Raw genomic sequence first — 111715 nt, 5'->3', positions numbered from 1 at the left:
ACCGGTTGGATGTTCTGTTCAACAATGCCGGGATATTCGCCCCTGGCGGAACGATTGATGAGATCGAGCTGGAAGATTGGTATCAAAGCGTGAACGTGAACCTGAATGGTATGTTCCTCTGTGCGCGCGAAGCCTTTCGGATCATGCGGCACCAGACCCCTCAGGGTGGGCGTATCATCAATAATGGTTCAATCGCTGCTTATGTGCCGCGACCGAACTCGGTGCATTATTCAGCGACGAAACATGCCATCACGGGCCTGACCCGCAGCTTGTCTTTGGACGGGCGCGATTTCGGGATTGCCTGCGGTCAGATCGATATCGGCAATGCGCGCACGCCGATGGTGCAAGGGTTGGTGGATGCTGCGATTGAGGCAGGGCGACAGCCCGACCCGACCATGGCTGTCGAAGACGCGGCGCGGTCGGTGCTTCACATGGCGACCCTGCCTCCCGAGGCAAACGTGCAGTTCATGACCGTCATGGCCACGACAATGCCCTATATCGGGCGCGGTTAGGTCTTTAGTTCTCGCGCAGCAGGCGGAATGCCGTCGACGCGCCCCACCCTGCGGCAATCGCGATGACCAGCGACATTAAACCATACCAGACCGGCTGCTCGCGGGACATGCTGTAAAGGAATCGTTCCAGCCCGACCTTGCGCACATCAATGACCGTTTCGTATTGCGACACGACCTCGCCGTTCCGTGTCAGAAAGATACGCGCCGAATAGTTGCCCTCGGTCAGGTCAGCGGGCATCGCGATTGAGGTGCGGAACAGGGTCTGTTCATCCACCGCCACGGTGTTTTCGCGGATGGAATACAAATCCTCGCTTTCACGAATGCGGATGACTGCGTCCGCAAAGTCCTGAGCGCCGCGGATATGCATGGCTGCCCCGACCGACCGGATAGCGCGTTCGATGGAAACCCGATAACGCAAGTCTTCAGTATCGGTGAGGATATCATCCAACGGCCCGCTCGTGGCAACGGCGTAGAAGCTGGGCGCGAGATCGACAAGAACACTGTCAGTGTTGACCCAAATCCCCAGCTTGCGTTCCTTGCGCCGGACGGTCACAGGACCTGATGGCCCGGCCACGGCGACGATCACCTCAAGCGGGGGACCTTCCGGTATGGGTGTTTCCCGTTTCACAGCACCAAAGATCAGGATTTCAGATCCGTCAAACGTCGCGGTGATGGCAACGCGATCCTGGCTGAGACCCAGCACAACTTGTTCTTCAACAGCCAAGGCCGGAGTGCAGCACAGAACCAGCAGGACAATCAGGCGTTTCAGCATGATCAATGGCCCCCTGCGGTGCCCAGAGAATAAAGCTCGGACGGTTCAATCAACAAATCTAGCGCCAGCTTGCCGCAAACCACCAGAACCAGCGCGGCCAACAACACCCGCAACTGCTCGGCTGGCATGCGCGCTCCGATCACTGTGCCGATCTGCGCGCCTACAACACCGCCGATCAGAAGCAAGACGGCCAGAACGATGTCTACGGTATAGTTCGTTGTCGCGTGCAACATCGTTGTAAAGCCGGTCACGAAGATGATCTGAAACAACGACGTCCCAACCACGACTTTCGTGGGCATGCCCAACAGGTAGATCATTGCGGGCACCATGATGAACCCACCGCCAACGCCCATGATGGCTGACAAGACACCAACGCAAAGCCCAACGAGGATGGGTGGAATGACCGAGATATAAAGCCCCGAGGTGCGGAATCGCATCTTGAACGGCATGGAGTGCACCCATCCGCGCTGTCGCCGCTTTGAAGGTGCCGCTAAGCCCTTTCGCGATTTACGCAGCGCACGCAGGCTTTCGATGAACATCAGGCCGCCAACCACACCAAGAAAAATGACGTAACACAGCGTCACCAACAGATCGACCTGGCCCAAACTTTTGAGATAGTTGAACACCACAACCCCAAGTCCGGCGCCAGTTAACCCGCCGACCAACAAGACCGTGCCCATCCTCAGATCGACTGTCTTTCGTCTAAGATGCGCCAGCACACCGGAAAAGGACGACGCAACGATCTGGTTGGCTTCGGTTGCGACGGCAACCGCTGGGGGGATGCCGATGAAGAACAGAAGTGGGGTCATCAAGAAACCGCCACCCACACCGAACATGCCCGAAAGCACGCCGACCATTCCCCCCAACCCCAGCAAGAGAAAGGCATTCACGGAAACTTCGGCAATAGGAAGGTAAATCTGCATTTGGAATTACCGGATGACCACGGACGGATCACGCGGGGCGATCCGGCCCGTCTCATACCACTGGGGTGAGGCATTAATACGGCGCACAGAAAGTGGCGGTATGGCGAATATCGGCGTGACCGAAGTGTATTCGGTCAACCGGTTTGGCTGGTCAGAAAAGCAACCCCCGTGATTGGGGTGTTCACGTGTTTCCATTTCCCCGATGGGGTTTGATCCGCGCTGGGCTATCACAGGAAATACGCACATACCCCTTTAGAACGGTTGCGGCATTCAAAATCAACTCTGTATGCCGCTCTGCAGCAAACAGGAATGAAATGAGTTCGCAACTGGACTTATCAGCGCTCCTTCACATAGGGCTCTCCTCCGGCACGGGGCGGTATGGCTTTGCCCACGAAACCGGCTAGAATGACCACCGTCAGGATATAGGGCAGGGCGTCCATGACCTGCACCGGGATAATTATGCCCCCAAGGTCAATGTTCTGGAATCGCAGCGCAATCGCTTGCAGCAGGCCGAACAGCAGGCAGGCCCACATCGCATGCCAAGGTCGCCATTTCGCAAAGATCAGCGCAGCAAGCGCGATGAAGCCGCGCCCGGCGGTCATCTCTTTGACAAAACCGGCCTGCAGGGCCGTGGCAAGGTAAGCCCCGGCTATCCCGCACAGGACACCACAGATGGCGACTGCTGCAAAACGCAAACCAACGACCGACACACCGGCTGTATCCACCGCCGCAGGGTTTTCGCCGACCGCGCGTAGGCGCAGGCCAAACCGGGTACGGTACAAAACCCACCATGTCAGCGGGACCATCAGGAACGCGACGTAAACAAGGATCGAATGACCTGACAAAAGTTCCGAATAGACCGGTCCGATGATCGGAGCTGCATCAAGCGCTTCGGCAAAAGGAAAACTGATCGGCTCAAACCGGCCTCCGCCAAACAGTGATGGTGTTCGGCCGCCCTGTTGGAACCAACTCTGAGCGATAAGTACGGTGAGACCTGAGGCCAGGAAATTGATCGCAACGCCCGATATCAGCTGATTGCCCCGGAACGTGATTGAGGCGACGCCGTGCAGTGCAGACAGAAGCAGCGACGCGCCAATACCTGCCATAAGGCCCAGCCAGACAGATCCCGTCACCGCAGCCACAGCGGCTGAGAAAAAGGCAGACATCAGCATCTTGCCTTCCAGGCCGATATCAAAAATGCCCGCGCGTTCGGAATAGAGCCCGGCCAGACAGGCCAACAGCAGCGGTGTCGCCAGGCGGATTGTCGAGTCGAGGACCTGAACCAGAGTAACAAAAAACTCCATCACTCTGCCCCCTTCCGCAGACCAAGGAACAGTTTTTCAAGCGGTATCCGCACCATATTATCCAATGCCCCGGTGAACAGGATTACCAAAGCCTGAATCACCACGATCAGCTCGCGCGGGATCGACGTCCACAGCGCCAGTTCCGCACCGCCCTGATACAGAAAGCCGAACAGGATCGCCGCGAGGAAAACGCCGAATGGATGCGAACGGCCCATCAAGGCCACAGCGATGCCGATAAAGCCCGCACCCTCGGTCGCGTTCAGAACCAGACGTTCCGCTTCGCCCATCACGTTGTTGATCGCCATAAGGCCCGCCAGCGCCCCCGAGATCAGCATCGCGATGATCGTGATCCGAACCGGTGAAATACCGGCATAGACGGCTCCGGTCTCGGAATGGCCATACGCGCGGATTTCATAGCCCAGCCGTGTGCGCCAGATCAGCGCCCAGACAACCACGCAGGCCAGCAGCGCGACGAAGAATGAGATATTCGCGGGCGCGCCCCGGAAAACAGCGTTTTCCGCAGTTGAGAACATCGATTGGAAGGTCGGCAGGTGCACAGCCTCGGGGAAGCGCGCTGTAGCCGGATCCTGTGACCCCTGCGGGCGCATAACGTTAACCAGCATGTAGTTCAGGAACGCAGCCGCGATAAAGTTGAACATGATCGTGGTGATGACGATATGGCTGCCACGCTTGGCTTGCAGATAGGCCGGGATCGCGGCCCATGCAGCCCCGAACAGCATCGAGGCCGCGCAGGCGGCAAGCAGCGCGATGCTCCAATGTGGCCAGGGAATGTAAAGACAGGCCACGGCGACACCAAGACCGCCCAGCATCGCCTGACCTTCGCCCCCGATGTTGAACAGCCGGGCGTGGAAGGCCACGGCCACAGCCAGCCCGGTGAACATGAAGTTGGTTGCGTAATACAGCGTATAGCCCCACCCATAGGTGGACCCCAACGCCCCCGTGACCATCAGGTTCACCGCCTCGACAGGGTTTTCACCGATGGCCAGAATGACCAGTGCCGAAAGGATTGCGGCCAATATCAAACTGATCAGCGGGATCAGAACAACGTCGGCCCATTTGGGCATTTTTTCCATGTTACGCGGCCTCTCCCGCAACACCGGCCATGAGCAGGCCCAGTTCTTTTTCATCCGTCTCATGGGGCAGGCGCTCGCCCATGATATGTCCGTCAAACATCACCGCGATCCGATCCGACAGCGAGAAGATCTCTTCCAGCTCGACCGAGACCAGCAGGATTGCCTTCCCCTGATCACGCAGCGCGACGATTTGTTTGTGAATGAACTCGATCGCGCCGATATCCACGCCTCGGGTGGGCTGACCAACCAGCAGCAGGTCGGGGTTGCGCTCGATCTCACGTGCGACGACGATTTTCTGCTGGTTGCCGCCTGAAAAGTTTTTCGCAGTCAGCCAGGCATTGGGCGGTCGCACGTCAAACTTTTCGATCTTTCGTTCGGTATCGGCGCGCAGGGCGGCGTTGTCCATGAACAGACCGCGTTTATAAGCCGGGTCGCGGTGATATCCAAACGCCACATTCTCCCACGCGTGGAAATCCATGATCAGACCCTCGCGCTGCCGGTCTTCGGGTACGTGAGCAACGCCTTGTGCCCGTCGGGCCTGACCGTCAGACCCATGCCCTGAAAGTGCCAGCGGTGTGCCGTTCAACCTGATCGTTCCCTGACCGGGGCGCATGCCGCCCAACACCTCAAGCAGCTCGGACTGGCCATTGCCCGCGACGCCGGCGATGCCGACAATCTCGCCTGCGCGCACTGTCAGGTCGATTCCCTTGACGCGCTCAACACCCGCTTCGTCGACCACCCGCAGGTTCTCAACCTCGAGAATGGGTTTGCCGGGTTGTGCCGGAACCTTATCCACCTGCAACAGGACTTTCCGACCAACCATCAGTTCTGCCAACTCCTGCGGGCTGGTTTCTGCGGTTTTCACGGTTGCCGTCATCTGACCACGGCGCATGACGGAAACGGTATCCGTGGCCTCCATGATCTCGCGCAGTTTGTGCGTGATCAGAATAATCGTCTTGCCCTCTTCGCGCAGGCGATGAAGAATTCGGAAAAGCTGATCGGCCTCGGACGGTGTCAGAACACCTGTGGGCTCGTCCAGAATCAGAATCTCGGCCTGGCGATAAAGCGCCTTGAGGATTTCGACGCGCTGTTGCCGGCCCACGCCGATCTCATCAATGCGCTTATCCGGGTCTACGAACAGCTCGTATTCTTCTTCCAGTGCTTTCAATTCCTTGCGCGCTTTTGCCAGCGATGGGGCGAGCATGCCGCCATCTTCGGCGCCCAGAACGATGTTTTCCAGAACGGTGAAATTCTCGACCAGTTTGAAATGCTGGAACACCATCCCGATGCCGGACGCGATTGCCGCCTGGCTGTCTGGGATGTCGGTCTTGGTGCCGTTGATCCAAATCTCACCTTTGTCGGCCTTGTAAAAGCCGTAGAGAATACTCATCAGCGTTGACTTGCCCGCGCCGTTTTCACCGATGATCCCATGAATGGTACCGGGGGCGACGCTGATGGAAATGTCCTTGTTGGCCTGGACTGGCCCAAAGGCTTTCGAAATCCCTTTAAGCTCAATGGCGGGGACTGTCATGTCTTGTCCTCAATAGCCGAAGGGCCGCGCCCATTGCGCGGCGAAGTGGATGCGAGGCGGAGGATCTCCACCGCCCCGCGCGATATCAGAACTGCAGTGCCGGGCAGCTGTCATTCTCGTAATAGCTGACCACCGTGATATTGCCATTGATGATGTCGCTGCGTGCGTCTGCAACGGCTGCGCTCATCTCTTCGGTGACCAGTTCAGCGTTGTTTTCGTCCATTGCGACACCAACGCCTTCTTCCGCCAGACCCATGGTGAATACGCCGGTTTGAACGTCCTCACCTGCTTTCATCGCGTCGTAAACGGCAACGTCCACTCGCTTCAGCATCGAGGTCAGAACCTGGCCTGGGTGCAAATGGTTCTGGTTGCTGTCCACTCCGATCGACAGGATGCCTTCATCAGCGGCAGTTTGCAGGACACCAACGCCGGTACCACCAGCCGCAGCGTAGATCACGTCCGCGCCCTGGCTGATTTGTGCTTTAGTCAACTCGGACCCTTTGACGGGGTCATTCCAGGCTGCCGGGGTCGTGCCTGTCATATTTGCAATGATGTTCACATCCGGGTTCACCGCCTTGGCGCCTTGCGCATAGCCGCAGCCAAAATGACGGATCAGGGGTATGTCCATCCCACCAATGAAACCAACGGTTCCGGACTTCGACGCCATCGCCGCCATCATCCCGACAAGGTAAGAGCCTTCATGTTCGGCAAAGCTGACCTGGCGGATATTCGGTGCATCCAGCCAGTTCACGTCAACGGCAACAAACTTTGTGTTCGGGTAATCACCGGCAACCGCAGCCAATGGATCGGCCATCGCAAAACCCATGGTGATGATCGGGTTCGCACCCGCTTCGGCGAAGCGGCGCAGCGCTTGTTCCCGCTGGGCTTCGGATTGAAGTTCGATTTCGCGATAGGTTTGACCGGTTTGTTCCGCCCAACGTTGCGCGCCGTTATGTGCGGCTTCGTTGAACGATTTGTCGAACTTGCCGCCCAGGTCAAAGATCAGGGCTGGCTCGGCCAAACTTGCACCTGCGGTCAGCGCAACGGCGGCGGCTGCACCCATCAAGGATTTCATCAGGCTCATTTCATACTCCCGTTTGTTTTTGTTGATCGAGGCCACGATAGCCGCGATTACCCGCTGCGAGCGAGCATAATTGTTGTGATGGCGGGAATTAAGGCTGTTTGCAACCGATGTGGTCAATAGGTTTTTGACCGTTTGGTCGAAAAAAAACAGAAATATCGCTTAGGTGAGTATGCGCGCCATAGCGATAGCGTCGATTTTTGTTCCGTTTTCAGACATATAGTAGCCCTTGCGACGACCGCAGGGTGCGAACCCGCAGCGTTTGTAGAGCGCGATTGCCGGTTCATTGTCTGCCGCAACGTCCAGAAAAGCCCGAGTTGCACCAAGTTCCCGGGCACGCGCCTGCCAGTCCTGCATGCAACGCAAGGCCAGACCTTGACGTTGATGGTTGGGGCGCGTGGCGATTGTCAGCAGTTCAGCCTCATCCGCGATGACTTGAAAAACGGAAAAACAACAAGTATTACCAACGGCATAGGTAAACCGGTTGGCCAAAAGATCACTGAATTCTTCGGCCGTCCATGGGCGGGATCGGGTGAAGGCCGCCGCGTGGATGCTCGCCATCTCTTGTGGGGTCATCCGTCCAGCAAAACCGGTGGTGTGTCTTTTGACGGTGCAGCATCGGCAGGTCGCAGATACAGCGGTGCTGGCGGCTCGGTCACCGTGGGCCATCTTTGAAGTGTCAGGCGGGCAATTGCGCGAACCTGCTGTTCGGGGGAGTCGTTCAGGATCAAAGGCCCGAATAATTCTGCCTTTTCCAGGGCCATTAGGGTCGGCTCTTGCCCAGGCAATGCGACATAGACCTGATCGCGTGGAGCGCGTATGGCGGGCAACCCTTCTCTGATTTCTGCGAGCGCATCGAAGCCTGAAACCCCAACGGCTGGAATCCCGAGACCAAGCGCAAGCCCTCGCGCGGCAGACACCGATATTCGGATGCCCGTGAAATTCCCCGGCCCGATACCGACGCCGATTGCCGTCAAGTCGGACCACGTGCAGCCCGCCTCGGCCAGAATTTCTTCAAGCAAAGGCATCAGTCGTTCGGCCTGTCCGCGTGACATAGCCTCGGTTCGGGATGCGATTACTTCGTCACCCTGCAACAAAGCGGCCGCGCAATGCGCGGCCGATGTGTCAAACGCCAGAATGAGCGGATCAGACGGCAACGGGGCGCACCTCGGTCACTTCCGGGATGTAGTGACGCAACAGGTTCTCGATCCCCATCTTCAATGTAAGGGTCGAAGACGGGCAGTTCGCGCAGGCCCCTTGCATATGCAGATAAACAACGCCGCGGTCGAAGCCATGAAAGGTGATATCACCGCCATCCTGAGCCACGGCCGGCCGCACGCGGGTATCCAGCAGATCCTTGATCTGATTAACGACTTCCGCGTCTTCGCCCGAGTGTTCAGCATGACCCGAATTGGTCGTCGCTTCGGCGTCCATAACTGGTTGACCGGACTGGAAATGTTCCATCACGGCACCCAGAATCGCGGGTTTTATGTGATCCCACTGAACGCTGTCCGACTTGGTCACGGTTATGAAATCGTTGCCAAAGAACACGCCTGTCACTCCGTTCACCGTGAAAATCCGTCGTGCCAGGGGAGATTTCTCGCTGGCGTCGGCCGAAGGGAAGTCCGCGGTACCGGCCTCGAGCACCGTTTGACCGGGCAGGAATTTCAGCGTTGCGGGGTTCGGCGTGGATTCGGTTTGGATGAACATGTCATGGCTCCGTTACAGATGCTCCTGATATGCGGGTCAGGGCTTAGGAAGTCAAGATTTGGAACGGTTCTAAATTTCCGCCGCAAGTTGAATTGCATCATCCAGCCGGTCATCGCCCCAGAACAGCTCATCCCCGACCAGAAAACTGGGGGCTCCGAAAATGCCCTTGGCTTGGGCCGTTTTCGTTTGCTCCATCAGCGCGGCCTTGATCGCGGGTTCCTGGCACTGGTTAAGTGTTTCAGCGGCCAGGCCAACTTGGGTGAGGCAGGCGATCAGCACCTCGTCGTCCGAGATATTCCGACCTTCGGCAAATTCGGCAGTGTAAACAGCCCGGATAAACGCAGCTTTCTGAGTTTGGTCCTTGATCGCCAAAACCAGCCGCGCGGCCTTCAGCCCATTCTGGGGAAACGGGTCGGGGCGGGTGAATGTCAGGCCCCTCTGTGCGGTTAACCGTTCCATATCGCGCCACATGTATCGGCCTTTGTCAGGGTAGATATTGAACGGGGTATTATCCAATCCCTGCGCCGCGAAAATCGGGCCAAGCAGGAAAGGGTGCCATTCAACAGTAACGCCGTGCTGCGCCGCAAACTCTTCGATCCGCATCGCGCTCAGGTAAGAATAGGTCGACGCGAATTCGAACCAGAATTGAATCTTGTTTGTCATGGGTCGTCTCAGGTTATTTCTTCCAGTTTTTCCTTACTCAGATCACCGGGGACGATGGTGATCGGGATCGGCAGGCTGCCCGAGTTCTTGGTCAACTGCGTGACAAGGGGACCTGGGCCTTTCTTGTCGACGCCAGCACCCAGAACCAGAACGCCAATTTCGGGGTCCGACCGCACATGCTCGATAATCTGAGCAACCGGTTCACCCTCGCGGATCGCAAGTTCAGGGTCGATATTCTGTTTGTCGCGCATCCACTTGGCGAACACTTCGTAATGGGCGTGGATACGCTCGCGCGCCTCTTCGCGCATCACCTCGGCCACTCCGATCCAATGGTTGAATTCATCTGGTGGGATGACGGACAGGATGGTCACACCGCCGCCAGTGTGGGCCGCGCGCATGGCAGCGAAGCGCATCGCGTTCAGGCATTCGCGACTGTCATCCAGAACAACCAGAAATTTGCGCATGAAGTGTCCTTGTTCATTTCTGGCGATCATGCCCGACCAATTGCGTACTGGCAACTAAAGCGTGGTCAGCGGGTGCTGAGGGCCCAATCCCAGTACATTTCCCGCGCACGGCGTGCGATCGGGCCGACTTGAAACTGCGTATCCTCAAGTGCGGTGACCGGTGTAATTTTGTTCATGTTGCCAGTCATGAAGACTTCGTCCGCCTTGTGAAAATCATCAAATCCAAGGACCGATTCGTGCACCCTGACCCCGTCAGCGCGCAGGTTTTCGATATGGCGCGCGCGGGTAATACCGGCCAGAAAAGTGCCGTTGGGGATGGGGGTGAAAACCTCTCCGTCACGGACCATAAAGATGTTGGCAGTTGCGGTTTCAGCCACATTCCCCATGGCGTCGGCCACCAGTGCGTTCGTGAACCCCCTGCCGCGGACCTCTTTCAGCATGCGCGCGTTGTTGGGGTAAAGGCATCCGGCCTTGGCGTTGACCACAGCGGATTCCAGAACCGGGCGGCGGAACCGCGTGTATCCCAGCGTGACCGAGGCTGTCTCGGGCGCCATCGGGATTTCCTCAAGACAAATGGCAAAACCGGTGCTGTTTTCCATTGGAACGATGGCCGTCGCGTCGCCGTCGATACCCCAATACATCGGGCGGATGTAAACGGCTGCGTCCGGACCATAGGAGGCTAGCCCCTCCTTGGTGATCTCAACCATTTGCTCAGTCGTCACGAAGGGGGTCAGCATCAGGGCCTCGGCCGAGCGGTTCACGCGTGCACAATGCGCCTCAAGATCCGGGGCCATGCCGTCAAAATAGCGTGCCCCGTCAAAGACCGACGATCCCAGCCAGGCGCCGTGATCGGCGGCGCGCATGATCGGGGCATCCCCATCATGCCACTGACCTTCGAAATAGGTGCGGATATTCTTGCCGACTGCCATGACGCCCTCCCAAGCTTTTGCGCAACCTAGGAAGACGTCGCGGCAACGTCCAGCGCAATCAACCCTGTTTTGCGCCAACCATACCTACGATTTCGTAGGTCTGCCGCAAGATCGGGGCTGCAATTGCGCGGGCTTTGTCCGCGCCTTTGGCCAAAATCCGGTCAATCTCGGCCTCTTCTCCCATCAGGCGAGCCATTTCGGTTGAGATCGGCGATAGTTTTTCCACCGCAAGGTCGGCCAGCATCGGTTTGAATTCACCGAACTGCTTGCCACCGACTTCGGCCAGTACCTCTTCGGTGGTCTGATTGCTGAGGGCTGCGTAGATGTTCACCAGATTGCGGGCTTCGGGGCGTTCCGACAGGCCGTCCACCTCAGAGGGCAGGGCATCGGGGTCGGTCTTGGCCTTGCGGATTTTCTTGGCGATGGTATCGGCATCGTCGGTCATGTTGATCCGGCTCATATCTGACGGATCGGATTTCGACATTTTCTTTGATCCATCCCGCAGGCTCATGACGCGTGTGGCTGCGCCTTCGATCACGGGTTCGGTGATCGGGAAGAAATCAACGCCGAAATCGTTGTTGAACTTGATCGCGATGTCGCGGGTCAGTTCAAGATGCTGTTTCTGGTCGTCACCCACAGGCACATGGGTCGCGTGATAGACCAGAATGTCAGCCGCCATCAGCGACGGATAGGCAAGCAGGCCCAGCGAGGCGTTCTGCTGGTTCTTGCCCGCCTTGTCCTTCCACTGGGTCATGCGCTGCATCCAGCCCATGCGCGCGACGCAGTTGAAGATCCACGCCAGTTGGGTGTGTTCGGGCACCTGAGACTGGTTGAACAGGATCGACTGTTCCGGGTCGATGCCGGCGGCGATGAAGCCTGCACACAGCTCGCGCGTGGAATGCGCCAGCTCCTTTGGGTCCTGCCAGACGGTGATCGCGTGAAGATCGACCATGCAATAGACGGTCTCTTTCTCCGGTCCCTGCATGTCCACAAAACGCTTGAGGGCACCAAGGTAGTTGCCAAGATGCAGGTTTCCCGACGGCTGGATGCCGGAAAACACGCGTGGTGTGAACTGGGTTTCGGTCATCGAAGGGAACTCCCGTCTGGAAAAATCAGCCCCCGTCGCTTACCCATGAGGTTAAGGGACGTCAACAGCCGTGAAAGGCCAGCCCAATGAGCAGTGAGCATTATACACCCGCCGTGAACCCTTTGCCGCCTGTCGTGGTGGCTTTGACCCTGTTTATCATGGGGGTGGAGCTGGCATTTACCCTCGGTACGCGTGGAATAGTCGGCGGCCCCTCGGCAGTGGGGTGGCGGCTGGACGCGTTGCAAAGCTATTCTTTTTCGCCCGATATCTTCTACTGGATGATCGAGAACGGGCGCTGGCCGATTGAGCATGTCATCCGTTTCGTGACCTATCCGTTTGTCTCGGGCAGCTTCACGCAGGCCATTTTTGTCTGTGTGTTCGTGCTGGCAATGGGCAAGATGGTGGCCGAGGTGTTTGGCGGGGCTCAGATGCTTGTGATCTTCGTTTTGTCAGGCGTCGGCGGAGCACTGGCCTACGCGCTTTTGCTGGACCCCAACTATCCGTTGGTCGGGGGGTTCCCGCCCGTGTACGGCCTTATCGGCGCGTTCACTTGGCTGCTGTGGCGCAAGCTATCGCTGGTCGGGGAAAACCAATCGCGCGCGTTCAGCCTGATTGCAGTCCTGATGGGCATCCAACTTCTTTTCGGTTTGTTGTTTGGCGGCACGTCCGACTGGGTGGCCGATTTAGGTGGTTTTGCGACCGGGTTCTGCCTGTCTTTCTTTTTGGCACCCGGCGGCTGGGCGCGGATCGTGCGGCACATTCGCCGCGACTGATCACGACCGCCGCAACGCCTTTTTGAATTCAGACAGCTCAAAAGCACCAAGCAGGTGACCAAGGAAGAAATAGGCGGCTGCTGCAACTTTGATCGTAATGATCAGCGCCAGGTATCGCCATCCAGGTAGATCGAAGGTCCAGCTGAACAGATGAATGCCTGCATAAAGGATGGCACCCATGCCCAGCGACGCAGCAACGATGCGCCACGCCCGGTGTTTGAAGCGATCATCAAAGCGCGCCTCCTCACCCATACGCCGCGCGCCAAGGAACAGCAGGCCGACCATCACCCAACCGGCAGCCGAGGCCGCTATGGCCGGGGCAATCCATCCCACCAGCGGATAGAGACCAAAAGCCAGCACCGCATTCACGATCATCGCCACAACCGCATAGTGGAACGGTGTTCGCGTATCTTCACGCGCGAAATAAAGCGGTTGCAGCAGCTTTTGCAGCATGAATGCAGGCAAGCCAATGCCATAGATCGCAACGGCCAGCGCTGTGGCCGTGGTATCCTGAGCGCTAAACTGCCCGCGTTCGAACAGGACCGACACCAACGGGTTAGGCAAGATCACAAAAGCCACCGTTGAAGGTATCGTCAGCAACAGCGTGAACTCACCCGCACGTGAAAGCGCATTTCGGGCTCCGTCTTTGTCATCGGCCCGCAGACGACGAGACAGATCAGGTAGCAGCACGATCCCGACGGCAATGCCCACCACGCCAAGGGGCAGTTGGTAAAGTCGGTCTGCTGCGAACAGCCAGCTTACGGCCTTTTCGGTTTTCGAAGCCACCAGTTGCCCCACCACAAGATTGACCTGCGTTACCCCCATGGCCAGTGCGGCCGGAACGGCGATACGGACCATATGGCGCATTTCGGGGCTGAGCTTGGGAATGCCGGGGCGTATGCGATACCCTGCACGTTCGGTCGCCACCCAAACCAATGCCAGTTGCGCAACTCCGGCCAGCGGGATCACGGTGATCAGCCAACGGATTACCTCTCCGCCTGCGGCTGCTCCGGCGATGAGGGCGCTGCAAGCAAATATGTTCAGCAGCACCGGCGCGGCGGCTGCGGCAGCAAAGCGACCAGTGGCGTTCAGAACGCCAGAAAACAGCGCTGCAAGCGACATGAACAGGATGTAGGGGAAGACCACGTACCCGTAGCCCACCGCCAGATCGAACCTTTCATCGCCATAAAACCCCTCGGCCGTGATCCAGACCAACCCGGGCATGAACACCATCGCCAGCCCGACCAGAGCCAGAACGGCGATGGCAAGCAGGTTGAACGCGTCCTGCGCAAAGCCTTCGGGGTCTTCTTCCCCCTCCAGACGTTTTGAAAACATCGGTACAAAAGCCGCGTTGAACGCGCCTTCGGCAAAGAACCGGCGAAACATGTTGGGCAGGCGGAAAGCGGCGACAAAGGCGTCCATCACCGGACCCGGCCCGATATAGGCGGTCAGCAGGATTTCCCGTAGAAAGCCCAGTATCCGGCTGGCCAGGGTCCAGAAGCCGACTGTAAACAGGCCTGAAAACAGACGGATCTGCTTCATGAGGCCGCGCGCTCGGCGCCTTCGGTGATGGCTTTGCGCAGCTTATCCTCAAGCGTGCGCTGTTTGCTTTCCGAATAGTATTTCAGCCCGAACATATCCTTGACGTAGAACGTGTCCACCACCTGTTCGCCATAGGTCGCGATCACCGCGTTGGCGATATAGACATTGGCCGCCGCCAGCGTACGTGCCAGATCATACAGCAGGCCGGGACGGTCGCGGGTATCGACCTCGATAATCGTGTAGATTTCGGATCCATCATTGTCGAAGGTGATGTGGGTCGGCACGTTGAAGGCGCGTTCGCGTTTCTTGATCTTGTCGCGCGATTTCAACGCATCCTGCGCGACAACTTCGCCCCTCAGCGTCTTGTGGATCATCTGCGTCAAGCGCGGCAGGCGGCTGGATTCGAACGGCCGGCCTTCGGCATCCTGAATCCAGAACACATCGGTCACATAACCGTCTTTCGTGGTATAGCTGCGGGCGTCGACCACATTCGCCCCAACCAGTGCCAGGGCCCCGGCGATCCGCGCAAAAATGCCGGGGTGATCGCCCATCGCAAAGCAGGCCCGTGTCGCATCGCGGTCTTCGTCCGGATGTAGCCGGATTTCCATTTCGCCCGGGTCACCGCTGATTTCCAGTGATCGCAACATCTCGGCAAATTCTACGTGGGTCGAGACGTTCAAACCCTGCCAATACGGCGCGTAATGCCGGGCGGTTTCAGCCTTGAGGTCAGACTTGGACCAGTCTGCAAGCTCGGCCCGCAGCGCCTTTTTCGCCACGGTGCCGCGATTGGCGCGGTTCAGGTCCTCCATCCCCGTTTCCAGGGCGCGCTTGGTTTCAGCGTGCAGCGCCCTCAGCAGGGTGGCTTTCCAGTTGTTCCAGGTATTCGGCCCCACGCCACGAATGTCGCAAACCGTCAGCACGGTTAACAGGTCCAGCCGTTTGACCGTCTGCACCGCCTTGGCGAAGTCCCGCACCGTGCGCGGGTCCGAAATGTCGCGTTTTTGCGCCATGTCCGACATCAATAGATGATAGCGCACCAGCCATTCCACGGTTTCCGAGTCCGATTTGTTCAGACCTAGCCGCGGGGCAACCTTGCGGGCAATTTGCGCTCCAAGGATCGAGTGATCCTCAGCGCGGCCCTTGGCGATGTCATGCAGCAACAAGGCCACGTACAGCACCTTGCGGTTCACCCCACCTTTCAGGATCGACGAGACCAGCGGCAGTGTCTCGACCAGCTCTCCGCGTTCGATCTGGGCAAGGTTGACGATACACTGAATGGTATGCTCATCCACGGTATAGCTGTGATACATGTTGAACTGCATCATCGCCACGATCGGCTCAAATTCTGGCAGAAAGGCCGACAAGACACCCAACTCGTTCATACGCCGCAAGGCGCGTTCGGGGTTGCCGTGCTTGAGCATCAGATCAAGAAAGATGCGCCGCGCCTCTTTGTTTTCGCGCATTTCCTCGTCGATCAGGTTTAGATTGGCGCTGACAAGTCGCATCGCATCCGGGTGTATCAGCATACCCGTGCGCAAGCCTTCTTCGAATAGGCGCAGCAGGTTCAGCTTGTCCGACAGGAATGTCTCGGGGTCGGCTACATCCAGACGTCCATGCACCATCTTGTAACCCGCCTTGATCCGACGGCGTCGGCGAAAAATACGCTCAAGCAAAGCCTCGCCCTTCAGATGCGAGGCTTCGAGTTTGGTCAGAAAAATACGGGTCAGATCGCCGACATAGGTTGCCTCGCGGAAATAGCGTTGCATGAACACCTCAACAGCGCGGCGTCCGGCCCGGTCTTCGTAGCCCATCCTTTTTGCCACCTCGACCTGTTGGTCAAAGGTCAGCTGTTCGGTGGCGCGCCCCGTGACCAGATGCAGATGCGACCGCACGGCCCACAGGAAATCCTCGGCCTCGACAAATGTTCTGAACTCTTCAGGTGTGAACAGGCCCAGTGGCACCAGTTCGGCCACATCCTGTACCCCGTAAATATACTTGGCAATCCAATACAGGGATTGCAGGTCGCGCAAGCCGCCTTTGCCCTCTTTTACGTTGGGCTCGACCACATAGCGCTGGCCTTGCTTTATATGCCGTTTGTCGCGTTCCTTCAGTTTGGCTTCGATAAACTGACGCTCGGTTCCCTTGAACAGATCGGATTTCAAGCGTTTTTCCAGATCCGCCGCAAGCTTGGTGTCACCGGCCAGGTAACGCTGCTCCAACATGGCCGTTCGGATCGTGAAATCATCGGCACCAAGACGCAGGCAGTCTTTTATCGTGCGCGACGAATGGCCAACCTTCAGCCGCAAATCCCACAAGATGTAAAGCATGGACTCGATCACGCTTTCGGCCCATGCCGTGATTTTGTAGGGTGTCAGAAACAGAAGGTCTACGTCGGACGCGGGCGCCATCTCGCCGCGTCCATATCCGCCCACCGCCAACACAGCGATCTTTTCGCCTTGCGTGGGGGTGGCCAGGGGGTGCAGATCCTCGCTCGAAACCTTCATGGCGGTACAGACCAGCCCGTCAGTCAGATAGGTATAGGAACGGGTCAGCGGCCGCGCATCAAACGGGCGTTCGGCAAAAGCATCGGCAATCGCCTTGCGCCCAGCTTTCTGGACGTCACGCAGAATGCGCACAGTCTCTTGCCGCCGTGCGACATTGTCTGAAATTTTGTCGAAAGCATCCGACAACCGCGCCAGTACGGCGTTGCTGTCGAAAATTTCATCGGCCGGACAGATCAACTCACCCCTTGGGGCAAGCGTCAGAGCCGGAAGATCAGAAACCGGCACCGGAGAAGCTTTGTGGGGCAGGGTCAATCACTACTACCTGTTTATTCTGGATCGTGGCGACTGCCAGACCGCGTTCATTGGTACCGTTTGGCCGCAGGCGGAATATACCGCCGACACCCTGGAAACCGGCGTTTTGCGTCAGCGCCGAAGCGGTGAGTGCGTTAGACCTGCCTTGACTGACCAGGGCAGCGATTGCAGCGATACCATCATAGGCCAAACCGCTGATCGGGTGCGGGGCTTCGCCATAGGTATTGTTATACCGCTGCCGGTATGCCTGTGCCTTGGATGGGTCCGGCAGAGCAAACCACCCACCTTGTACACCCGGCAGATCCAATGTTTGTGGCGGGATGTCCCAGCGTGTTAGGCCGATAAACTGTGTGTTCGCCGGTGAAACGCCTGCTTCGGGCAGCAACTGCGTAAAAAGCGGCAATGCGCCGGCAGTGGTTGCTGTCAGAAACAGGGAGTCCGCACCAGACGCATCTACGGTTGCTTTGACTGACGGAACCGAGTTGATGACACCCTGCTGAGAACGGTCATAGCCCACCGAGCCCGCATTGTTCACGCGGCTGCCACCAAGTGCATTGGAAATGGCGGCTTGACCCAACCGCCCGGCAGCATCGTTGCTATGAACGATGACCATGTTCGATTTGCCTTGCGATCCGGCAAAACTGACAAGACGGTTGGCTGTATTGTCGAAAGTTGGCCCCAGCACGAACACATTGCCGCCTGCAATGCTGGTGTTGTTCGAAAAGGACAATACATTGACGTTGTTGCTCAGCGCCGCAATGCCTGCAGAATTTGCAGCCTGCGCATAGACAGGCCCGAGTATGATCTTTGCTCCGTCAGCCACCGCCTGCTGCGCAACCGTCGCAGCCGTATTTGAGCTGCCCCGCGTGTCATAAACGCGCAAATCGATCTGAACATTCGGCAAGTCCGAAATAGCAAGCCGAGCCGCGTTTTCCAGACTGCGCGCCAACGCCGCGTCACCGGCTTGCCCTGATCCCGCAGGTACCAACAAGGCAACAGGCACGGGGTCGGACGTGTCGATCGAAGGCCCGCCGCCAATGGTGCCGACTTCGCAAGCGGCCAAAAATGCGGCGGTTGCCAGAGCGGCGGCTGTACGCGCCAGTTTGCGAACGGGCTTGCAAAGGCTAAACATCTGAATGAAAACTCCCTGTCCGGGCGGCTAGGGGACCGCCACTCTGTTGCTCGGGATAATAAACGTCACGCTGTGAGGGTCCAGCTTTGAATTTCCAAAAAGTTAGTTTGGGCGCCGGCCTGTATTTTGTTGCCACGCCAATCGGGGCTGCACGCGATATCACGCTCAGGGCGTTGGACGTGCTGGCGTCGGCTGACGTTATTGCAGCCGAAGATACGCGCAGCCTGCGTCGTTTGATGGAGATTCACGGTATCCCACTGGAAGGCCGGCGTATTCAGGCATACCACGACCACAGTGGTGCCGCCGCGCGTGGGAAGGTTCTGGATGCGCTTGGGGAAGGAAAGTCGGTGGCCTATGCATCGGAGGCTGGGATGCCGTTGATTGCCGATCCCGGCTATGATCTGGGGCGACAGGCCGCGGAGGCCGGGCATCTTGTAACCTGCGCACCGGGACCGTCCGCTGCCTTGATGGCACTGACGCTTGCAGGGTTGCCAACGGACGCATTCTTTTTTGCCGGTTTTCTGCCAAACACCTCTGGCGCGCGACGAACCCGCATCGAAGCCTTGCGTGACGTGCCGGGAACGCTCGTGTTTTACGAATCGCCTAAGCGCGTGGCGGCCTGTCTTTCGGACTTGGCCGAGGTGCTGGGTGAAGACCGCAGCGCCGCGATGTGCCGCGAATTAACCAAGAAGTTCGAAGAAGTCCGGCGCGGGACCTTGGGCCAATTGGCGGCTGAATTGCAGGGCCAGACACTCAAAGGCGAGATTGTCTTGCTTGCAGATCGCGGGCATTCGGACTCTGTTAACGAATCCGACGTAGAAGAAGCTCTGAAACGGGCCCTTGAAACCCACTCGGTCAGGGATGCGGCGGATTTGATATCTGAGATGTTCAAACTGCCTCGACGACCGATCTATCAAAAGGCCCTGAAGCTCGGAAAGAGATGACATGACAGCGCGATCCGTCCGAAGCTCGGTCTCTTACCACGCAGGGCAAGCGGCAGAGCTGCGGGTTGCAGCCGACTACGAACGCCGCGGCTTTTCCATCGCGCATCGACGCTGGCGTGGCGCGGGTGGTGAAATTGACCTGATCGCACGCGACGGTGAAGACTTGGTTTTCATCGAGGTCAAGAAAAGCACCAGGTTCGACATGGCAGCCGCCCGGGTCAGCCAACGTCAGATCAATCGCATCTGCGCCTCGGCCGCTGCTTTTCTGGGCAGCGAGCCTCGTGGTCAACTGACAAATGTTCGGTTTGATGTTGCCTTGGTGGATGGCAGCGGCGCCGTTCAAATTATCGAAAACGCGTTCGGCACCGCGTGATCCCCATTGAACCCCCGGTCGCGCTGGGCCATGTAACGGGCGAGAAACTGAGGGACACGCCATGAAAATCGCCTTTCAGATGGACCCGATCGGGGCCGTGGATATCAACGCAGACAGCTCTTTCCGTCTGGCCGAAGAGGCGCAGGCCCGCGGCCATACGCTGTTTTTCTATAGCCCGGATCACCTCGCCTATCAGGAAGGACGGATTACCGCGCGTGGTCATGACATGAAGGTCCAGCGGGTTGCAGGCAATCCAGCCGTGCTCGGGTCTGAACGTGAAGTTGATCTGGCGGATTTTGATGTGGTATGGCTGCGTCAGGACCCACCGTTTGATATGCATTACATCACGTCGACCCATATTCTGGATCGCCTCAAGGGTAAGACGCTGGTGGTCAATGATCCGTTCTGGGTGCGGAATTACCCTGAAAAGCTGTTGGTTCTGGACTTCCCTGACCTGACCCCGCCGACAACGATTGCGCGCGACCTTCAGACGATCAAAGCGTTCAAGGAAAGGCACGGTGACGTCATTCTGAAGCCGCTTTATGGCAACGGCGGCGCAGGTGTGTTCCGGCTTGACGCAAACGATCGCAACCTGACCTCGCTGCACGAGTTGTTCACGGGTTTCTCGCGCGAGCCTTTGATTGTGCAGAAATTCCTGCCTGATGTCAGCAACGGCGACAAGCGCATAATCCTTGTGGATGGCGAAGCTGTCGGCGCAATCAACCGCGTCCCGGCCGCGGGCGAGACCCGTTCGAACATGCATGTGGGGGGTCGCCCGGAAAAGATTGGCCTGTCAGAGCGCGATCAAGAGATATGTGCTGCAATTGGCCCCTTGCTGAAGGAAAAAGGGCAGATTTTCGTGGGGATCGACGTGATTGGCAATTATCTGACCGAGATCAACGTTACATCGCCCACCGGTATTCAGGAACTTGAGCGGTTTGACGGCGTCAACATTGCCGAAAAGATATGGCAGGCGATTGAGGCCAAGGTCTAGGACGCGATCTTGGCGCTGATGCGAAAGCTCAGCGCCTCTGCGACATGCGGTCGTTTGACATCTCTTTCGCCATCCAGATCAGCAATCGTGCGCGCGACCCGCAGAATGCGATGAAAGGCGCGGGCTGACAGGCCAAAACGTTCGGCAGCTTTCAACAACAGCTCTTTCCCCTCTGCGTCCGGGGCAGCGATTTCCTCGAGAACGTTGCCCTCGACGTCAGCGTTCTGGCGGGTTGCGGGTGTGTTCTGGAAGCGATCGGCCTGAATTGACCGTGCCTGTTCAACGCGTGCCGCAACAGTGGCTGAACTGTCGCCTGAAGGCGGCAGGTCGAGGTCAGTAAACCCCACTGGGGGGACCTCAATCCGCAGGTCGAACCGGTCCATAAGGGGGCCCGATATTCGGCCAAGGTAGTCTTCGCCGCAAACAGGCGCGCGCGAGCAGGCGCGTGCGGGATCGGTCAGATACCCGCATTTGCAGGGGTTGGCCGCAGCCACCAGCATGAACCGGCAGGGGTATTTCACATGGGCGTTGGCGCGGGCCACCATGACCTCGCCGGTTTCGATAGGTTGGCGGAGGGTTTCCAGCACCGTGCGGGGGAATTCTGGAAACTCATCCATGAACAACACGCCATTATGAGCCAGCGAAATCTCGCCCGGCTTTGCGCCCTTGCCGCCGCCAACGATGGCAGCCATCGACGCGGTATGGTGTGGTTCCCTGAACGGGCGGCTGCGGCTGATACCGCCTTCATCCAGCAGCCCGCAAAGCGATTGTATCATCGAGGTTTCCAGCGCCTCGACCGGGGTAAGCGGTGGTAGAATACCGGGCAGTCGTGCAGCCAGCATGGATTTGCCGGACCCTGGCGTGCCGATCATGATCAGGTGGTGGCGCCCGGCGGCCGCAATTTCAAGGGCGCGCTTGGCCCGCTCTTGGCCTTTTACATCGCGCAGGTCTCGGGTGCTGGACGCAAGACTAACCTCTCCGGGTTTGGCCACAGGCAAAGGCGACTGACCCGAGAAATGGCGCACGACATCGCCAAGAGACTCTGCACCGATCACCTGAGTGGCATCCACCCAAGCAGCTTCGGCGCTTGACGCGCGCGGGCAAAGCAGGCTGCGATCCTCGGCCGCGGCAGTCATAGCCGCGGGCAGCGCCCCGAGGACGGGCACCAGTGAGCCATCCAACGACAATTCGCCCAGTGATACCGTACCTTCGGCGGCGTCGGCAGGAATGATTTCAAGCGCCGACAACAAGGCCACGGCGATGGGCAGGTCGAAATGGCTACCTTCTTTTGGTAGATCGGCGGGTGAGAGGTTTATCGTGATGCGCTTTGAGGGCAGCGCAATGGCCATCGAACTTAGCGCGCTACGGACCCTGTCGCGCGCCTCGGACACCGCCTTGTCGGGCAGGCCGACGATGGAAAACGCTGGCAAGCCCGGTGAGACGGAGCATTGCACCTCGACCGGGCGGGCATCGACACCTTGGAAAGCGACAGTGTGGGAACGGGTGACCATGAACGACCTTTTTGGTTAACAGGTCGTTGCTGCCATGGTCGCGGTTTAAGAATGGTTAATGCCGGTTACCATTGATGAGAATTTTGGCCAGGCGCCGGGGTCGGCAACAGTTTTGTCACGGCAGAACCGGTTGCAAAAGCCCCAGAGTTGGCCGTCCAATTCAAGTACGTGAGTGATCGGCTTGCCCGAATAGGGGCATGTGTCGTTGACGGAATCTGTTCCCTCGACTGGGCGTGCATCCGACTGATCGCCTATTGGCCACGCCCGTGGCGGCAAATCCAACGCATAGGGAACGGGGTCATAAGCAACCGTCAGACCCATGGCACGCCATTGCCGTACCGAGATGTCTGACAGCAGCTCTAGGCAGTACGCGCGGTTGGCTTCTGAAACCGGCAGGCCGTACCCGATGATCCGGGCGGCTACCGGTGTATAAAAAACATCGGCCAAGGAATAGCTGCCAAACAGCGGGCCGGTTTCCGCGCCCGATACGGTGCGGGCGTGGGCCCACAGGGTTTCAATCCGTGCCAAATCCGTCAACGTCTCAGGGGATGGCTGAAAACCCTGCCAACACTGGATCAGTTGCATTGGGCACTCAGACCGCAAAGCATGAAACCCGGCAACCATCTCAGCGCAAAGCCACCGTGCGGTTGCTCGGGCAGCAGGGTCCTTTGGCCACAACCAGGCCTCGGGGTGCCGTTCTGCCAGTGTTTCCGCCATGGCGAGACTTTCGCCTACGACCGTGCCATCCGGCAGACGCAACGCTGGCACAAGACGGGCCGGGGCAAGGGGTTTGATGTCCTCGGCCAATGTACCGGAATACAAACCCATCATATGGCTTCGATAAGGCAGGTTGAACTTTTCCAGCATCAACCAGCCGCGCATCGACCAACTGGAAAACAGGCGGTCGCCGATATACAGATCATAAGTCATACCTGACGATGGCGCGGTCTGACCCTTCCGTAAATTAGTTATTTGTGCGGGCTGTGATCACGGGCAGTGATTGATCCGCCCCACTGACCAGCGATCGCCGTGATGGGTTATGTCTGTAACGGAAAGGTTGTCGATGCGGTGGCCAAACACCTCCTGCGCTTCGATGCCAAGGGCCCGCTGAACCTGTGTCAGGATGACACCGAAATGGGCCACGATAACCAGGTCGCGTCCGGAGTGATCGACTATCAGCCGGTCTATCGCGGCATCGACCCTGGCCCGAACCTCATTCCAGGTTTCACCGTTCGGGGGGCGAACGTCACCCGGATTGTCCCAATAGGCAAAAGCAAGATCGGGGTCTTCTGCTTCGATCTCTTTGAACCTGCGTAGCTCCCACGTGCCAAAATGAATCTCTCGCAAATCGGGATGATGCGGCAGCCTTTGCCGCTGGCCCTGGATGGCCGAGGCGGTGTCGGCAGCGCGTGAAAGGTCGGACGATATGACCAGCGCCTCAGCCGGCAAGTGCCCTTGCAGCCGCGCGATGGCCGCATGATCGCTTAGGTCCGCGGGCAAGTCGGACCATCCAACCATTGATTTAGCGTGGGTCGGACCGTGGCGAACAAGATGAAGACGTGTCATGGCAAATGCCCTTTCAGGACCAACGGCAACCCGGCAATCACCTGAACTACCAGATCGGCCTGCGCGGCCAAGGCGATGTTCAACCGGCCCTGTGCCTCACGGAACCGGCGGGCCAAGGCGTTGTCCGGGACAATGCCGTACCCGACCTCGTTTGACACTATCACAACAGGCGCGCCGCAAGAGGCAAGGTCTTGGAGCAGTTTAGTCTGCGCCTGTTCCAGATCGTTTTCGGCAAGCAGATGATTGGTTAGCCACATGGTTCCGCAATCGATCAGGCAGATATCATTCGCGGTCAGGTCGCTCAGCGCAGGGGCCAGATCAAAGGGTGCCTCAATGGTCGTCCAACCACCCCCGCGCTGCGCAATATGGCGTTGAACCTTGTTGCGCATTTCATCATCAAAAACTTGTGATGTGGCAATATACGAACGCTTTTTCCCAGAAGATACAACAAGTTGTTCGGCATATGACGACTTTCCCGAGGCCGCGCCACCCAGCACAAAGGTCAAATCCGGATACACTGCATAGCCTTTCTGGTGATCCACCCGGTCGTTTTCTGCGTACCTATTTCAAGTCGGTAAAACAAGCCCGGCTCGCGCCTGTAAATAAGGAGAGATTTCAATGGCACTCGACAATGCGAACGATTTCTCAATGTCCCGGCAAGCGATGAAGGCCGAACTGCTGGACGCAGAGACCGAATTGAAACTTGCATATGCGTGGCGAGACGACCGCGACGAACAAGCGTTGCATCGTCTGATCACCGCCTACATGCGGTTAGCTATTTCCATGGCGGCGAAATTCAAGCGCTACGGAGCACCAATGAATGACCTGATCCAAGAGGCGGGGTTGGGTTTGATGAAAGCTGCGGACAAATTCGACCCGGACCGCGGTGTGCGCTTTTCCACCTATGCGGTCTGGTGGATCAAGGCGAGCATTCAGGACTACGTGATGCGCAACTGGTCGATGGTGCGGACAGGGTCGACCTCGTCTCAAAAATCGCTCTTTTTCAACATGCGCAGGGTTCAGGCACGGCTTGAGCGCGAAGCAGCAACCGAAGGCACGGAATTGGACCGGCACCAACTGCACCAGATGATAGCAACCGAAATTGGCGTGCCGTTGCGGGATGTCGAGATGATGGAAGGGCGGTTGTCGGGCTCTGACTTTTCGTTGAATGCCGTTCAATCAACAGACGAAGACGGGCGCGAGTGGATTGACGCCCTGGAAGATGATCGTGAGCAGGCCGCCGAGACTGTGGAGAACAGCCATGATACGGAACAATTGCGTGAATGGTTGGTGACGGCCATGCAGGCGCTGAACGACCGCGAACGCTTTATCGTACGTGAGCGCAAACTGCGCGAACCGGCCCGGACGCTGGAATGCTTGGGTAAGGAACTTGGTCTTTCCAAGGAGCGGGTACGCCAGCTTGAGGCCGCGGCGTTTGTGAAAATGCGAAAGAACCTTGAAGCTCAATCGCGCGAGGTGCAACACTTCATCGCATGAAACGATTTGCGATTCTGCTGTGTGCACTTGTGGTTATGGCCAAACCTGGCCATGCCGACCTCATTCCGAATGACATTCTGAACGCGATGAAATCATCGGATGTGGTTATCTTGGGTGAAATCCACGATAACCCGCAGCACCACATCGTTCAGGCAGAAGCGTTGAAAGCCATCATGCCTTCGGCGGTCGTATGGGAAATGGTGACCGAGGAAGGCGCGCAGCGTCTTGCGAACAAGGCGGTGTCCGATCCCGAGGAGCTTGCGCGCATATTGAAATGGATCGAGTCCGGCTGGCCACCGCTCAGCATGTATTACCCGGTTTTTCAGGCGTCGGATGCACCGATTTATGGCGCGATGGTGCCGCGTGCTGCGGCGCGGGCAGCCATGGAACGTGGCGCGGCGACCGCTTTGGGTGCGGATGCCGCACGGTTTGGTTTGACCATCCCGCTTCCGCCTGCCGAACAAACCGCGCGTGAGGCAGACCAGCTGGCCGCGCATTGCGACGCAATTCCGGAAAGTGCGCTGCCACAACTGGTGGCTATTCAGCGTTTGCGGGATGCTGTGCTGGCGCGGGCTGTCCTGCGGGCTACGGATGAAACCGGCGGGCCGATTGCGGTGATTACGGGCAATGGCCATGCGCGTAAGGATCGCGGCGTCCCTACTTATCTATCCCGCCTGCGTCCCGGTTTAAAAGTGTTTGCGCTGGGCCAGTCCGAAGATGGTGTTGTGGATGGCGAATTCGACGCGGTGCTCGATAGCCCGGCAGTTGAACGGGAAGACCCTTGTCTGGCGTTTCAGCAGCAGAATTAACCGCTGGAACTGTCCGCCCTGCTTGCCTAATGTCAGGGCCGAGCTGGACGGGAAGGGGTCAACATGCTGGCATCGAAACGCATTCTGCTGATCATTGGCGGTGGGATCGCGGCCTATAAATCACTGGATCTGATCCGGCGTCTGCGCGAACGCGGTGCCAAAGTCACGCCTGTCTTGACCCGCGCGGCAGAGGAATTTGTGACACCGCTTTCTGTGTCGGCCCTTGCCGGAGAGAAAACCTATCGCGACCTGTTCGACCTGACGGACGAGGCTGAGATGGGCCATATTCAGCTGTCTCGTTCAGCCGATTTGATCGTTGTGGCCCCGGCCACGGCCGACCTGATGGGCAAGATGGTTGCAGGGTTGGCGAACGATCTGGCTTCGACCTTGTTGATGGCGACCGATACGCGCGTTCTGTGCGCGCCAGCCATGAATGTGCGGATGTGGGATCACCCGGCAACTCAGAGAAATCTGAAACAATTGCAAGCGGATGGTGTCCGCTTTATTGGCCCGAATGAGGGCGACATGGCCTGCGGTGAATACGGCCCCGGTCGCATGTCAGAACCGCTAGAGATTGTTGCGGCGATTGAAACCGAACTTGGCGCCGGTCCGTTGCGCGGCAAGCGCGTTCTCGTGACCTCGGGCCCAACGCATGAGCCGATTGATCCGGTGCGCTATATCGCCAACCGATCATCCGGGGCGCAGGGAACGGCTGTTGCCCGGGCGTTGACCGCGTTGGGAGCTGAAGTGGTGTTTGTAACCGGTCCTGCGGATGTTGCCCCGCCCGAAGGTGTGCAGGTTACGCGGGTTGAAACTGCACAGCAAATGTCAGACGCCGTGGACGCCGCGCTGCCGGTTGACGCGGCGGTGTTTGCTGCGGCGGTTGCAGATTGGCAGGTGGTTGGAGCATCGGACAAGAAGCTGAAGAAAAGCCGGGACGGAATGCCAGCGCTGGAATTTGCCGAGAATCCGGACATCCTCAAACGCGTCGCGCATCTTAAAACCGGACGACCACCACTGGTTGTAGGCTTTGCTGCTGAGACGGACGATGTAATCGAACACGCAACAGCCAAACGGGACCGCAAGGGCTGCGACTGGATCGTTGCCAATGATGTCAGTCCGGCGACGGGTATAATGGGCGGGTCCGAAAATGCGGTGACTCTGATTTCCCATTTGGGCGCCGAAGAATGGCCCCGTATGGGTAAGGACGCCGTGGCAGAGCGATTGGCGCGCAAGATCGCTGACGCTTTGATCAGCAAACAAGAGGAGCAGTGATGGTTGCAATTCGTGTAATTCGCGAGGAAGGCGCTGATCCGTCGGTTCCCCTGCCGTCCTATGAAACTACGGGTGCGGCCGGCGCAGATGTTCGCGCCAACCTGCCAGACGGCGCGGCGATCACGCTTGAACCTGGGCAGCGTACCCTGGTGCCCACTGGATTGCGTATCGAAATCCCGCAGGGGTTCGAAGTGCAGGTGCGCCCTCGATCGGGACTTGCGCTCAAACACGGCATTACGCTGCCCAACACGCCGGGCACGATAGACAGCGACTATCGCGGCCCATTAGGCGTGATTGTCCTGAACGCAGGGCAGGAGGTATTCGAGATCACCCATGGTGAACGGATTGCCCAACTGGTCGTTGCGCCGGTTGTTCAGGCCCGGTTCGACGCAGCCGAGTCGCTCAGCGATACCGCGCGCGGTGCTGGCGGCTTTGGCTCGACCGGGCGCGGCTAATGTTGCTGGTTCTGATCCTAGCGGCAGCTCTCTGGGGTATTGGCTATATTGCCGGTGTGTCCCGGACGGCACGTATGATGTCGGTCGCGGTTCTGTTGGTGGGTGTCGTTCTGGCACAGCTGGTTTTGCCCGTCGGCCACCCCTTACGCGCGGTGACGGGCGGTTCTGCGGCGCCTTGGCTTTTACTGGGCGGTGCCGCGCTGCTGATATTAATATACAGGCAGGTTCTGAGGGCGCTGCGCAATCGCGCCGCGCCGACCTCGGAACGGAATATGACGCCACCCGGCCAGTTCTCAGAAACTGAGCTTGAGCGCTATGCCCGCCATATCGTCCTGCGCGAGCTGGGCGGCCCAGGTCAGAAACAGATGAAGCAGGCACGGGTGTTGGTCATCGGGGCCGGTGGGCTGGGTGCGCCTGCTCTGCAGTATCTGGCTGCTGCCGGGGTGGGTACGATCGGCGTGATCGACGATGATGAGGTCGAAAACGCCAACCTGCAACGGCAGGTGATCCACCGCGATGCCGATATCGGAATGCCCAAGGTGTTTTCGGCGCAACAGGCAATGCAGGCGCAGAACCCAAAGGTTACGGTTTTGCCCTACAACCGCCGATTGACCGATGAAATCGCATCCGATCTGTTTGCGGATTTCGATGTGATCCTTGACGGCACAGACAATTTTGAAACCCGCTACCTCGCCAACCGTACAGCCGTAGCCCTGGGTAAGCCGCTGATCTCTGGTGCGCTGTCGCAGTGGGAGGGGCAGCTCAGCGTCTTTGACCCGGCCAACGGAGCGCCCTGTTATCAGTGCATCTTTCCCAAGGCACCTGCGCCCGGCCTTGCACCCTCCTGCGCCGAGGCCGGGGTCATTGGCCCGCTGCCCGGTGTGGTAGGTTCGATGATGGCGGTTGAGGCGATAAAAGTGATCACTGGCGCTGGTCAGGCTTTGCGTGGCGAAATGCTGATCTACGATGCGCTTTATGGCGAAAGCCGCAAGATCAGCCTGTCACGCCGTGCCGATTGCCCGATCTGCGCAGGGTCTGAAGACCGGGCGAAGACGCCGGGCGCGTAAGCGCGCGGCCCGGCCCAACGCCGCCAAGGCGCATCTTCGATGCGCGCTGCGGAGGCGGGAGCACCCAGCTTGGGACAGCGTCCAGATTGGCGATAAGAACGTTGCCAGCGCAGTCGCGATAGTCCTGCTGTTGCTTAACCTGCAGCCGCTATTTCACTCTCTCATGTCACGTCTGCCTTTCAGGTGACGACGCGTACCGCGATGGGTTTGCGCAAAAAGCAGAGTGACAGAATTTGCGGCGATTGGTCCGCCACCTCTGGACCATCCGGGGTAGCCTCCCTAGCTTCACCGGTAAAGGAGAGCTGCATGACCAACCTGATCTTGTCCGACTGGACCACGCCGTTTGAAATCGCCCCGTTCAACGCCATTTCCGATGACGATTTTACACCTGCGTTGGAACAGGCCATGCAGGCCCACAACGCTGAAATCGACGAGATCGCCAACAACCCGGATACGCCCACATTCGCGAACACGATCGAGGCGCTTGAGGCAGCAGGCGAACAGATGGACAAGGTGCTTTCGGTGTTTTTCACCGTCGCTGGGGCTGACAGCAATCCGGCACGGGAGAAGTTACAGCGGGACTTCTCGCCCAAACTGGCTGCGCATTTCTCGGGTATATCGTCGAATAAAGCTTTGTTTCAAAGAGTTGCGGATCTGTGGGCGCGTAAAGACGACCTGAACTTGACCGAGGAACAGGCGCGTGTGCTGATGCTGGCACATCGCGGGTTTGTCCGTGCAGGTGCCGCGTTGGAAGGGGATGCGGACGCGCGGATGCAGGATATTAAGGCGCGGCTGGCCTCATTGGGGACATCCTTTACACAGAACCTGCTGGCCGATGAACGGGACTGGTACATGGACCTGTCCGAGGCTGATCTGATCGGCCTGCCTGATTTTGTGGTGGATGCTGCGCGCGCGGCGGGGCAGGAAAAAAACGGGAAAGGGCCGGTTGTGACGCTATCGCGCTCTTTGATTGTGCCGTTTTTACAGTTTTCGCCGCGGCGAGACCTACGGGAAAAGGCGTATCGGGCCTGGACTGCGCGAGGCGCAAATGGCGGTGAGACGGATAACCGGGCGATTGCTGCTGAAATCCTGACCCTGCGGGAAGAACGCGCAAAGTTGTTGGGCTATGACAGTTTTGCCGATTTCAAGTTGGAAACCGAAATGGCACGTACGCCCGACAAGGTCCGTGATCTGCTTTTGCAGGTGTGGAAGCCAGCCAAGGCGCGTGCTGATGCGGATGCCGAAATCCTGACGCAGATGATGCAGGAAGATGGTGTCAACGGTCCGCTGGAAGCGTGGGACTGGCGCTATTACGCTGAGAAACGCCGCAAGGCCGAGCATGATCTGGATGAAGCGGCACTAAAGCCGTACCTGCAGCTTGATCGAATGATTGAGGCGGCCTTTGCCTGCGCCAACCGGCTGTTCGGGCTTGAATTCGCACCGCTGGACGTGCCGCTCTATCACGCGGATTGTCGCGCGTGGGAAGTCACGCGAGACGGGCAGCACATCGCAGTGTTCATCGGTGACTATTTTGCACGGGGATCGAAACGCTCGGGCGCGTGGTGCAGTGCAATGCGGTCGCAGGCCAAGTTCCCCAAGGTGCAGGCGCCGGTCGTGATCAATGTGTGCAACTTTGCCAAAGGTGATCCCGCGCTGCTGTCTTACGATGACGCACGGACGCTGTTTCACGAATTCGGCCATGCGCTGCATCAGATGTTGTCCAATGTGACCTATGAAAGCATTTCGGGCACCAGCGTGGCGCGTGATTTCGTCGAGTTGCCCAGCCAGCTTTATGAACACTGGCTGGAAGTCCCCGAGGTTCTGGCCGAATTCGCAACCCATGCCGAAACCGGCGAAGCGATGCCACAGGACATGTTGGAGAAAGTGCTGAAGGCCGCCAATTTTGATCAAGGGTTTCAGACGGTGGAATATGTCGCCTCGGCCCTGGTGGATCTGGCGTTCCATGAGGGCGCAGCCCCGGCTGATCCGATGGCGAAACAGGCTGAGGTTCTGACCGAAATCGGTATGCCGCGGGCCATTCGTATGCGGCACGCCACACCGCATTTTGCCCATGTCTTTGCTGGCGACGGATATAGCGCGGGCTACTACAGCTACATGTGGTCCGAGGTCATGGACGCCGACGCCTTTGCCGCGTTTGAAGAAGCGGGCGGCGCCTTTGACCCGGAACGCGCCAAGGCGTTGGAAGAAAACATTCTGTCCACCGGCGGTTCGCGCGAGGCCGAAGACCTGTATCTGGCCTTCCGGGGCAGGTTGCCGGGTGTCGAAGCGCTGTTGAAAGGCCGCGGGTTGATCGCGGCCTAGTATCCTAACGTCCGATCCACGAGGTGCAGGAAGGGTTCGCCTTCCTCTCCTCGGCGGATGTTCTCACAGATCACCTGTGCCGCTGTGACGGGACGGGTTTCTGACGCGATATGCGGTGTGACCGTGACGTTCGGATGGGCCCAGTAAGGGTGGTCCGGTGGCAACGGCTCGACCCGGAACACGTCAAGTGTGGCGTGCCCGACCTGTCCCGTGTTCAGCGCGTGAAGCAAGGCGTTATCGTCGATCAACGGCCCCCGACCGGGGTTGATGATACACGCCCCCTTGGGCAACAGGGCCAGAGTTTTGCTGTTCAGAGTATTCTCTGTCGCTGGTGTATCCGGCAACAGCAGCACGGCGATCTCGGCTTGTGACAAGGCGGCCAGCAACCCATCCTCGCCATACAGGCAATTGGCACCCGGGATAGCCTTGGCCGTTCGGCTCCAACCGGTGACATCAAAATTCAATGCGGCCAACGCCCGTGCAGCGGCTTCACCCAACGCGCCAAGGCCAAGAATGCAAACCTGACGTTCACTGGCCAAAGGTGGTGCGTCAGGGGTCCAAACCCCATCCTGAACTGTTATGTGGTGATCCATGCCAAGGTGATAACGCAGCACGTGCCCCACCACCCATTCCGTCATGCCTTGCGTCAAACCGTGATCCACCATCCGTGCCAGCGGTACGGTCAGCGTCGCATTGCCCGCAATCTGTTCAACCCCGGCCCAAAGGCTGAGTACCGCTTTCAGCCGGGTGTAGGGGGTAAAGTCCATCAACCCTGCATTCGGGGCATAGACGACGTAGTCCACCTGATCCGGTGCGAATTCCGTCCCAAGGCAGAAGTCCAGCCCGGCTTCGGTCAGGCCCTTGGCCAGCAGGGGCTCGTACACGGGCCACAGTTCGGGGCGCGCGGAAAACAGGACGTTCACGGGCATAAAAGACCTTTCAAATCAGCGGGGGCGGTGGATATGGGCGCTTTGAACGATGCCAAATGCAGCCATCAGAACCAGCATGGCCGAGCCACCATAGCTGACCATCGGCAGCGGTACACCGACAACCGGAGCCAAGCCCATGACCATCGACATGTTGACGGAAAAAAACAGGAAAAAGTTCAGCGCGATGCCCAATGTCACCAGTGACGAAAAGCGATCCTTGGTAGACAACGCCGTGACGAGACAGAACACGAGGATCAGAGCATATAGTGTCAGCAGGGTAATGCCGCCGACAAAGCCGAATTCCTCTGCCAGCGTCGTGAAGATAAAGTCGGTGTGTTTTTCGGGCAGGAAATTCAGCCGCGACTGCGTGCCCTGCATGAACCCGCGCCCGTTCCAGCCACCGGACCCCAGCGCGATCTTGGACTGGGTAATGTGATATCCGGCCCCTAACGGATCAGTCGAAGGATCAAGGAAGGTATCGATCCGTCGGAACTGATAATCCTTGAGCAATTGCCAGTCGGTCCCCCGGCTGTTGAATACCGTGGCAATCAGGCCCACCACGGCTGCGATGACAGCAGCGAAATAAGCCCAGTGGACACCGGCCAGAAACATCAGCCCTCCGCCCGCTGCCAGCAGCAGGATCGACGTGCCAAGGTCGGGCTGTTTCAGAACAAAGAAAGTCGGGATCAGGACCAGGATGACGGGGATAAGAACCCACAATGGGCGCGACGTTTTATGAGATGGCAACCAGTCGTAGTAGGCAGCCAGAACCATGACGAGAGCAACTTTCATGACCTCGGAAGGTTGTAGCCGCATGAAACCAAGGTCAATCCACCGTTGGGCACCCATGCCGACGGTGCCGAAGAACTCAACAAACACCAGCAGGGCGATTGAGATCAGATAGGCCAGCACAGACATATTCCGCCAGAACCAGATCGGGACCAGCGCAACGATGAACATGACCGCGAGGCCCAGACCAAAGCGCTCCATCTGCGGCTCGGCCCACGGGGTCCACGACCCGCCGGCCACGGAATACAGCATCAGGAACCCTGCACTGGCCACGCTGATCAACAACAGAGTCAGCGGCCAGTTCATATACAGGAACTTTCGAAACCCCGATGGCGTGGATTTGACGGCGTATTCAAGATAGCTCATGCGCGGTCCTTCTCGGTCGGACGCGCCTTGGGACGACGGTCGCCCTCCAGCCTCTTTTGCTGTTCCTTGATTTTTTCGCGGTCAGCTACCGGATAGGCTTCAAGCGGGGGCGTTCCGTTGTACAACGCCTGCAGCATGATATCGCGGGCCACCGGGGCCGCCGCCTTGGACCCGCCACCGCCATGCTCGACCACGACCGCCACGGCAAATTTCGGATTGTCATATGGGGCAAAGCTGACAAACAGCGCGTGGTCGCGGCGCTCCCATGGCAGATCCTCGTTGCGGATCACACCGGCGGCCCGTTCGGCTTTGGTGATGTTGCGGACCTGACTGGTGCCGGTCTTGCCTGCCATGCGAAGGTCATCGGCGATGATACGACTGCGATAGGCTGTACCTCCGCGGTCGTTTGAAACCGCGAACATGGCCTTGCGTATGAATTCCAGATTGGTCGGGCTGACGGCCAGCGGCTCACCCGCGCCAGAGGGTTGTTCAACCCCGTTTACCGATCGCACCAAACGCGGTTTTACAGCGCGCCCCGTGGCGATCCGTGCCGTCATGACGGCCAGTTGCAGTGGTGAGGCCAGCATGAACCCCTGACCGATCGACGCATTTGCCGTGTCGCCAGTCAGCCAGCTTTGCCCGTGAACACGTTCCTTCCACTCTTGGTTCGGGGCCAAGCCAGCGGCGACTGCGGACATTGGGATGTCGTGTTTGACACCCAGACCGAAAATGCGAGCCATCTCGGAAATATTGTCGATTCCGGTGCGCAGCGCCACGTCGTAATAGTAGACGTCGCAACTGCGTTTCAGTGACAGATTCAGATCGACCGTTCCGTGCCCGCCACGTTTCCAGCAATGAAAGCGGCGGCTGCCGACTTTAAGGTGACCAGGGCAGTAGACAGTGTTCGAAGGCCCGATCACGCCGGCCTCAAGCGCGGCCATGGCGGTGATCATCTTGAAGGTTGATCCCGGCGGGTACGTGCCCTGAACAGACTTGTTTGCCAGTGGGCGGTAATTGTCCTGCGTCAGCGCCCGGTAATCGGCCACCGAAATGCCACGCACGAAAAGATTCGGGTCGAAACTGGGGGCCGAGCTTATGGCCCGGATATCACCGGTCTCGCAGTCGATGACAACGGCGGCGGCGCTTTCTCCGGCCAGTCGGGCCTGCGCATATTGTTGCAAGTCGGCATCGACCGAGAGCTGCAGATCAGCACCGGCCTCGCCTTCTTGCCGGTCCAGCTCGCGCATAACGCGGCCAGTGGCGTTGACCTCGACACGCTTGGCACCGGCTTTGCCGCGCAAAGCGCCCTCTTGCTTGGCCTCGAGCCCCACCTTGCCGATCTGGAACCGGGGAATGCGCAGCACCGGTTCGGGGTCGGCGATCTGGCTAAGATCATAGTCACTGACCGGGCCGACATAACCGACCACATGGGCGAAATCTTCATAGCGGGGATATTGCCGGGTTTGACCGACTTCGGGGATCACGCCGGGCAGGGCCGGGGCGTTGACGGCGACTTTGGATATATCGGCCCAGGTGACCTGATCAGCAAGGGTGACCGGCAGAAAAGGTGCCGAGCGCCGCATCTCTGCCTTGGCGCGCTCTATTTCATCTGAGGTCAGAGGGATCAGTTCCGAGAGTTTGGCAATCACCTGATCGACATCTCCGGCGTCCTCGCGCACCATGACAATGCGGTAAGAGGGGGAGTTCTGGCCAATAATCTCGCCGTTCCGGTCGTAAATCCGGCCACGAGTTGGCGGGATCAAGCGGATGTTGATCCGGTTTTCCTCGGCTAGCAGACGGTATTCATCGGCCTGCTCGACTTGCATGAACCGCATCCGGGCCGCCAACCCGCCAATAAACGCGGCCTGTAGCCCGCCAAGGATCAGCGCCCGTCGGGGCAGGCGTTTGTAAGCGAGACCTTGGGCTTTGGGTTTGCGCTGTTTCATCACGCCCCCACTATACTGTTATTGGATACAGAGGCACGCCGTACACCAAAGATGTTCTGGCTGAGCAGAACGATCAGCGGATAAACTGCGATTGTCAGAACCAGTTGTATCACCAGCGGGCCAAATGCTGCTTGTTGCACAGATAGGATAGCAAGAATCACACGATTCAGCATGAAAACCGCTGTGACAACCACTGCGACAGTCGAGCATTCACCAACAAAGCCCAAATCGCGCATTCCGTGCGCAGCCGAACGCAGGTAGGACGCGCCCAGTACGACCAGCGCCGCCAATAGTCCGGGTGGGCGTTGCAGCAACAGGTCTGCCATCAGCATCACAAAGGCCACAAGAAGTGTCGGAACATATTCAGGCCGTCGCAGCACCCATGCGAAGGTCAGGGCGATCAGAAGGTCAGGAAACGGCCAGCGGTCCGGTTGCGTATCCAGCGGAAGAAGGTGAAGAAACAAGATCAACATGGCCAGAAAAAGATACAGCACCCGTTTGGACCAAAGCTGAGAGGTTGGGCTATCCATCCCCGACCTCCGCCGGGTTAAGCGCCGTTTCGGGGGTTCCGGGGCCAACAATATCTCCGGGATCGCGGATCGGGGGGGCAGATTTGTACCGCAGCACCCGAAGGAACTCGAGACGTTCGAAATCTGCCGAAAGGCGCACCCGCAGGCGACCCCCGGGGTCGGCGGTGATCTGACCGATCAGCAGGCCGCCTGGGAAAACTCCGCCATCGCCCGAGGTCACCACACGGTCGCCGGGGCGCACGAGTTCCCGGTTCTCAAGGAACTCAACAGCGGGTGCAGGCGTGTTATCACCGGTGATCAGTGCGGTTTGGCCCGACGGCTGGATGGTGGCCGGGATCGCGCTTGAGGCGTCGGTCAGCAAGATCACCCTTGCTGTATCCGGACCCACACCAGAGATCCGTCCGACCACGCCGATCCCATCCATCGTGGCCCACCCGTCGGTGATGCCGTCACGCTCGCCCACGTTCAGCAGAACCGATTGCCGAAAAGGTGATCCGCTGTCGGCCATCACAACACCGGTGATATAGGTCAGGCGGGGATCAAGACGTACGTTGTTCAGGTCCAGCAGCCGGGCATTTTCCTGCTCTAACTGCAACGCGGCCTCTTTCCAGGCGCGCATCAGGCGCAGTTCGCTGCGCAATTCCTGGTTCTGTTCGCTCAGGCGCTGATAGCTTTGGAAATCGCGGGCGAGATTGACCACGGCGGTGACCGGAACCATCGCCCATTCCATCGAAGGAACCACCCGGTCCACGACTTGCGCACGGAACCTTTCCACGCGGGGGCTGTCGATGCGCCAGACCAGAAAGATGCCAAGCAGGCACAGCACCACAATCCCCACAAGCAGGCGGCGGAGGGGGGTTGTGTATTCGTCGCGCTGTGATCGGTCCTTTGCCACAGGACTCCTTCCCGTGCTGCTCTTGCCCGAGTTGTTACCCCGAAAGGGTGCGCGCCTTAGCTTTCGTAGTCAATCGCGTGGCGCAGTTGTTTTTCGTATTCCAGCGCCTTGCCGGTGCCCAAAGCCACACAGTTCAGGCTTTCGTCGGCAATCGATACGGCCAGACCTGTCTGTTCGCGCAAGGCAAGATCCAGATCGCCCAGCAACGCACCGCCACCGGTCAGCATCACACCGCGGTCCACGATGTCCGCTGCCAGATCAGGCGGTGTGGTCTCAAGCGCGGTCATCACTGCCTCGCAAATCTGCTGGACGGGCTCTGACAGTGCCTCGGCCACCTGAGCCTGGCTGATCTCGATTTCTTTCGGCACACCGTTCAACAGGTCGCGGCCCCGGATATGCATCGACTGGCCCCGGCCATCGTCGGGCATACGGGCGGTGCCGATGGTGGTTTTGATACGCTCGGCGGTCGACTCACCGACCAGAAGGTTCTGCTGGCGGCGCAGGTACGAGATGATGGCCTCATCCATCCGGTCGCCACCGACACGCACCGAACGCGCGTAGACAATGTCACCCAGCGACAGAACAGCCACTTCAGTCGTACCGCCGCCAATATCAACGACCATGTTGCCGGTCGGATCGGTAATCGGCATGCCGGCGCCAATGGCAGCAGCAATTGGTTCGGCGATCAGGCCCGCGCGCCGGGCGCCTGCGGATAGAACCGACTGGCGGATTGCGCGTTTTTCAACGGGTGTCGCGCCATGCGGGACGCAGACGATGATTTTGGGTTTCGAAAAGGTTGAGCGTTTGTGCACCTTGCGGATGAAGTGCTTGATCATCTCTTCCGCGGTGTCGAAATCGGCGATCACGCCTTCGCGCATCGGGCGGATTGCCTCAATCGAGCCGGGGGTCCGGCCAAGCATCAGTTTGGCGTCCTCGCCCACGGCCAACACTTTCTTGACGCCGTCTTTTACGTGGTACGCAACCACAGAGGGTTCAGACAGGATGACGCCGCGCCCTTTGACATAAACCAGCGTGTTCGCTGTCCCAAGGTCGATAGCCATGTCCGCTGTGAACAGGCCGCCCAGATTGCCAAAGATCCCCATGATTCCCCTGATCCTGTATGTCGTTTTTCTACTGCCCGCGACTCGACGGTTCCGGGACGGATGACTTATAGGGTGCCAGCACGTCCGGTAAAAGGGCTGATTCCGCGACGATCAGCACCTTTCCGCCTTATTAAGTGGGACTTTAGAAGGCAATATGCTCTCATATCAACATATTTACCACGCTGGAAATCTGGCTGATGTGCAAAAGCACGCATTATTGGCATGGGTGTTTGCTTATCTGACCCAAAAGGACAAGCCACTTACCTACATAGAGACCCACTCTGGACGTGGCTTGTACAAATTGAACGCGCCCGAGGCGCTGCGTACAGGCGAGGCGGCAGCAGGTATTCAGCGCGTACGGCAGGCGGGTTGGTTTTGCGCGGATCACCCTTTGGAACGCGCAATCCAAGCGGTCCAAAAGCGGCACGGGGCCGAGGCCTATCCGGGCTCACCCATGATTGCTGCCAGTATTCTGAGGGGCAAGGACAGTCTGCACCTTGCCGAGTTGCACCCGCAGGAACACGCCGCATTGGCGATGATGATGTCTCCGTATGGTGCCAAGGTTTATCGTCAGGACGGCTTTGAACTCGCACAGTCTTTGTTACCACCTACACCGCGACGCGGCGTTCTGATGATTGACCCGAGCTATGAGGTAAAGTCTGAATATGATCGCCTGCCCGGAGTTATCTCCAAACTGCACCGCAAGTGGAATGTCGGTGTAATCGTGTTGTGGTATCCTGTTCTAAGGGATGGACGCCACAGCGCCATGATTTCGGCACTCAAGTCGCAGAACCTGCCAAAATCCGTCTGTCACGAGGTTCGGTTTGATCCAGTGCGCGAGGGTCACGGAATGGTTGGCTCGGGTATGTTCATTGTCAATGCACCCTTCGGAACCGAAGACGAGGCAACCCGCCTGACACGCTTGTTCCAGGAGCTCCGAAACTGACTCAAAATTCCGGATTGCTCCCGCCTTGTTCGTCCGCATCATAGATGCGAACAAAAAACTTGGCGCGCTGCCGGGCGCAAAACCCAAGAAGGGGCAGCGAAGCCGGGCCGCCGCGGGTGCGGGAGCCATTGCCCGTCGCGTCTAGGTCAGATCCTTGTAGCTTATCTCGCGCGCGTCTGAGCCGGGGCCGGTTTTTTCGCGGCGTACAATCAGGCGGTTGAGGGCGTGGATATATGCTTTGGCCGAAGCAACGACCGTATCCGTGTTGGCCGATTGACCAGTGGCGATCATACCATCTTCTTCCAGACGTACGGAAACGGTGGCCTGTGCGTCTGTACCCTCGGTTACCGCATGCACCTGATACAGCTGCAAATGGGCCTTGTTGGGATAAATCGCGCGTATCGCTTTGAATGTCGCGTCAACCGGGCCGTCCCCATGTTCGGTCGCGATGACATCCTTGCCGTCCACTTCCAATTCAACGGTTGCTTCGGCCTTCCCACCGGTGCCGCAGGTGACTTTCATGGAAACCAGTTGCAGGTGGTCGTTTGCTTCGTCATCGTCCAGCGTCATCAGCGCGATGAGGTCGTCGTCGAAGACCTCTTTCTTTCGGTCGGCCAGATCCTTGAACCGCACGAAAATATCCTTGAGCTGGTTGTCCCCGATCTCATACCCCAGCGTTTCCAACTTGTCTCGCAATGCCGCGCGGCCCGAATGCTTGCCCAATGGCAAAGAAGTTCCGGACAGGCCGATATCCTCGGGGCGCATGATTTCGAAGTTTTCGCGGTTCTTCAGCATGCCATCCTGATGTATGCCGCTTTCATGGGCAAACGCGTTCTTGCCAACGATTGCCTTGTTGAACTGCACGTTAAAGCCGGACACGGTCGCGACGCGGCGCGAGATGTGCATGATCTTGGTCGTGTCGATGCCCGTCTTCCACGGCATGATGTCATTGCGGGTGCGCAGTGCCATCACCACCTCTTCCAACGCGGTGTTGCCCGCGCGTTCACCCAGACCGTTGATCGTGCATTCGATTTGCCGCGCGCCGCCCGCGACAGCAGCCAGAGAGTTCGCGGTCGCCATGCCAAGATCGTTGTGGCAATGGGTGGCAAAGATCACTTCGTCCGCGCCCGGCACGGTTTCGATCAGGCGCTTGATCAGATCGGCACTTTCCACCGGAGCGGTATAGCCGACAGTGTCGGGGATGTTGATGGTCGTCGCACCGGCCTTGATGGCAATCTCGATCACGCGGCACAGGTAATCCCATTCCGTCCGTGTCGCATCCATCGGCGACCATTGCACGTTTTCACACAGGTTGCGGGCGTGGCTGACCGTTTCATGAATCTTATCGGCCATCTCGTCCTGCGTCAGGTTCGGAATAGCGCGGTGCAGTGGCGAGGTGCCGATGAAGGTGTGAATTCGGTTCTTCTCGGCGTGTTTCACAGCCTCCCAGCAGCGATCAATATCGGCGAAATTGGCGCGCGCGAGACCGCAGATGCGGCTGTTTTTCGACCGCTGGGCAATCTCGGACACCGCCTTGAAATCACCTTCGGAAGCGATGGGAAAGCCGGCTTCGATGATGTCCACGCCCATCTCGTCCAGCAGTTCGGCGATCTCGAGCTTTTCGTCATGGGTCATGGTGGCGCCTGGGCTTTGCTCGCCGTCGCGCAAAGTGGTGTCAAAGATCAAGACACGGTCTTGGTCGGTCACGTTGGTCATGGGAATCTCTTTCTTCTTCTGTCCTAAAGCCTATGGCGCGCGGGCGTCCTCCTCTGAGCGGGCGCGCCGGTTGGCACGCTCAGAGGCGGATTAGGATCAGTAGGCCACGCAGCGACGCACCGCTAAGGGCGGTGTCGACAACAAGGATATCTGCGCGGTTGATCATGGGCAGAATGTATACATCGCCTGCCTGGAATGAAAAGACCCATTTGCAGCGTAAAGGCGGTAAGAGGGATTCTTTTATACGCCACATTGATCCTTCCGCGCAGACGGCTAAGTGATGCCCCATGGAAAAAGCACTGATCATAGGCGCATCGGGTGGAATCGGGCAGGCGGTCTGCCAGCAGCTGACCGGGCAAGGGGTAGCTGTGACGGCCTTGTCACGTTCGACAGACGGAATTGACCTGACTGACCCTGACCGCGTTCATCTCATCTTGGAGGAAATCCCCGGTCCTTTTGACCTGATCTTCGTTGCCTCGGGCGCGCTGGAGATAAAGGGGTCAGAACCGGAAAAGACCTTCAAAACTCTGTCAGCGCAGGCGATGATGGATCAATTCGCACTCAACGCTGTTGGGCCTGCACTTGTGCTGCGCCACGCAGCGCGCCTGTTGCCGCGTGACCGTCGCGCGGTTTTTGCGGTGCTTTCGGCGCGGGTCGGCTCGATTGGAGACAACCGTCTGGGCGGATGGGTCAGCTATCGTGCGGCAAAGGCCGCCGTGAACCAGATTGTACACACCGCCTCTATTGAGTTGGCGCGGACGCATAAACAGGCGATTTGTGTCGCCCTTCATCCCGGTACGGTAAAAACCGAGTTCACTCGCAAATACCTTGGTCGCCACCCTGCGGTTGAGCCGGATGAAGCCGCCGCAAACCTCCTGAATGTCACGGAACACCTGACCCCGGCGGACACCGGAGCGTTTTTCGATTGGGCGGGAAAACCCGTGCCGTGGTGATGGCTTAGCCGTCGGAGTCCGCGGGCGCCACCTCGGGCGTCTCATCTGTCGACGTCGCAAGCGCACCGTTTTCCCAAACGCCGGTTTCAACTTCGCCATTGGCATAACGCATGGTGCCATTGCCCTGACGCTTGGCATCGACAAAGCTGCCTTCGTACACGTCTCCGCTTGGGTAAGTCGCGACGCCATCGCCGGTGATTTTGCCATCGGTCCACTGGCCAGTATAGCTGAAGCCGTTCGCCATGACGATCTCACCCTGCCCGTGTCGCTGTCCGTCGTTGAATTCACCGGTGTAAACCGTGCCATCGGGATAGGTCGCCATACCGGTTCCCTGACGCAGTCCATCGACCCAGTCGCCGTCATAGATATAGCCGTTGGCTGAGGTCAGAACACCTTTGCCGTGGTTCTTGGCATTCCTGAATTCACCTTTGTAGACAGTGCCATTGGGATAGGTCGATACACCCTGGCCTTCGATTACTCCCGCGATCCACTCTCCTTCATATGTCGATCCGTCCGTATAGGTGATGCGGCCATTGCCTTCGGCCAGGTCGGCCCTGAAATCCCCAACGTATATCGAGCCGTCGGGATAGGTCACTTCGCCCAGGCCTTCGATCAGACCATTGGTCCACTCGCCGGTGTATACATACCCGTCGGTCCCGGTATAGGTGCCCTGACCGTGGCGCAGGTCGTCGTCGTAGTCACCTTCGTAGACGTCGCCGTTTGCATAGATGACCTTGCCCTTGCCCTGACGGCGGCCTTCGACAAGCGCGCCTTCGTAGACATCGCCATTCACGTAAGACAAGCGTCCTGTTCCGGTTATGCGATCTTCGGACCAGTCGCCCACATAGGTCATGCCGTCAGGCAGGGTCAGGCTGCCCTGGCCGTGGCGTTGACCGTCCTTTATATCGCCCTCGTAAACGCCGCCTTCGGCATAGGTGATCTTGCCCTTGCCCTGTTTGACGCCGTCGACCCACTCCCCGTCATAGCTATAGCCGCTTGGGTCGGTCAGAACGCCTGATCCGTGATACCTAGCGTTCTGGAAGCCGCCTTCATAGCGCGCACCATTGGCATAGATCGCTATGCCCTGACCATTTATGGTGCCATCGGACCACTCGCCTTCATAGCTGCCACCGTCGGCATAGATGATTTTGCCGCGCCCTTCGGGCTGGCCATTCGCAAACGTCCCTTCGTAGACAGACCCGTTGACATAGCGGGCAATCCCCTGGCCCTGAATCTCACCCTCGGACCATTCGCCGGTGTATTCGAACCCGTTCGGCAGGCGATAGGTTCCGGTACCGTGGCGCAGCCCGTTTTCGAAGGTGCCCTCGTAGACGCCGCCGACCTCATCATCTTTCGTGATCACCTGACTGTTCTGTGCGGTGGCGCCGGCGGCCATCAGAGCGATCGCTGACGCGGCAATGGAAATGCGGAAAGTGTTCATGATTGGTCCTGCCTGCCAGGTTTTCATCCTTTCGACCAAAACTAAGGTACCGATGGGGTCAGAGCAACGAGTTTTGCAGCATTTGCCTTTTACTCGCGCAACGATCTGCTACATGGCAGTAAGACTGACGAGATCATGAGAGCACAATGGCCGACCGCTTCCGCATCACTCTGGCGCAATTAAACCCCACCGTGGGGGATGTTGACGGAAATGCCGCCAAGGCGTTGGCCGCGTGGGAGCAGGCGCGCAAGGCCGGGGCGGATCTGGTGGCTTTGCCCGAAATGTTCATCACCGGTTACAATACGCAGGACCTGGTCATGAAGCCCACATTCCACTCGGCCGCGATGGCTCGGGTCGAAGCCCTGGCCAAAGAATGCGCTGACGGCCCGGCTGTTGCGATTGGCGGCCCGTGGGTCGAGAATGGTAGCCTTTACAATGCCTACCTGATCCTCAAAGGCGGTCGGATCAGCAGCAAGGTTCTGAAACACCATCTGCCCAACGAAACCGTGTTTGATGAGGTGCGCCTTTTTGATTCCGGGCCTTTGGGCGGCCCCTATGCCGTTGGGAATACCCGCATAGGCAGTCCGATTTGCGAAGATGGCTGGCACTCTGATGTGACCGAAACCCTTGAGGAAACCGGGGCGGAATTCCTGTTGATCCCCAATGGCTCGCCCTATTTCCGCAACAAATACGATGTGCGGATTAATCAAATGGTGGCGCGTGTCGTCGAAACTGGTCTGCCGCTGATTTACCTGAATATGGTGGGCGGCCAGGACGACCAGGTTTTTGATGGCGGGACTTTCGGCCTGAACCCTGGCGGCGAACTGGCATTTCGCATGCCCATCTTTGACGAAGCGATCAGCCACATAGATCTTGAGCGCGGCGATGATGGCTGGCGTATCCTGCCTGCCGAAATCGCGCTGCAGCCCGATGAATGGGAGCAGGACTATCGCGCAATGGTGCAGGCCTTACGCGACTATATGGGCAAAACCGGGTTCAAGAAGGCGCTGCTGGGGCTTTCGGGCGGTGTGGATTCTGCCTTGGTCGCGACCATAGCGGTTGACGCAATCGGGGCTGAGAATGTCCGCTGTGTGATGCTGCCGTCTGAATACACCAGCCAAGCCTCTTTGGATGATGCCGAGGCGGTCGCAAAGGCGCTGGGCGTTCATTATGACTATGTGCCGATTTCAGACAGCCGGGCGGCGGTGACGGACACTCTGGCCTCGCTTTTTGCCAGCCACGAACCTGACGTGACCGAAGAGAACATCCAGTCACGATTGCGTGGCCTGTTGCTGATGGCAATCTCGAACAAGTTTGGCGAGATGCTGTTGACTACGGGTAACAAGTCCGAAGTCGCCGTGGGCTATGCCACAATTTATGGTGACATGAACGGCGGATATAATCCGATCAAGGATCTGTACAAAACCCGCGTGTTCGAAACCTGCCGATGGCGCAACGCGAACCACCGCGACTGGATGATGGGCCCAGAGGGCGAGGTTATCCGCCCCACAGTCATCGATAAACCCCCCAGTGCCGAGCTGCGTGAAGATCAGAAAGACAGCGACAGCCTGCCCGATTACCCGGTTCTGGACGCGATTCTGAATATTCTGATCGATCAGGAAGGCTCGATTTCCGATTGTGTGGCCGCCGGTTTCGATGAGGCTGACGCGCGGCGGGTCGAGCATCTGATCTTTATCAGCGAATACAAACGCTTTCAGTCTGCCCCCGGAACACGTTTGACCCATCGCGCATTTTGGCTGGATCGCAGGTATCCGATTGTGAACCGTTGGCGCGACCAGGGCTGACGCGCATGGACGTGCTTTGAAAGGGCAATTCAGGGTTTCATGATCGGTATTAATGCCCTTGGATCAATAAACATTGTTTCGTAATTGAGTGGTAGTGTTCGTGTTTCCGGGCCTTTTCTAAGGCTGACGTCTTGAAATTATGACATTTTTTTGCCACATTTTGCTTGATTGACGCCCCAACCGTGGGCGGCGTGCCCCAATTCCGATTGCTCCGGATCACGGCGCGTAATGTGTGTGACGTATGAGTTAACGATTTGGTGGTATTATGTATGAAAGATACGACAAGCCGCTTCACCCGCCTTTAAGGTACAAGTCCATGGAGACCGAGGGAAAGGCTCTGGACGAGGCGAAGGTGAATGCTGCGATTTCGGATCTTCTGCGTGAGGAAGAGCCCGAAGAGCCCGAGGCTGAACCCGCGAAAGCACAGCTCAGCTTTCCTGAACTGCCCAAGCAGGCGGAAATAGACGAGAAAGCAGAACCCAAAGAAACCGGTCTAAGGGCGGCAATACTTCAGAAATTAGCCGAGCTGCGCGGCGCAGCTTAGGCTTCGGTTTATTCAGGGTGTATCGGCGCGCAATGTCGCGCCCTTTGGCGTGTTCGCCACAGCTTAAAAAAATTCGTTGATCCTGTGGCATAAGGCATGTTGCCTATGGAAGCGCTTCGCGCCTTCATAGCGGTTCGAGCCATGACGTAAGAGCAGTTGATGCCCGGCCCAAAGCCAACCCATGTAGAACCCGATTTGCACCTGCCCAAAGCCGTGGACGTCGTAGTCATTGGCGGCGGTATCGTAGGCGCGTCGACAGCCCTTGAATTGTCTGAACGTGGCGCATCCGTGCTGCTATGTGAAAAAGGCCAGATCGCAGGTGAGCAAAGCGCACGCAACTGGGGATGGGTACGGCTTGGAATGCGCGACCCAAGGGAAATCCCGCTTATGGTCGAGGCGCTGCGCCTGTGGCAGGGGCTGGATCAGCGCATCGGCCGGAAGACTGGGTATACGCGGTCTGGTATCCTTTTCGGCGCATCCGGCAAGCGAAGCCGAGGTCAACTGGAACGCTGGCTGCAGCACGTCGACGGGTTACAGACTGGTGCGACGTTGGTGGACAGGGCGGATTTGAACGCGCTTTTACCCGGCAATCAAACGGATTTTGACTGCGCCCTCTACATGCCGCAAGACGGGCGGGCCGAGCCGCAATGGGCGGCCCCCGCGATCGCCGAAGCCGCGCGGGAAAGGGGCACCGTGCTGATGACCAATTGTGCTGTGCGAAGTGTCGATTTTGACGGCAACCATATCTCTGGTGTCTTTACCGAGCGCGGTCGTGTTGCATGTAACTATGCGGTTCTGGCCGGTGGTGCCTGGTCCCGACTTTTTGCTGGAAACGCCGGGATTGAGCTGCCGCAGCTTAAGGTTCTGAACACGGTTCTGCGGACTTCGCCGGTTGATGGGCCGGACACTGCGCTTTGGGCTGATGCGTTTGCCCTGCGAAAACGCGCGGATGGAGGATACTCAATCGCGTCTGGGCACGAGAATACCGTCGACATCGTACCTGATAGTTTTCGGCTGGTCAGGCAATTCCTGCCCGCCTTTGCGCAGGAATGGCGATCCTTGCGCTTTCGCCTATCGAACCGGTGGCGCGTCGAAGCGCGCGAGGATCGAAGCTGGCTGCCCACCGATGTAACTCCGTTCGAGAAATGTCGGATTCTTGATCCAGAACCGTCCGCCAAGGTGCTGCGGCGCGCCTGGTCAAAAGCGCGCAAGGGGTTTCCATCGCTGGAGAAAGCCGAAATCATTCAAAGCTGGGCGGGTATGATTGATGTGACCCCGGATGCGGTGCCGGTGATCTCGGGCGTAGATGATATGCCGGGCATGTACATCGCCACCGGATTTTCCGGCCATGGCTTCGGTATTGGTCCGGCAGCGGGCCGCCTGATGGCCGATCTGGTCGCGGATACCACGCCGTGTGTCGATCCGGCCGCTTTTCGCCTGTCCCGTTTCACGGATGGCTCCAAAGTGCGGCCGGACCCCGGATACTGATAGATTAGCCCATCATCTGATAGCTGACCGGAACAAAGCGGAACCCGTCCCCACGGGTTTCAACAAAGCCTGCCGCTGGGAAGGGCATGTGATAGCCGATCATCGGCACCTTGTCGGCGGCCAGCATCCCCAGCACGTTGCGGCGCGATGCAGTGGCTGCAGCTTTGTCCATGTCAAAGACAACTTCCCATTCCGGGTGGGCGAAGGACCAGACATAGTGGTTCGCTAGATCCGCTGTCAGAACAAGGCGCTGCCCGTTGCTTTCCAGATGATAAACCGTGTGCCCCGGTGTGTGCCCGTATGCAGCGACTGCGGTGATGCCAGAAGCCACCTCGCCACCATCCGCAATAAAGCTCATCTTTTCTGCCAGCGGGGTCACTTTGGCAGCGACCAGATCACCGACGCGATTGCCAGCGTCTTGTGCAGACCAGAAGTCATACTCGGGCGACGCGGTGACATAGCGGGCATTGGCGAAGGTTGGCGCGTCATTGGTTGTCATGCCGCCGATATGGTCGGGGTGCATATGGGTGATGACAACGACGTCGATCTGATCTGGGGTTACGCCGGCATCGGCCAGCGCGGCCTGAATACCGCCTTGTCCGAGGCCGGTGTCGAACAAAACAAGCTCGGACCCGGTATTGACCAGCGTTGGGGTAAAGAAAAACTGCGCCACATCAGGCGAGATGAAGTTTTCGGCCGAGACCCTGGCAAAATCCTCATCCGATGCGCCGCCGCCAAAGATGTCCTTGGCGCCGTCGCGGGGCAGGCTACCATCAAGCAGCGTCGTGACGGTGAACTCCCCCAATTTAAAGGATTTGGCGATGGTCGAATTGGCTTTGGTCTCAACGCCTTCGGCCAATAACGGTGACGCCGCTGCGGCAAACGGCAAGGCTGCTGCGGAACCAAGTGCCGCGCGACGGGTTAGTTTGATGGTCATTTTGCTTCTCCCTGTCAGTGTACTTTGGGTGAGGTAGGTCGGCGCACGTCTCTTGCCAGATTATAAGCAGGCGATCCGGGCTGCGTTAATGAACAAAGCGTGTTTGTATTTGCTCCTGCGGCCAACCTGAACGCCTTTACTGGACAATTGGCCAATCCTGTGACAAGAGCCGCGCCAACAGGAGAGCTCCATGACCACGACCCGTTTCGCCCCTTCGCCCACCGGCTTTATCCATGTGGGCAACCTGCGCACTGCCCTTATGAACTATCTGATCGCCCGCAAGGCTGGCGGTACGTTTATCCTGCGTATCGACGATACCGATCCTGAGCGGTCGAAAGAGGAATATGTCGACGGGATCAAGCAGGATCTGGAGTGGCTGGGCCTGCATTGGGACCGGGTCGAGCGTCAGTCAGAGCGTCTTGATCGGTACGCCGAAGCGGCTGACAAGCTGCGCGAAATGGGCCGGTTCTATGAGGCGTTTGAGACGCCGACCGAATTGGACCTCAAGCGGAAAAAGCAGCTGAATATGGGTAAGCCGCCGGTCTATGACCGGGCCGCGTTGAAATTGTCGGAGGCCGAGAAAGAAGCCCTGCGCGCCGAGCGTGGCAATGGTGTGTGGCGTTTCAAGCTGGATCATGAACGGATCGAGTGGACTGACGGTATCCTGGGGGATATTTCGATTGATGCGGCTTCGGTCTCTGACCCGGTTTTGATCCGCGGTGATGGTCAGGTTCTTTATACGATTGCCTCGGTCGTGGACGACACCGAGATGGGCGTGACCGATGTGGTGCGCGGCTCAGACCATGTGACCAACACCGCGACGCAGATACAGATCATCGAGGCACTGGGCGGAAAATGCCCGCGTTTCGCACACCATTCGCTGCTGACCGGCCCGCAGGGTGAGGCGCTGTCGAAACGTTTGGGCACCTTGGCCCTGCGCGACCTGCGCGAACAGGGCGTTCAGCCGATGGCGCTGCTGAGCCTGATGGCGCGTCTGGGGTCGTCAGACCCGGTCGAACTGCGCTCGGACATGGCCGAGTTGATTGACGGTTTTGACGTCAGCCGATTTGGTGCCGCACCAACAAAATTCGACGTGCAGGACCTGTTCCCGTTGACGGCAAAGCACTTGCAATCCCTGCCATTGGCCGACGTTTCTGACGCGGTTTCAAAGGCTGGTGTGCCGGACGAGCTGGCCGAAGACTTCTGGGCCATGGCACGTGAGAACATCACCACTCTGGGTGACCTTAAAGGCTGGTGGGAGTTGTGCCGCGATGGAGCCGAGCCTCTGATCGCCGATGAAGATCGGGAGTTTATCGCTGAGGCCGTCGCTTTGCTGCCGGAGGCTCCGTTCGATGCAGAAACCTGGGGCACATGGACGAAAGCGGTGAAAGAGGCCACCGGCCGCAAGGGAAAAGCGCTGTTCATGCCACTCCGCAAGGCGCTGACTGGCATGGAACGCGGGCCGGAAATGGCAACTCTGCTGCCACTGCTTCAGGTGATCCGCGCGCGCGATTGATCACAGCGTATTTGAATTCGTTAAAGGCAGGGCCAAAGAGTCCTGCCTTTTTTACACAGTCTGAACGAACCGGACTGCAAGGCGGTGCAGGCGGTCGTCTACAAACTCGGTCTCGTGTGATTTCAGCCGCTGGTGGCGTGTGTATCGCGGTTCGGCTCGGTCATTGAGGATCGGGGCCTCCCACCCATCGGTCGTGGCAAAGAACCGATCTGCGCCGTCTTCCCCGAAGGCGCGCAGATATCCCTGCACCACGACGTCGATATAGCTGAGCAACAGCGGATGGCGGTTGGTCGGGTCGTTTTGGCGTTCGTGCGGCACTGCGTAAACGGCGATCTCAACGTTGTGGGTCAGGGGATGCGTGACCGACTGCGTGGCGCGCACCCGGTCATAGGCCCATTCCCGTTCATCCAAAGCGGCCCAGTCGTTCTTTGGGACATGGGCGATCATCCCTTCGATTTCACAGTCCGGGTCCGGGACTGCGGTCAGGAAGGCCACCGGGCGTAGATCCGTGTGTCGCCATGCGCGCCGCCATCCCTTCAACCGGGCTGGGCGCGGATCGGGGAAATCATGCGTTGAGAGGTTCACAAGGCTGCCGTAGCCAAAGAAATAAGGGTCAGCCATGGGCTCATGTCCTTCAAATGCGATTGATGTATGTCAAACCGCTTTTTTATCAGACATGCAATAAGGTCTTACGCTGAAGTGAGGGAGGGCATCATGCGGATTACCAAGCGGACAAATATTGCAGTGCGGCTGTTGATGTATTGTGCTGCGCATCCGGATCGGTTGGTGACAAAGGCCGAGATCGCGGATGTCTGCAATATCTCGGAAAACCATCTGGCACAGGTGATCAACCAACTAAGCCAGCTGAACTACCTCAGCACCCAACGCGGCCGTAACGGCGGCATGTCTCTGGCGCGCCCTGCTGATCAGATTCGTATCGGGTCGGTGTTCCGCCATGTGGAGGGGAATCTGCCGATTGCCGAGTGTTTTGCCGATGCCGACAACACCTGTCCACTAACGGATGCGTGCCGATTGCGCGTGGCGTTGCGGGATGCTGCCGAAGTCTTTTACGCCTCGCTGGATGAAATTACGTTGGACGCGCTGGTCTGTGACAATGACCGGCTGTTGCAGATCCTGCAACCGGTGGCCTGCGTCCGCTAGTCCGTAGCGCGTAGGATACGGGCCGGGCGAACCGCCAGGGGGCGTAGGGCAAACAGAATGCCTGCGGCCAGTGTCACGGCGATGCCGGCAAGGACAATGCCCAGTGCCGATGGCCAGATGACAACGAACCCGGTGTCAAAGATATAGGTGGCAACGGCCCAACCTCCAATTATACCAGTCAGCAGGGCAACGCCGCCTGCTGCCGCGCCAAGAAGGACCGAGCGCAGCGCAAAACTGAACAGGATACGCCGTCGGTCTGCACCTAGCGTCTTGAGGATCGCGGATTCATAGCGACGCGCGCTTTCTCCTGCGGCGGCGGCTCCGATCAGAACCAAGAATCCGGTCAGCAGCGAAATGCCTGCCCCGTAAGAGGTTGCCGCCGCCAATCCCGCCAAAAGACCTGACACTCGGTCAATTGCGTCACGCACCCGGATAGCAGTGATGTTCGGAAACTGCCCGGCCAGATCACGCAGGATGGCGGCCTCAGCATTCTCTTCTGCGTAAACAGTGGCGATAAAACTGTGCGGGGCACCTGCCAGGGCTGACGGATTCATCGACATTATAAAGCCCATGCCAGCGGTTGAAAAATCAACTTCGCGCAGCGAGGTAATCTGCGCGGTGATATCTCGGCCCAGGATGTTCACGGTCAATTCGTCGCCAAGGGACAGACCCATTTCTTCGGCCTCTTCTGCCGCGAAACTGACTTGTGGCACGCCCGCGTAGTCGTCAGCCCACCATTCCCCTGCCGTGATCCGAGCGCTATTCGGTGGAGTGGCAGAGTAGGTCACGCCCCGGTCGCCATCCAGAACCCAATGATCTCCTGCCACCTCGCGCGCGGGCTGGCCGTTGATCTGCGTGATGATCCCGCGCAGCATCGGCGCGCTTTCGATACGGCTGACGGCGGGATCAGAGTCCAGCCGTTCGGTAAAGCCGGGCATCTGGTCTTTTTGGATATCGACAAAGAAATACGACGGCGCCACATCCGGCAAGTTGCCCGAGATCGCATTGCGCAATGTGCCGTCGATCTGACCAACAGCGGCCAAAACCGAAAGCCCCAAGCCCAGAGACAACACGACCGAGGCCGCCCCTTCACGCGGATCCGAGATAGCGGACAAAGCCCACCGCAGGGCGGGACGCCCGCGCGCCGGGGTGGCGCTGACGCGGGCCAGTTTGCGGATCGCAACGGCAGACAAGGCCAAGAGAAGAAGCGCGCCCACCAACCCTCCGCTGGTCCAGAGTGTCAAGCGGGTCGAGCCGCTGAACCATGCCGCTGATCCGACCAGCAGCGCCAGCCCGATACTGGTTGCCAACACGAACTGTATGCGGGGAAGGGTGCGCGCCGAAGATAGCGCATCCCGGAACAGTGTCGCTGCGCGTACCTCTTCCGTGCGGGCGAGGGGCCAGAGCGTGAACAGAAAAGCTGTCAACGCTCCGTAAAGTGCGGCCTCGGCCAGCGGACGGAGATAAAGCGCAAAAACCGCAGGTACCGGCAATTGAGCCTCAATTAGCGGAGCCAGCAGAACAGGAAGCACACCACCCAGCACAAGTCCTAAAAAGATGCCGATGCCAGACAGGACACCGATCTGTATCATGTAGGTTTGAAAGATCGTCGCGCGATCCGCGCCCAGAGTCCGCAGCGTCGCGATGGTTTCGGTCTTTTGCGCCAGATAGGCCCGGACGGCGGCTGAAACACCAATACCCCCAACAGCCAGCCCGGATAGCCCCACAAGAACCAGAAAAGCGCTGAGGCGGGCGACAAACTCGGCAATCCCCGGAGCACCATTGCGCGCGTCGGTCCAGCGCATGCCGGTGCCGTCGAAACTCTGCCGTGCGGCGGCTGACAGGCTGTCCAAGTTGGTGTCAGGCGGTAGAACCAGTCGGTACTTGGTGGAAAACAACGTTCCCGGCGCCAACAGGCCAGATGCCCGCAGGTCTTCGGTCCGAACCAATGTGCGCGGCCCCAGGGCAAATCCATCTGCCGCACCGTCCGGTTCGTGGATCAGGGCTGCGGTCAGCACGAAATCCTGTGTGCCAAGGGCAAAGCGGTCTCCGACGGACAAGCCCAGCCGATCCATCAGCACCGGGTCCATGACTGCGCCGGGCAAATCCTGCGCGCCATCCAAAGCGTTGGATAAGGGCTGTTCCGGGTCAAGCTGGGGGAGGCCCAACAATGGATAGGTCGCATCCACCGATTTTACCTGTGTCAGCGCGCGCTCGGGTTGCTCGCCCCGCCGAACCACTGCCATCGACCGGAAATCGACCACCTCGGAGACTTCCGTCGCGGTCCGAGACATCCAGTCGCGTTCTTCCTTGCTGGCGAAGCGGTACGTGAACTCCATTTGGGCGTCGCCACCCAGTAATGCCGCACCCTCTTGGGTCAGGCCGGTCTGGATGGCTTGACGTACCGACCCGACGGCAGCAATGGCGGCAACACCAAGAGCCAGGCAAGCCAGAAACACCCGAAAGCCCGGTAGGCCACCCCGCAGTTCGCGGCGCGCCAGACGAGCGGCCAGCCTCAGGCTCATTCTGCGGCCTCTCGCTGGATGTCCTCGGCAATGGTTCCGTCTCTTAACCGCACGACCCGGTCGCATTTACGTGCCAAACTGTGGCTATGCGTGACCAAAACCAGAGTTGCGCCGTGCCTGTCGCGCAGATCGAACAGCAAATCAACGATGGCGGCACCGGTTGTCTCGTCCAGATTGCCGGTTGGTTCATCGGCCAGCAAAATCTGAGGCCGCGGCGCGGATGCCCGCGCCAGGGCGACCCGCTGTTGTTCGCCCCCCGAAAGTTGCGCCGGATAGTGATCGCGGCGATGCGACAGACCAACGGCTTCAAGCTCTGCGCCTGCCCGATCAAACGCATCACGATGTCCGGCCAGTTCCAGCGGCGTGGCCACGTTTTCAAGTGCCGTCATCGTCGGGATCAGGTGGAAATTTTGGAAAACGACCCCCATCGCGTCGCGTCGCAATCGGGCCAGCGCGTCTTCGTCCATGTCGGTCAGGTTGTGGCCCAGTGCGGTGATCACGCCAGCCGTAGCCCTTTCCAACCCGCCCAGCAGCATGAGCAGCGAGGATTTGCCTGACCCCGAAGGCCCGACCAGCCCCAGTGTTTCGCCTTGCGATACCGTCAAAGTGATATTGTGCAGGATATTCACCCGCCCGGCATTGCCATCCAGCGACAAAGCGGCATTTTGAAGCGAAAGAACGGGTGTTGTCATAGGTCTGTCCAAATGGGAGTTATCACTTGGGATATGGAGCAGTTCTGATGTTGCGCAAGGCTTTGATGTCGGTGCTGTTTATGTGCTGCGGTATTGCAGCCACAGCCGAGCAGGTCGTTATCGCCGCATTGGGAGATTCGCTGACACAAGGGTACGGGCTGCCGCAACAGGACGGATTTGTGCCTCAGTTGGAGCGATGGTTGCAGGCGCAGGGTGAAGATGTGCGTTTGATCAATGCGGGGGTGTCGGGTGATACGACTGCCGGTGGCGCAGCGCGGGTAGGCTGGACCCTAACCTCCGAGGTCGATGGAATGATCGTTGCGCTGGGTGGAAACGACTTGCTGCGGGGGATCGACCCGGCGGTGTCGCGCGCCAATCTCGAGGCGATTATCCAGGCCGCCGATGCGTCAGATGTTGAGATTCTGCTGATCGGGATGCAGGCGCCCGGAAACTATGGGATCGATTACAAAGAGGCGTTTGACGCGATGTACCCAGAATTGGCTGAAGCTTATGAAACAGGCTATGCCCCAAGTTTCTTCACCGGATTGACTGCCGAAGGCGATCCGGATGCCGCCCGGAAATTCATGCAACCGGATGGCATCCATCCAAACGCCCAAGGCGTGACCTTGATCGTAGAAACCCTTGGCCCCTATGTGCTGGACCTTGCGCACGCGATACAGAAGTGATCAGACGACCGTGACCACCGTGCCGATCGGCACGCGCGCATACAGATCTATCACATGCGAATTCAGCATCCGGATACAGCCGTTTGACGCAGCGCGCCCAATGGTTTGCGGCTGAGTTGTGCCATGAATGCGGAAATAAGTGTCGATCCCGTTCTGGAACAAATACAGCGCCCGTGCGCCTAGCGGGTTGTCGCTTCCGCCGGGCTGCACATAGTCGTTATCCTTGAAACGGGCATAGGTGATGGGTTCACGCTCGATCATCTCGTCGGTGGGGCGCCATGTTGGCCACTCTTTCTTGACGTCAATCGTGGCGGTGCCCGTAAACTCGAGCCCGGCTTTGCCGACACCACACCCGTAGCGGATCGCCTTGCGTGGCTCGGTCACGAAGTAAAGGTAGAAGGACCGTGGCACCACAAGCAACTGGCCCGGCAGAAAGTCTTTCTTGATCCGCACGTATTGCGGCGTGGGATCGTATTCGACAGCTTGGTTCTTTGCCGTTGCAATGCCGGGCACAAGGCCGGCAGCGGCAGATGCTGTCAGGAATGTACGACGCGTGAACATGGCAGCTCTCTTCGACAAAACTGAATAAACCTAGACATAATGTCGAGAGGATAGCCGATTAGGTCAATCGCTGCAGTAAGTAACCTGCATTTGATGTTATCTCGCGGCCACACTTGCGGGCAGCAAAACGATGCAGTGAAACTGTCAGGGCAGGATAGGGCAGAGGAATGCTCTGCCCTTAGAGCTGGTTATACAAGCTCAATGTTGTCAGCGCTTTCGCGGCCGTCACGACCCGAGCGCAGCTCGAACGTGACTTTCTGGTTGTCGGCCAGACCGGTCAGGCCCGAACGCTCGACGGCTGAGATGTGCACAAACACGTCCTTGCCACCTTCTTCGGGTGCGATGAAGCCAAAGCCTTTGGTTGTGTTGAACCATTTAACGGTGCCTGCGGGCATATCCGTTTTCTCCTGTTTTAATGCTGCCCACGGGGTTGCGGCAGCCCGGCGTCGTCGTCTGGATCGAATGACTGAGCGCCGATAAAGGAGACAGTAGGTCGAAGTAGAAAAACGTAAGCGCGGTCCTTATGCCATTGGTAAAGGCGCAGGGCAAGTGGTCTCGGCCAGAGTTGTTGTCCGGGCAATAAACAGCCGATTACATCAGGACCAGTTCAGATATTGTACATCTTGCTTTCCATCGGGAACATCATTCGGATCGCTTTTAGGCTGCTTTCCGAAAGGACCAGTGGTTTTTTGTCCTTCTCTGTTTTTACAGCTCCTTCCGACTGATTGACATGCGGAAGCTGTTTTTGTTTTTTTCCGGCGCGAGAAAACGCTTTCAGACTACGAGTCTGTATCGCTTCGGCTAAAGCAGGAAATTTTCGGTTTTCCATTTGACGTGACAACCAACGATTCAACTCTTCTGTGTTTTCTAGCCGAAACAGACGGTTGATATGGTTGGTGCCCGCGCGATCAAAGGCGTGGGCTTCAAGGCTGAGTGGGGACAGGTTGTCGGTAGAAATCCAACTGGGTGCAAGCTCTTGCCAAGCCGGGTTCATGCCTACCGAGCCGAATTGAATCCAGTGTTCGAAGTCCATCTTGGAGTTCTCATCCCACGTGGGCTGGTAGTTGTAGTTGCTGTCGGAGTCTGGTTTGAAAAACCGATAATAGGACCACAGCATGTCGGCGGGATGTCGGGTGGTCATGAAAAATTTGAGCTTTGGGTGATGGGGGTACAACTCTGCCAGCTTAGCTTTGACATAGGGCGCCGTAGCGTGGGGGTGAAAATTTTTGACCTGACCGGCTACGTCGACTGCAAAGTCCCCGTGTTCCTTGGAAATGTACGGCCAAAGGTGTGTACGAATAGATGTAGAGCCACATCGCGGTTTGGATATGAAAACAAGGCCCTTGGAGAAAAGTACTCTCACAAATTTGATCCTTTGGCTGTCTGTCTGCGGTGGTGTTGGCCAACAGACGCACACTGAAACAGTTTGGTCGTGTTGCCAAGCTTGCAAGCTGTGGCAAAAACAAAAAGGGGGGCGGCGCAACGCGTGATACCCGGCGTATTCCAGGCGTGTTTTGGATCAAGCCAAGGACCGTCGCACGCGATTTTTGGGCGCTAAGCGAGGACAGGAAGCCGCATGCAATGGCGTTTAATCGGATACCGGCAGTTCTTGAACCGTAGTTCTGTATCGTTTGGACGCAATAAAACAGCGCGGTAACTGATCGATCACCTCATCGATCGGGTCATACAGCTGATCCGCCTTTGCCCTGAGGTCCGCCGGAATGTCCTTGGGTGCGCGGTCCCGTCGTTCAGGCGGTTTGAACTCCAGCCCGGTAAAGCGCGAGATGGTATCTTGGTATTCCCAAATCGCGTCATAGTGGACACACAAAACAGGAACGTCTTCGAACGTCACCCATTCCTTGATTTGACGCGCCTGCTGAAGCACGTCGCGCTCGAACAGTTCGTCGTAGGTTCCATTGGCGTGCAGGTGATAGAAGTGCGATTCGATCCAGTCTGGACCATATCCTTCCATCGCGGCATGGACGGAAAACGCGGAATCCTTGGCCGGTCCAAAGCAGAACACGACTCGTGTGTTTTCCGGCCAAGAGGACAAGGACTGGGGGAAGTCATGTGTTTTGTATACGCAGGGTGCACGAAATGTCGCGTCATTCAGGCGGGCGACAAAGCTCGAGTGTTTCACGGCTCTGGGCTTGATTATTTTCAATGATTTTAAAAGAGCCAGGAAAGTCATCGTGCTGCCCGACCGGCCATTGCTTGCGACAACGACGCAGTTTTCCGGGGCATTTTGCAGCAGACGCCGCAATTGCAGCGGCGCAAGCCTTTTTCGGACGCTCCGCATCCATTTTTCCTTGCGGGTTTTGATAAAGCCGATCACCGCGCAAACTTCTTGTGCTTCAACCGCTTGGGCTCCAGCGCGTCCGGTCCCAGGCGGCGCTTTTTGTCCTCTTCGTAGTCCTCGAAGTTGCCCTCGAACCACTCAACATGCGCGTCGCCCTCAAAGGCCAGAATATGCGTGCAAATCCGGTCGAGGAAGAAGCGGTCGTGCGAGATGACCACGGCGCAGCCGGCGAAATCGACCAGCGCGTCTTCCAGTGCGCGTAGAGTTTCTACGTCCAGATCGTTGGTCGGTTCGTCGAGCAGCAAGACGTTGCCGCCCTCTTTCAGCAGGCGCGCCATATGGACGCGGTTGCGCTCACCGCCTGACAAAAGTGAGACCTTTTTCTGCTGGTCGCCGCCCTTGAAGTTGAAGGACGAGCAATAGGCGCGGGAGTTGACCTGTGCGTCACCCAATTGGATGATCTCGGCGCCGCCGGTGATCGCCTCCCACACGGTGTCGTTGTCCTTGAGGTCGTCGCGCGACTGGTCGACATAAGAAAGCTGCACGGTATCGCCCAGCGTGATGGTGCCGCTGTCGGGCTGTTCCTGACCGGTCAGCATCTTGAACAGGGTTGATTTGCCAGCACCGTTGGGGCCGATGACGCCGACGATACCGCCGGGGGGCAGGGCGAAATCCAGCCCTTCGATCAGTTGCTTGTCACCCATGTGTTTCGACAGGCCCTCGACCTCGATCACCTTGCCGCCAAGGCGCTGGCCGTTGGGTATGACGATCTGGGCGCGGGTCAGCTTTTCCCGCTCGGATTGTTCGGCCAGATCGTTATAGGCGTTGATCCGGGCTTTGGATTTCGCCTGACGGGCCTTTTGACCTTGGCGCATCCATTCCAGCTCGCGCTGTAGGGTTTCCTGCTTGGACTTGTCCTCGCGCGCTTCCTGCTCCAACCGTTTGGCCTTTTGTTCCAGCCATGAGGAATAGTTGCCCTCGTACGGAATGCCGCGGCCCCGGTCGAGTTCGAGGATCCAGCCGGTGATGTCGTCGAGGAAATAGCGGTCGTGGGTGACGATCAGGATGGTGCCCTTGTAGTCGATCAGGTGCTGTTGCAGCCAGGCGATGGTCTCGGCGTCCAGGTGGTTGGTCGGTTCGTCGAGCAGCAGCATGTCGGGCGCTTCCAACAGCAGCTTGCAGAGCGCAACGCGGCGTTTTTCACCGCCTGACAGCGTTTCGACATTGGCATCGTCGGGGGGGCAGCGCAGCGCCTCCATCGATACGTCGATCTGGCTGTCGAGATCCCAGAGGTTTTCTGCGTCGATCGCGTCTTGAAGTGCGGTCATTTCCTCCATGAGCTCGTCCGAATAATTCTCCGCAATCTCCATGGCGATTTCGTTGAAGCGATCAACCTTGGCTTTTTTCTCGGCCACGCCGAGCATGACGTTTTCGCGGACGGTCAGGGATTCATCCAGCTGCGGTTCCTGCGGGAGATAGCCGACCTTGGCGCCCTCGGCGGCCCATGCCTCACCCGTGTAGTCGGTGTCGAGGCCCGCCATGATCTTCATCAGCGTCGATTTACCCGCGCCGTTTACGCCGACGACGCCAATTTTCACACCGGGCAGAAAGCTCAGGTGGATGTTTTCAAAGCACTTCTTGCCACCGGGATAAGTCTTCGAGACACCCTGCATGTGGTAGACATATTGATAGGCGGCCATGTCGCGTCCTCTGGGTCGGGGAATTCAGGTTGAAACGCTAGATATCCAAGCCGGGCGGGCGGGGCAAGCTGGAGGTTTTGTGATTTTTATCGCTCACACGTGTCGGCTAGGTTGGCAGCACGGAATAGGTGGGTGATTTGTCGGAATTGGCTGAATTGATCGCAGGTTGGGCACAGCCTGGACGGATCGAATGGATTGGTGTGCGGCCGGATCGGCGCGCGGCTATGACTATTGTTGAAAAGGTTGCCCTGACTACGGACGGGTTACACGGCGACAGGTGCCGTGCGGGCAAACGGGCGGTGACGCTGATCCAGCAAGAGCATCTTTCGGCGATTGGCTCATATCTGGGACAAGCACCGGTCGCGCCTGACATTCTGCGGCGCAATCTGGTGGTATCGGGGATCAATCTGTCGGCGCTGAAGGGGCGCGAGGTGCAGGTGGGCGAGGCGGTTTTGCGCTTTACCGTCATCTGCGCGCCCTGCAGTCGGATGGAGGAGGCGTTGGGAAAGGGTGCCTATTCCGCTGTCCGTGGCCATGGGGGTTGGTGCGCCGAAGTGGTGCGGCCCGGACGGGTCAAGCTGGGCGATGTTGTGCAACCTGTTGATTGACAACGACCCGCAGTTCTGAACATCAGCAGGGGATGTTGCGAAGCTCTATTCCATATGCGCGGTCCGGGCAGGTTGTGGGTTTGTTCGGCGGGTCATTTGATCCGCCGCATACGGGGCATGTGCATGTCACGCTTGAGGCGATGAAGGCCTTTGGGCTGGATCGGGTTTGGTGGCTGGTGTCGCCGGGCAATCCATTGAAGGAACGTGGACCGGCACCGCTTGCACAACGGCAGGCGGCGGCGCAGGCCGCAATGCAGCACCCGCGTGTTGAGGTGACGGACATCGAGGTTCTGACAGGTACGCGCGCGACGGCAGATACGCTGGCAGCGTTGCACCGGCTGTACCCGGCGGTGCGGTTTGTCTGGCTGATGGGGGCCGACAATCTGGCGCAGTTCCACAAGTGGAAAGACTGGCGGTTGATCATGGACAGTGTTCCCGTGGGCGTAGTCGCGCGACCGGGAGACAGGATTTCCGCAAGGATGTCTCCGGCAGCGCGGATTTACGCTAAGTATCGCATCGACGGGCAGGCGCGGCACTTGCTGGGGCGGGCGCAGGCTCCGGCGTGGTGTTTTATCAACGCACCGATGATCAATGTCAGCTCGACCGAGATCAGAAGTCGCGGCGATTGGAGCGGCAGGGTGTTGCCCGAATAGCCCCTATCGGCGCATAATCTTATTCGATGGTTGTGCGCCTGTAATCTCTGGGATTTTAATTGACCCATGGTTGAACGTATTTCGCGACGTCTGTTTCTAACAGGTCTTGGGGTCTCGGTCCTGTCGGGTCAGGCATTGGCCGATGCGCCTTTGCATTCCCTACGGCCACAGATGCGGGGCGACCTGCCAAGCGGGGCAGAACGCCTTATCCAGGCCGCAAGGTTACGAGGCGAGGTTGTCTTTGCCGTGGCCGATGTAGAAACCGGCGCACAGCTTGAGGCGTTTGGCGGTAATCAGGGCTTGCCACCCGCGAGTGTCGGTAAAGCTTTGACCGCGCTGTATGCGTTGGATGTTCTGGGTGCGGACCACCGATTTGAAACCGCGTTGATGGCTGATGGTCCCATTGAAAATGGGGTTTTGAAGGGCGATCTGATCCTGGTGGGGGGCGCGGACCCGTTGTTGGACACCGATGATCTTGCCAACATGGCCGCGAACCTGCGTGAAGCCGGCATTACCGAGGTGCGCGGGGCGTTCAAGGTGTATGACGGCGCGTTGCCCTATGTGTTCAGCATTGATCCGGGGCAGCCGGATCATCTGGGATACAGCCCGTCCATCAGTGGCATTTCGCTGAATTTCAACCGTGTCCATTTTGAGTGGAAGCGGGCCGGCAACGGGTATGATGTGACCATGGACGCCCGAACTGCCCGCTACAGACCGACCGTTGATACGGCCGCGATGAGGGTTGAGAAGCGTAACTTGCCTATCTACACCTATCAGCCAAGCGCACGTCAGGATCGCTGGACAGTCACCCGTGCTGCGCTGGGCAATGGTGGCGCGCGTTGGCTGCCTGTTCGCAAACCTGCACTTTATGCAGGGGATGTGTTTCGGACGCTGGCTCGGTCTAACGGTATTGTTCTTGGGCGTGTTCAAATCACGCGGGAAACGCCCCAGGGGCAGGTTTTGGTTGTCCACCAGAGTGATCCGTTGGAAAGCATCCTGCGGGGGATGCTGAAATACTCAACCAATATCACCGCAGAAATGGTGGGCATGGCGGCGTCTAAAGCGCGCGGGGGGGACATTCAAAGTCTGGCGGATTCGGCCGTCGAGATGAACCGATGGGCTAATGAAGCTTACGGTGTGACCGGGATTGCGATGGTGGATCATTCGGGGTTGGGTGATGCGTCCCGCGTGGCACCGGAAGATCTGGTGACAGCTTTGGTCGCTGCTCGAAAGGACGGCGCACTGCGACCGCTGCTGAAAAAGTTCGCCCTAGTCGACAGTCAGGGTCGTCCGGTCAGGGATCATCCAATCAAGGTGGATGCCAAAACCGGAACACTGAATTTCGTGTCAGGGCTGGGCGGGTTCATGACGGCTCCGAATGGATCGGAACTGGCGTTTGCAATATTTACCGCCGATGTCGGCCACCGTGCGACGATCCCCCGCGCGCTGCGCGAACGTCCCGACGGCGCACGCAGTTGGAACCGCAGGTCCCGCAAGCTGCAACGTGCCTTGATCGAACGGTGGGGATCGCTGCAGGGCAGTTGATCTCAGGTCGTGTGACGTGCCCGGGCACCGCGTTCAATGGCCGCTGCGTGCAGACGATCTATGTTCAACTCGTAGCGGATTTCTTCCAGCAGGCGCAGCTCAGTCTCGGCCAAGGATCCATCCGCTGCGGCCACATCACAGGCCAGTGCATAGGCTGTTTCATGCAGCCGTTCCGGCAGGTTGTCGCGGATCAGGCCGAACAGGGCGTCGAGCCCGTCTTCCTGTTCGAAAAGGTCGAACACGATCTGGGTTACGCGCCGCGTACGGTCCGCATCATATTCGGCAAAAACCGGCAGCATGTTGACCGCGCCCTCGATCTTGACCAATTCGGCCGTCCGGATCGTTTCATCCGACGCAGAGATCGCGACCATGATCGCAACAAGGCAATCCTGTGGGGACATTGGGTGAGCTACTTGTTGGGTCATGGTGTCGTCCTGATTGGGCTTTTCTGCACCCGCACGATAGGTGGACTGACAGGCAGGTTCAACGGATTTTGCCGTCGACCAGGTCAGAGAATAGGCAGCGGCCCCCTGGTTTTGGTCTGGCGCAGCACGAAATTGCTGCGGGTATCGCGCACCAAGCCGGATTTCAGCAGCCGCTGCATGATGAAGTGTTCCAGGTTTTCGGGTGTTTTGGCATAAACCTTCAGAATGAAGTCATGATCCCCGGTGATTGAGGCGCATTCGACGATCTGCGGCTCTGTCTCAACAAGTCGCAGAAATGCGTTGATGCTTTCCTCTTGGTGATCGCGCAGCGCGACATGGACATATGCGATGGCGTCGAGACCCACAGATTTGGCTCGTACCTGCGCAGTATACCCGGACACCACACCAGACGCTTCGAGATCGCGCACGCGACGCCAGCATTGCGAGGCGGATATGCCGGTACGGTCCGCAAGCTCTTGCATCGACAATCGGCCATCAATCTGAAGCTGGCGCAGGATGGCAATATCAGAAGCTTGAAGTTTTTGTTTCACCAAATCTGATTCCACGAAATATATATGTCAAAATGATCTATTTTCTTTGAGGTTTCAAACGAAAACTACCGGGTTTTCTGGCTACACTTTCTGATCGGAGGAAAAGTGATGCCAAAGTCGACCAAGTATGTTTCCAAAGTGGCCGATGCACGCGGTCACATCTCCTATACATCCGAGGAAGACGCCGTTTGGGCCGATCTCTACGCCGCGCAGCAAGAGAATGTGCAGGGATACATGGCCCGCGACTATCTTGCCGGATTGGATCGGCTGGAATTGCCAAAAACCCGCGTACCTTCTTGTGCGGACATCTCGGAACGGCTTTTGGACCTGACGGGGTGGCGGGTGCAGCCCGTTCCGGCACTGATTGGGTTCAAGACTTTCTTTGGTATGCTGGCGGACAGGGTATTCCCCGCCGCGTCCTTTATCCGTTCGCGTGAGGATTTTGATTACATCGAAGAGCCCGACATCTTTCATGAGATTTTCGGCCACACTCCGTTGCTAAGCGATCCGCGTTTTGCGGCGTTCAGCCATGCGATTGGACAGGCGGGGGTTCAGGCCCGCGAAAAAGACTATGCCTGGTTGATCCGGCTTTACTGGTTCTCGATCGAATTCGGGCTGCGCCGTCAGGATGGTGAGATCAAGGCGCTGGGGTCGGGGCTTGCGTCATCGCCGACGGAACTTGTCTACGCCGTGGAAAGCGATATTCCCGACCGCGACCCGTTCGATGTGCTTACTATTCTGCGCACGCCGTATCGGATCGACATGCACCAGATGGGGTACTTCGTGTTAAACTCACCCGAGGAGCTGTTTGCAGCCGCCGAGCGTGACTTGCTGGCAGATGTACATAAGGCGCAATCCCTTGGAGTGCTGCCAAACAAGTTCCCACCCAAGTCAACCGCAGCAGAGTGAACCCGTCATGCCACGATCAGCAGAGACCTGCAGCCTGTCAGACCGAACCTGTGTGCCCTGTTCCGGTGGCGTTCCGGCTTTGACCCAAGCCGAGGCCGAAACGCATATGGCCGAACTCGCGCCTGATTGGAGATTGGACGCAGCAGCCAAAGAGCTGAGCCGTCACTACATGTTCAAGGGTCTTGCCAAAGCGACCTATCTGGCCAATCTCTGCGCGTGGCTGGCAGATCAGCAGGGGCATCACCCGGATGTAACTTTTGGCTGGGGCTATGTTGACGTAAAGCTGACCGCGCATGAAACCGGTGGCCTGAGCGAGAATGACTTTATCTGGGCTGCGAAACTGGACCAGATGACTGCGTAAAACAACCATTTCATCACGAAAAACAGCGGGCTTTATTGACTCATGCTGCACCGGCACAATAGGAGGGGCCGGTCGGTTGCATGCGGCGACTGACGCTGATTTTCCCGATGGAGCAAGAAAATGTCTGAACTGCGCGAAACCGCGATGTCGTCCAAGGCCTGGCCCTTTGAAGAGGCGCGCCGGTTGCTCAAACGCTATCAGAAAGGTGCTCCGGAAAAGGGATATGTGCTGTTTGAAACGGGGTACGGCCCGTCGGGATTGCCGCATATCGGAACGTTCGGTGAGGTGGCGCGGACCACGATGGTCAAGCGCGCGTTTGAGGCACTGTCCGACATTCCGACCAAGCTGATCTGTTTCTCGGACGATCTGGACGGCATGCGCAAGGTTCCCAGCAACGTTCCCAATCCCGAGAAGCTGGAAGAACATTTGCAGCGCCCGCTGACCTCGGTCCCTGATCCGTTTGGCGAATATCCCAGCTTTGGCGAGCATAACAACGCGATGCTGCGCCGGTTCCTGGACACGTTTGGTTTCGAGTATGAGTTCTACTCGGCCAAAGAGTTCTACGAGTCCGGTAAGTTCGACGAAATACTGAAGCGCGCCGTCGAGAAATATGAAGACGTGATGGCCATCATGCTGAAAAGCCTGCGGGAAGAGCGGCAGCAAACCTATTCGATCTTCCTGCCGATCCATCCGGAAACGGGCAGGGTTCTGTACGTGCCCATGAAAAAGGTCTGCGCCGAGACCTATACCGTTACCTTCGATGACGAGGATGGCAAGGAATGGACCGTTCCCGTCACCGGTGGCAACGTCAAGCTTCAGTGGAAGCCGGACTTTGGTGCGCGTTGGGCGGCGTTGGGCGTCGATTTCGAGATGTATGGCAAGGAACACGCCACCAACGAAAAGATTTACGATGGGATCTGTCGCGCGTTGGGCGGGCGCGCGCCCGAGCATTTCTCGTATGAGCTTTTCCTGGATGAGAACGGTCAGAAGATTTCCAAGTCATCTGGCAATGGTGTGTCGATTGACGAATGGCTGACCTATGCGCCGACCGAGTCGTTGGCCTATTTCATGTATCAAAAGCCCAAGACGGCCAAGCGGATGCATTTTGATGTGATCCCGAAAGCCTATGACGAGTATCACCAGCAGTTGCGCGCGTATCCGGGGCAAGACCTGAAGGCTCAGTTGAACAACCCGGTCTGGCACATCCATGGCGGTGATGTTCCAGAGTCGACCTTGATCGTACCCTTCGCGATGCTACTGAACCTTGCGTCGGTATCTGGTGCCGAGGACAAGGAGGCGCTTTGGGGCTTTATCCGCCGCTATGCGCCCGAGGCTACAGCCGAGAGTCATCCTGATTTGGATCAGGCAGCCGGGTTCGCGGTGCGGTACTTCAACGACTTTGTAAAACCGACTCGTAAGCATCGTGCACCGACGGATCAAGAGCGCGAGGCGCTTGAGGCGTTGAAGGTCGCATTGGAGTCCTATGACGGCCCGATCGAAGACGAGGCGCTGCAATCGGTGGTCTACTCGATCGGGCGCGAGCGGTTCGACCCAATGCGCGGTTGGTTCACAGCGCTTTATGAGGTGCTGCTGGGTGCCTCGCAGGGGCCGCGATTCGGTGGATTCATCGCGCTATACGGCGTGCGGGAAACGATCGCCCTGATCGACAAGGCACTGGCCGGAGAACTGGTCTGATTTGACCTGACATGGCGTGGGGCTACTCTTGGTTCAGGAGGAAGTCCCATGCGTCGTTTATTGCTAGCTCTTTCGTTTATTGCCGGTCTCGCTTCGGCCGCATTTGCCCAGAGCGATGAGATCGAAGAAAACATCGCAGCCCAAATTCAGGCGTTTGAGGCTGATGACTTTGCCACAGCCTTTACCTATGCCAGCCCCGGTATCCAGCGCCTGTTCCAGACGCCCGAGAATTTTGGCGTGATGGTGAAGCGTGGCTATCCGATGGTATGGCGCCCGTCAGAAGTGCGGTTTCTGGAGCTGCGAGACGTGGCTGGATCGCTATGGCAAAAGGTCATGATCACCGACATTGATGGCCAGGTGCATATTCTCGATTACCAAATGGTTCCGCTTGGGAATGGGTGGAAAATCAACGGCGTACAGCTTTTGGGCAATTCCGACCCTACGGCCTGACGCAACACCACCGTCACGGTGACATGATCGGCGATTAATCCCTTTTCAGTACTCAGGCTTTTGCGTTCGGGGCGTGTGACCCCGGACACTGGGTTCATGCGCATGGCGGGCCGCCGCAGGCGCAACTGGGAAAGGGATTTCTATGAATAAGGCAATCACCGACGGCATCGTGTTCATGCCGCCTGCTTTCGCGAATGGTCTGAGTGTGTGGTCCAGTGGCGACGGAACGCCGGGTTCTCCTACCTACGACGGGTCGGGAAACGGCGCGTTTGTACCGGCTGATGCGGATTTCGGCGGGTGCCTCGAAATCTTGAAGGTCAATGCAACGCAGCGCTTGCGTTACATGGGCCAGACCCCGCTGTTGCCGGGCTGTTATTTGCAGATCAAAGCACGCGTTAAAGCCATCAGCGGCCCGCTACCCGATGTGCGTATCGCGGGCTGGGCGGGCGGTGCCGGGGATGTGCAAGTCACCGGTGTTGTTGAGCAGGGACCGGCAACGCAGCTATCTGGTTACGGCACTGTGCATGAAATCACCGCAATTGTCGGTACAGGCCAACGGCCCGGTGTCGACATGCCTTGGGGCGTTGAGGCGCTGTACGGCCATTTCGGTATCGACATTGACGGCGCGAACGGAGCCGTGGTGCGTGTCGATGATATTGAGATCACAGACGTCACCGGCGTGTTTCTGCGAAACCTGATCAGCCTAGTGGACGTCCGTGATTTTGGTGCTGTTGGGGATGGAGTAACAGATGACTCCGCCGCGTTCGAAGCTGCGGATCAGGCGGCCAACGGTCGTCGGGTGTTTGTTCCCGAAGGGACCTATTTTCTGGCGCAGAACACCTCAATGGCATCTGAGATTGATTTCGAGGGCACAGTTACGATGCCGGACGATAGGATGCTGCTTTTGACCAAAAGCTTTGATCTGCCGACCTATATCAATGCTTTTGGCAACGAAATGCTGGCGTTTAAAAAAGCGTTTCAGGCGTTGCTGAACAATTCGGACCATGAGTCATTGGATATGGGTGGGCGCAAGGTGTCGGTCACCGAACCGATTGATATGGCTGCTGCGGTTCCGAACCGGCAATCCGGTTTCTCAACCCGCCGTGTGATCCGCAATGGACAATTCGACGTCCAAAACAACTCGGCCTGGGATACCGAGACTTTCACCTCGGTCGCAACATACAACCCCAACGACCCCACACGTCTGGTGAACGTGGCCAATGTTGCCAACATCCCGGTCGGTTCGCTTGTGCAGGGCAGCGGCGTCGGGCGCGAGATTTATGTCCGCTCGAAGAATGAGGGCGCGGGTGAGATTACGCTGAACGCGCCTATCTATGATGCTGCCGGAACGCAGACCTTCACCTTTTTGTCATTCAAATATCTACTGGATTTCAGCGGTTTCAGCACCCTGCGCAAATTTGGAATGGAACAGGTCGAATTTCAGTGCAACGGCCGCAGCAGCGCCATCCGTCTGGCTCCGTCGGGCAGCACCTTCGCGCTGGCGAACTGTTTTATCAGCCGCCCCAAAGACCGCGGGATCACCTCGATCGGGACGGGATGTCAGGGAATGTTGATCGACACTTGCCAGTTCCTGTCCACCGAGGAATCTTTCAATGTTTCGGATCGCAAGTCCATCGCACTGAATGCCACGGCCAATGATGTAAAGCTGCGCCACAATAGGGCCGTGCGGTTCCTGCATTTTGCCGTTCTGGGCGGCACGAACAACATGATCCTTGGCAATCACTTTTTCCAGGGTGACAGCATTCCGCAAGGCGTTCGCAGTCCCGGATTGATCATGATCGGCACGTATAACAGTTCGACCATCTCGGGGAATTATATCGACAACTGCTTTGTCCAGTGGACCAACGAACGGGATGCAGATCCTGTCTACAGGGCCGGGTTTTCGTTCAGTTCGATGGCAATCACCGACAATATTTTCTATTCCAGTGAAGTTGCGCCCTGGTTCAGCTACATCACCATCCGCCCCCATGGCGCGGGGCATTTTCTGAATGGTGTGGTCGTCACAGGAAACAAGTTTCGGTCCACAAGCGGAAGCATCAATCGGGTAGATCAGGTGGATACTTCTTTTGCCAGCCTGAACAACTATGCGCATCGGAATGTCATGTTCGAAAACAATACATTTCATGGGGTGGACCAAAAAGTTGCGAACCCCTTGCGCGTAACACATTCGCAAGGTTCCGCATCGCAGGCATGGTCGATTCAGGCCGCAGGAGAGCTGCCATTTGGCGGCTTCGCACGCAGCTGCGATGCGGTTACGGCGCTGGGGCCGCTGAAGAACGTATTTGGCTTGACGGCTTATGCCGCCCCGTATGTCGAGTTGGAGCAGGGAGCCGCGCGAGACGCCATAAACCTGCGGTGGCCCGAGGCTGTGAGTGGCGAAGTCTCAACCCTCATTCGTATGGAAAGCTAATGTCCTTTGTGGCCGCCCCCGTAAGGGCGTCCAATTCGCTGACTTCAGAACGTGTTCCAGAGTGCAAATTTAACACCCGTGTCGTTGCGGGCCTTGTTGCGTTCAAGCCCCAGCACCCAGGTACTTCCGCTGTCTCGCCCACGAATCAGGACCGAGGGCCGAACAGTCCAGAACAGTGAGCTTTCAGGCGTGTAGCTTGTTTCAATTTGCATCATGGGGTTAAGTGGTCTGTCCCCGGACAGGCCAGTGGTAATGTCGAGCTTTCGGAACACTGCTTCATGCGTGCGGTTCTCCCATGCCGCGTCAACCGCCAACCATCCGTTGCCCCACCCGGTCTGGAACCCCTTGCCGTAAGACAGGGTCAATTTGTACATCGCCCAAGACCCAAGCAGCCTGTAGTGCGCGCCAGTGCCGAACTCTGCTGCAAAACGCCCCCAGTTGTCGAAATCAGCAACCGGAATACGCGCGAATACAAGTGCGTGGCCAAAGTAGTCCCGGTTTTGTTCCAAATCCAAACCGATTGTCACTTTTGGCCTAAGCCCAAATTCGGCATACAGCGCGGTTTTGTAGTTGTAGCTCCCATCCGGGTCTTTGAAAGCCGTAACCGAGGCCGCAGTAAATGCTGCATCCTTTTCACGTAGCCAGGCGCCAGACCAAGCCGGGGCTGCAGCCATTAGGAGTAAAAATAGAAAAACGACTCGGCACATGCGCAGAGCATCGGCCCGTGTGGTTAACGGATGGTTAGTATTTTGTTTATTTCTTGGAAACCAACAAAAGTGGCAGCGTCATCCAGCGAAACGCAAGACCTTACCAAATACTGTGTTAGTCTTGGGGTAGATAAGGGAGTATCCAGATGCCGAAAATTTCCGAAAATGCGAGCGTCCAGACAGTAATCACCACTTTTGAAATGACTCCGGGCACCTGCCAAGATCTGCTTGAGGCGCTGACCGATGCCTATTCCGAGTTTATTTCGAAACAGCCAGGGTTCGTTGCCGCTGGTCTGCACGTCAATGATGCACAGACGCGAATTGCCAACTATTCGCAATGGACCCGACGCGAGGATTTTTTGGCTATGCTGCGCACTTCTGAAATGCGGGATCGCAACCGCAAGATCAACGAGCTGTGCAAAAGCTTTGAGCCGGTCATGTATGACGTGGCTGAAACATTCGGCAGTTTCTGACCTGGATCAATGACTTGGCGCGCCGCGCCATCCAGGTTGCAGAAACGAAAACGGAGGCGCTCGCCATGTACCACAATATTCTTGTCCCCATATCCTTTGATGCTGAACGGGACATTTCCGGACCGCTAAAACTGGCTGAACTGCTCTCTACGCCAGATGCAAGGGTCACGCTATTGCATGTGGTCGAACACATACCAAGCTATGCAATTTCGTATATGCCACCCGAATACTTGTCCGAGGCCCGCAAGGCCCTGAAGGTCGAGTTGGATGACCTGGCGGCCAAACTGCCCAATGCGACCGGTGAGGTGGTTGAGGGGCATTCCGGACGCACTATTTTGGACTGGGCGGAAACCCACAAACCGGACCTGATTATCATGGCGTCGCACCGGCCGGGCATGCAGGACCTTCTGCTGGGGTCGACCACCAACCATGTGGTGCGTCATGCCGCCTGCGCGGTTCACGTGGTGCGCTGATCGGGCCACAGATCTGCTTGGGTAAGCCGCCACGCTTTGCCGAATCCACCATTTAGCAAGGCATCTGAGATGTCGAACCGAACAAAACCGAAATCGGCGAAATCGACGTAGAGTTTCGCTTTCGGTCGCAGGGTCAGATACCGCGACCGCAAAGTGGTGTGGTCAGCGCTTTCGCGTGGAATGAACAACGCTTTGGCGTGCAGCGTCAATCTAGGATGGGTCAGGGGGTCACCGGTTTCGCCGGGGTCCCCGACCAGCAGCGCACAGGCCGGGTTGGTACGCAGCGCCTGAGTATGATCCGCAAGAGTCGAGATCAGCGTCACCGGTCCGCCTGCGTCATCCGTGGCCAGCGCGATACGCGATACCGAAGGCAGCCCAAGGTCCGGTCGCAAGGTAGCAAGGGCGGCATGGCGCGCGCCATCGATCAACTCGCGCGCCAGCGTACGGGCAGTATTGTCGACCGGGCGGAAGGGGTCGGTTCGGCTCATGTCTTCTGTCTCGCTATTTCAAGAGCTCAAACGATAACCACATCTGTGGGTCTGTGCGAGGGCTGGTTTCCGGCCGGTCTTACGTCTCGGTTTCGCCACAAACTCGGTTTAACAGAATGCCATGTCCCACAAGACGCGCATAGAAAACATGGACACCCCCGCCCCGAAAGTTTCGCGACGCCAGCGACGGGCAGAGGCGTTGCGCAAGCGCGCCCTGTCGCCGATCAGAATCATGCTCATGGTTCTTATGCTGCCGGTGACCACTATCGGCATCGCGGTCGGCGTCTATTTGCGGACCTCGGAATTCGAACATGATGAGGCTTTGCTGCACCTGATTGCCTTGGCTGGATGTGAGGCGGTCGAAAACATAGTGCCGGGACCCTTTGTGGCTGGTGGGCCGGGCTACCATAAGCGCAACGACCCGGACGGCGATGGCGTGGCCTGCGACACGCGTAGCGTGGTTTTCGAACCAAGCGAGCCGCCGCAGCACACCGAGGCACCCGCAGCGCGCAGGGTCGGAACCGCCAAGTTCGTGCGGCCCTGATCCCGAAGTCTGAGAGAATCCCCAAGGGTATGTTACACTACACCTGACGCGCCGTTTTGGCCGTCATTGGGGGTTTCGCCCTGACAGGGAGGAAAGACATGTTTGCACGCATTACTCAGTTCAAAATGAAGCCCGGCATGCGGAATGCTGCCGAGGCCAAAATGAACGAATTGAAAGATCAGATCATGGGCATGGACGGTATGCACAGCTTTACCAATGTCATGAATGAAGACGGCACCGGTTTTGTTGTTGCTGTCGTGCAAAGCGAGGAGAAATCAAACGCAAACGCGCCCAAAGTGGCCGAGCTGTGGGGCCATTTTGCCGAGTTCCTCGAAGGCCCGCCATCGCCTGCCGGGTTTGATGTAGTTGTCCATTGGGACAAGGGATAAAGCCCGACACAGCTTGCCTTATTTCGATCAATCGCCAATCTTCGGGCGATGACACGCGATGAGTTCAACAGTTTTTGCGCCAGCCTCAAAGCCACGTCTCACGTGGTGCAATGGGGTAATGCGGATGTGTGGAAAGTGGGTGGCAAGGTGTTTGCCATCTGCGGCTGGAACGAGGGGCGCGATGCCTTCACGTTCAAAGCCACCGATCTGGCGTTTGAGGTGCTGCAGGATGAGCCCGGCATCCGCCCCGCCCCCTATCTGGCCTCACGGGGGATGAAATGGCTACAGGTCTACGAAAAACGCGGGATGAGCGACACATCCCTACGCGAGCATATCGTGACGTCTTATGATCTGGTTGTAGCCAAACTGACCAGGAAAATGCGGACGGAGTTGGGGGTTTAGGAGGGGGTTTTACCCAATCAAGAATTCGTAGGTCTGACGGTGATAGGTTGAAAACCCATCCTACGCTTGCTGTTTGAGGAAATCTAAAATGGGTAGAGAAGGATGTTGGTTGAAAATCTTCTAAAACGCAGTCTATTTTTTCACTTTATCATTTTGGTTGGTTTGGGTGTTTTTGCGCTGATCGTTGAACAATATGTTGATTCAAAATGGGCATTTTTCATTTTTGCCGCACTTTCTGCATTGGCAGGAATTATTCACGGTACCGTTAATGCTCTTCCCAAGAACGCAGTGAATGTGTGGGACCTACTTTTTATATCAGTGGCACTCTTGTTTGTGTTTTTGGACGCTGAAGTGCGGCGAGAAAGAGCTAAGATTTACTCCGACTATGTAGAAAAACTGGAAACATCGGAGTGGCTACGGAGCCACGAAGAAATTCTCCTCAAAATATTTGCGGATTCTAACAAATTCTTAGGTGAAATTAGAGAAACGGCCCGCCTGTTGACTGCGGAACAACTGGACGAAAGAAAAAAAGCGGTAACCAACGCGAATGAATGCTCGGCAATTGAAACCTTTCGGCAAAGTGGCAAAGCTGAGAGCGAGCCGGACGCAAAAGTGGAGCTTGCCGGAAACTGTTTCACTCCAGTTGAGGCAATCGACCATCGAATAAATCAGCTCACAAAATTCTCTTCTGTTTCTAATGCAAGCGACCTATTAAGCACCGTTAATGATGCGTCCAGCTCAAGTGTAGCGGAGCAAATTAGTGCGAAAATATTTGGTAGTTACGACCTTCGGTTCTATCGAATGCTTGATCTAGCCCTGAGTGAGGAGGCGAACTACGGAAGTCTCTTGAAATCTGCTGAAGACTCTGTAGCTGAAGCAGGATTGGCATACCGGCAACTACACAGTCCCAAAATTTCGGAACGTGAAACCGGCGAGCAAGCAAGCGATAATTTTCACGGGTTTATTTGGCCGATTTTATTGGTTTTTGCGGTTTCATTCAAATTCGCAACGGTTGACCTCTGGGCAATTGACTTTGAATCTCAATAGGGCGGGACGCAAGTAAGCGGTTTTTACTTTCGCCTACGCTTCACATTCCCACCCCGCTGCCCCGGCCTCCCAGCCGTTGATCGCCCGCGTGATTTCACTGCGTCTTCCGAGGCTTTCTCGACCGCCCATTGGCGCGCCATGGGATCGTCAGCGATGGCGAGGTCGACCGCTTCGAGACGTTTGATCTCGTCCCGGATGTTGGCGGCCTCTTCGAATTCTAGGTTCTCGGCGGCTTTGCGCATTTGTTCGCGCAACCCGTCCAGATGGGCCTCAAGGTTTGCACCGTGCATCGGCTTGTCGATGGTGGCAGTGACGCGGTTCATGTCCACGTCGCCTTCGTAGAGACCGGCCAGAACGTCCTCGACATTCTTTTTCACCGTTGCAGGTGTGATGCCGTGTTCCTCGTTATAGGCGATCTGCTTGGCGCGACGGCGGTTGGTTTCACCCAAGGCGCGCTCCATCGAACCTGTGATCTTGTCGGCATACATGATCACCCGTCCATCGGCATTTCGCGCGGCACGGCCGATGGTCTGGATCAGCGAGGTTTCGGACCGCAAAAAGCCCTCTTTATCCGCGTCCAGAATGGCGACCAGCCCGCATTCGGGGATGTCGAGCCCCTCACGCAGCAGGTTGATGCCGACCAGCACATCGAACGCGCCCAACCGCAGATCGCGCAGAATTTCGATGCGTTCAATCGTGTCGATGTCCGAGTGCATGTAGCGGACCTTGATGCCCTGTTCATGCAGGTATTCGGTCAGGTCCTCGGCCATGCGTTTGGTCAGCGTCGTGACCAGCGTGCGATAGCCATTGGCGGCGACCCTGCGCACCTCGTCCAGCAGATCGTCCACCTGCATCGACACGGGGCGGATTTCAACCTCGGGGTCCAGCAACCCGGTGGGTCGAATCACCTGTTCAGTGAAAACACCGCCGGATTGGTCCAGCTCCCACGCGGCAGGGGTGGCCGAAACGAAGACGGATTGCGGGCGCATGGCGTCCCATTCCTCGAACTTCAGCGGTCGGTTGTCCATGCAGGAGGGCAGGCGGAACCCGTGTTCGGCCAGCGTGAACTTGCGCCGATAGTCGCCCCGGTACATGCCGCCGATCTGCGGGACTGAGACGTGGGATTCGTCGGCAAAGACAATGGCGTTGTCGGGGATAAATTCGAACAGGGTCGGGGGCGGTTCACCCGGTGCGCGACCTGTCAGATAACGCGAGTAGTTCTCGATCCCGTTACAAACGCCGGTGGCCTCAAGCATTTCCAGATCGAAATTAGTGCGTTGTTCCAGACGTTGGGCTTCGAGCAGTTTGCCTTCGCCGACCAGTTGGTCGAGCCGGATGCGCAGTTCCTTTTTTATCCCGATGATCGCCTGTTGCATTGTTGGCTTTGGCGTTACGTAGTGGGAATTGGCGTAGACGCGGATCTGCTCCATCGTGTCGGTTTTCTCACCGGTCAGAGGGTCGAATTCGGTGATCTGCTCTAGTTCCTCACCGAAGAAGGAGAGCTTCCACGCGCGGTCCTCAAGGTGGGCGGGCCAGATTTCCAAGGAATCGCCACGCACCCGGAACGAGCCGCGCTGAAACGCCTGATCGTTGCGGCGATATTGCTGCGCGACCAGATCGGCCATCACCTGCCGCTGATCATACTCCTTGCCCACCTTCACGTCCTGCGTCATCGCGCCGTAGGTTTCAACCGAACCGATGCCGTAGATGCACGAGACCGAGGCCACGATGATCACGTCATCGCGTTCCAACAGCGCGCGGGTGGCCGAGTGGCGCATCCGGTCGATCTGTTCGTTGATTTGGGATTCTTTTTCTATGTACGTGTCCGAGCGCGGCACATAGGCCTCGGGCTGGTAATAGTCATAATATGACACGAAGTATTCGACCGAGTTTTCGGGAAAGAAGCCCTTGAATTCGCCGTATAACTGTGCCGCAAGTGTCTTGTTGGGCGCAAGGATGATGGCGGGGCGCTGGGTTTCCTCGATCACCTTGGCCATGGTGAAGGTCTTGCCCGTCCCGGTCGCGCCAAGCAGAACCTGATCCCGCTCACCGTCCAGAACACCGCCGGCCAATTCCTTGATCGCTGTCGGCTGATCGCCTGCGGGGTTGAACTCGGTCTGCATCACGAAGGGCCTGCCGCCTTCCAGTTTCAGGCGGGCGCGAACGTCATCGACGGTCAGCTGGGTCTTGTCGGAATGAGCGTATGCCATAGGGGATTCCTTTCGCGCCTGATTTTGGTCTGTTTTTGTTCTTGTTCAAGAGGGCATATCCGATCCTCAAAATTGCGACAATTGCGGACTTGTCCGCGCCGCGTGTCTGGCGCATATACAGCAATAGCCAAGTGAGTACGGAGAGGCGACATGCGCGCACGGATTTACAAGCCTGCTAGGAATGCGATGACCTCGGGGATGGCCAAAACCCGAAAGTGGGTTTTGGAATACGCCCCCGCTTCGGCGCGTGAGGTTGATCCACTCATGGGTTGGACCTCGTCCAGTGACACGCAAACCCAAGTGCGCCTGAAGTTCGACACCAAGGAAGAGGCGCTGGATTACGCCAAGGATAACGGGATCGAGGTGCAGGTCAGCGAGCCGCACAAGCGCAAACCAAACCTGCGCGCCCGTGGGTATGGCGAAAACTTCGCTCCTGACCGGCGTGGTGCCTGGACCCACTGAATGATCGAGATCAGGCGCGTTGACCCAACATCTGACGCGTTGCGCCCGGTGATTACGGCCCATTTTGCCCACAGCCAGACGGCAGGGCCCGCGGAAAGCAATCACACCTTGGATCTGCAAGCGTTGGCCGGTCCTGATGTTAGGGTCTGGGCGATCTACCACGAAGGTCAGCCAGTTGGATGCGGTGCGCTCAAGGCACTGCCGGACGGTACGGCCGAGATAAAGTCGGTACATATTCTGGTGGAAATGCGCGGGCGCGGTCTGGCAAGGCAGATGATGAAGCACCTGGCAGATCAAGCGCGCTCCGAGGGTGTTTCAGCCTTGGTCCTGGAAACCGGCGCAGCCCATCTTCCGGAATATGACGCCGCGCGGAAACTGTATGAAGGATTGGGCTACGCTTACTGTGGGCCGATCATCGGGTACGAAGACGATCCCAACAGCGCTTTTATGCGGTTGGCTCTTTAGGGTCGCAGATCAAGCGCCCCGTACCGGCTCTAGACTTCAGACCGTGGGGTTCCGGTTGCATATAGCCGCAGTCGTATTTTTGCTAACCTGCGCTCAAAAAAGACCTTATCAACGGTGTCGATTGCTTAAGTTAAGCGGTGACAAATCACCAAGGTTTCCCTGCTCTTCACCAAGTTGACAATCCATAACAATTGCCTGATACAGCGCGAATATGAGTGGGCCGTTAGCTCAGCTGGATTAGAGCAGGGAACTTCTAATTCTCAGGTCGGGGGTTCGAGTCCTCCACGGCTCGCCACTTCTCTGGTCATTTCACCCCGACAGGTTCAGGTTTGTGGGTTCGGGCGCGTTACGGGTTTTGCGTCATCGCTCCGGGCTTTAAGGTTCGCTTGCAGAACAAGTGTTGCAACAATCGCCAGCATCACACCCGGCCATGTCGCCATTGGCGGCAAGCTGTCCCCCAAAGCCAAGCCGATAAACAGAACAAGGGCCGGGTTTAGGAACGTGTAAGATGCCACACGCGTTGGCCCGATCCGTGTGGTGCTCCACTGAAGCGCGAAGAACGTTACAATCGTGGTAAAAATCGACAGGTATGCGATTCCAGCAAATACCTGCGTCGGGATCGATGACCATTGCACCTCGGCCAGTCGTGGAAGTGACAGCAACAGCAACCAGACAGCGCCGGTCGCCAGAATCCAAAAGGTCATCCGGGCCATCGGCTCACCTCTGTGCAGGACTTTCACCAGTGTACTGTAAGCCGCGAGCGCGACTGTACCTGCCAGGAACACCAAATCACCTGCGCCGACTTCAAGCGAGATGAACGCCTGCGGGTCCCCCCGAAAAATGACCCAGATCGCGCCGACGGCTCCGATGGGTAAGGCCACGCGCGCCGAAAGCGACATCTTCTCGCGCAAGAGGATAGCGGCCATGGTGGCCGTGATGATTGGGTGCAGCGCAAATATTGCCGCAGTGTTCAATGGCGTTGTCGTGCGCAAAGCGGCGAACATGCACCAGAAAAACGCAACCATCAAAAGGCTCAGCACCCCGTACCGCAGCAAATCGCTCAGCGTCGGCAGAACAAGTCCATAGCGCCAAATAACAAGTGGCGCAAACAACAGGGTCGCAAGGGCAAACCGGATCAGCGTTAGCACAACGCTGTCGAGACCGGCGGTGATGGCCGACGCGACCGGAAAAGACGTGGCGACAAGAAATGTCGCCACCAGCATCAATCCATGTACCGGCAGGTCAAGGCCGGTTCTGGATTTTGAGATGGGGTTACTCAATTGCGTCGGCATTTCAACCTCCTACTCCGCTGCTATCGGGTTGAACCGGCTTGGGAATGGGCCCGAAAATGAAATTTGCTCCAGTGGCATCCGGTCGCTTGGAGTCTCACGAGTTTGCAGTTCCTCGGGAAGGCGGTTGGCATCGGTCTGACGCCCGATTGCGATCCCAATCTCCACCTTGAATCGGTCCGGCAGTTCCAGCACCTCGGACACGCGATCAAAGGCAAGGCCCGCCATCGCATGAGCGGCATACCCAAGCGCGGTGGCCTGAAGCGCAATCTGTGCCCATGCAGCGCCTGAATCGAAGCTATTGTAATGCGACACCGCATCGGGCCGGGTTTCGTCGCCGGGCATCACGGTATCTGACACCAGAAAGACCAGCGCCGAAGCCTCAGCAGCCCATTGCTGATTGAACGGATTCAGCAACGAGATGAAAGTAGACCAGTGCGCGTCTTGGCGCTTGGCATAAAGAAAACGCCACGGCTGCACGTTATAGGCGGACGGTGCCCAGCGGCCTGCTTCAAGAATGGTCATAAGATCCTGTTCGGGCATTGCAGAGGCGTCGTAGGACCGCGGCGACCAGCGCGACAGGAAGATCGGTTCAACAGGGTGATGAGGGGTTCTTGCGGTTTGCATCAAAACTCTCCTTTATACTTCGGGTATTGATTGTTCGGCGTGTGGTATGCGGTTGACTTGCCCCGCCACCGTCATGATCAAAAATACTCTCGTCGCACCGAGTGGAGAATGTAGTGTTTGGTGAAAACATCATTCACTGATAGTGAATGACAATGGATCGTATGACCGCACTGACCGTCTTTCGAAACGTTGTTGAGCTTGGCAGCTTTGCAGCAGCATCACGGCAGTTGGGCCTGTCGCCCGCTGCGATCAGTAAAAACGTCAGCGAGTTGGAAGCACATCTTTCTGTGCGCCTCATCAACCGCACCACACGGCGTATGAGCCTGACTGAGGCCGGAACCCTATATTTTGAACGCGTGGTGCAGGTGCTAGACGACCTCGCGGAAGCGGACGGCATACTTCAGGCTGCGCAGAACACACCTTCGGGATTGCTGCGCGTCAGCGCCCCGATGACAGTCACGCTTGTCCGCCTGTCGGACGCAATTCCGAAATTCCTGCAACGCTATCCCGAAATTTCGTTGGATCTGAGGCTTGATGACCGCCGGGTGAATCTTGTTGAGGAAGGCTTTGACATTGCTCTGCGCGGCAGCGACAACCTCGAAGATTCGGGCCTCATCGCACGCAAGTTGGCGACAATGGATCATGTGCTTTGCGCGGCGCCATCGTATTTGGAAACACATGGTTGGCCCCGGCAGCCTGAGGACTTGGCAGAGCACAACTGTATTCAATTCAGCTTGTCAGACCATGCTACGAAATGGACTTTCCGAAACGGTAAACGAACGGCGAGCGTGCCCATAAGCGGGCGCTATAAGGTTTCCTCCAGCCTTGCCGTCCGCGACGCTTTGTGTGCGGGGTTTGGCATCAGCGTTATTCCCCGAATGTATGTCGCGCAGGACATTGCCGAGGGACAACTCTGCCCAGTTTTGATGGACTGGACACCGAATGAAACGGCGCTCTATGCGGTATACCCCTCAAGGCGCTTTATAGTCTCGAAGGTTCGGGTATTTCTCGACTTTCTGGTCGATGAGATGAGTGCGTGACCCAAGGCGCAATCTGGTCAATTGGCTTGCCACCATATGATGAGGAATGGCCGCATCTTTTGCACGCATTGGGCATGGCGCAGGGCTAATCACGCTTTGGCGGAACGGTTCCGCGATTGACCTCAGTTCATTCCGTTTTGCCGCTGTGTCCGCGGGTTTTGCGATGTTGTTTAGCCAGCTTAGAAAAATTCTTGCAACCGGTTGCAAAAATACCCATGGTGGATTCAATTGAAGAATCAGGAGGATCGCATGCTCAGAATTGGACTGCTTGGCGCGGGGCGGATTGGCCGGGTGCACGCACAGACCATTTCTGCGCATCCTCAAAGTCGGCTTTGCGCAGTCTCTGATGCGATCTCAGATGCGGCTGAAAGCCTGGCTGCCGAACAGGGTGGCAGGGTAAGTACCTCTGATGACATCATTGCCGATCCGTCGATTGATGCCATCCTGATTGCGACGCCGACCGACACGCATTCAAACCTGATCGAGGCCGCAACACAGGCGGGAAAGGCGGTTCTGTGTGAAAAGCCTATTGACCTGAATCTTGAGCGAGCGCTGGCATGTCAGGCGGCAGTGTCGAACACTGAACAGCCGGTGATGGTGGGATTCAACCGCCGCTTTGACCCAAGCTTTTCAACGCTGAAAACTGCGGCGGATCAGGGTGAAATCGGTACGCCCGAGATGCTTTCGATCACCTCTTTCGACCCCGCGCCGCCGCCGGTCAGCTATATCAAGGATTCGGGCGGGTTGTTCCGGGATATGATGATCCACGATTTCGACATGGCAAACTATCTGATGGGCCGTTTGCCCGTGCAGATTTCCGCCGTTGGCTCGTCGCTTGTGGACCCCGAGATCGGGCGCGCTGGTGACGTGGACACTGGTGTTGTCACCATGACATACGCCGAAGGTCAGATTGCGGTGATCAAGAATTCGCGTCGCGCAGTGTATGGCTATGATCAGCGGATCGAGGTGTTGGGATCGGGCGGCATGCTTCAAGCGCAGAATATTCTGGAACACGCTGTTGTAAAATCCACCGCTGATGGCGTCACCGCGGCGAAGCCAACCTACTTTTTCTTAGAACGCTATATGCCCGCCTATCGCGCAGAATGGGATGCTTTTGTGCAGGCCGTTCAGGCTGGTTCGGCGATGCCCGTGACGCTTGAGGATGGCGTCGCCGCCCTTGCCATGGCCGAGGCTGCGACCCGTTCTATGCAGTCAGGTCAGCCGGTTGCAATAGAGGAGGTTTTGAAACCGGTTGCAAAATGATGGGATATCCGGAAACTGAAGCAAGCTCCGCCAGCTTGCGGAGCAGAGGAGATTCGGTTCGTCCGGATGATTGGGGCTGACGCCCCACAAAAGACAGACTGTTCTTATGGGAGGAAACCAAATGAATAAGTTCGTAAAAGGCGCACTGGCTGCCGGTGCTCTGGCTCTGGCCGCGCCAGCATTCGCGCAGGAAATCGTGGTTGTGTCGCACGGTCAGGCAAATGACGCGTTTTGGAATGTCGTCAAGAACGGGGTCGAGCAGGCCGGTAAGGATGTCGGCGTAAACGTGGAATATCGCGCGCCCGAGACCTTCGACATGGTGGCCATGTCGCAGCTGATCGACGCCGCCGTGAACCAGGAACCCGATGGGCTTATCGTTTCGATCCCGGATGCAGACGCGCTGGGGCCGTCAATTGAACGCGCGGTCGCGGCCGGAATTCCGGTGATCTCGATCAACTCGGGGTCTGACGTGTCCAAGGAGTTGGGTGCGTTGCTGCATGTTGGCCAGGACGAATTCGATGCCGGCAAGGCCGCAGGCGAGGCGCTGGCCGCGATGGGCGGAACAACAGCGATCTGCGTCAACCACGAAGTAGGCAACGTCGCGCTGGACTTGCGTTGCGAAGGCTTCGCTGAAGGGTTTGGCGGAGAGGTCGAAGTGCTTCCAACCTCGAACGACCCATCGGAAATCGAATCCAAGGTCTCCGCAGCTTTGGCTTCGAACGAGGCCGTGGACACCGTCATGGCGCTGGGCGCCAGTTCGGCGGGTGAGCCTGCTGTTGCGGCTGTCAAAGGATCGGGCCGCGAGGTGAACGTTGCCTCTTTTGACCTGTCAGCAAACTTCCTGCAGTCGATTGCGGATGGCGATGCGGCTTTTGCGATTGACCAGCAACAGTATCTGCAAGGTTACCTGGCGGTGAACTTCATGGGGCTGCACGCCAAGTACGGCCTTATGCCCGGCGGTAATGTGCCCTCGGGTCCCAACCTGGTCACTCAGGAAAAGGCTGCGCAGGTGATTGATCTGTCAGCTCAAGGTATCCGCTAAGCCTTTTGGTCTGTGACAACGGAAACGGCGTGGCTTGCGCCGTTTCAACCTAAGTGGGAGGAGAGCATGAGCCAATCAGCGCCCGTCGCAGCTGACGAAAGGGTCAAGAGCGAACCGTTTCTGACCAAATTGATGAAACGCCCCGAACTCGGCGCAATGGCCGGTGTAATCCTGGTGTTCATCTTCTTTGCAATCACCGCCGATGCGTCCATGTTTACCCTGGCCGGTGTGATGAATTTCATGACGCCTGCCGCTCAGTTGGGCATCCTTGCCATTGGGGCCGCGTTGCTGATGATTGGCGGAGAGTTCGACCTGTCGATTGGGTCGATGGTGGCATTCTCTGGCCTGTTTTTCGGTGTTTGCGTGGTCACCTGGCAATTGCCGCTGATGGCTGCCATTCCGATGACTTTTGTTTTTGCGGCCATGGTCGGCGCGGTCAACGGCAACATTGTGATCCGATCTGGTCTTCCATCATTTATTGTGACTCTGGCGTTTCTGTTTATCCTGCGCGGCCTGTCTCTGGTTGGTTTGAAAATGGCAACCGGTGGCTCAACCCAGTTGCGGGGAGTGCGGGATGCCACCGAAAATGACTGGCTGGCACCGTTCTTTGCGGGCGAAGCGTTTGGGGGTCTGTTCAGTTGGCTGGCGGCCAATGGCCTGATCGACACGTTCAAAAGCGGTGCGCCGAAAGTACCGGGAATCCCGGTCGAAATTCTGTGGTTTATCGCGCTGGCGCTAGCCGCCACTTATGTTCTGCTGCGTACCCCTGCGGGGAACTGGATCTTTGCTTCAGGTGGCGACAGGATTGCTGCGTCAAACTCAGGCGTGCCGGTCAACCGCGTCAAGGTCTCGCTGTTCATGCTGACGGCTTGCTGCGCCGCATTGGTGGCCATCATCACCGTGATGGACGCGGGTTCAACCGACGCGCGCCGCGGTTTCCAAAAGGAATTCGAAGCGATCATCGCAGCCGTGATTGGTGGCTGCCTGCTGACCGGCGGCTATGGCTCGGCCATTGGGGCGTTCTTTGGCTCGATCATCTTTGGCATGGTGGTCATTGGGCTGACCTATACCGATTTCGATCAGGACTGGTTCCAGGTGTTCCTGGGTGCGATGCTGCTGATTGCAGTTCTGTTCAACAACGCGATCCGTAAACGCGTAACCGGGGAGCGCTGATATGACCGAAGATACCAAGTTCCATCACGGCGATGCGACCGACGCGGCCCCCATCGTTGAAATGAAGAACATCGAAAAGCACTTTGGCAATATCATCGCACTGGCAGGAGTCAGCTTTGATGTCAAACCGGGTGAGTGCCACTGTTTGCTGGGCGACAATGGTGCGGGCAAATCGACCTTCATCAAGACCATGTCAGGGGTTCACAAACCCACCAAGGGCGAGATTTTTTTCGAAGGCAAACCGCTGCATTTCGATACGCCGCGCGATGCGATGGAGGCGGGGATTGCGACCGTGTTCCAGGATCTTGCCATGATCCCGCTGATGAGTGTGACGCGCAACTTCTTCATGGGGCGCGAGCCGACCAAGGGGAAGGGGCTGTTGAAACGCTTTGACGTGGACACCGCCAATGAGGTTTGCATGGAAGAGATGCGGAACATGGGCATCAACCTGCGGGGGCCGGATCAGGCTGTCGGCACATTATCGGGTGGCGAGCGTCAGACGGTCGCCATCGCCCGTGCGGTGTATTTCGGCGCCAAGATTCTGATTTTGGATGAACCGACCTCGGCCCTTGGGGTGCGTCAAACCTCGAACGTTCTGGCAACCATCGACAAGGTGCGCAGTCAGGGCGTTGGTGTTGTTTTCATCAGCCACAACGTACGGCACGCCTTGGCAGTCGGGGATCGTTTCACTGTTTTGAACAGGGGCAAGACCTTGGGCACCGCGAAACGAGGCGAAATCACGCCCGAACAACTACAGGACCTTATGGCAGGCGGTCAGGAAATGGCCGAGTTGGAAGGGTCCTTGGGCGGAACGGTTTGACTCCGTTTCTATCTTTTCGGTTCTTCGGTTCAGAAAGGACTAAAATCACAAGAATGGCCAGAACGGCCTTGTGTTGAAAGGGATCACAATGGGCAAGACAGTCCGACTGACCGCAGCGCAAGCTTTGGTGCGCTATCTGGGCGCGCAGATGAACGAAGCCGGAGAGCCGTTTATCGCAGGCGTCTGGGCTATCTTTGGTCATGGCAACGTGGCCGGGTTGGGTGAAGCGCTGCACGCCGTAAAAGACAGCCTGCCCACTTACCGCGGTCACAATGAACAGACCATGGCGCATTGCGCGATTGCTTATGCCAAGCAGATGCGGCGCACCCGCGCGATGGCCGTGACCTCGTCGATCGGACCGGGTGCCACCAATATGGTGACGGCGGCTGCGCTGGCCCATGTGAACCGTCTGCCTGTCCTGCTTTTGCCCGGTGATGTCTTCGCCTCTCGCGGACCCGATCCGGTGTTGCAGCAGACCGAGGATTTCACCGATGGAACCGTCAGCGCAAACGACTGTTTCCGTCCGGTCAGCCGGTATTTTGACCGTATCTCGCGGCCCGAGCATTTGCTGACCGCGTTGCCGCGTGCCTTCCGCACGATGACCGACCCGGCCGATTGTGGCCCGGTGACACTGGCCTTCTGTCAGGACGTACAGGCCGAAGCCTATGATTATCCCGAAAGCTTTTTTGAGCCGCGCGTCTGGTATCAGCGCCGTATACGTCCGGATGAGGCCGAGCTGGCCCGGGCGGTCGCCGCGATCAAGGCGGCCAAGCGCCCCGTGATCGTGGCAGGGGGCGGGGTACACTACTCGGGGGCCACCGACGCGCTGCAAAGCTTTGCCGAAACGCACAACATTCCGATAACCGAGACACAGGCAGGTAAGTCGTCGCTGGCCTGGGACCATCCGCTGAACCTTGGCCCCATTGGTGTGACCGGAGGAGAACCCGCCAACACCGTCAGCACCGAGGCTGATCTGGTGTTGGCTGTGGGCACACGTTTGCAAGATTTTACGACCGGCTCATGGGGCCTGTTCTCGAACCCCGACCGCGAGATGATCTGCCTGAATACGTCTGCCTACGATGCCGAAAAACACGGTGCCATGCCGCTGCAATCCGACGCGCGTGTGGGGCTTGAGGAATTGAGTGCAGGTCTGAAGGGCTATCGCGCACAGTCCGTTGCCGACACCCTGAAGGCCGATTGGTTCGGCAAGGTCGACAGACTAACCGACGCACCCGGCGAGGGCAACGCGCTGCCAACCGACATGCAGGTGGTAGGCGCGGTTCAGCGGGCTTCGAGTAACGATACGGTTGTGATGTGCGCGGCGGGCACGATGCCCGGTGAGCTTCACAAGCTATGGAAAGCGCCGCGGCCTGGGTCCTATCACATGGAATACGGCTTTAGCTGTATGGGGTACGAGATCGCGGGCGCGATGGGTATCAAGATGGCTCAGCCGGATCGCGACGTGATCTGCTTTACCGGTGACGGCACCTATATGATGGCGAATTCGGAAATGGCGACGGCGGCGATGATGGGTATCGCGTTCACCTTGGTCATTACCGACAATCGCGGGTTTGGGTGCATCAACCGATTGCAGATGGGCACTGGCGGGGCAGAGTTTAACAACCTGCTGGATCACGCAGTGCATGAAACACCGTCGGCAATCGACTTTGCGGCCCACGCGGCGGCGATGGGGGCGACATCGGTCAAGGTCAGTTCGATTGCCGAGTTCGAAGACGCGCTGGCTAAACGGGGCGATATCAAAGGGCCATATGTGGTGGTCATCGATACTGACCCGTACCCGTCCACCGAATTTGGCGGTACGTGGTGGGAAGTGGCTGTGCCCGAGGTCAGCGCCCGCCCCGAAGTAAACGAAAAACGTGCGGCTTATGAGGTCGCGCTCAAGGAAAGAAACGCGAAATGAGCGTGAAAATCGGAATCTCTCCGATCGCATGGCAGAATGACGACCTGCCGGATCTTACGGCGGCCTTTACTATGGAGCAGGCCCTGAAAGAAGCGCGCGAGATCGGCTATACCGGTGTTGAGCGCGGCCAGCGGATGCCCAGCGATACCGAAGGGCTGCGCGCCTATCTTGAGGCAAACGATATCGCGTTGTGTGGCGGCTGGTGTTCCGGTGCATCCCTGGTCAATGATTTCGCGACCGAGCGGAACACCGTACGTGCACAAGTCGAACAATTTGTGGCCCTGAACAGCCCGTGCATTGTCTATGCCGAATGCTCGAACACGGTTCAGGGGCAGATTGGGACTCCGGTCAATGACAGGCCGAAATTGTCGAAAGACGACGTGTTGGCTTATGCCGCAAATATCACCGAGCTGGCGAAATGGATGGCCGATCAGGGCATGCCAATGGCCTATCATCATCACATGGGCACTATCATCGAAAGCGAAGATGACGTGAACTGGCTGATGGAGGGTTCGGGACCAGAGGTGAAGCTGTGCTTTGACACCGGCCACCTGCTGTTCGGCGGCGGCGATGTTCTGGCGACCCTGAACCGTTGGGGTGATCGTGTTCATCACGTCCATTTCAAGGATATTCGCCCGGCCATTGTGCAGGACGCCCGCGAGAACAACCTCAGTTTCCTCGATGCAGTTATCGCAGGTGCTTTTACCGTGCCCAGTGACGGTTGCATCGATTTTCAGGCAGTTGCGAATGCGCTGAAAGCGATGGACTATGACGGCTGGATCGTGGTCGAAGCCGAACAGGATCCGGCCAAGGCACCGCCCTACGACTACTCCAAAATGGGCTACGACCACATCGTCGACGTCTGCGACAAAGCAGGATTGGAGATCACCGCATAGCACACCGCCCCAAGGGGCAACACCGAAACCATGAAAAAGGAGAATGTCATGGTAAATCAAGACCTCGGATATGTCGGCTATTTTGACCGGGAATCCTGTGATCTGGACGAATTCAAGGTGTTGACCTCACAGGCCCTTTCGGCGAACGCGGCGCCGTTTGCTGCGTCCGTGGAAAACAATATACCGGTCTATGACATGCAAGTTCTGCGTCCGGTTCTAGGGCACGCAGACAAGCGGCAGGCTTTGCTGGCCGAATGGGCTTGGGTGCTTGCCAAATCCGCAGGTGTCATTGCCCTCAAGCGGGCGTATCCGGACACGAGTGTGATCGACCGGGCCACCGACGTGTTCCGCCAGATCATCGAAGACGAACGACAGTGCGGCGGGGGTGAGGGCGACCACTTTGCGGCCTCTGGGGCGAATGACCGGATTTGGAATGCGTTGCAGAAACAGTGCCTGCGTGATCCCGAAGGCTTTGCGCTCTATTTCGGGAACACCTCAATTGCCGCCGCGTGTGAGGCGTGGCTTGGCCCGAACTATCAAGTCACGGCACAGATCAATCAGGTGCGTCCCGGCGGGCAGGCGCAGCAGGCGCATCGTGACTATCACCTTGGCTTTCAAACAGCAGACAGCGCATCGCGCTATCCCGCGCATGCGCATTTTCTGACGGCAGCTCTGACATTGCAGGGCGCTGTGGCGCATTGCGATATGCCGGTCGAGTCTGGCCCGACCAAGCTGCTTCCGTTCTCGCAGCTTTATGCACCCGGATATCTTGCCTTCCACGACACGGATCACCGCGCGCATTTCGAAGACCATTATGTGCAGTTACCTTTGCAAAAGGGGGATGCCGTCTTCTTCAACCCTGCGCTGTTCCATGCGGCCGGCGAAAACCGCAGCGTGGACATTCACCGCATGGCAAACCTGCTGCAGGTGTCCTCGGCCTTTGGTCGGGCGATGGAGGCCGTGGATCGCCGTGCGATGTCCGAGGCGGTTTTTCCTTCGCTCATCACCTTGAAACAACGGGGCGATCTGACCAGTGCAGAGTTGGAGGCCGCAATCGACGCCACCGCCGAGGGGTATCCCTTCCCGACCAATCTCGACACAGATCCTCCGGTCGGGGGTAATGCGCCGGACAGTCAGGCGGATATCCTGCGCCGCGCTGTGGCCGAGGGGTGGTCTGAGGTGCAGCTAGCGAATGCGCTTTCGGCGCTTACCACACGGCAAATCGCCTGAAATAAGAACCGGGCGGTCTGAATGGCCGTCCAATACCGGAGACCATCATGGCAGATTTGCTCAAGAAACCAAACGGTCGCCGTGGCAAGGTGCATGACATCACTCCGGCAAGTGCAGGGTGGCGCTATGTCGGATTCGGCCTGTATCACCTGCGTGCTGGTGACACAGCCGCCGAAGCCACCGATGACCGCGAGGTTATCTTGGTCATGGTCGAGGGCAAGGCGCAGATCACTGGCGCTGGGCAGGATTGGGGCATTCTGGGCGATCGGATGAACGTGTTTGAAAAGACGGCGCCCCATTGCCTTTACCTGCCAAACGGAACTGAGTGGCGGGCCGTTGCTGAAACCGATTGCGTCCTTGCGGTCTGTTCCGCCCCCGGCAAGGGTGGGCACACGGCGCGTCGCATCGGCCCCGAGGGGATCACGCTGACCGAACGCGGCAAAGGCGTGAACACACGCTATATCAACAACATCGCGATGGAGGCGGAAGACTATGCCGACAGCCTGCTGGTAACCGAAGTATTCACACCAAACGGGCATTGGTCGTCCTATCCCAGTCACCGTCATGACGAAGACGACTTTCCCAGGATTACCTATCTGGAAGAGACGTATTATCACCGGCTCAACCCGGCCAATGGGTTCGGCATACAGCGGGTCTATACCGATGATGGACAATTGGACGAGACGATGGCCGTGTCCGATGGCGACGTTGTGGCGGTTCCGAAAGGCCATCACCCTTGCGGCGCACCCTACGGGTTTGAGATGTACTACCTGAACGTCATGGCCGGGCCTTTGCGGAAATGGCGCTTTGTTGCGGCCCCTGAGGTCGAATGGATCATGGAGCGTGATGGATGAGCCAAAACTTTGCGACTTACCCCAGCCTGACGGGAAAAACCGTTTTTATTACCGGAGGGGCCGGCGGCATAGGCGCAAAAACCGTGCGCGCCTTTGCCGCGCAGGGGGCGAAGGTCGGGTTTGTGGACATCAACGCCACTGCCGGACAAACGCTGCTGGCTGATCTTCACGGCGATCACGCGTTCGCCCAATGCGACCTGCGCGACATAGATGCTCTGCGGTCGGCATTAGACCAACTGACCAAGGAACTGGGGTCAGCGCATGTTCTGGTCAACAACGCCGCCCATGACGACAGGCATGACTGGCGCACAGTGACACCGGATTATTGGGATGAAAGGATGGCAACCAATATCCGCCACATGTTTTTTGCCATCCAACACACTGCACCCGCCATGATTGAACGCGGCGGCGGTTCAATCGTCAACTTGGGGTCAAACTCGTGGTGGGAGGCGGGCGCCGGTTTCCCGGCCTACGCCACTGCCAAATCCGCAGTTCACGGACTGACCCGCACCATGGCGCGTGAGCTGGGCGATCACCGTATCCGTGTGAATACCGTTGTTCCCGGCTGGATCATGACGAAACGTCAGAAAGACCTGTGGGTCACACCCGAGGCTTTGGCCAAACAGATCGATCGCCAGTGCCTGCCTGATCCGATCGATCCGGTCTATGTGGCGCGCATGGTGGTGTTTCTGGCCTCTGACGATGCCGCGATGTGCAGCGCAGGCAATTTCATGGTCGAGGGTGGCTCAATCTAGAAATCGAAGATTTGGGGGCAGTATGCGTCAACCGTTTCAACTTTCGGCCTGTGCAGAAATGCTTTGGCTGGACAAGCCGATGGAGTGGCGCGTTGCTCGGTTGACAGAATTGGGGTTCGGAGTGGGCCTGTGGAACTGGCCGAATCTTGATCTTGAAAAGCTAGAGCGCATTGGCGCGAACTTCACGATCATGAACGGCTATCTCAAGGGCCGTCTGGCCGATGACGACGGCGCGGGTATGTTGCTAAGTTCCGCTCGGGAAACGGCCCGGATTGGCAAACGTTTGGGGGTGGATCGTCTGAACCTGCATGGGACTGGATTGGGCGACGGTGGGATTCCGATCTGGCAGCACGACACTGTGACCGGAGCAATGTGGTTGAAAGCACAGGACACCCTGAATCGCATCTGCGATCTGGCCGAAGAAGAGGGTGTCATATTCACCTTAGAGAACTTGAACATGCTGGATCACCCGGGTTGCCCCTTTGGATCGACCAATGATGTTCTGACGTTGGTTTCTGCGATCGACCGCCCACAATTGCGTATCAACCTGGACCTGTATCACACTCAGTTCGGAGAGGGCGACCTGATCCGTTGGTGTCAAAAGTGCCTGCCGTGGATCGGTGAAGTGCAGATTGCCGACAATCCGGGCCGGTGTCAGCCCGGAACAGGTGAAATCAACTATGCCTGTGTTGCGCAGGCGTTGAGCGATATGGGATACCGAGGACCGGTTGCGATGGAGGCGTTTGCCTCCGGTGACCCCGAGGCCGCGCTTGCAGCCTTTCGGGATGCGTTTACACTCTGACTGTTCATTTTTGCGGTGGTGCCCCGAATGCCCGGATCACGGTGCGGGCTGCGGCCTCGACCGGGTCATGGGTTTCCTTCAGGATTGAGACGCGGTCAAATCTTTCCGGATCGCGGTTGACGGCCTCACGCATGGCGTTGCCGAACGCCATACGCAGCTCGGTCCCGATATTGAACTTGCAGATCGAGGTTTCGCGAGCGAGGCGCTTGCGCTGCTCGACCGGAACGCCGGACCCGCCATGGATAACCAGTGGAACATCGGTCATGGCGTCGATCTGACGGATGCGATCTTCATCCAGACCGCCTTCCTTGTTCTGCTGCAAATGGACGTTGCCGACCGAAATGGCCATTGCGTCCACGCCGGTTTCTTTTGCGAATTGAGCGGCTTCGACTGGATCGGTGCCATTCGACCCTTCGCCCCCGGAATAGCCGACAAAACCGATTTCCCCTTCGCATGAAATCCCAGCGGCGTGCGCCATTTCGGCAATCGCAGCAGTCTCATCGATATTCTGCTGCAAAGGCTTGCGAGATCCGTCAAACATGAGGGACGTAAACCCGCTGTCGAGCGCGATCTTGCACTCTTCGAACGTATAGCCGTGATCCAGATGGGCGACGACCGGGACCGAGGCATTTTCAGCCAGATAGAGAAACATTTTGCCCAGAATGGGCAACGGGGTGTGGTCACGGCAGCTTGGACCTGCTTGCAGGATAACGGGTGCGCCTTCAGCCTCGGCAGCGGCAACATAGGCGCGCATGTCTTCCCATCCAAGGGTAACCAGCCCACCGACAGCATAGCCTTGCTGATAGGCGGGGGTCAGGACGTCTTTCAGTGTGACAAGGGTCATTTGAACTTTGCAATCATGTCTTTAATGCCGGGGATTGTTTCGATCTGATAGGCATGGGTCGGTTGGAAATATTGCACCAATGAGCGCTGGCTGAGGCCGCCGAGAATGGTGAAGTAGTACATTTCATAGCCCGGTAGCACGCAGCAAGGGTGATAGCCCTTGTCGATGCAGATCGTTGACCCATCGACGATATGGTAGGCATCCCCCGGTAGGTTATCTTCACGCTGCAACATTTGCAGACCCGAGCCCCAGTTGGGTTTGAAGCGGAAGTTATAGGTTTCGTCGTGGCGGGTTTCGTCCGGCAGGCGATCATCGTCGTGCTTGTGGCTGGGGAAGCCGGACCAGCCGCCCTGGCCAACCGTGAATAGCTCGCTCACCAGCAACCGGCCGACCTTGTGGTGCTGCTTTTGGCCGAGGATGTGCTTGATCTTGCGATGGGTCTTGGTGTCGTCGCTGCCATATTGCACAAGGTCGTGCTTGCGGACATCGAACGGATCGAGCACTTTGTCATATTTGGCGCCGGCCACGAAAACCTCGGCCGTGTCCGAGACGCAGACCATTTGCGCCTTGGCCCCCGACGGCACATAGGCACCTTCTGGCTCGCCATCCCAGACATCCTCGCCCCGGTTGCCCAGATGGGCAAAGCGCACGCCCTCGACATCCACATCGACGCTGCCGGTGGCGGGCACGATGCAGGTCTCGTAGCCCGGCACCTGGTAATCGAAGGCCTCGCCGCGCTTCAGCTTGACGATGTTGAAATAATTCAGCGGCACCGTTGGGTCGTCGGCATCGACGATGGGTTTGTTTAGGTTGTCATAGGGCGCAATATGCATGGGAAACTCCTATGTGGTTGGGCCGGGATGATCGGCGAGGAATGCGTCCAACTCGTGCACCGTTGGCATCGCAGGGGCGCAACCGGGTTGTGAGACCACGATTGAGGCGCAGGCCGACCCGCGCATCACCGCCTCTTTCAATGAATGCCCCACCGCGATCGAAGCAAGCAGGCCCGCCATAAAACTGTCGCCCGCGCCATTGGGTTTAACAGCGGTGACGGGGTAGATGCCGGTCCGGATTTCCTGACCGTCCACCAGCGTGATCGCGCCTTTCTCGCCCATTTTGTAAATGACAACGCGGCCCGGTTTTTCAGCCAGTTCTTTGGCTTTGGCGAACCCCTTGTCGAGTCCGCCAGCCATAAAACCAAACTCTTCGTCATTGCCGACGATCAAGTCGCTGGCTTCCCCGGCGCGCGACAGGACATCTGCGGCCACTTGGGGCGAGGGCCAGCTATAAGGTCGGTAATCGATATCGAAGATGATCGGCAGACCCACCGCACGTGCATTGTCGAATGCGCGGAACGTGGCGCTACGCGAGGGTTCGGCGGCAAAAACCGTGCCGGCCGAGATCACAGCCGAGAATGACCCGTAATCGACCCTGTCCATGTCTTCCTCAGTGACCTGAAAATCGACGGCGCCGTTGCGATAGATGACGTTCTGAAAGTTCTCGATCCGGCTTTCGTAAACCGCCAGCGACATGCGGTATACCCCATCCAAAACGCGGATGTAGGAGGTGTCGACGCCATAGTGATGCAGGCGGTTCAGGCAAAACCGCCCGATGGCATCATCCGATATCGAGGTGATCAGCGACGCGTATCCGCCGAGTTTGACCAGACCTGCGCAGATATTCGCGGATGACCCGCCCAGGTCGGCGTGAAACGTATCGGCATCCTCGCTTTTTACACCGATAGGGTCGGCATACAGGTCCATGCCTGCACGGCCCAGCACGGCGAAGCGGTTTCCTTTGATGCCGTCAATCAGGGCGCTCAAGTCTTGTCCTCCGGCAAAGTGGGGTCGGCAAAGTTTGGACCTTGCGTTGAATCGATTCACACGATACTGATTTTGCAACCGGTTGCAAATACTATGTGCGGAGCCGCGGCAGATGCCTGAAATCGGAATTGGAATCGTAGGTGGCGGCTATATGGGCAAGGCCCATTCGGTCGCGATGTCTGCCGCTGGCGCGGTGTTCAACACGGCGCTGCGCCCGCGTCTTGAGATGATCTGCGCCTCAACTCCTGAAAGCGCCGAACGGTATCGGGCGGCCTACGGGTTTCGCCGTGCGACCGAAGATTGGAAAGTGTTGGTGGGCGATCCTGCGGTCGACGCAGTCGTCATCGCCTCGCCCCAGGAGACGCATCGTCAGATCGCTGAAGCCGCAATTGCCTTGGGCAAACCGGTGCTGTGCGAAAAACCCTTGGGTGCATCGCTGGAGGACGGCCAGGCGATGGTCGCCGCAGCAGAGGCGGCAGGTGTCACGAATATGGTCGGATTCAACTATGTTCGCACACCCGCCACGCAATACGCGCGGAAGCTTGTCGCCGAGGGCGAGCTGGGTGACATTACGTGGTTCCGGGGCGAGCATACCGAAGACTTCTATGCTGATCCTGACGCCCCGGCCACATGGCGGACCACCGGTATGGCAAACGGCACAATCGGTGATCTCGCCCCTCATATTGTCAATGGGGCGTTGGCCCTGATGGGTCCGATTGCCGGGGTTATGGCCGAGGTCGAAACTGTCCATGACACCCGCCCCGGCGGCAAAGTGACCAACGACGATCATGCCCAGATTATGTGCCGCTTTGAAAACGGTGCGATGGGAAATATCTACGTCAGCCGGATCTCGACCGGGCGCAAGATGGGCTACGCCTATGAGATTTCGGGCACCAAGGGAGCGTTGCGATTCGATCAGGAAGACCAGAACGCGCTGTGGTTTTATCGCCGCGAAGGTCCCGAGGCACAAAGCGGGTTTACCAAGATCCTGACCGGTCCTGCACATCCCGACTATGAACCCTTCTGCCAAGGCCCGGGTCACGGCACGGGCTATCAGGACCAGATCATTATCGAGGCCAAGGATTTCCTTGAGGCGATCCATACCGGCAAAGCGATCTGGCCCACCTTCCGAGACGGGCATGAGGTCAACCGGGTGCTGGCCGCGGCATTAGCCTCGTCCAGGCGGCGGCAGTGGCAAGACATCCGCGATTTCTGATCGCGGAATCCTTTCAATTCCAAAGAGAGAAAAGAACCATGGCAAAGCTGAGATGGGGAATGATTGGCGGCGGTGAAGGCAGTCAGATCGGACCTGCCCACCGCCTTGGGGCGCTGGCCGACGGTTTGTTCGAATTCGCCGCAGGCGCGCTGGATCATCGCCCAGATGTGGGCCGCGACTATGCGCAACGCTTGGGCATCGCCACTGATCGTGCTTATGGCGATTGGCGGGACATGCTGGCCGGGGAAAAAGGCCGCGACGATCGGGTTGATCTGGTAACAATCGCCACCCCGAATTCCACGCATTTCGAGATTGCCAAAGCGTTCTTAGAGGCCGGCTTCAACGTGCTGTGCGAAAAACCGATGACCATGACGGTGGAAGAGGGCCAAGAGATTGTCCGCGTGGCAGAAAGCTCGGGTAAGATCTGTGCGGTCAACTATTGCTATTCTGCGTATCCGATGGTTCGTCAGGCGCGCGCGATGGTTCGGGCCGGGGATATCGGCAAGGTGCGCCTTGTGGTGACGAATTTCAGCCATGGCCACCACGGCGATGCAACCGACGCCGACAATCCGCGTGTTCGCTGGCGCTATGACCCGGCGATGGCAGGTGTGTCCGGCCAGTTCGCGGATTGCGGTATCCATGCGCTGCACATGGCCAGTTTCATCTGCGATGACGAGGTGAAATCATTGTCCGCCGACATGGCCTCGACCATTTCCAGCCGTGAGTTAGAGGACGACGCCATGATCAATTTCAGGATGGAGGGCGGCACTGTGGGTCGTCTTTGGACGTCCTCCGTGGCGATCGGCCGACAACACGGTTTTGACATTCAGGTCTTTGGTGAAATCGGAGGCCTGCGCTGGGCTTCGGAACAACCCAACCAGCTGATCTATACCCCTGTGGGCGGGCGCACCCAGATCATCGAAAAAGGCGAAGCCGGGCTGCACGCGGACACGCAGCGCTTGTCGCGCGTTGCCATAGCCCATCCCGAAGGCTTTCCCTTGGCTGTGGCCAATATCTATTGCGACCTTGCAGATGCAATTCGGGACGAACAGCGTGACGGATTGCCCGGCGCAGCAGATGGTCTTCGTTCCATCGCCGCTGTGCACGCGGCTGTTGCATCAGGCAAGGAAGACGGTGCCTGGAAAGACGCGCGCCCGCCGATCTTCCGTTAGTCAGGGGCGGGGCCGCAGCGTGCCCCGCTCGATCACCCGGCAGGGGAAAATCCGCGCCTCGGGATAGCGTTCGGGGTCTTTGAGCATCTCTTCGACCAGATCGACAGACGCGGTAATGATCTGCTTAATCGGTTGATGAATGGTGGTCAGATCAATGCTTTCCCAGCGCGACATCTCCATGTCGTTCAGGCCAATGATGCCGATATCCTTGCCCGGCTCAAGCCCGTGGTCACGCAGGGCCGACAGCGCACCAATAGACAGGATGTCGTCGCCGCAGAAATAGCCATCCGCAGGTGTGTCAGCCAGCAAGCGCAGCATTTCGGCGCGTCCGGCCTCAAACGAGTACGCCCCTGCGAAAGAATGCGATACCTTGAGTTCAGGGTGCTTTTCGACCTCTTCCATGAAGCCGCGATACCGGTCCATGGCTGATGTCGCGTCCTGTGGACCACCTAAATACCCCACGTGCCGATACCGACGCGCCACCAATTCCCGCGCCGCCATACGCCCGCATTCCACGTTGTCGATTCCAACCACATGAACTTCGGGCGAGGTGGCCGAGCGCCCGAATGTATGCACCACCGGAACGCCGGCATCGTGGAACGCCTTGGCAAAGCTGGGCGGCAGGGTCGATGAGGCAACGATGGCGGCGTCCACAGAATACTGCCGCAGCATGCGTACCGAATTCGCAGGCTCGGTCTCATCCGTCAGGTTCACGATCAAGGGCCGCAGCCCGCGGTCCTGCAAGGCGCGGGTGAACTGGTCGAAAACCTCAAGAAAGATTGGATTGTGAAAGTTGTTCGAGATCAGCCCGATCAACTTGGTCCGCCCGGTGGTGAGCGATGACGCCAGCGCATTGGGGCTATAGCCCAGCTCTTTGGCTGCCTTTTCTACTTTGCTACGGGTTTTGGCCGAAACCGAAGCACCCTCGGTAAAGGTGCGCGACACGGCCGAGCGCGAAACGCCAGCCAGCGCGGCAACGTCTTTCAGGGTGACACTCATAGCGGATACCGACGTGTTGGTTGAATGCTGATAGGCAAAGTCATGCGCTAGACACTATGCACTTTTGCACAAAGCTTGCAATCGGTTGCAAAGGTGAGCAGTGTAGGTGGCTGAATACACGGGATTTGGCGGGTTAGGTATGGTATGTGATGAAAGATTCTAACCCCCGACATCTTCGGGAAATACGAAACGCTCTACCAGCTGGGTCAATCACCCGTTTCGCTGCATCTGTCTTTTCCCAACCTACAAACCATGGTTTTCTCAGGTGAATCCTGGCGGTTTGTGTACGACACGTACTACAACGGAAGCAGAGGTCAAGTCGTTGCTTCTATGGATAGCAAGGTCCCAACACCGAGGCGCAGGAGACGTCCATCCAAGAAACCTGGATAAAGGAAAAGAGCCTAAAACAGACGCTCGCTAAAATGTGGCAGTGACTACAAACGTCCATGTAGGTACAAATGTCTTCGACAAGTATTCAATAACGAGCAGCAAGATCATGGCTTCAGTTTTGTTTTCCGCTATGCGGAACGAAGCACCATTCGTAGCTGAATGGGTCTCATATCATAGAGCAATCGGTTTTGATCGAATCGTGGTTGTGACCAACGATTGTTCCGATGGCACCGACGAAATACTTGATCAACTTTCAATATGCGATGGAGTTGAACACATCGCGCAGGAAGTTCCGCAAGGCGTATCCCCGCAAGAAAACGCAGTCGCCATCAGCCGACAGCTTGGTATTTTGCAGGACGGCGATTGGGGCATGTTCCTTGATGCTGACGAGTTTCTTAATATTAAGCTTGGCGACGGACGGCTGGAGGACCTGATCCAGTACCTTGAGAACAAGGGCTTAATCGGGATGCTTATCAACTGGAGGATATTTGGTGACAATCACCACGAACGTTTTCCAGGCGCGTACTTGTCCGAAGACTATGTTCTCTGCGAAAGCGGTCTGGAAACAACTCAGTTCAAGACATTTTTTAAGAAATGCGCTGAAACCGTAGGTTTTTCGAAATACCTACATCTTTGTGAACTTGCTCCCGACAAGAGTCGCGTCGATCGGTTCGCGTCTTCTGATGGCGAAGTCTTTACAATCGATGACTGGACCGCAAACAAGCGTTACTCGGATTGGTTCCGCGAGTGGCCGATAAAAGGAGAGTCTCCGGCAGGGAACATAATTGGAGTTTCGCCAGACCGCTCGGTTGCCCAGATTAACCACTACATGGTGCGCGACCCTTACTCATTTCACTTAAAGTCCAACAGAGGGCGAGGATACCAAAAAGTCGGCGCAAAAAATCGGCATACAACTGAGAACTACCAAAAGTGGAATCACAACAGCGCAAAGGATGCGTCCATTTTGAGGTGGAAGGAAAAAACCCGAGAAGTCCAATCCGACCTGAGCGCGGAATGCTCCCTGTTACCTCTTCTTGATCAGGTGAAGGAGGAGTACGACAGGGGATTCAATGAGTTTCACAGTCCAACACCACCCCAGTTTCCTCTTACTTTCCCCGGGCAAGTTGCAGCTTGCGTTGAGCAAGAGTACAAAAGTGCTTCTTCAATTCTGGAATACGGAAGCGGGGGGTCAACGCTGTTGGCAGCCAGGCTCGGCAAGCACTGCATGTCGGTCGAGTCAGACTCTGAGTGGAAAAACTCAATTGTTGAGCACATTGAGCAAATAGAAACACGGCACCCAGACTCCTCAGTGCATTGGGTAAATATCGGAAAAACGAGGGAATGGGGGTTTCCGGTAAACAATAGGAAGTTTGGGAGCTTCTGGAGGTATCCCATGTCGGTCTGGACGGAAAACGAAAGTTTTTCCCCAGACTGTGTCTTGGTTGACGGTCGAATGCGAAAAGCGTGTTTCCTGACCGTTCTGGCGATGACGAAAAAACCCGTTCGCATACTGTTTGATGACTACTACAATCGGAAAAGGTACCATGATGTAGAAACGTTGGTAAAACCTTCCCAGCGGATCAAAAGGATGGCTATTTTTGACATCAAACCCGGAGCGATCGACATCGGCGACTTTCCAAAGTTTTTGCCTTGGTTCTTTGATATGTGGTGAAAATCGATGCCACGTATGGGGCTTTTGCTTCGATGCAAACAAAACTGCTGAAACAGTTTTCGTTTTCTGTTGTCCCATTGCTGCTTCGTTTTGATGGGCATTGAGAAAAGGGTCTTTAGCAACGGAGTTATCCGAAGCCCAATCACAACGTACCCTTAGGCTCAGGACCCATTGATTTCCGGCCAATGTCGTGATTCACGGCTTAAACAAACGAGCGGTGACATGTCTGATCTTTTCTGGCTGAGTGACGCACAGATGGCGCGTCTTGAACCCTACTTCCCGAAATCCCATGGCAGACCTCGCGTCGATGACAGGCGTGTCCTGAGTGGGATTATTTTCATCAATCGCAATGGTTTACGGTGGCGGGTTGCGCCCAAGGAGTACGGCCCGCACAAGACCCTTTACAACCGTTGGAAGCGGTGGAGCGACAAGGGTATCTTCGCGCAAATGATGGCTGGTCTGGCCGCGGACCATGGTGAGGAGAAGACGATCATGATCGATGCAACTTAGGCATTGCGTGTCTCATCGTGTACCACCTCTATGTACCAGTTGAGGCGGCGCAAGACCCTGCATAGCAGTAACCATAGCAACATCAATGAGTTGGGCTGGTGGGTGATGAGAGACTCGAACTCCCGACATCTTCGGTGTAAACGAAGCGCTCTACCAACTGAGCTAATCACCCGTGAGGGTGCATTTAGCCAAGCCTGCGCGCGGGTGCAAGAGGGTCTGGCACAATTTCTTCACCTCAATACCAGATCAGTGTTCTTTCGCGGGGCATGGGTTCAACCTATTGCGTTCATTCCTTGCGACCTTCGCCTAAAGCGCTTGGGAAAGGAGCTTGCTTGCCCCCTGCTCCCTCAGATATCCCCGAGGGAACTACAACCTTCCAAACGGGAGAGTACATGATCCTGTCCGTTGCCCGCCGATGTGCGATCGTGGCTTTGGTGTTTGGCACGATAACGCTGGCCCCGCTACGGGCTGGTGCGGCCGAGATTTTGGTGTTCGCGGCGGCCAGCCTCAAAACAGCGCTGGATGAGATTGTGCCGGCTTTCGAGCAAGAGACAGGGCATCACGTAACGGTGTCCTTCGCCGCATCATCCGTTCTGGCGCGGCAAATTCAATTGGGTGCACCAGCGGATGTGTACATTTCAGCCAATGTCGATTGGATGGACGTCCTTGAGGATGAGGGTTTGATCCAAACAGTATCGAGGGTCGATTTGCTAGGTAACAAGCTGGTTTTGATTGGTGGGACCGAGCAGCCAAAGATCGGTCAGATAGAGCCAGGGTTGAAGCTGCATCAGCTGTTGGATGGCGGGTATCTGGCGATGGCGCTTGTGGATGCGGTTCCTGCGGGCATCTATGGCAAGGCCGCTTTACAGAGTCTTGGGTTTTGGCAGGAAGTACACATGCACGTCGCCCAAACTGACAATGTCCGCGCAGCCTTGGCGCTGGTTGCCACAGGTTCGGCGCCGCTGGGGATCGTGTACCGATCAGATGCGCAGGCCGAAGACCGGGTTCACGTCGTGGCCGAGTTTTCCCCGGACCTTCATCCGCCAATCATCTACCCGGCAGCGATAGTCACGTCGGCGCAGCCCGAAGCGCAGGCGTTTCTGGACCATCTGCAAACCAAGGCAGCGCAGGCCATTTTTTCGAAACAGGGCTTTGCCCTGCCGGGCGGCTAACGCATGGGGTGGCTTGGACCCGCAGAGCTTGAGGCGCTAAGGCTGTCTTTGCGCGTGTCGTTCTGGGCGACGCTGGTGACCTTGCCCTTTGGCATCTTTGTGGCCTACGCACTGGCCCGCTGGCGGTTTCCCGGTCGTCAACTGCTGAACGGATTGGTACATCTGCCTTTGATTTTGCCGCCCGTTGTGACGGGGTACCTGCTGCTGCTGACTTTCGGCATTCAGGGGCCGTTGGGTCGGCTGCTGGCGGAATTCGGGATCGTTGTTGCCTTTCGCTGGACAGGCGCGGCACTGGCGGCTGGGATCATGGCTTTTCCCTTGATGGTCCGTGCCATTCGCCTGTCTATCGAGGCAGTGGACCCCAAGCTGGAGCAAGCCGGCGCGACACTGGGCGCGTCGCAGCCCTTTGTATTTGCGACGGTAACCTTGCCGATGATCCTTCCCGGTGTGATCGCGGGCGGTATCCTTGCCTTTGCCAAGGCGATGGGCGAATTCGGGGCCACCATCACGTTTGTCTCGAATATTCCGGGCCAGACCCAAACGCTCCCTTCTGCCGTTTATGCTTTTTTACAGGTTCCCGGTGGTGAAAGCGCGGCGACGCGATTGGTCGTGGTCTCGATCATTATTGCCATGGGAGCGCTGCTGCTGTCGGAATATGTCGGCCGGCGCGCAGCAGCGCGGGTGTCCGGGTCATGAGCCTTTCTGTCTGCCTGCGGCACGACCTGCCTGACCTCAAGCTTGACCTCAGCTTTGACGCGCCGTCGGGCGTGACGGTGCTGTTTGGGCGGTCTGGATCGGGTAAAACCACCGTGGTCAATGCGGTAGCGGGCCTTTTGCGCCCGCAAACCGGCCGCGTTGCGATTGACGGGTGGGAGTTGTTTGACATCCAGCAAAACCGATGGCTGCCACCACATCGCAGACGCCTTGGTTATATTTTTCAGGAAGGTCGACTGTTTCCGCATATGACTGTGCGGCAGAACTTATATTACGGTCGCTGGTTCGCGCCGAAACGGGCGCGGCGTGAAAACCCGGACAAGGTGATTGAGATGCTGGGCATTGGCCACTTGCTGGACCGCCGCCCTGCCGGCCTGTCGGGTGGTGAGAAACAGCGTGTCGCAATCGGGCGCGCATTGCTGGCCAGCCCGCGTCTGATCCTGGCAGATGAACCGCTGGCCGCGCTGGATGACGCGCGCAAGGCCGAAATTTTACCCTATTTCGAACGGCTTCGGGATGAGGTGTCGGTGCCCATCCTTTATGTCACCCATTCCGCGGCCGAAGTGGCGCGGTTGGCGACGTCTGTCGTTGCCCTTCAGGATGGCAAGGCGGTGCGCCACGGACCCGCATCAGAGGTGATGGCCGACCCTTCGATCGCCCCGGCAGGAGTGCGCGCCGTGGGTGCGGTGCTGAACGTGCGGGTCACGCAACATCACGCCGACGGTCTGACAGAGCTGGAGGCTGGGGGCGCCCGTCTGTTTCTACCGCGTATCCCGCATCAGGCCGGGGAAGGGTTGCGAATTCGTATCCCTGCGCAGGAAGTCATCCTGTCCAACAAACGGCCCGAGGGGCTATCGGCCCTGAACGTGCTGGAGGGTGTCGTCGAAACAATCCGCGCCGGTGAAGGGCCTGGGGCAATTGTTTCGGTCAAAACACCGGCAGGGCCGATTCTGGCGCGTATCACACGCCGTTCGGTTGCTGCGCTGGGGTTGGAGCCGGGTCAGACGTGTTTTGCGGTGATCAAAACGGTGGCATTAGCCCCGCAGGATGTTGGCGGGCGGTTGACAGCACCCTAAGCCTGCTTGCGCTTGGTGACTGCATTGAAACGCCGGGAACTTTACTCATATGGTCCGCCACCTATGATCAATGTCGGGTCCAATGTGTAGTCAAGGGATATGACGATGCGATTTTTCAAAGTGACAGGCGTGTCTGCTTTGACGCTTTTACCAGTACTGGCAAACGCCACCGGGTTTGGGATTGGCTTCGGCGTGAACCCGGCCTTCCGCACAACCGTAGCGCCCTTGGACGATGGCAGTTTCCGAGTGGCCACGCAGGGCTCATCAGCGGCCATTGCCTATTGGTGCGGCATTGGTGATTTTGCTATTCGCACGCTTGGTCTGCCGACAACACAGCGGATCTATGTTTCAAAACCCTATGATAAGCAAACCCGGACCGTGCAGTTTTCTTTCACCGCACCCGAAGGTGCGGATACCTCGAAAAGCTATTCAATCACGGTCAGCCGCGTAGGCGAGAATATGTCAGCCAGCGGGGCGCAGAGCCATTGCTTTGACAACATAATGGATTTTGATTTCTAGGCGCTCGTCAAACCCACTTGGCCATTGGCGGTAGGCTCATAAGAACTGCATCCGGGTCGTGACCGGTTTCAAGCCCGAACTTGGTGCCCCGGTCGTAGACAAGGTTGTATTCGGCATAAAGCCCCCGATGAACAAGCTGTGTATTCTTGTCGTCGTCACTAAAGTCCTGAACGCGGCGCTTTTCGACCAGAGGGACAAAAGCCGGCAGGAAGGCGCGGCCTATATCCTGCGTCAGCGCAAAATCCGCTGCCCAATCGCCGGTGCAATAGTCATCCATAAAGATGCCACCGACCCCGCGTGCACGTTTGCGGTGCGGGATGTAGAAATACTCGTCTGCCCATTCCTTGAGGCGGGGATAGTGCCCCGGCCCGTGCGGGTCCAGATGCGCCTTTTGCGTGGCGTGGAAATGAGCGGTGTCCTCGTCATATTCAATGCAGGGGTTCAGGTCCGAACCACCGCCGAACCACCAGGCATGCGGGGTCCAGAACATACGTGTATTCATATGCACCGCTGGAACATGCGGGTTCTGCATATGCGCAACCAGCGATATTCCCGAAGCCCAGAACCGCGGATCCTCGGTCATGCCGGGAATGCCCTTGCGCGCGGCCATCGCCTGTTGCGCGCGCGCGCCCAGTGTGCCGTAAACGGTCGAGATATTGACGCCTACCTTCTCGAACACCCGGCCACCCCGCATCACAGACATCAACCCGCCACCCGCGTCCGAGCCATCCTCGGACTGGCGTGTGGTTTCCTTGACCTCGAACCGTCCGGGGTTGGCATCTGCGAACGGTCCGGTGTCGTGGCTGTCTTCCAAAGCCTCAAAAGCAGCAACAATATCGTCGCGCAATTGACGGAACCAAGCAGAGGCGGTGGATTTTTCGGTGTCAAACATGGGGATCAATGGGCCGGGGCTGCGACAGGGTCCAGCAGGGTGCGACCGCCGTCTATGGTCAGGATTTGCCCCGTTATGAACCCTGCTGCGTCCGAGGCAAGAAATTGCGCCGTTTCGGTCAGCTCGGTCGGTGCAGCGATGCGGGCAAGTGGGGTGTGCCTTTCGATGTCATCTCGAAAATCACGGTTCTCTTTCAAAGTGGATTGCAAAGAGGCGCTCATGACCGACCCCAGCGCGATTGAGTTTACGCGGATTCGGCTCGGTGCCAGCGCGACGGCCAGCGAGCGGGTCATCTGGTCAAGTGCGGCTGTCGACACCGAATAGGCCATCAGATCGGGATGGGTGCGGCGCGCAGCAATCGACGAGAGGTTTATAATTGAACCGGCCGGACTGTCCCCGTCATCCCCGGACTGCTTGATCATCCGTTTGGCGACCAACTGGCTGAGGCGCAGGGCGGGCATCAGGTTCTGGTTCAGCAGGATGCGGACCGAGTCGTCTTCGGGATCCATCGGATCGGATGGGATCACCTGCCGCGCACCGTTGACCAGAATATCCACTTGGTCGAATGCGTCGATGGTCGCCGAAAGCAGGTTGGCAATGGTCAACTTTTCCCGCAGGTCGCCCGCAAAAAAGCGGATATTGCTGTCATCAGCCTGCTCGCCCAGTTCCTCGGCCAAACGCTTTTCGTCGATGTCCGCGAACATCACATTGGCACCAGCATCGGCAAAGTGGCGCCCGATGGCCAGCCCGACGCCATTTGCGCCACCGGTCACGATCGCGGTCTTGCCGGATATGGAAAAGGACATGCGTTTCCTCCTGAATCGCGGGCAGGTTAACCGGGATCACCGCCGAGGGCGAGAGGCGTGAAACACCTTGAACCGATTGTCACCAGTGGCTTCCTGAACATGCGTAAATGTATCGGTCAGCATGGCTTCGTAGGGCAGATGGCGATTAGCCACCATCCACAATGATCCGTTACGTGTCAGGTTTTTAGCCGCCGCTGCGATGAAGCTTTGCCCCAACGCAGGCTCAGCACTGCGTGATGTATGAAACGGTGGATTCATAACAACAGTGTCCAGCGGCTCAGGTGCCTGCCAGGTCACTGCGTCTGCCCAGTAAAACTGCGCGCACCGGTCAACCACGTTGGCGCGGGCACAGGTCAGGGCGGTATGGTCCGCTTCGACCAGATGCAGGGTTTTCAGGCCCGAAGACTTCAGCAGACCGGTCGAAAGATAACCCCACCCGGCCCCCAGATCAGCAACGCGCGCTCCCAGCTTGTCGGGCAATGCCGCCAGCAACAGGGCCGAACCGGGATCGACACCATCGGCAGAGAACACACCGGGCGCGGTTTGGAATCCGTCGGCTGTCTGATGTTCTGGAGCAGCCCAGTCCGCAAATACGGTTGGATCAGACTGGAACCAGAAGATTTTACCATGAGCCTTCGATATCGGCCCCTCAACCGCGACACGCTTGCGGATGTCTTTCAACAGGCTGTCCACGCCTTCGCTTTTGGCACCATCAATGACGACCACACCGGTGGCACAGGTGCAAGCTTGTTGGACCAATGATCGGGCCAGAGCCTTTGCCCGCGGGAGGATAATGATCGCATCCCGACACGGTCCTTGCACCTTTGGCACAACAGCAAAGTCTTGGTCGGCAAAGTGATCGTGGAAAGGCTTAAAGGGCTGCACAACCTGTGTCTCAGCCGGAAAGGCGGACAGGTCGGTGGCGGGTGTCGGCCCGAAAACGATCAGCGGTTGTGACACGCTGAGGCCGCTTTGCAGGGCAAGATTGAGGCGAGGGGACATCAGCACTTTCGAGCAGCCGGTTCGGCCTTACTCTTCCCGTTCCATGGTGCATTGCAACGGATGCTGATGCCGACGGGCAAAATCCATCACCTGACCCACTTTTGTTTCGGCGATCTCATGGCTGAACACACCAACCACGGCCACACCCTTTTTGTGGACGGTCAGCATGATCTCGAACGCTTGCGCATGCGTCATGCCGAAAAAACGCTCCAAAACATGAACGACGAACTCCATCGGTGTGTAGTCGTCATTCAGCAGCAGAACCTTGTAGAGTGGCGGGCGCTTGGTCTTTGGGCGCGTCTGCACCAGGACAGACGAGTCGGAATCGTCATCGTCCGAATTGTCAGACATCATCCATTGGTGTTCAAGCATCGTGTTCGTCTATCCGATTCAGGCTTTGGTTTGTCTGTGCGCTTATATAACGTCGAACGGGCCAGAGAAAAGAGCCAGCAGGACGCAATCAACATGGGCCAGAACCTTACCACAATCGGTTTCGATGCGGATGACACTTTATGGCACAATGAACGGTTTTTTCAGCTGACCCAAGCCCATTTCACCGAGTTGCTGGCTGATTATGCTGAGCGTGATCACCTTCTGGACCGCCTGTTAGAGGCGGAAAAGCGCAACATTCGGCATTATGGCTATGGAATCAAAGGCTTTATCCTTTCGATGATCGAAACCGCGATCGAGGTGACAGAGGACCGTGTTCCCGCCTCGGTGATCCGCCAGTTGGTCGAAGCTGGGCAAGAGATGCTGGCCCACCCGATCGAGTTGTTGCCCCATGCGCGGGCGGCAATCGAAAACGTCGCGGCGACTCATCAGGTTGTGCTGATCACCAAGGGTGACTTGATTGATCAGGAACGCAAACTGGCGCAGTCAGGTTTGGGAGAGCTTTTTGACGGGGTGGAGATCGTGTCCGAGAAAACGCCGCAAACCTACAAGCAGATATTCGGCCAATACGGGGATGGGCCTGTTTCTGCCATGATGGTCGGCAACTCGATGCGCTCGGACGTGGTGGCCCCAATTCAGGCCGGTTGCTGGGGTGTATATGTGCCGCACGGGTTGGTCTGGGAGGTCGAGCAGGCGGAAACACCAGCGGAGAGCCCGCGATTCCGTGAATTGCCGGATCTGGGTCGGCTCGCCGACCTTGTGAAAACCCTCAGCTGATGTTGCGGAACGGTACCAGTTTCAAGAAAACGGTACAAAAGAACACCCAATTTCTGCCATTTTCGCGGATTTGGGGGATGCAAGGCTTTGTTGGACCACATCTGGTAGGCTAACGAAGGCGTCAATATGCGTCGAAATCGTTAGCTTTCTGTTTATTTCACGGCACTCCTGTGCTAGCCTCGTTGGAAATAAAATAATGTTAGCCGACCAGGAAAAACTGGCGGCGTGAGGTAGACAGAGGCAGAGATCGTGCAGATTCGGCGGACAGTTCCGGCCCGAATGGGCTTATTCCTTATAGCATTCTTGTGGCTGCTTTCCTTTGCGCCGTTGCAAGCGTTGGCCGCGCCTTATGCGGCTATGGTGATTGATGCGCGCACCGGCGAGGTCTTGCATTCCCGCAATGCCGACACCCGGTTGCACCCGGCATCCCTGACCAAGATGATGACTCTCTACATTGCGTTTGAAGCGGTGCGAAACGGAGAGATTGAACTGGATACGCCGGTTCGTATCACCAAGAAGGCCGCGGCTGAGCCGCCATCGAAACTGGGTTTGCGCTCGGGTCAAACGATCGCATTCCGGTATCTGATCCGTGCGGCAGCGGTGAAGTCGGCAAACGATGCCGCCACCGCAATCGGTATCGCGATCAGCGGCTCCGAGGCTGCATTTGCGCGCCGCATGACCCGCACGGCCAAGGCGATGGGCATGAGCCGGACGACCTTTAAAAACGCACATGGTTTGACGGAATCGGGCCACTTGTCGACAGCGCGAGATATGACCACTCTGGGCCGTCATCTGCTGTACGATTACCCGCAGTACTACAACCTGTTCTCGCGCCAATCGACTCATGCGGGAATCAAAACAGTTCCGAACACAAACCGTCGTTTGCTGGCGGCGTATAAAGGGGCTGACGGGATCAAGACCGGCTACACCCGCGCGGCGGGTTTTAACCTTGTGGCCTCCGCCAAGCGCAAGGATGAACGCATTATCGCTACGGTCTTCGGTGGAAAGTCCGGTGCATCGCGCAACGCCAAGGTGGCGGAATTGCTGGACATGGGCTTTCGCCGCGCGCCGTCGCGGGCACCAATTCGCAAACCAGCGCGACCGGCCTATGCCGGGAACGCAGGCCTGGGCGCCACAGTCGCGGCCCTGACCGGAGCGCCAACCACCAGCCTTCGTCCCGTGCTGCGTCCCGGGCCGGGTGCAGCCGTCCAAGTCGCCGGTACGATCGCCGCAACCGCGGCCAAGAATCGGTCGCGTATTCAGGATGGCATCGCAGCAGCCATCGCCTCTGCCGGTATTCAAACGCCATCGGACGATACACCGCGCCCCGCCGCGCGCCCGCGTGATCTTGTTCTGGCCTCAACAGGTCCGGCCGATGAACCAGAGCCCGAGCAGGAAATTGTAACCCGTCTATCCACATCTGGCGGCCATCTTTGGGGCGTCAATGTGGGCCGCTACACCACCCGATATGAGGCAGAGAAGATTTTGCTGAAAACTGCCCTGTCGGAAATGACCACTCTGGAAGGAACCTTGCGCAAGGTAAACCAAAACGCGCGCGGGTTCGAAGCGACATTTCAGGGCATGACACGCGAACAGGCCGATCTGGCGTGCCGCAGGCTTCAGGCCCGGAATGTGACTTGTTTCATGATCGGACCCTCATAAGATCCGACATATTCTCTCCTGGACAGGTCTGGGCTGCGGGACACCCCGCAGCCCTTTTTTAATCGAAGACGTTGCCGTGCTTATATTGCTCATCCTGTCCGGCGGCTGCCGTCAGGGCCGCCACGTTGTCCTTGGTGAAGAACCCGTCATAGTGGTGGCAACGCTCGATATATTCAGTGATCAGCAACGTGTTTTTCGAGTGTTTGGAAAAGATTTGCTTCAGGTTTGGATCGTCTTTGCATTCTCCGACCACATGGGCCAGAAACGGCACGCCCTTGTCCTTGAGTGTATTTACCACGAAATCGACGTTCTTTTCACCAGCTCCGTGATCGCCATCCAGAATTTCCACGGCCATATGATGCAGTCGGCGACCAAAATTGCGGACAAAATCCTCGGTCGGCATCGGAAGCTGTTCGAAGGAATTCACAAAGGAAGGCGTATTGTTCGCAGTGAATACCTTTGCGGGGGATTTCTTGTCGTCATCCACATTCGCGTTCCGGTTCACATTGGTGGACGAGTTCATGTCAAAGATATTATACGCCCCCCAGAAATAGTAGGGGACCATGGTCAGGAATTCGAGGATCGCATCCTCGCGTTCGCCGGCAAGAATGCGGGTGGCAAGGTGGTCGATGCCCAACATCAGGGGGGCAATTTTACTGTCTGCGCCAAAGGCTGCCGCCTGATCAAGTTTTGCCTGCTCCGCATCGCTCAGCAGGACGCGGTCGCCCAGCCCCAGACTGTCGGTGTCGTTAAAATCTAAAGACGAATATCCAACCCGGTTGCATGTAAAATCCGAGGGTGTTGTGAACCGGAAACCATCCAGAGTGTAGAACGGGTTTTCGGTGTCGCCGCCGTATTCAAAGCGGATATTCTGATCTTCCAGCTTTTTGGTCAGACCGTTCAGATCAGTTGCGCCATAAATCTCTCCCACATAGCGCGTTTGCGGTGTGCTGCGGGCTAGCGGGTACATCCGGTTGATGCGGGGGATGAAGTCCTCAAAGCTGGGGCTAAGCGGGGCCATTGCGATCAAAGCCGGGTAGTCGGGATGCGAGTGCAGAACGGAGACCTTATGTGTCTGACCCAGATAAGTCGCCGTGTGGCGGTAGGGGCTCATCACATATAGCTCGACCAACGTGTCGAACAGCGCGTTGGTTTCCACTTGCAACACGATTGCCCGCATCGCACCGACCTGATCGGCCACGCCTGACGTGCTGCGGCGTTCGTAAATCTTTGGCAGATATTCCTGAAAGAAGTCCGAGTTCTTCTTGTCGCCGCGCGGCTCGTAAGACATTAATTCGAAAGACATTCACTTCCCTCCTTACGCGGAACCCGATGGTACGCGGGTAGCGCGCCCAATCGGATTTCCAGAACCCTGGCATGCAGTTTCCGGCATGCTAGGGCTAGAAATCCAACTGGGCAACAGCAAGGAGCGGGCCGGCGCAGGCCTTACGCCCGCGCGCTTATCGTGCGAATTTCGTGACTTTGACGCCCCCGGCGATCAGATTCTCGCGGACGGACCGGGCGATTTGTACCGCTGTTGGGCCATCCCCATGCAGGCAGATCGTGTCGATCGAGGTTTCCAGCCGTTTTCCGGATTCGGTGATGATGGCGCCTTCGCGAACCATATTCAGGATGCGCAGACCGGCGAGTTCGGGGTCGTGGATAACGGCACCGGGCAGGCTGCGGTCAACCAGTGTTCCGTCATCATTGTAGGCGCGATCTGCAAAGATCTCGCCGACCCATTTGCAGCCCAGCTCTCTCACAGCCTCTTCTTGTTTGGTGACAGCCAGCACCATGATGATAATGTCCGGGTCTACATCCAGCGCGCCCTGATAGCACGCCCGCGCCATGCTGATATCGGCCGAGCACATATTGGCAAGTGCTCCGTGCAGTTTCAGATGCCGGACATGGGTGCCGACCGCCTTAGCCATTCCAATTGCTGCGCCAAGCTGATATCGCACAAGATTACGCAGGGCGTCAGGGGGTAGTTTCATGTTGCGGCGGCCAAACCCCTGAAGATCCGGAAAACCAGGATGAGCGCCGATGCCGACATCATTCTGCGCGGCCAGCGTCATCGTTTGCGCCATTACATCCGGGTCGCCTGCGTGAAAGCCGCAGGCGATATTGGCCGATGTGATGATTTTTAAAAGGCTCTCATCATCGCCCATTTTCCAGGGGCCAAAGCTTTCCCCCATATCGGCATTCAGATCGACGCTGGGCATCGGTGTAACTCCTTATTCATTAGCAGATATCATTCCGCTGATCAGTTGGTAAGACAGCAGGTCCGGGATGTCGTGCGGGTCGCGGACCAAAGGCTCTACCCGTGCCCGCAACCGTGATAACCCGGTCATATAGGTCTGGTGCAGCGCGACCGCTTCATCCATCGTCACAAACTTGAACCGTATGTGCCCGCCAGCCGGGGTCTGCGCCGCGCGCGGCAAATCACAGGGCAGGACAGAGGCGATACGGGGATACCCCCCGGTGGTCTGGCATTCGGGCAGCAGGATAAAGGGATTCCCGGTTCCGGTCATCTGAATGTCACCGGGGGTTATCACCTCGGACAAAATGTTCAGCTGGCCTTTTGCGGCAAAACCTTCACCGTCGCTTTCCAGTTGCATCCCCATTCGGTTTGCCCGCGTACCCCGGTGGAACAACGTCTGGGTGAATCGGTCAAGCGTCTCCTGATCGAACAAAGCGGTCTGAAAGCTAGCAACCACGTGCAGCGTGCCACCGGCAAAGCGATCCTCGGTCTTTAGTTTCATTCCGGCGCTTCCGGAGTACGACCCATTTGGCAGCATGTCACCTGCCTGCAGCGCGCGCCCGACTTTTGCCGTCAGATGGGCTGAGCGGGACCCAAGGAACAGGGGCGCATCAATTCCGCCGCCGACGTGCAGGTAGCCATAGGTGCCCTGTTTCGCAGCTCCGATCTTCAACTTCTGACCGGGTTCCATCGCATGCGAGGCATTCCAGACAATTCCAGCGCCGTCAATACTGGCCTGCATTGGTGCACCGGTCAGGGCGATGCAAACCGGTTGGGTTGCCTCGAACGTGCCGCCCCTCCCCGCCATTTCCAGAGCGGCACAGTCCGGGCTTTGCCCCAGCAGCGCTGCCCCTTCGTGCAGCGCCAGTTGATCGGCAGCGCCAGACCGTGAAAGACCCCGATCCAGGTATCCTGTGCGCCCTTGATCCTGAAAGGTGCAGGCTGGTCCGACTTGATGCACCAGCAGAGTCATAAGGGTATCTCCTCGCAGGTCGCACCGCCCGTGCCGTCATCGGCCTCGCGAAGCCTTTCAAGCTCTGCACGGGAAACCGGCAGGAATTGCATCTCGTCCCCTGGTCGCAAGGCAAAGCTTTCCTCGGCTTCGGGGCGGAAACAGCGAAAAGCGGTTTGGCCGACATGCCGCCACCCAGTTGGGGTTGGTCCCGAAAACAACACGAACTGCGAGATGGCCAGAACCAGCGCCCCTTCCGGTACCATAGGAGTGAGCTCTTTGAGGCGGGGTATGTTGAACTCGGGACCCAGTGGGCCAAGATAGGGTTGACCGGGGGCGAACCCGATGGTCAGAACGCGGACCCGACTTTGACTTAGGCGATCTATGGTTTCGGACGGGGAAAGCCCCGCTGCGGCGGCAGCTTCATCTAATTGCGGCGCAAGTTCACCACCATAAACGGTGGGTACTTTCCATAAACGACGCCCTGCCGGCAGAGGTGCCTCATACCAGTTCTGACGATGCAGTATCTGATGTACCTGCCTGTGGATCTCGGAATGCGTCAGCACCAGCGGGTCGAAGCGAACATAGGCTGATGCCAGAGACGCCGATGTTTCAATCACACCGTCCCAATCGAGGGTGTTGACGGCGTCGCGAAACGCTAGCGCCGCCCGGTTCGAGGGCTCTGCCATCGAGTCGGCAAACGAAACCAACAGCCCATCCAGTCCGACTGTTCGTATGCAGGGGAAAGTGGAAGCTTGTTTGGGTGCCATAACTTCGTGCGCGTTACCTTATCTTTGCGGGGAAGTGACCGTATCCTTCGCTGATGTGCAAGCCCCAGCAGAAACCCCTTGTCCTTTTTAGTGTCGCCACACGACCCGAGCGGGGAAACTGGGAAAGAATTGAGTCGGTTTGGATGCCGCGACTCGGTGTTGTCTTGTGGCCGTTGGCCGTAAATGCGCAACATCTAGGGTGAGCAAGTAATCGTCGCGATCGCGATGCGTCCGATGTTGGCGACCCAGAGGGTGAAATCGAGGTAGCGGGGCTAACTGAACCTTTATTAAGCGATTGATTATAAACATTAAAAGCAAAACGTTGAAAAAAAACGCGTCAGATGTAATTTTCTGCTTGCGGTGGGGGTGAGTAATACTTAGAACCCCCTTCACCGGCGCTGCTGAGGCGGTTGCTGGGGCGCT

At 57.8% G+C, this 111715-nt stretch carries 112 protein-coding genes, 2 tRNA genes and 1 pseudogene (1 of these 115 cut by a window edge); 58 read left to right on the top strand and 57 right to left on the bottom strand.

Going from position 1 to position 111715, the window contains the following annotated elements; all coding sequences use genetic code 11:
* On the top strand, nucleotides 1-512 hold the 3' portion of the coding sequence (locus tag AC2FIT_RS09930) for an SDR family oxidoreductase (protein ID WP_496829008.1). Its footprint begins 217 nt before the window's first position; 512 of the gene's 729 nt are visible here — the last part of the coding sequence; its start codon lies off the left edge, out of view; its stop codon occupies nucleotides 510-512.
* Nucleotides 513-516: 4 nt separating this feature from the next.
* On the opposite strand, the gene AC2FIT_RS09925 is transcribed toward AC2FIT_RS09930, so the two are convergent.
* On the bottom strand, nucleotides 517-1284 hold the full coding sequence (locus AC2FIT_RS09925; protein ID WP_496829007.1) for a TIGR02186 family protein: 768 nt from the start codon (nucleotides 1282-1284) through the stop codon (nucleotides 517-519).
* 2 nt (nucleotides 1285-1286) lie between these two features.
* A complete protein-coding gene (locus tag AC2FIT_RS09920) occupies nucleotides 1287-2207 on the bottom strand; it encodes a sulfite exporter TauE/SafE family protein (protein ID WP_496829006.1) in 921 nt (306 codons plus the stop codon).
* A 13-nt stretch (nucleotides 2208-2220) separates the two neighbouring features.
* Between AC2FIT_RS09920 and AC2FIT_RS09915 the strand changes: the two genes are divergently transcribed.
* A complete protein-coding gene (locus tag AC2FIT_RS09915) occupies nucleotides 2221-2379 on the top strand; it encodes a hypothetical protein (protein WP_496829004.1) in 159 nt (52 codons plus the stop codon).
* Between the two features lie 163 nt (nucleotides 2380-2542).
* On the opposite strand, the gene AC2FIT_RS09910 is transcribed toward AC2FIT_RS09915, so the two are convergent.
* The 11 genes from AC2FIT_RS09910 to trpS form a co-directional block, all read right to left on the bottom strand.
* Nucleotides 2543-3511, bottom strand: a complete 969-nt coding sequence (locus tag AC2FIT_RS09910) for an ABC transporter permease (protein ID WP_496829002.1) — start codon at nucleotides 3509-3511, stop codon at nucleotides 2543-2545.
* Nucleotides 3511-4605 (bottom strand): ABC transporter permease, encoded by a 1095-nt coding sequence (locus tag AC2FIT_RS09905; RefSeq protein ID WP_224891537.1) that lies wholly within the window; start codon nucleotides 4603-4605, stop codon nucleotides 3511-3513. Before AC2FIT_RS09905 ends, AC2FIT_RS09910 begins: the two co-directional genes overlap by 1 nt.
* Before the next feature lies 1 nt (nucleotide 4606).
* Nucleotides 4607-6136, bottom strand: a complete 1530-nt coding sequence (locus AC2FIT_RS09900; RefSeq protein ID WP_496829000.1) for an ABC transporter ATP-binding protein — start codon at nucleotides 6134-6136, stop codon at nucleotides 4607-4609.
* 85 nt (nucleotides 6137-6221) lie between these two features.
* Nucleotides 6222-7220 (bottom strand): BMP family lipoprotein, encoded by a 999-nt coding sequence (locus tag AC2FIT_RS09895; RefSeq protein WP_224891539.1) that lies wholly within the window; start codon nucleotides 7218-7220, stop codon nucleotides 6222-6224.
* 159 nt (nucleotides 7221-7379) lie between these two features.
* The gene (locus AC2FIT_RS09890; RefSeq protein ID WP_496828998.1) at nucleotides 7380-7793 is read right to left on the bottom strand and encodes a GNAT family N-acetyltransferase; all 414 of its coding nucleotides are present in this window, start codon (nucleotides 7791-7793) and stop codon (nucleotides 7380-7382) included.
* Nucleotides 7790-8374 carry a tRNA (adenosine(37)-N6)-threonylcarbamoyltransferase complex dimerization subunit type 1 TsaB gene (tsaB, locus tag AC2FIT_RS09885; RefSeq protein WP_496828996.1) on the bottom strand — a complete coding sequence of 195 codons (585 nt, stop codon included), beginning with the start codon at nucleotides 8372-8374 and terminating at the stop codon, nucleotides 7790-7792. Before tsaB ends, AC2FIT_RS09890 begins: the two co-directional genes overlap by 4 nt.
* A complete protein-coding gene (locus AC2FIT_RS09880) occupies nucleotides 8364-8927 on the bottom strand; it encodes a NifU family protein (RefSeq protein ID WP_496828994.1) in 564 nt (187 codons plus the stop codon). Before AC2FIT_RS09880 ends, tsaB begins: the two co-directional genes overlap by 11 nt.
* Before the next feature lie 69 nt (nucleotides 8928-8996).
* A complete protein-coding gene (locus AC2FIT_RS09875) occupies nucleotides 8997-9590 on the bottom strand; it encodes a 2-hydroxychromene-2-carboxylate isomerase (RefSeq protein ID WP_496828992.1) in 594 nt (197 codons plus the stop codon).
* Between the two features lie 8 nt (nucleotides 9591-9598).
* Entirely contained in the window at nucleotides 9599-10054 is a 456-nt protein-coding gene (locus AC2FIT_RS09870) for a universal stress protein (RefSeq protein WP_068338174.1), read from the bottom strand.
* Between the two features lie 65 nt (nucleotides 10055-10119).
* The gene (locus tag AC2FIT_RS09865; RefSeq protein ID WP_496828990.1) at nucleotides 10120-10983 is read right to left on the bottom strand and encodes a branched-chain amino acid aminotransferase; all 864 of its coding nucleotides are present in this window, start codon (nucleotides 10981-10983) and stop codon (nucleotides 10120-10122) included.
* Between the two features lie 58 nt (nucleotides 10984-11041).
* Entirely contained in the window at nucleotides 11042-12070 is a 1029-nt protein-coding gene (trpS, locus tag AC2FIT_RS09860; RefSeq protein ID WP_496828988.1) for a tryptophan--tRNA ligase, read from the bottom strand.
* Between the two features lie 86 nt (nucleotides 12071-12156).
* On the opposite strand from trpS, the gene AC2FIT_RS09855 reads away from it, so the two are divergent.
* Nucleotides 12157-12843, top strand: a complete 687-nt coding sequence (locus AC2FIT_RS09855; RefSeq protein ID WP_496828986.1) for a rhomboid family intramembrane serine protease — start codon at nucleotides 12157-12159, stop codon at nucleotides 12841-12843.
* On the opposite strand, the gene murJ is transcribed toward AC2FIT_RS09855, so the two are convergent.
* Genes murJ through AC2FIT_RS09840 form a run of 3 tightly spaced genes read right to left on the bottom strand, consistent with a single transcriptional unit; the run spans nucleotide 12844 to nucleotide 18333 of the window.
* Nucleotides 12844-14385 (bottom strand): murein biosynthesis integral membrane protein MurJ, encoded by a 1542-nt coding sequence (murJ, locus tag AC2FIT_RS09850; protein ID WP_496828984.1) that lies wholly within the window; start codon nucleotides 14383-14385, stop codon nucleotides 12844-12846.
* Nucleotides 14382-17201 carry a [protein-PII] uridylyltransferase gene (locus tag AC2FIT_RS09845; RefSeq protein WP_496828982.1) on the bottom strand — a complete coding sequence of 940 codons (2820 nt, stop codon included), beginning with the start codon at nucleotides 17199-17201 and terminating at the stop codon, nucleotides 14382-14384. The genes murJ and AC2FIT_RS09845 overlap by 4 nt, the downstream gene beginning before the upstream one ends.
* Nucleotides 17161-18333, bottom strand: a complete 1173-nt coding sequence (locus AC2FIT_RS09840; protein WP_496828981.1) for a penicillin-binding protein activator — start codon at nucleotides 18331-18333, stop codon at nucleotides 17161-17163. The genes AC2FIT_RS09845 and AC2FIT_RS09840 overlap by 41 nt, the downstream gene beginning before the upstream one ends.
* Before the next feature lie 86 nt (nucleotides 18334-18419).
* On the opposite strand from AC2FIT_RS09840, the gene rsmI reads away from it, so the two are divergent.
* The 3 genes from rsmI to gshB all read left to right on the top strand — a co-directional run bounded on the left by rsmI (nucleotide 18420) and on the right by gshB (nucleotide 20644).
* Nucleotides 18420-19277 (top strand): 16S rRNA (cytidine(1402)-2'-O)-methyltransferase, encoded by an 858-nt coding sequence (rsmI, locus tag AC2FIT_RS09835; protein WP_496828979.1) that lies wholly within the window; start codon nucleotides 18420-18422, stop codon nucleotides 19275-19277.
* A gap of 1 nt (nucleotide 19278) precedes the next feature.
* Complete coding sequence (locus tag AC2FIT_RS09830) at nucleotides 19279-19650, top strand: YraN family protein (protein ID WP_496828977.1); 372 nt, start codon at nucleotides 19279-19281, stop codon at nucleotides 19648-19650.
* 61 nt (nucleotides 19651-19711) lie between these two features.
* A complete protein-coding gene (gshB, locus tag AC2FIT_RS09825; protein ID WP_496828976.1) occupies nucleotides 19712-20644 on the top strand; it encodes a glutathione synthase in 933 nt (310 codons plus the stop codon).
* On the opposite strand, the gene AC2FIT_RS09820 is transcribed toward gshB, so the two are convergent.
* Genes AC2FIT_RS09820 through cobU form a run of 4 tightly spaced genes read right to left on the bottom strand, consistent with a single transcriptional unit; the run spans nucleotide 20641 to nucleotide 24263 of the window.
* Nucleotides 20641-22155, bottom strand: a complete 1515-nt coding sequence (locus AC2FIT_RS09820; protein WP_496828974.1) for a YifB family Mg chelatase-like AAA ATPase — start codon at nucleotides 22153-22155, stop codon at nucleotides 20641-20643. The two genes, gshB and AC2FIT_RS09820, sit on opposite strands and share 4 nt — an antisense overlap.
* A gap of 45 nt (nucleotides 22156-22200) precedes the next feature.
* Nucleotides 22201-23085 carry a glutathione S-transferase N-terminal domain-containing protein gene (locus AC2FIT_RS09815; RefSeq protein ID WP_496828973.1) on the bottom strand — a complete coding sequence of 295 codons (885 nt, stop codon included), beginning with the start codon at nucleotides 23083-23085 and terminating at the stop codon, nucleotides 22201-22203.
* Between the two features lie 57 nt (nucleotides 23086-23142).
* Entirely contained in the window at nucleotides 23143-23721 is a 579-nt protein-coding gene (locus tag AC2FIT_RS09810) for a histidine phosphatase family protein (RefSeq protein WP_496828972.1), read from the bottom strand.
* On the bottom strand, nucleotides 23718-24263 hold the full coding sequence (gene cobU / locus AC2FIT_RS09805) for a bifunctional adenosylcobinamide kinase/adenosylcobinamide-phosphate guanylyltransferase (protein ID WP_496828970.1): 546 nt from the start codon (nucleotides 24261-24263) through the stop codon (nucleotides 23718-23720). The genes AC2FIT_RS09810 and cobU overlap by 4 nt, the downstream gene beginning before the upstream one ends.
* A 76-nt stretch (nucleotides 24264-24339) precedes the next feature.
* Here cobU and AC2FIT_RS09800 point away from each other — a divergent pair, with 76 nt between their 5' ends.
* From AC2FIT_RS09800 to AC2FIT_RS09775, 6 genes are all read left to right on the top strand, one after another.
* Nucleotides 24340-25218, top strand: coding sequence for an RNA polymerase factor sigma-32 (locus AC2FIT_RS09800; protein WP_496828969.1), 879 nt, complete (start codon nucleotides 24340-24342; stop codon nucleotides 25216-25218).
* The gene (locus tag AC2FIT_RS09795; RefSeq protein ID WP_496828967.1) at nucleotides 25215-26027 is read left to right on the top strand and encodes a ChaN family lipoprotein; all 813 of its coding nucleotides are present in this window, start codon (nucleotides 25215-25217) and stop codon (nucleotides 26025-26027) included. Before AC2FIT_RS09800 ends, AC2FIT_RS09795 begins: the two co-directional genes overlap by 4 nt.
* A gap of 63 nt (nucleotides 26028-26090) precedes the next feature.
* A complete protein-coding gene (gene coaBC, locus AC2FIT_RS09790; RefSeq protein ID WP_496828965.1) occupies nucleotides 26091-27302 on the top strand; it encodes a bifunctional phosphopantothenoylcysteine decarboxylase/phosphopantothenate--cysteine ligase CoaBC in 1212 nt (403 codons plus the stop codon).
* Nucleotides 27302-27757, top strand: a complete 456-nt coding sequence (gene dut, locus AC2FIT_RS09785) for a dUTP diphosphatase (protein ID WP_496828963.1) — start codon at nucleotides 27302-27304, stop codon at nucleotides 27755-27757. Before coaBC ends, dut begins: the two co-directional genes overlap by 1 nt.
* Nucleotides 27757-28824 (top strand): HesA/MoeB/ThiF family protein, encoded by a 1068-nt coding sequence (locus AC2FIT_RS09780; protein ID WP_496828961.1) that lies wholly within the window; start codon nucleotides 27757-27759, stop codon nucleotides 28822-28824. Before dut ends, AC2FIT_RS09780 begins: the two co-directional genes overlap by 1 nt.
* 306 nt (nucleotides 28825-29130) lie before the next feature.
* On the top strand, nucleotides 29131-31146 hold the full coding sequence (locus AC2FIT_RS09775) for a M3 family metallopeptidase (protein WP_496828959.1): 2016 nt from the start codon (nucleotides 29131-29133) through the stop codon (nucleotides 31144-31146).
* Here AC2FIT_RS09775 and AC2FIT_RS09770 read toward each other — a convergent pair.
* Genes AC2FIT_RS09770 through AC2FIT_RS09745 form a run of 6 tightly spaced genes read right to left on the bottom strand, consistent with a single transcriptional unit; the run spans nucleotide 31143 to nucleotide 37704 of the window.
* Nucleotides 31143-32075 (bottom strand): 2-hydroxyacid dehydrogenase, encoded by a 933-nt coding sequence (locus tag AC2FIT_RS09770; RefSeq protein WP_496828957.1) that lies wholly within the window; start codon nucleotides 32073-32075, stop codon nucleotides 31143-31145. The two genes, AC2FIT_RS09775 and AC2FIT_RS09770, sit on opposite strands and share 4 nt — an antisense overlap.
* A gap of 15 nt (nucleotides 32076-32090) precedes the next feature.
* Nucleotides 32091-33230: a rod shape-determining protein RodA gene (gene rodA / locus AC2FIT_RS09765; protein ID WP_496828955.1), complete on the bottom strand. Its 1140-nt coding sequence runs from the start codon at nucleotides 33228-33230 to the stop codon at nucleotides 32091-32093.
* Nucleotides 33227-35176 carry a penicillin-binding protein 2 gene (mrdA, locus tag AC2FIT_RS09760; protein WP_496828954.1) on the bottom strand — a complete coding sequence of 650 codons (1950 nt, stop codon included), beginning with the start codon at nucleotides 35174-35176 and terminating at the stop codon, nucleotides 33227-33229. The genes rodA and mrdA overlap by 4 nt, the downstream gene beginning before the upstream one ends.
* On the bottom strand, nucleotides 35176-35706 hold the full coding sequence (locus AC2FIT_RS09755) for a rod shape-determining protein MreD (RefSeq protein ID WP_496828953.1): 531 nt from the start codon (nucleotides 35704-35706) through the stop codon (nucleotides 35176-35178). The genes mrdA and AC2FIT_RS09755 overlap by 1 nt, the downstream gene beginning before the upstream one ends.
* Nucleotides 35699-36601, bottom strand: a complete 903-nt coding sequence (gene mreC / locus AC2FIT_RS09750) for a rod shape-determining protein MreC (RefSeq protein ID WP_068338220.1) — start codon at nucleotides 36599-36601, stop codon at nucleotides 35699-35701. Before mreC ends, AC2FIT_RS09755 begins: the two co-directional genes overlap by 8 nt.
* A 56-nt stretch (nucleotides 36602-36657) precedes the next feature.
* Nucleotides 36658-37704: a rod shape-determining protein gene (locus AC2FIT_RS09745; protein ID WP_039523195.1), complete on the bottom strand. Its 1047-nt coding sequence runs from the start codon at nucleotides 37702-37704 to the stop codon at nucleotides 36658-36660.
* A 154-nt stretch (nucleotides 37705-37858) separates the two neighbouring features.
* Between AC2FIT_RS09745 and AC2FIT_RS09740 the strand changes: the two genes are divergently transcribed.
* Entirely contained in the window at nucleotides 37859-38650 is a 792-nt protein-coding gene (locus tag AC2FIT_RS09740; protein WP_496828951.1) for a 23S rRNA (adenine(2030)-N(6))-methyltransferase RlmJ, read from the top strand.
* A gap of 141 nt (nucleotides 38651-38791) precedes the next feature.
* Here AC2FIT_RS09740 and AC2FIT_RS09735 read toward each other — a convergent pair whose 3' ends face one another.
* Entirely contained in the window at nucleotides 38792-40366 is a 1575-nt protein-coding gene (locus AC2FIT_RS09735) for a 2-isopropylmalate synthase (RefSeq protein ID WP_496828949.1), read from the bottom strand.
* Nucleotides 40367-40653: 287 nt separating this feature from the next.
* Between AC2FIT_RS09735 and AC2FIT_RS09730 the strand changes: the two genes are divergently transcribed.
* The gene (locus AC2FIT_RS09730) at nucleotides 40654-41319 is read left to right on the top strand and encodes an SDR family NAD(P)-dependent oxidoreductase (RefSeq protein WP_496828946.1); all 666 of its coding nucleotides are present in this window, start codon (nucleotides 40654-40656) and stop codon (nucleotides 41317-41319) included.
* Nucleotides 41320-41323: 4 nt separating this feature from the next.
* Here AC2FIT_RS09730 and AC2FIT_RS09725 read toward each other — a convergent pair whose 3' ends face one another.
* A complete protein-coding gene (locus tag AC2FIT_RS09725) occupies nucleotides 41324-42760 on the bottom strand; it encodes an MORN repeat-containing protein (RefSeq protein WP_496828944.1) in 1437 nt (478 codons plus the stop codon).
* A gap of 146 nt (nucleotides 42761-42906) precedes the next feature.
* Here AC2FIT_RS09725 and AC2FIT_RS09720 point away from each other — a divergent pair, with 146 nt between their 5' ends.
* The 3 genes from AC2FIT_RS09720 (at nucleotide 42907) to AC2FIT_RS09710 (ending at nucleotide 46597) form a co-directional block, all read left to right on the top strand.
* Nucleotides 42907-44565 carry an NAD+ synthase gene (locus AC2FIT_RS09720; RefSeq protein ID WP_496828942.1) on the top strand — a complete coding sequence of 553 codons (1659 nt, stop codon included), beginning with the start codon at nucleotides 42907-42909 and terminating at the stop codon, nucleotides 44563-44565.
* Nucleotides 44566-44881: 316 nt separating this feature from the next.
* Nucleotides 44882-45109, top strand: a complete 228-nt coding sequence (locus AC2FIT_RS09715; RefSeq protein WP_496828940.1) for a hypothetical protein — start codon at nucleotides 44882-44884, stop codon at nucleotides 45107-45109.
* A 159-nt stretch (nucleotides 45110-45268) separates the two neighbouring features.
* Nucleotides 45269-46597 carry an NAD(P)/FAD-dependent oxidoreductase gene (locus AC2FIT_RS09710; protein WP_496828938.1) on the top strand — a complete coding sequence of 443 codons (1329 nt, stop codon included), beginning with the start codon at nucleotides 45269-45271 and terminating at the stop codon, nucleotides 46595-46597.
* Between the two features lie 4 nt (nucleotides 46598-46601).
* Here the strand turns inward: AC2FIT_RS09710 and AC2FIT_RS09705 are convergent, their stop codons facing one another.
* Nucleotides 46602-47534 (bottom strand): MBL fold metallo-hydrolase, encoded by a 933-nt coding sequence (locus AC2FIT_RS09705; protein ID WP_496828936.1) that lies wholly within the window; start codon nucleotides 47532-47534, stop codon nucleotides 46602-46604.
* A gap of 190 nt (nucleotides 47535-47724) precedes the next feature.
* Between AC2FIT_RS09705 and gltX the strand changes: the two genes are divergently transcribed.
* A complete protein-coding gene (gene gltX, locus AC2FIT_RS09700; RefSeq protein WP_496828935.1) occupies nucleotides 47725-49050 on the top strand; it encodes a glutamate--tRNA ligase in 1326 nt (441 codons plus the stop codon).
* Between the two features lie 51 nt (nucleotides 49051-49101).
* Here the strand turns inward: gltX and AC2FIT_RS09695 are convergent, their stop codons facing one another.
* Nucleotides 49102-49671, bottom strand: coding sequence for a gamma-glutamylcyclotransferase family protein (locus AC2FIT_RS09695; RefSeq protein WP_496828933.1), 570 nt, complete (start codon nucleotides 49669-49671; stop codon nucleotides 49102-49104).
* 93 nt (nucleotides 49672-49764) lie between these two features.
* Here AC2FIT_RS09695 and AC2FIT_RS09690 point away from each other — a divergent pair, with 93 nt between their 5' ends.
* Nucleotides 49765-50211 carry an RrF2 family transcriptional regulator gene (locus AC2FIT_RS09690; protein WP_224891573.1) on the top strand — a complete coding sequence of 149 codons (447 nt, stop codon included), beginning with the start codon at nucleotides 49765-49767 and terminating at the stop codon, nucleotides 50209-50211.
* On the opposite strand, the gene AC2FIT_RS09685 is transcribed toward AC2FIT_RS09690, so the two are convergent.
* Together AC2FIT_RS09685 and AC2FIT_RS09680 are read right to left on the bottom strand one after the other, a co-directional pair.
* On the bottom strand, nucleotides 50208-52736 hold the full coding sequence (locus tag AC2FIT_RS09685; RefSeq protein ID WP_496828930.1) for an ABC transporter permease: 2529 nt from the start codon (nucleotides 52734-52736) through the stop codon (nucleotides 50208-50210). The genes AC2FIT_RS09690 and AC2FIT_RS09685 overlap by 4 nt on opposite strands.
* Nucleotides 52733-53428: an ABC transporter ATP-binding protein gene (locus AC2FIT_RS09680; protein ID WP_496828928.1), complete on the bottom strand. Its 696-nt coding sequence runs from the start codon at nucleotides 53426-53428 to the stop codon at nucleotides 52733-52735. Before AC2FIT_RS09680 ends, AC2FIT_RS09685 begins: the two co-directional genes overlap by 4 nt.
* Nucleotides 53429-53475: 47 nt before the next feature.
* Here AC2FIT_RS09680 and AC2FIT_RS09675 point away from each other — a divergent pair, with 47 nt between their 5' ends.
* A complete protein-coding gene (locus AC2FIT_RS09675; RefSeq protein ID WP_496829262.1) occupies nucleotides 53476-54114 on the top strand; it encodes an arylesterase in 639 nt (212 codons plus the stop codon).
* Here the strand turns inward: AC2FIT_RS09675 and AC2FIT_RS09670 are convergent, their stop codons facing one another.
* From AC2FIT_RS09670 to ettA, 5 genes are all read right to left on the bottom strand, one after another.
* Complete coding sequence (locus AC2FIT_RS09670; protein WP_475184402.1) at nucleotides 54115-54675, bottom strand: L,D-transpeptidase; 561 nt, start codon at nucleotides 54673-54675, stop codon at nucleotides 54115-54117.
* A 188-nt stretch (nucleotides 54676-54863) separates the two neighbouring features.
* Nucleotides 54864-55070: a cold-shock protein gene (locus tag AC2FIT_RS09665; RefSeq protein WP_068338249.1), complete on the bottom strand. Its 207-nt coding sequence runs from the start codon at nucleotides 55068-55070 to the stop codon at nucleotides 54864-54866.
* A gap of 212 nt (nucleotides 55071-55282) precedes the next feature.
* Complete coding sequence (locus AC2FIT_RS09660; protein WP_496828925.1) at nucleotides 55283-55792, bottom strand: hypothetical protein; 510 nt, start codon at nucleotides 55790-55792, stop codon at nucleotides 55283-55285.
* Between the two features lie 471 nt (nucleotides 55793-56263).
* On the bottom strand, nucleotides 56264-56974 hold the full coding sequence (locus AC2FIT_RS09655; RefSeq protein ID WP_496828923.1) for a hypothetical protein: 711 nt from the start codon (nucleotides 56972-56974) through the stop codon (nucleotides 56264-56266).
* A 32-nt stretch (nucleotides 56975-57006) separates the two neighbouring features.
* Nucleotides 57007-58674: an energy-dependent translational throttle protein EttA gene (gene ettA, locus AC2FIT_RS09650; RefSeq protein ID WP_496828921.1), complete on the bottom strand. Its 1668-nt coding sequence runs from the start codon at nucleotides 58672-58674 to the stop codon at nucleotides 57007-57009.
* Nucleotides 58675-58802: 128 nt separating this feature from the next.
* Here ettA and AC2FIT_RS09645 point away from each other — a divergent pair, with 128 nt between their 5' ends.
* The 3 genes from AC2FIT_RS09645 (at nucleotide 58803) to dacB (ending at nucleotide 61480) form a co-directional block, all read left to right on the top strand.
* A complete protein-coding gene (locus AC2FIT_RS09645; RefSeq protein ID WP_496828919.1) occupies nucleotides 58803-59282 on the top strand; it encodes an MOSC domain-containing protein in 480 nt (159 codons plus the stop codon).
* A 32-nt stretch (nucleotides 59283-59314) separates the two neighbouring features.
* Nucleotides 59315-59935 (top strand): nicotinate-nucleotide adenylyltransferase, encoded by a 621-nt coding sequence (locus AC2FIT_RS09640; protein WP_496828917.1) that lies wholly within the window; start codon nucleotides 59315-59317, stop codon nucleotides 59933-59935.
* 66 nt (nucleotides 59936-60001) lie between these two features.
* On the top strand, nucleotides 60002-61480 hold the full coding sequence (gene dacB / locus AC2FIT_RS09635; RefSeq protein ID WP_496828915.1) for a D-alanyl-D-alanine carboxypeptidase/D-alanyl-D-alanine endopeptidase: 1479 nt from the start codon (nucleotides 60002-60004) through the stop codon (nucleotides 61478-61480).
* A gap of 2 nt (nucleotides 61481-61482) precedes the next feature.
* Here dacB and AC2FIT_RS09630 read toward each other — a convergent pair whose 3' ends face one another.
* Together AC2FIT_RS09630 and AC2FIT_RS09625 are read right to left on the bottom strand one after the other, a co-directional pair.
* Nucleotides 61483-61905, bottom strand: coding sequence for a tellurite resistance TerB family protein (locus tag AC2FIT_RS09630; RefSeq protein WP_496828913.1), 423 nt, complete (start codon nucleotides 61903-61905; stop codon nucleotides 61483-61485).
* 83 nt (nucleotides 61906-61988) lie between these two features.
* Nucleotides 61989-62456 carry an Lrp/AsnC family transcriptional regulator gene (locus AC2FIT_RS09625; RefSeq protein ID WP_496828911.1) on the bottom strand — a complete coding sequence of 156 codons (468 nt, stop codon included), beginning with the start codon at nucleotides 62454-62456 and terminating at the stop codon, nucleotides 61989-61991.
* A gap of 108 nt (nucleotides 62457-62564) precedes the next feature.
* On the opposite strand from AC2FIT_RS09625, the gene phhA reads away from it, so the two are divergent.
* From phhA to AC2FIT_RS09600, 5 genes are all read left to right on the top strand, one after another.
* Nucleotides 62565-63365 (top strand): phenylalanine 4-monooxygenase, encoded by an 801-nt coding sequence (gene phhA / locus AC2FIT_RS09620; protein ID WP_496828909.1) that lies wholly within the window; start codon nucleotides 62565-62567, stop codon nucleotides 63363-63365.
* A 7-nt stretch (nucleotides 63366-63372) separates the two neighbouring features.
* On the top strand, nucleotides 63373-63726 hold the full coding sequence (locus tag AC2FIT_RS09615) for a 4a-hydroxytetrahydrobiopterin dehydratase (RefSeq protein ID WP_496828907.1): 354 nt from the start codon (nucleotides 63373-63375) through the stop codon (nucleotides 63724-63726).
* A 120-nt stretch (nucleotides 63727-63846) separates the two neighbouring features.
* On the top strand, nucleotides 63847-65421 hold the full coding sequence (locus AC2FIT_RS09610; protein WP_496828905.1) for a lysine--tRNA ligase: 1575 nt from the start codon (nucleotides 63847-63849) through the stop codon (nucleotides 65419-65421).
* Nucleotides 65422-65469: 48 nt separating this feature from the next.
* Complete coding sequence (locus AC2FIT_RS09605; protein WP_496828903.1) at nucleotides 65470-65871, top strand: DUF4864 domain-containing protein; 402 nt, start codon at nucleotides 65470-65472, stop codon at nucleotides 65869-65871.
* 142 nt (nucleotides 65872-66013) lie between these two features.
* Complete coding sequence (locus tag AC2FIT_RS09600; RefSeq protein ID WP_496828901.1) at nucleotides 66014-68302, top strand: glycosyl hydrolase family 28-related protein; 2289 nt, start codon at nucleotides 66014-66016, stop codon at nucleotides 68300-68302.
* Between the two features lie 44 nt (nucleotides 68303-68346).
* Here the strand turns inward: AC2FIT_RS09600 and AC2FIT_RS09595 are convergent, their stop codons facing one another.
* Nucleotides 68347-68976, bottom strand: a complete 630-nt coding sequence (locus tag AC2FIT_RS09595; RefSeq protein ID WP_496828899.1) for a hypothetical protein — start codon at nucleotides 68974-68976, stop codon at nucleotides 68347-68349.
* Between the two features lie 179 nt (nucleotides 68977-69155).
* On the opposite strand from AC2FIT_RS09595, the gene AC2FIT_RS09590 reads away from it, so the two are divergent.
* Together AC2FIT_RS09590 and AC2FIT_RS09585 are read left to right on the top strand one after the other, a co-directional pair.
* Nucleotides 69156-69482 carry an antibiotic biosynthesis monooxygenase family protein gene (locus tag AC2FIT_RS09590; RefSeq protein WP_496828897.1) on the top strand — a complete coding sequence of 109 codons (327 nt, stop codon included), beginning with the start codon at nucleotides 69156-69158 and terminating at the stop codon, nucleotides 69480-69482.
* A gap of 65 nt (nucleotides 69483-69547) precedes the next feature.
* Nucleotides 69548-69955: a universal stress protein gene (locus tag AC2FIT_RS09585; RefSeq protein ID WP_068338372.1), complete on the top strand. Its 408-nt coding sequence runs from the start codon at nucleotides 69548-69550 to the stop codon at nucleotides 69953-69955.
* On the opposite strand, the gene AC2FIT_RS09580 is transcribed toward AC2FIT_RS09585, so the two are convergent.
* Nucleotides 69940-70443, bottom strand: coding sequence for a HugZ family pyridoxamine 5'-phosphate oxidase (locus tag AC2FIT_RS09580; protein ID WP_496828895.1), 504 nt, complete (start codon nucleotides 70441-70443; stop codon nucleotides 69940-69942). The genes AC2FIT_RS09585 and AC2FIT_RS09580 overlap by 16 nt on opposite strands.
* A 121-nt stretch (nucleotides 70444-70564) precedes the next feature.
* Between AC2FIT_RS09580 and AC2FIT_RS09575 the strand changes: the two genes are divergently transcribed.
* The 4 genes from AC2FIT_RS09575 to AC2FIT_RS09560 all read left to right on the top strand — a co-directional run bounded on the left by AC2FIT_RS09575 (nucleotide 70565) and on the right by AC2FIT_RS09560 (nucleotide 72825).
* Nucleotides 70565-70987, top strand: coding sequence for an excalibur calcium-binding domain-containing protein (locus AC2FIT_RS09575; RefSeq protein WP_496828894.1), 423 nt, complete (start codon nucleotides 70565-70567; stop codon nucleotides 70985-70987).
* A 98-nt stretch (nucleotides 70988-71085) separates the two neighbouring features.
* Nucleotides 71086-71376 carry a hypothetical protein gene (locus tag AC2FIT_RS09570; protein ID WP_068338279.1) on the top strand — a complete coding sequence of 97 codons (291 nt, stop codon included), beginning with the start codon at nucleotides 71086-71088 and terminating at the stop codon, nucleotides 71374-71376.
* Between the two features lie 48 nt (nucleotides 71377-71424).
* Nucleotides 71425-71778: an MmcQ/YjbR family DNA-binding protein gene (locus AC2FIT_RS09565; RefSeq protein WP_496828891.1), complete on the top strand. Its 354-nt coding sequence runs from the start codon at nucleotides 71425-71427 to the stop codon at nucleotides 71776-71778.
* Between the two features lie 102 nt (nucleotides 71779-71880).
* On the top strand, nucleotides 71881-72825 hold the full coding sequence (locus tag AC2FIT_RS09560) for a hypothetical protein (RefSeq protein ID WP_496828889.1): 945 nt from the start codon (nucleotides 71881-71883) through the stop codon (nucleotides 72823-72825).
* A gap of 23 nt (nucleotides 72826-72848) precedes the next feature.
* On the opposite strand, the gene uvrB is transcribed toward AC2FIT_RS09560, so the two are convergent.
* Nucleotides 72849-75035: an excinuclease ABC subunit UvrB gene (gene uvrB / locus AC2FIT_RS09555; RefSeq protein ID WP_496828887.1), complete on the bottom strand. Its 2187-nt coding sequence runs from the start codon at nucleotides 75033-75035 to the stop codon at nucleotides 72849-72851.
* Nucleotides 75036-75185: 150 nt separating this feature from the next.
* On the opposite strand from uvrB, the gene AC2FIT_RS09550 reads away from it, so the two are divergent.
* The 3 genes from AC2FIT_RS09550 to AC2FIT_RS09540 all read left to right on the top strand — a co-directional run bounded on the left by AC2FIT_RS09550 (nucleotide 75186) and on the right by AC2FIT_RS09540 (nucleotide 76257).
* On the top strand, nucleotides 75186-75497 hold the full coding sequence (locus AC2FIT_RS09550; protein WP_068338286.1) for an ETC complex I subunit: 312 nt from the start codon (nucleotides 75186-75188) through the stop codon (nucleotides 75495-75497).
* Nucleotides 75498-75962, top strand: a complete 465-nt coding sequence (locus tag AC2FIT_RS09545; RefSeq protein WP_496828885.1) for a GNAT family N-acetyltransferase — start codon at nucleotides 75498-75500, stop codon at nucleotides 75960-75962.
* Between the two features lie 217 nt (nucleotides 75963-76179).
* Nucleotides 76180-76257, top strand: a tRNA-Arg gene (locus AC2FIT_RS09540).
* A 28-nt stretch (nucleotides 76258-76285) separates the two neighbouring features.
* On the opposite strand, the gene AC2FIT_RS09535 is transcribed toward AC2FIT_RS09540, so the two are convergent.
* Both AC2FIT_RS09535 and AC2FIT_RS09530 read right to left on the bottom strand, forming a co-directional pair.
* Complete coding sequence (locus tag AC2FIT_RS09535; RefSeq protein WP_496828883.1) at nucleotides 76286-77254, bottom strand: DMT family transporter; 969 nt, start codon at nucleotides 77252-77254, stop codon at nucleotides 76286-76288.
* Nucleotides 77255-77263: 9 nt separating this feature from the next.
* Entirely contained in the window at nucleotides 77264-77878 is a 615-nt protein-coding gene (locus AC2FIT_RS09530; protein ID WP_496828881.1) for a nitroreductase family protein, read from the bottom strand.
* 146 nt (nucleotides 77879-78024) lie between these two features.
* Between AC2FIT_RS09530 and AC2FIT_RS09525 the strand changes: the two genes are divergently transcribed.
* The 11 genes from AC2FIT_RS09525 (at nucleotide 78025) to AC2FIT_RS09475 (ending at nucleotide 89674) form a co-directional block, all read left to right on the top strand.
* Nucleotides 78025-78918 (top strand): LysR family transcriptional regulator, encoded by an 894-nt coding sequence (locus tag AC2FIT_RS09525; protein ID WP_496828879.1) that lies wholly within the window; start codon nucleotides 78025-78027, stop codon nucleotides 78916-78918.
* Between the two features lie 249 nt (nucleotides 78919-79167).
* The gene (gene iolG, locus AC2FIT_RS09520; protein WP_496828877.1) at nucleotides 79168-80181 is read left to right on the top strand and encodes an inositol 2-dehydrogenase; all 1014 of its coding nucleotides are present in this window, start codon (nucleotides 79168-79170) and stop codon (nucleotides 80179-80181) included.
* 121 nt (nucleotides 80182-80302) lie between these two features.
* On the top strand, nucleotides 80303-81223 hold the full coding sequence (locus AC2FIT_RS09515; RefSeq protein WP_496828875.1) for a sugar ABC transporter substrate-binding protein: 921 nt from the start codon (nucleotides 80303-80305) through the stop codon (nucleotides 81221-81223).
* A gap of 66 nt (nucleotides 81224-81289) precedes the next feature.
* Nucleotides 81290-82396, top strand: a complete 1107-nt coding sequence (locus AC2FIT_RS09510) for an ABC transporter permease (RefSeq protein ID WP_224891598.1) — start codon at nucleotides 81290-81292, stop codon at nucleotides 82394-82396.
* Nucleotide 82397: 1 nt separating this feature from the next.
* Entirely contained in the window at nucleotides 82398-83216 is an 819-nt protein-coding gene (locus AC2FIT_RS09505) for an ATP-binding cassette domain-containing protein (protein WP_068338300.1), read from the top strand.
* Between the two features lie 88 nt (nucleotides 83217-83304).
* A complete protein-coding gene (iolD, locus tag AC2FIT_RS09500; protein WP_496828872.1) occupies nucleotides 83305-85137 on the top strand; it encodes a 3D-(3,5/4)-trihydroxycyclohexane-1,2-dione acylhydrolase (decyclizing) in 1833 nt (610 codons plus the stop codon).
* The gene (gene iolE / locus AC2FIT_RS09495; protein ID WP_496828870.1) at nucleotides 85134-86033 is read left to right on the top strand and encodes a myo-inosose-2 dehydratase; all 900 of its coding nucleotides are present in this window, start codon (nucleotides 85134-85136) and stop codon (nucleotides 86031-86033) included. Before iolD ends, iolE begins: the two co-directional genes overlap by 4 nt.
* 48 nt (nucleotides 86034-86081) lie before the next feature.
* Nucleotides 86082-87263 (top strand): phytanoyl-CoA dioxygenase family protein, encoded by a 1182-nt coding sequence (locus AC2FIT_RS09490; protein ID WP_496828868.1) that lies wholly within the window; start codon nucleotides 86082-86084, stop codon nucleotides 87261-87263.
* A 47-nt stretch (nucleotides 87264-87310) separates the two neighbouring features.
* The gene (gene iolB, locus AC2FIT_RS09485) at nucleotides 87311-88117 is read left to right on the top strand and encodes a 5-deoxy-glucuronate isomerase (RefSeq protein WP_496828867.1); all 807 of its coding nucleotides are present in this window, start codon (nucleotides 87311-87313) and stop codon (nucleotides 88115-88117) included.
* Complete coding sequence (locus AC2FIT_RS09480; RefSeq protein ID WP_496828865.1) at nucleotides 88114-88872, top strand: SDR family NAD(P)-dependent oxidoreductase; 759 nt, start codon at nucleotides 88114-88116, stop codon at nucleotides 88870-88872. Before iolB ends, AC2FIT_RS09480 begins: the two co-directional genes overlap by 4 nt.
* Before the next feature lie 22 nt (nucleotides 88873-88894).
* Complete coding sequence (locus AC2FIT_RS09475; protein ID WP_496828863.1) at nucleotides 88895-89674, top strand: TIM barrel protein; 780 nt, start codon at nucleotides 88895-88897, stop codon at nucleotides 89672-89674.
* Nucleotides 89675-89678: 4 nt separating this feature from the next.
* Here the strand turns inward: AC2FIT_RS09475 and AC2FIT_RS09470 are convergent, their stop codons facing one another.
* From AC2FIT_RS09470 to AC2FIT_RS09460, 3 genes are read right to left on the bottom strand one after another with little or no spacing between them, the layout of a single operon-like run.
* Nucleotides 89679-90518, bottom strand: coding sequence for a class II fructose-bisphosphate aldolase (locus AC2FIT_RS09470; RefSeq protein ID WP_496828861.1), 840 nt, complete (start codon nucleotides 90516-90518; stop codon nucleotides 89679-89681).
* Nucleotides 90515-91351 carry a 5-deoxy-glucuronate isomerase gene (locus AC2FIT_RS09465; protein ID WP_496828860.1) on the bottom strand — a complete coding sequence of 279 codons (837 nt, stop codon included), beginning with the start codon at nucleotides 91349-91351 and terminating at the stop codon, nucleotides 90515-90517. Before AC2FIT_RS09465 ends, AC2FIT_RS09470 begins: the two co-directional genes overlap by 4 nt.
* A gap of 9 nt (nucleotides 91352-91360) precedes the next feature.
* Complete coding sequence (locus AC2FIT_RS09460; RefSeq protein WP_496828858.1) at nucleotides 91361-92341, bottom strand: PfkB family carbohydrate kinase; 981 nt, start codon at nucleotides 92339-92341, stop codon at nucleotides 91361-91363.
* A gap of 112 nt (nucleotides 92342-92453) precedes the next feature.
* On the opposite strand from AC2FIT_RS09460, the gene AC2FIT_RS09455 reads away from it, so the two are divergent.
* Complete coding sequence (locus tag AC2FIT_RS09455; RefSeq protein WP_496828856.1) at nucleotides 92454-93557, top strand: Gfo/Idh/MocA family protein; 1104 nt, start codon at nucleotides 92454-92456, stop codon at nucleotides 93555-93557.
* Between the two features lie 38 nt (nucleotides 93558-93595).
* A complete protein-coding gene (locus AC2FIT_RS09450) occupies nucleotides 93596-94729 on the top strand; it encodes a Gfo/Idh/MocA family protein (RefSeq protein ID WP_496828855.1) in 1134 nt (377 codons plus the stop codon).
* Here the strand turns inward: AC2FIT_RS09450 and AC2FIT_RS09445 are convergent, their stop codons facing one another.
* Nucleotides 94730-95728: a LacI family DNA-binding transcriptional regulator gene (locus AC2FIT_RS09445; protein WP_496828853.1), complete on the bottom strand. Its 999-nt coding sequence runs from the start codon at nucleotides 95726-95728 to the stop codon at nucleotides 94730-94732. It lies immediately after the preceding gene.
* A gap of 496 nt (nucleotides 95729-96224) precedes the next feature.
* On the opposite strand from AC2FIT_RS09445, the gene AC2FIT_RS09440 reads away from it, so the two are divergent.
* Both AC2FIT_RS09440 and AC2FIT_RS09435 read left to right on the top strand, forming a co-directional pair.
* The gene (locus AC2FIT_RS09440; protein ID WP_496828851.1) at nucleotides 96225-97790 is read left to right on the top strand and encodes a glycosyltransferase family 2 protein; all 1566 of its coding nucleotides are present in this window, start codon (nucleotides 96225-96227) and stop codon (nucleotides 97788-97790) included.
* 222 nt (nucleotides 97791-98012) lie between these two features.
* A pseudogene (locus tag AC2FIT_RS09435) lies at nucleotides 98013-98297 on the top strand (transposase); the annotation flags it as partial.
* Nucleotides 98298-98396: 99 nt separating this feature from the next.
* On the opposite strand, the gene AC2FIT_RS09430 reads toward AC2FIT_RS09435, so the two are convergent.
* Nucleotides 98397-98472, bottom strand: a tRNA-Val gene (locus AC2FIT_RS09430).
* 220 nt (nucleotides 98473-98692) lie between these two features.
* Between AC2FIT_RS09430 and modA the strand changes: the two genes are divergently transcribed.
* The 4 genes from modA to AC2FIT_RS09410 all read left to right on the top strand — a co-directional run bounded on the left by modA (nucleotide 98693) and on the right by AC2FIT_RS09410 (nucleotide 101781).
* On the top strand, nucleotides 98693-99472 hold the full coding sequence (gene modA, locus AC2FIT_RS09425; protein ID WP_496828849.1) for a molybdate ABC transporter substrate-binding protein: 780 nt from the start codon (nucleotides 98693-98695) through the stop codon (nucleotides 99470-99472).
* Nucleotides 99473-99475: 3 nt separating this feature from the next.
* Nucleotides 99476-100168 carry a molybdate ABC transporter permease subunit gene (gene modB, locus AC2FIT_RS09420; RefSeq protein WP_496828847.1) on the top strand — a complete coding sequence of 231 codons (693 nt, stop codon included), beginning with the start codon at nucleotides 99476-99478 and terminating at the stop codon, nucleotides 100166-100168.
* A complete protein-coding gene (gene modC / locus AC2FIT_RS09415) occupies nucleotides 100165-101262 on the top strand; it encodes a molybdenum ABC transporter ATP-binding protein (RefSeq protein WP_496828845.1) in 1098 nt (365 codons plus the stop codon). Before modB ends, modC begins: the two co-directional genes overlap by 4 nt.
* Before the next feature lie 105 nt (nucleotides 101263-101367).
* On the top strand, nucleotides 101368-101781 hold the full coding sequence (locus tag AC2FIT_RS09410) for a hypothetical protein (RefSeq protein ID WP_496828843.1): 414 nt from the start codon (nucleotides 101368-101370) through the stop codon (nucleotides 101779-101781).
* 7 nt (nucleotides 101782-101788) lie between these two features.
* Here AC2FIT_RS09410 and hemF read toward each other — a convergent pair whose 3' ends face one another.
* From hemF to clpS, 4 genes are read right to left on the bottom strand one after another with little or no spacing between them, the layout of a single operon-like run.
* Nucleotides 101789-102673 carry an oxygen-dependent coproporphyrinogen oxidase gene (hemF, locus tag AC2FIT_RS09405; protein WP_496828841.1) on the bottom strand — a complete coding sequence of 295 codons (885 nt, stop codon included), beginning with the start codon at nucleotides 102671-102673 and terminating at the stop codon, nucleotides 101789-101791.
* 5 nt (nucleotides 102674-102678) lie between these two features.
* Nucleotides 102679-103479 carry an SDR family NAD(P)-dependent oxidoreductase gene (locus AC2FIT_RS09400; RefSeq protein ID WP_068338327.1) on the bottom strand — a complete coding sequence of 267 codons (801 nt, stop codon included), beginning with the start codon at nucleotides 103477-103479 and terminating at the stop codon, nucleotides 102679-102681.
* 36 nt (nucleotides 103480-103515) lie between these two features.
* Nucleotides 103516-104481 (bottom strand): class I SAM-dependent methyltransferase, encoded by a 966-nt coding sequence (locus tag AC2FIT_RS09395; protein ID WP_496828839.1) that lies wholly within the window; start codon nucleotides 104479-104481, stop codon nucleotides 103516-103518.
* Between the two features lie 27 nt (nucleotides 104482-104508).
* A complete protein-coding gene (gene clpS / locus AC2FIT_RS09390; protein ID WP_068338331.1) occupies nucleotides 104509-104853 on the bottom strand; it encodes an ATP-dependent Clp protease adapter ClpS in 345 nt (114 codons plus the stop codon).
* Nucleotides 104854-104946: 93 nt separating this feature from the next.
* Between clpS and AC2FIT_RS09385 the strand changes: the two genes are divergently transcribed.
* Together AC2FIT_RS09385 and AC2FIT_RS09380 are read left to right on the top strand one after the other, a co-directional pair.
* Nucleotides 104947-105648, top strand: coding sequence for an HAD family hydrolase (locus AC2FIT_RS09385; protein WP_496828836.1), 702 nt, complete (start codon nucleotides 104947-104949; stop codon nucleotides 105646-105648).
* Between the two features lie 279 nt (nucleotides 105649-105927).
* Entirely contained in the window at nucleotides 105928-107310 is a 1383-nt protein-coding gene (locus AC2FIT_RS09380) for a D-alanyl-D-alanine carboxypeptidase family protein (protein WP_496828834.1), read from the top strand.
* Nucleotides 107311-107368: 58 nt separating this feature from the next.
* Here the strand turns inward: AC2FIT_RS09380 and AC2FIT_RS09375 are convergent, their stop codons facing one another.
* From AC2FIT_RS09375 to AC2FIT_RS09360, 4 genes are all read right to left on the bottom strand, one after another.
* Complete coding sequence (locus AC2FIT_RS09375; protein WP_496828832.1) at nucleotides 107369-108616, bottom strand: hypothetical protein; 1248 nt, start codon at nucleotides 108614-108616, stop codon at nucleotides 107369-107371.
* A gap of 154 nt (nucleotides 108617-108770) precedes the next feature.
* On the bottom strand, nucleotides 108771-109532 hold the full coding sequence (locus tag AC2FIT_RS09370; protein ID WP_496828830.1) for a LamB/YcsF family protein: 762 nt from the start codon (nucleotides 109530-109532) through the stop codon (nucleotides 108771-108773).
* Between the two features lie 12 nt (nucleotides 109533-109544).
* Nucleotides 109545-110543, bottom strand: a complete 999-nt coding sequence (locus AC2FIT_RS09365) for a 5-oxoprolinase subunit C family protein (RefSeq protein WP_496828828.1) — start codon at nucleotides 110541-110543, stop codon at nucleotides 109545-109547.
* On the bottom strand, nucleotides 110540-111292 hold the full coding sequence (locus AC2FIT_RS09360; protein WP_496828826.1) for a 5-oxoprolinase subunit B family protein: 753 nt from the start codon (nucleotides 111290-111292) through the stop codon (nucleotides 110540-110542). The genes AC2FIT_RS09365 and AC2FIT_RS09360 overlap by 4 nt, the downstream gene beginning before the upstream one ends.
* Nucleotides 111293-111715: the final 423 nt, after the last annotated feature.

Source organism: Ruegeria sp. YTSA135 (assembly GCF_059610165.1).
This window is presented reverse-complemented; position numbering and strand designations above follow the sequence as displayed.

Coding starts and splice junctions, on each gene's coding strand:
- AC2FIT_RS09925 (WP_496829007.1), bottom strand. CDS start 1,284: ATGCTGAAACGCCTGATTGTCCTGCTGGTTCTGTGCTGCACTCCGGCC.
- AC2FIT_RS09920 (WP_496829006.1), bottom strand. CDS start 2,207: ATGCAGATTTACCTTCCTATTGCCGAAGTTTCCGTGAATGCCTTTCTC.
- AC2FIT_RS09915 (WP_496829004.1), top strand. CDS start 2,221: ATGACCACGGACGGATCACGCGGGGCGATCCGGCCCGTCTCATACCAC.
- AC2FIT_RS09910 (WP_496829002.1), bottom strand. CDS start 3,511: ATGGAGTTTTTTGTTACTCTGGTTCAGGTCCTCGACTCGACAATCCGC.
- AC2FIT_RS09905 (WP_224891537.1), bottom strand. CDS start 4,605: ATGGAAAAAATGCCCAAATGGGCCGACGTTGTTCTGATCCCGCTGATC.
- AC2FIT_RS09900 (WP_496829000.1), bottom strand. CDS start 6,136: ATGACAGTCCCCGCCATTGAGCTTAAAGGGATTTCGAAAGCCTTTGGG.
- AC2FIT_RS09895 (WP_224891539.1), bottom strand. CDS start 7,220: ATGAGCCTGATGAAATCCTTGATGGGTGCAGCCGCCGCCGTTGCGCTG.
- AC2FIT_RS09890 (WP_496828998.1), bottom strand. CDS start 7,793: ATGACCCCACAAGAGATGGCGAGCATCCACGCGGCGGCCTTCACCCGA.
- AC2FIT_RS09880 (WP_496828994.1), bottom strand. CDS start 8,927: ATGTTCATCCAAACCGAATCCACGCCGAACCCCGCAACGCTGAAATTC.
- AC2FIT_RS09875 (WP_496828992.1), bottom strand. CDS start 9,590: ATGACAAACAAGATTCAATTCTGGTTCGAATTCGCGTCGACCTATTCT.
- AC2FIT_RS09870 (WP_068338174.1), bottom strand. CDS start 10,054: ATGCGCAAATTTCTGGTTGTTCTGGATGACAGTCGCGAATGCCTGAAC.
- AC2FIT_RS09865 (WP_496828990.1), bottom strand. CDS start 10,983: ATGGCAGTCGGCAAGAATATCCGCACCTATTTCGAAGGTCAGTGGCAT.
- trpS (WP_496828988.1), bottom strand. CDS start 12,070: ATGACCGAAACCCAGTTCACACCACGCGTGTTTTCCGGCATCCAGCCG.
- AC2FIT_RS09855 (WP_496828986.1), top strand. CDS start 12,157: ATGAGCAGTGAGCATTATACACCCGCCGTGAACCCTTTGCCGCCTGTC.
- murJ (WP_496828984.1), bottom strand. CDS start 14,385: ATGAAGCAGATCCGTCTGTTTTCAGGCCTGTTTACAGTCGGCTTCTGG.
- AC2FIT_RS09840 (WP_496828981.1), bottom strand. CDS start 18,333: ATGTTTAGCCTTTGCAAGCCCGTTCGCAAACTGGCGCGTACAGCCGCC.
- AC2FIT_RS09830 (WP_496828977.1), top strand. CDS start 19,279: ATGACAGCGCGATCCGTCCGAAGCTCGGTCTCTTACCACGCAGGGCAA.
- gshB (WP_496828976.1), top strand. CDS start 19,712: ATGAAAATCGCCTTTCAGATGGACCCGATCGGGGCCGTGGATATCAAC.
- AC2FIT_RS09820 (WP_496828974.1), bottom strand. CDS start 22,155: ATGGTCACCCGTTCCCACACTGTCGCTTTCCAAGGTGTCGATGCCCGC.
- AC2FIT_RS09815 (WP_496828973.1), bottom strand. CDS start 23,085: ATGACTTATGATCTGTATATCGGCGACCGCCTGTTTTCCAGTTGGTCG.
- AC2FIT_RS09810 (WP_496828972.1), bottom strand. CDS start 23,721: ATGACACGTCTTCATCTTGTTCGCCACGGTCCGACCCACGCTAAATCA.
- AC2FIT_RS09800 (WP_496828969.1), top strand. CDS start 24,340: ATGGCACTCGACAATGCGAACGATTTCTCAATGTCCCGGCAAGCGATG.
- AC2FIT_RS09795 (WP_496828967.1), top strand. CDS start 25,215: ATGAAACGATTTGCGATTCTGCTGTGTGCACTTGTGGTTATGGCCAAA.
- coaBC (WP_496828965.1), top strand. CDS start 26,091: ATGCTGGCATCGAAACGCATTCTGCTGATCATTGGCGGTGGGATCGCG.
- dut (WP_496828963.1), top strand. CDS start 27,302: ATGGTTGCAATTCGTGTAATTCGCGAGGAAGGCGCTGATCCGTCGGTT.
- AC2FIT_RS09780 (WP_496828961.1), top strand. CDS start 27,757: ATGTTGCTGGTTCTGATCCTAGCGGCAGCTCTCTGGGGTATTGGCTAT.
- AC2FIT_RS09775 (WP_496828959.1), top strand. CDS start 29,131: ATGACCAACCTGATCTTGTCCGACTGGACCACGCCGTTTGAAATCGCC.
- AC2FIT_RS09770 (WP_496828957.1), bottom strand. CDS start 32,075: ATGCCCGTGAACGTCCTGTTTTCCGCGCGCCCCGAACTGTGGCCCGTG.
- rodA (WP_496828955.1), bottom strand. CDS start 33,230: ATGAGCTATCTTGAATACGCCGTCAAATCCACGCCATCGGGGTTTCGA.
- mrdA (WP_496828954.1), bottom strand. CDS start 35,176: ATGAAACAGCGCAAACCCAAAGCCCAAGGTCTCGCTTACAAACGCCTG.
- AC2FIT_RS09755 (WP_496828953.1), bottom strand. CDS start 35,706: ATGGATAGCCCAACCTCTCAGCTTTGGTCCAAACGGGTGCTGTATCTT.
- AC2FIT_RS09745 (WP_039523195.1), bottom strand. CDS start 37,704: ATGGGGATCTTTGGCAATCTGGGCGGCCTGTTCACAGCGGACATGGCT.
- AC2FIT_RS09740 (WP_496828951.1), top strand. CDS start 37,859: ATGCTCTCATATCAACATATTTACCACGCTGGAAATCTGGCTGATGTG.
- AC2FIT_RS09735 (WP_496828949.1), bottom strand. CDS start 40,366: ATGACCAACGTGACCGACCAAGACCGTGTCTTGATCTTTGACACCACT.
- AC2FIT_RS09730 (WP_496828946.1), top strand. CDS start 40,654: ATGGAAAAAGCACTGATCATAGGCGCATCGGGTGGAATCGGGCAGGCG.
- AC2FIT_RS09725 (WP_496828944.1), bottom strand. CDS start 42,760: ATGAACACTTTCCGCATTTCCATTGCCGCGTCAGCGATCGCTCTGATG.
- AC2FIT_RS09720 (WP_496828942.1), top strand. CDS start 42,907: ATGGCCGACCGCTTCCGCATCACTCTGGCGCAATTAAACCCCACCGTG.
- AC2FIT_RS09715 (WP_496828940.1), top strand. CDS start 44,882: ATGGAGACCGAGGGAAAGGCTCTGGACGAGGCGAAGGTGAATGCTGCG.
- AC2FIT_RS09710 (WP_496828938.1), top strand. CDS start 45,269: ATGCCCGGCCCAAAGCCAACCCATGTAGAACCCGATTTGCACCTGCCC.
- AC2FIT_RS09705 (WP_496828936.1), bottom strand. CDS start 47,534: ATGACCATCAAACTAACCCGTCGCGCGGCACTTGGTTCCGCAGCAGCC.
- gltX (WP_496828935.1), top strand. CDS start 47,725: ATGACCACGACCCGTTTCGCCCCTTCGCCCACCGGCTTTATCCATGTG.
- AC2FIT_RS09695 (WP_496828933.1), bottom strand. CDS start 49,671: ATGGCTGACCCTTATTTCTTTGGCTACGGCAGCCTTGTGAACCTCTCA.
- AC2FIT_RS09690 (WP_224891573.1), top strand. CDS start 49,765: ATGCGGATTACCAAGCGGACAAATATTGCAGTGCGGCTGTTGATGTAT.
- AC2FIT_RS09685 (WP_496828930.1), bottom strand. CDS start 52,736: ATGAGCCTGAGGCTGGCCGCTCGTCTGGCGCGCCGCGAACTGCGGGGT.
- AC2FIT_RS09680 (WP_496828928.1), bottom strand. CDS start 53,428: ATGACAACACCCGTTCTTTCGCTTCAAAATGCCGCTTTGTCGCTGGAT.
- AC2FIT_RS09675 (WP_496829262.1), top strand. CDS start 53,476: ATGTTGCGCAAGGCTTTGATGTCGGTGCTGTTTATGTGCTGCGGTATT.
- AC2FIT_RS09670 (WP_475184402.1), bottom strand. CDS start 54,675: ATGTTCACGCGTCGTACATTCCTGACAGCATCTGCCGCTGCCGGCCTT.
- AC2FIT_RS09665 (WP_068338249.1), bottom strand. CDS start 55,070: ATGCCCGCAGGCACCGTTAAATGGTTCAACACAACCAAAGGCTTTGGC.
- AC2FIT_RS09660 (WP_496828925.1), bottom strand. CDS start 55,792: ATGCTGTGGTCCTATTATCGGTTTTTCAAACCAGACTCCGACAGCAAC.
- AC2FIT_RS09655 (WP_496828923.1), bottom strand. CDS start 56,974: ATGCGGAGCGTCCGAAAAAGGCTTGCGCCGCTGCAATTGCGGCGTCTG.
- ettA (WP_496828921.1), bottom strand. CDS start 58,674: ATGGCCGCCTATCAATATGTCTACCACATGCAGGGTGTCTCGAAGACT.
- AC2FIT_RS09640 (WP_496828917.1), top strand. CDS start 59,315: ATGTTGCGAAGCTCTATTCCATATGCGCGGTCCGGGCAGGTTGTGGGT.
- dacB (WP_496828915.1), top strand. CDS start 60,002: ATGGTTGAACGTATTTCGCGACGTCTGTTTCTAACAGGTCTTGGGGTC.
- AC2FIT_RS09630 (WP_496828913.1), bottom strand. CDS start 61,905: ATGACCCAACAAGTAGCTCACCCAATGTCCCCACAGGATTGCCTTGTT.
- phhA (WP_496828909.1), top strand. CDS start 62,565: ATGCCAAAGTCGACCAAGTATGTTTCCAAAGTGGCCGATGCACGCGGT.
- AC2FIT_RS09615 (WP_496828907.1), top strand. CDS start 63,373: ATGCCACGATCAGCAGAGACCTGCAGCCTGTCAGACCGAACCTGTGTG.
- AC2FIT_RS09610 (WP_496828905.1), top strand. CDS start 63,847: ATGTCTGAACTGCGCGAAACCGCGATGTCGTCCAAGGCCTGGCCCTTT.
- AC2FIT_RS09605 (WP_496828903.1), top strand. CDS start 65,470: ATGCGTCGTTTATTGCTAGCTCTTTCGTTTATTGCCGGTCTCGCTTCG.
- AC2FIT_RS09600 (WP_496828901.1), top strand. CDS start 66,014: ATGAATAAGGCAATCACCGACGGCATCGTGTTCATGCCGCCTGCTTTC.
- AC2FIT_RS09595 (WP_496828899.1), bottom strand. CDS start 68,976: ATGGCTGCAGCCCCGGCTTGGTCTGGCGCCTGGCTACGTGAAAAGGAT.
- AC2FIT_RS09590 (WP_496828897.1), top strand. CDS start 69,156: ATGCCGAAAATTTCCGAAAATGCGAGCGTCCAGACAGTAATCACCACT.
- AC2FIT_RS09585 (WP_068338372.1), top strand. CDS start 69,548: ATGTACCACAATATTCTTGTCCCCATATCCTTTGATGCTGAACGGGAC.
- AC2FIT_RS09580 (WP_496828895.1), bottom strand. CDS start 70,443: ATGAGCCGAACCGACCCCTTCCGCCCGGTCGACAATACTGCCCGTACG.
- AC2FIT_RS09575 (WP_496828894.1), top strand. CDS start 70,565: ATGTCCCACAAGACGCGCATAGAAAACATGGACACCCCCGCCCCGAAA.
- AC2FIT_RS09570 (WP_068338279.1), top strand. CDS start 71,086: ATGTTTGCACGCATTACTCAGTTCAAAATGAAGCCCGGCATGCGGAAT.
- AC2FIT_RS09565 (WP_496828891.1), top strand. CDS start 71,425: ATGACACGCGATGAGTTCAACAGTTTTTGCGCCAGCCTCAAAGCCACG.
- AC2FIT_RS09560 (WP_496828889.1), top strand. CDS start 71,881: ATGTTGGTTGAAAATCTTCTAAAACGCAGTCTATTTTTTCACTTTATC.
- uvrB (WP_496828887.1), bottom strand. CDS start 75,035: ATGGCATACGCTCATTCCGACAAGACCCAGCTGACCGTCGATGACGTT.
- AC2FIT_RS09550 (WP_068338286.1), top strand. CDS start 75,186: ATGCGCGCACGGATTTACAAGCCTGCTAGGAATGCGATGACCTCGGGG.
- AC2FIT_RS09545 (WP_496828885.1), top strand. CDS start 75,498: ATGATCGAGATCAGGCGCGTTGACCCAACATCTGACGCGTTGCGCCCG.
- AC2FIT_RS09535 (WP_496828883.1), bottom strand. CDS start 77,254: ATGCCGACGCAATTGAGTAACCCCATCTCAAAATCCAGAACCGGCCTT.
- AC2FIT_RS09530 (WP_496828881.1), bottom strand. CDS start 77,878: ATGCAAACCGCAAGAACCCCTCATCACCCTGTTGAACCGATCTTCCTG.
- AC2FIT_RS09525 (WP_496828879.1), top strand. CDS start 78,025: ATGACAATGGATCGTATGACCGCACTGACCGTCTTTCGAAACGTTGTT.
- iolG (WP_496828877.1), top strand. CDS start 79,168: ATGCTCAGAATTGGACTGCTTGGCGCGGGGCGGATTGGCCGGGTGCAC.
- AC2FIT_RS09515 (WP_496828875.1), top strand. CDS start 80,303: ATGAATAAGTTCGTAAAAGGCGCACTGGCTGCCGGTGCTCTGGCTCTG.
- AC2FIT_RS09510 (WP_224891598.1), top strand. CDS start 81,290: ATGAGCCAATCAGCGCCCGTCGCAGCTGACGAAAGGGTCAAGAGCGAA.
- AC2FIT_RS09505 (WP_068338300.1), top strand. CDS start 82,398: ATGACCGAAGATACCAAGTTCCATCACGGCGATGCGACCGACGCGGCC.
- iolD (WP_496828872.1), top strand. CDS start 83,305: ATGGGCAAGACAGTCCGACTGACCGCAGCGCAAGCTTTGGTGCGCTAT.
- iolE (WP_496828870.1), top strand. CDS start 85,134: ATGAGCGTGAAAATCGGAATCTCTCCGATCGCATGGCAGAATGACGAC.
- AC2FIT_RS09490 (WP_496828868.1), top strand. CDS start 86,082: ATGGTAAATCAAGACCTCGGATATGTCGGCTATTTTGACCGGGAATCC.
- iolB (WP_496828867.1), top strand. CDS start 87,311: ATGGCAGATTTGCTCAAGAAACCAAACGGTCGCCGTGGCAAGGTGCAT.
- AC2FIT_RS09480 (WP_496828865.1), top strand. CDS start 88,114: ATGAGCCAAAACTTTGCGACTTACCCCAGCCTGACGGGAAAAACCGTT.
- AC2FIT_RS09475 (WP_496828863.1), top strand. CDS start 88,895: ATGCGTCAACCGTTTCAACTTTCGGCCTGTGCAGAAATGCTTTGGCTG.
- AC2FIT_RS09470 (WP_496828861.1), bottom strand. CDS start 90,518: ATGACCCTTGTCACACTGAAAGACGTCCTGACCCCCGCCTATCAGCAA.
- AC2FIT_RS09465 (WP_496828860.1), bottom strand. CDS start 91,351: ATGCATATTGCGCCCTATGACAACCTAAACAAACCCATCGTCGATGCC.
- AC2FIT_RS09455 (WP_496828856.1), top strand. CDS start 92,454: ATGCCTGAAATCGGAATTGGAATCGTAGGTGGCGGCTATATGGGCAAG.
- AC2FIT_RS09450 (WP_496828855.1), top strand. CDS start 93,596: ATGGCAAAGCTGAGATGGGGAATGATTGGCGGCGGTGAAGGCAGTCAG.
- AC2FIT_RS09445 (WP_496828853.1), bottom strand. CDS start 95,728: ATGAGTGTCACCCTGAAAGACGTTGCCGCGCTGGCTGGCGTTTCGCGC.
- AC2FIT_RS09440 (WP_496828851.1), top strand. CDS start 96,225: ATGGCTTCAGTTTTGTTTTCCGCTATGCGGAACGAAGCACCATTCGTA.
- modA (WP_496828849.1), top strand. CDS start 98,693: ATGATCCTGTCCGTTGCCCGCCGATGTGCGATCGTGGCTTTGGTGTTT.
- modB (WP_496828847.1), top strand. CDS start 99,476: ATGGGGTGGCTTGGACCCGCAGAGCTTGAGGCGCTAAGGCTGTCTTTG.
- modC (WP_496828845.1), top strand. CDS start 100,165: ATGAGCCTTTCTGTCTGCCTGCGGCACGACCTGCCTGACCTCAAGCTT.
- AC2FIT_RS09410 (WP_496828843.1), top strand. CDS start 101,368: ATGCGATTTTTCAAAGTGACAGGCGTGTCTGCTTTGACGCTTTTACCA.
- hemF (WP_496828841.1), bottom strand. CDS start 102,673: ATGTTTGACACCGAAAAATCCACCGCCTCTGCTTGGTTCCGTCAATTG.
- AC2FIT_RS09400 (WP_068338327.1), bottom strand. CDS start 103,479: ATGTCCTTTTCCATATCCGGCAAGACCGCGATCGTGACCGGTGGCGCA.
- AC2FIT_RS09395 (WP_496828839.1), bottom strand. CDS start 104,481: ATGTCCCCTCGCCTCAATCTTGCCCTGCAAAGCGGCCTCAGCGTGTCA.
- clpS (WP_068338331.1), bottom strand. CDS start 104,853: ATGCTTGAACACCAATGGATGATGTCTGACAATTCGGACGATGACGAT.
- AC2FIT_RS09385 (WP_496828836.1), top strand. CDS start 104,947: ATGGGCCAGAACCTTACCACAATCGGTTTCGATGCGGATGACACTTTA.
- AC2FIT_RS09380 (WP_496828834.1), top strand. CDS start 105,928: ATGGGCTTATTCCTTATAGCATTCTTGTGGCTGCTTTCCTTTGCGCCG.
- AC2FIT_RS09375 (WP_496828832.1), bottom strand. CDS start 108,616: ATGTCTTTCGAATTAATGTCTTACGAGCCGCGCGGCGACAAGAAGAAC.
- AC2FIT_RS09370 (WP_496828830.1), bottom strand. CDS start 109,532: ATGCCCAGCGTCGATCTGAATGCCGATATGGGGGAAAGCTTTGGCCCC.
- AC2FIT_RS09365 (WP_496828828.1), bottom strand. CDS start 110,543: ATGACTCTGCTGGTGCATCAAGTCGGACCAGCCTGCACCTTTCAGGAT.
- AC2FIT_RS09360 (WP_496828826.1), bottom strand. CDS start 111,292: ATGGCACCCAAACAAGCTTCCACTTTCCCCTGCATACGAACAGTCGGA.